The sequence below is a fragment of the Pseudomonas sp. RAC1 genome, assembly GCF_030658255.1.
Lineage (GTDB): Bacteria > Pseudomonadota > Gammaproteobacteria > Pseudomonadales > Pseudomonadaceae > Aquipseudomonas > Aquipseudomonas boreofloridensis.
The window spans coordinates 569,996-685,338 of the sequence record NZ_JAUTXS020000038.1; the positions used below are offsets into that span (position 1 = coordinate 569,996).

Below are 115,343 nucleotides of genomic sequence, written 5' to 3' on the forward strand. Positions count from 1 at the left end.
ACTTGATTTCGCGGTTGCACAGGATGTCTGGATTGGGTGTGCGACCGGCTTTGTATTCTTCCAGGAAGTGCTCGAACACGTTATCCCAGTACTCGGCGGCGAAATTGGCCGTGTGCAGCGTAATGCCGATGCGGTCACAGACCGCCTGGGCGTCTGCCAGGTCCTCGCGTGCAGTGCAATATTCGGTGCCGTCGTCCTCTTCCCAGTTCTTCATGAACAGACCTTCCACCTGATAGCCCTGCTCCATGAGCAGGAGGGCGGAGACGGATGAGTCGACGCCGCCGGACATGCCGACGATGACGCGGGTCCTGGAGGGGTCTTTGGGTGCTGGACTGGTCATGGCTACCGATGTGTATCAAGGGGAAAAACGCCGATTCTATCAGGCCAGGGCCTGCGCGTCAGTCGCGCAGCAGTGCGAGGCTGTGCAGCGGGCCTGCCAGGTAGTCGTCCAGGCAGCGCGGCACCAGCTCGCTGCGCCAGCGCTCGGAATCGGCTAGCAACTGGGCGCGGGTCAGCCACAGGGCGCGCGTGATATCGCTGTCCAATGCACGTTCGCGGTGATGATGCACGGGGCGGGCCGCGAAGCAGATGCGTTGATAGGTCACACCGTTGCTGGGGGCGGTATACAGATAGATGCCGACGACGCCAGTCAGCTCGACTTCCCAGGCCGTTTCTTCGAGGGTTTCGCGCAACGCGGCTTGGGCGAGCGTCTCATTGGCTTCGAGATGGCCAGCGGGTTGGTTGAGCACATGCTTGCCAGCCTTGAGCTCTTCGACGAAGAGGAATGTGCCTTCCTGCTCGACAATGGTGGCGACGGTGATATGAGGTTGCCAGGCCATGTTCCGGGCTCCTGTTGGGGGGGAATCGTTTGTCCAGAAAGCACAAACCCCGGTTCTGAGCCCGGGGTTTGTGGTGTTGCCTCAACCGTTTATTACAGCGCAGCGATGGCGTTGTTCAAGGTCTGGCTTGGGCGCATGACCTTGGCGGTCAGTTCGTCATCTGGCGCATAATAGCCGCCGATGTCGACCGGCTTGCCCTGGACGGCGTTGAGCTCAGCGACGATGGTCGCCTCGTTCTCTGCCAGTGTCTTGGCCAGCGGTGCGAAGCGCGCTTGCAGTGCGGCGTCGTCGGTTTGAGCTGCCAGCGCCTCGGCCCAGTAGAGGGTTAGGTAGAAGTGGCTGCCACGGTTATCGATACCGCCCACCTTGCGCGAAGGGGACTTGTTGGTGTCGAGGAACTTGCCGGTGGCCTGGTCAAGGGTTTTGGCCAGAACCTTGGCGCGCGGATTGTCGTAGGTGTTGCCCAGGTGCTCGAGCGAGGCTGCCAAGGCAAGGAATTCACCCAGCGAGTCCCAGCGCAGGAAGTTCTCTTCCACCAATTGCTGTACGTGCTTGGGTGCCGAGCCGCCGGCGCCGGTCTCGAACAGGCCGCCGCCGCTCATCAGCGGGACGATCGACAGCATCTTGGCGCTGGTGCCCAGTTCCATGATCGGGAACAGGTCGGTCAGGTAGTCGCGCAGCACGTTACCGGTGACCGAAATGGTGTCCTTGCCTTCGCGAATGCGTGCCAGGGAGAACTTGATGGCGTCGACCGGTGCCAGGATACGGATATCCAGGCCGCTGGTGTCGTGATCCTTCAGATACTTCTGCACCTTCTCGATCATCACGCCATCGTGAGCGCGTGCCGGGTCCAGCCAGAACACGGCCGGGGTATCGCTCAGGCGGGCGCGGTTGACGGCCAGCTTGACCCAGTCCTGGATCGGAGCGTCTTTGGTCTGGCACATGCGGAAGATGTCGCCGGCCTCGACGTTCTGCTCCAGCAGAACTTTGCCTTTTCCGTCAACCACACGCACGACGCCGTCGGCTTGGGCTTGGAAGGTCTTGTCGTGGGAGCCGTACTCTTCGGCCTTCTGCGCCATCAGGCCGACGTTTGGCACGCTGCCCATGGTGGTCGGATCGAAGGCGCCGTGCTGCTTGCAATCCTCGATGGTGGCCTGATAGATGCCAGCGTAGCAGCGGTCAGGAATGATAGCTTTGGCATCCTGCAACTCGCCGGCGGTATTCCACATCTTGCCCGAGTCACGAATCATCGCGGGCATCGAAGCGTCGACGATGACGTCGCTCGGTACGTGCAGGTTGGTGATGCCCTTGTCGGAGTTGACCATGGCCAGGGCCGGGCGAACGGCATACAGGGCCTGGATGTCGGCCTCGATCTCGGCTTGCTTCTCGGCAGGGAGGTCTTTGATACGGGCATACAGGTCGCCGATGCCGTTATTGGCGTTGAAGCCTACTTGGGCCAGGGCGTCGGCATGCTTGCTCAGCACATCGTTATAGAACTCTTCGACGATCACGCCGAACATGATCGGGTCGGAGACCTTCATCATGGTGGCCTTGAGGTGAACCGACAACAGCACGCCAGAGGCCTTGGCGTCGGCGATCTGCTCGGCGATGAAGGTCTTGAGCGCCTTGCGGCTCAGGGTAGCGCAGTCGATGACTTCGGCGGCTTTGACAGCGGTTTTTTCCTTGAGGACGGTGATCTTGCCGTCCTTGCCGACCAGTTCGATGCGCACGTTGTCATCGGCTTCGATCTGCGCCGCTTTCTCGCTGCCATAAAAGTCGCCCTGGCTCATGTGAGCGACGTGCGACTTGGAGTCGGCCGCCCAGGCGCCCATTTTGTGCGGATGCTTGCGCGCATAGTTCTTCACCGACAGCGGGGCGCGGCGGTCGGAGTTGCCTTCACGCAGCACCGGATTCACAGCGCTGCCCTTGATCCGGTCGTAACGCGCGCGCGACTGTTTCTCTTCGGCAGTGGTCGGCTCATCGGCGTAGTCAGGAATGTTGAAGCCTTTGGCCTGGAGCTCTTTGATCGCCGCCTTGAGCTGCGGAACCGATGCGGAGATGTTCGGCAGCTTGATGATGTTGGCTTCAGGGGTGGTGGCCAGCTGACCCAGTTCCGCCAGATGATCGCCTACCTGCTTCTCTGCGCCCAGTTGCTCGGGGAACGACGCGAGGATACGGCCAGCCAGGGAAATATCGCGGGTTTCGACGGCGATGTCGGCCGAAGCGGTGAAGGCTTCGATGATCGGCAGCAGCGAGTAGGTGGCGAGGGCGGGGGCTTCGTCGGTGAAGGTATAGATGATCTTGGAACGGGTGGGCATGCGGGTTAACTCTCTATGTGCTGAGCGTACTCGAGTCTCGAGGTGCGCAGGGTAGGCGCTTCGCCCTGGCGGTGCCTTGAGCGGATGGTCGAGAGGCTGCGAGCGGTGATGGTGGATGCATCAGTCGAGCGTCAAGTGCTGGGTGCGGTAACAGCCCAGGCTTACTGGCCTTACCTGGCCGAGGGCGAGCCGCCTATTCCAGGGGTTCGCCCCGATGACCCTGTGGTCAGGGACGGAGTATATCAAACCCTTCGGTCGATTCAGCAAGGCGAAGCGCTATCGACGCCTTTATAAGACCAAAGATGTACGGGCAATGTGACGAGATGCCGCAGGTGGCGATTCATCGTCGTGATACACAAGGTTATTTTGTGTAACAAAAAAAGCCGACCATGCCTCTTTTTTAGCGCAGGCAGCCGGCCTTCTTCGAGGTGCGGTGAACGCGGTCAGGCGCTGGCAGTCTCGCTCTGCCGGTTGGCATCGGTGACGGTGGTATCGGCTTTGGCGCCAGCGATGTTGACAGCATGGAGGCCTTTGGGGCCTTGCACGACGTCGAATGTCACTGCCTGGCCAGCCTTCAATGTCCGGTAGCCATCCATCTGAATCGCGGAGTAGTGGGCGAACAGGTCGTCCGTCTTGCCGTCTTCATTGATGAATCCATAGCCCTTGGCATTGTTGAACCACTTGACTTTACCGCTTGCCATCCCTATGTCCCTCTGCAAAGGACTCCATCACTGGAGTATCATCCACGTCATCCGCATACGAACCATGCGAAAAAATCTGGTTGACTGCGCGGATCTTTATACACCACGGTGGGCTCTTATTGGTTGTAACACCGTTTTGCCGATAGTCAAGGTCATGCGGCAGCCGCGCCGGCGGTGACTGTGCGGTCGACCCACAACCCTAACCTGTCGATATGATGAAATTCTTTCCATGCATGCACTCAGGCAGATTCGACTAACATTCAATCAGGAGCGCCCGAAGTCCGATGAGGACGATGGGGCAGGTCTGGCGGTCCAAGAAGCCAAGCCAATCCTTCAGGCTCCACCGATGTACAAGGTGGTTTTGTTCAACGATGACTACACACCGATGGATTTCGTCGTCGAAGTGCTCGAAACGTTCTTCAGTCTGAGCCGCGAGCTGGCGACCAAGATCATGCTGACTGTCCACACCGAAGGGCGGGCAGTGTGCGGATTGTTTACCCGCGACATTGCCGAAACCAAGGCCATGCAGGTCAATCAATACGCAAGAGAAAGCCAGCATCCGCTACTCTGTGAAATCGAGAAGGACGGTTAATCGCCGACCACTTGGGTATGAGGTGAAGCTATGTTAAACCGCGAGCTCGAAGTCACCCTCAATCTTGCCTTCAAGGAGGCACGTTCGAAGCGTCATGAATTCATGACCGTCGAACACCTGCTGTTGGCGCTCCTTGACAACGAGGCGGCTGCGACCGTTCTGCGCGCCTGTGGCGCCAATCTCGACAAGCTCAAGCATGATTTGCAGGAGTTCATCGATTCCACTACCCCTCTGATCCCGGTGCATGACGAAGACCGCGAGACACAGCCAACGCTGGGTTTCCAGCGAGTGCTGCAGCGCGCTGTTTTCCATGTGCAAAGCTCCGGCAAGCGTGAAGTGACTGGCGCCAACGTGTTGGTCGCGATCTTCAGTGAGCAGGAGAGCCAGGCGGTGTTCCTGCTCAAGCAGCAGAGCGTGGCCCGGATCGATGTGGTCAACTACATCGCGCACGGCATCTCCAAGGTGCCGGGCCATGGTCCGAATACTGAAGGCGATCAGGACATGCAGGACGAAGACGGCGCGGAAGCGTCCTCGTCGAGCAATCCGCTGGATGCCTATGCCAGCAATCTCAACGAACTGGCCCGTGCCGGTCGCATCGACCCCCTGGTCGGGCGCGAGCAGGAAGTCGAGCGGGTTGCGCAGATCCTCGCGCGTCGGCGCAAGAACAATCCACTGCTGGTGGGTGAAGCCGGTGTCGGCAAGACGGCCATCGCAGAAGGGTTGGCCAAGCGTATCGTCGATGGCCAGGTGCCTGACCTGCTGGCGCAAAGCGTAGTGTATTCGCTGGATCTCGGCGCGCTGTTGGCCGGCACCAAGTACCGGGGCGACTTCGAGAAGCGTTTCAAGGCATTGCTTGGTGAGCTGCGAAAGCGCCCTCAAGCCATCCTGTTCATTGACGAAATCCATACCATCATCGGTGCTGGTGCGGCATCCGGTGGGGTGATGGATGCCTCCAACCTGCTCAAGCCGCTGCTGTCTTCGGGTGATATCCGCTGCATTGGCTCCACGACTTTCCAAGAGTTCCGTGGCATTTTCGAGAAAGATCGAGCGCTGGCGCGGCGCTTCCAGAAGGTCGACGTCAGCGAGCCCTCCGTGGAGGACACCGTTGGCATTCTGCGTGGGTTGAAAGGGCGCTTCGAGAGTCATCATCACATCGAATACAGCGATGAAGCGCTTCGCGCGGCTGCCGAGTTGGCTGCGCGCTACATCAATGACCGGCACATGCCTGACAAGGCCATCGATGTGATCGACGAAGCCGGTGCCTACCAGCGCCTGCAGCCGGAGGCCAACCGGGTCAAGCGTATCGACGTGCCGCAGGTGGAGGACATCGTGGCCAAGATCGCGCGTATCCCGCCAAAGCATGTCACCAGTTCCGACAAGGAGCTGCTGCGCAACCTTGAGCGTGATCTGAAGCTCACCGTGTTCGGTCAGGATGCGGCAATCGATTCACTGTCGACTGCTATCAAGCTGTCGCGAGCAGGCCTGAAGGCACCCGACAAACCAGTCGGCTCCTTCCTGTTCGCAGGCCCTACGGGGGTCGGCAAGACCGAAGCTGCTCGGCAGTTGGCCAAGGCACTGGGTGTTGAGTTAGTGCGCTTCGACATGTCGGAGTACATGGAGCGGCACACCGTATCGCGCTTGATCGGCGCGCCTCCTGGTTACGTTGGATTCGACCAGGGTGGGCTGCTGACCGAAGCCATCACCAAACAACCGCACTGTGTGTTGCTGCTCGATGAAATCGAGAAAGCTCACCCGGAGGTCTTCAACCTGCTGCTGCAGGTCATGGACCATGGCACCCTGACCGACAACAATGGGCGCAAGGCGGACTTCCGTAACGTGATTCTGATCATGACGACAAACGCCGGGGCGGAAACTGCGTCGCGGGCCTCGATTGGCTTCACTCATCAAGACCACGCGTCGGACGCGATGGAGGTCATTCGCAAGAGCTTCACGCCGGAGTTCCGCAACCGTCTGGATACCATCATTCAGTTCGGTCGCTTGAGCCACGAAACGATCAAGAGCATCGTCGACAAGTTCCTTATCGAGCTTCAAGCTCAACTGGAAGACAAGCGCGTGCTGCTCGAGGTCAGTGACGAGGCGCGTGGTTGGCTGGCAAGCAAGGGGTATGACGTGCAGATGGGGGCTCGACCTATGGCGCGGCTCATTCAGGACAAGATCAAGCGGCCTCTGGCTGAAGAGATCCTGTTCGGCGAGTTGTCCGAGCATGGCGGCGTGGTGCATGTGGAACTGCGCGATGGCGAGCTGGTGTTCGACTTCGAGACCGCGGCCGAAGTGGCTTGAGCAAAGGGGCCGCTGTGCGGCCCTGGTGCTTTGGTGGGCTGCACAAAAAAAAGCCCGGCGCATTGGCCGGGCTTTTTTTGTGGCTGAAGCTTAGCGCGCGCGGTAGGTGATGCGGCCCTTGCTCAGGTCGTAAGGCGTCAGTTCGACGCGGACCTTGTCGCCAGTAAGGATGCGGATGTAGTTCTTGCGCATTTTTCCGGAAATGTGCGCGGTGACAACGTGGCCGTTTTCCAGCTCCACGCGAAACATAGTGTTTGGAAGGGTGTCGACGACACTGCCTTCCATCTCGAAGCTGTCTTCTTTCGACATGCAGTAAAACCCTCGGTGTCCAGAGATGGCCCGACGCGCAACTGCACCGGGCAAAAAAAGTGGCGTGGATTATGCCCGAAAAATGTATTTCAAGCCAATGCTTTCAGTTGAGGCTGACCCAGCGCTGGTTGATCAGCAGCTCAATGGGGCGGTATTGGGTCTTGTAGTTCATCTTCTGACAATTCTTGATCCAGTAGCCAAGATAGACCGCCTCCAGATCCTGGCGTAGCGTTTCAGCGATCTGCCAGAGGATGGCAAAGCGGCCCAAGCTACGGCGCTCTTCATCTGGATCGTAGAAGGTATACACCGCCGATAGGCCATTGGGCAGCAGGTCACATACCGCCACTGCAAGCAGGCGACCATGCAGGCGAAATTCGTAGAACCAACTGAAGGGCAGGTCGCGTACCAGAAACGTGGAGAACTGGTCGCGACTGGGCGGGTACATGTCGCCGTCAGCGTGGCGCGTTTCTATGTAGCGGCGATACAGATCGAAATATTCTTCTTTGAAAGCCGGTCGCGCGGGGCTGACCACAAGGTCCTCATTGCGCTTGAGAATGCGTCGCTGCTGGCGGTTGGGCACGAAGCGTGCTGCGGGGATGCGTGCCGGTACGCAGGCAGAGCAGCTCTGGCAGTGAGGTCGGTAGAGATGATCGCCGCTGCGGCGAAAACCCATTTCCGACAGGTCGGCATACACATGTACGTCCATCGGCTGGCTGGGGTCCAGGAACAGGGTCGTCGCCTGCTCATCGGGCAGGTAGCTGCAGGAGTGGGGTTGAGTGGCATAGAACTTCAATCGCGCCAGCTCTGTCATGATCGCCCCCTGGGCAAGACGTTGCTCTAAGTGTATGCCAGCTCTGGGCGGTCGCCTAGCGCGCCCAGGCTGCGTCGCAGGAGTGGTCGAGATGGCATGACAGATAGTCGGCGAACGCCCTCCGGCTGATAGCGCGCGCGCCGAGGCTATGCAGGTGATCGGTGGGCATCTGGCAGTCGATCAACACAAAGCCAGCTTCGCGCAGACGTTCAACCAGCGTCACGAAACCGACCTTGGAGGCATTGTCGGCGCGGCTGAACATGGATTCGCCGAAGAATAGACGGCCCATGGCCAGGCCGTATAGGCCACCAACCAGTTCGCCGGCCTGGCGTACCTCGACCGAATGAGCGATACCGCGGTGGTGCAACTCGCGGTATGCCGCCTGCATGCTGTCGGTGATCCAGGTGCCGTCGGCGTAATCGCGGGGTGCGGCGCACGCGGCGATTACACTGGCGAAATCGGTGTCGAAGCTGACGTGGTAGCGGCCCTGACGCATCAGCTTGGCCAGCGACCGGGATACGTGAAGTTCGTCCGGTAACAGCACGGTGCGAGGATCGGGCGACCACCATAGAATCGGCTGTCCGTCCTGATACCAAGGGAAGCAGCCGTGGCGGTAGGCTTGAATCAGGCGCTCGGGTGTGAGATCGCCTCCCGCGGCGAGTAGGCCGTTGGGCTCGTTGAGGGCTTTATTGAGGGGTGGGAAGTTCAGCGAGTCGCGGGTCAGCCAGGTGAGCATGGTGATTCGGCGGTAGGGGAGGGGAGTGGCGAGCATGGCGGCAGGCGTCGTCGAGGTCAATGTCTGGGCTGTTGCAGCATGCTGGGCTGCAGGAGTGGCGCGGCTCGTCGAGCTGTTTCACCGCTAGCCGATGGGCATCTGGCACCATCGCCGACATTTGCTGTCATACCTGTGCAAAAATACAGCATAAGCCTTTGTCACAGAACAAAATGCATGCTCAAATTGCACCCATGGAAATCGGCCCCCCGTCCATGCGCCACGCGGCGTGCCGCCATGGCGGCAGGCGGGCAGTAATGTTAAAAGTAGTGGTTCGTCGGCCATTCACCGGCCCGATCACTATTTAACGCGCATCAAGCGCAGGAATAGACGCGTTTTGAAGAAATCCACTGCATCCCCGACTCCGTTGCCAGTGCCGCTATGGCGCCAGCAGTTGCATTATCGCCTCAAGGAAGGCGCGCTGATTGCCGTCGGTGCGCTGTGCCTGTACCTGTGGATGGCACTGCTGACCTACGACACATCCGACCCAAGCTTTACCCACACCAGCAATGTCGATCAGGTTCAGAACGCTGCTGGCCGCGCCGGCGCGTTCTTCGCCGACATCCTGTTCATGGTGCTTGGCTACTTTGCCTATATCTTTCCTTTGCTGCTGGCGATCAAGACCTGGCAGATCTTCCGTGAACGTCACCAGCCCTGGCAATGGAGTGGGTGGCTGTTCTCCTGGCGCCTGATCGGCTTGGTATTTCTCGTGCTGTCGGGCGCAGCGCTGGCGCACATTCATTTCCATCCGCCCGCCAGTATTCCATTTTCGGCTGGCGGTGCGCTGGGCGAGAGCCTTGGGGAACTGGCGCGCAACCTGCTGAACGTGCAGGGCAGCACCTTGATGTTCATCGCGTTGTTCCTGTTCGGCCTGACGGTGTTCACCGACTTGTCCTGGTTCAAGGTCATGGACCTGACCGGCAAGATCACCCTTGATCTGTTCGAGCTGGTCCAAGGCGCCGCGTCACGCTGGTGGGCCGCGCGCAACGAACGCAAGCGGCTGGTGGCGCAGTTGCGCGAGGTCGATGAGCAGGTCGAGGACGTTGTCGCGCCCGTGGTTGTCGACAAGCGCGAGCAGATCAAGGCGCGCGAACGCATCATCGAACGTGACGAATCCTTGAGCAAGCATGTGGCACAGCGCGAGCAGCAGCCCGCACCGGTGATCAACCTGCCGGCACCGGTCAAGGCAGCCGAACCCAGCAAGCGGGTCATGAAAGAAAAGCAGGCGCCGCTGTTCGTCGATAGCGCCGTGGAAGGAACGCTCCCATCGATCTCGATTCTCGATCCTGCCGAACAGAAAAAGATCGAGTATTCGCCCGAGTCCCTGGCTGGAGTGGGGCATCTGCTGGAGATCAAGCTCAAGGAGTTCGGGGTCGACGTTTCCGTAGACTCGATCCACCCGGGGCCGGTGATCACCCGCTACGAAATCCAGCCAGCTGCCGGGGTCAAGGTCAGCCGCATCGCCAACCTTGCGAAGGACCTCGCGCGCTCGCTGGCAGTGACCAGCGTGCGGGTGGTGGAGGTCATTCCCGGAAAGACTACCGTCGGTATCGAAATTCCCAACGAAAATCGTCAGATGGTGCGTTTCTCCGAGGTGTTGTCCACGCCTCAGTATGACGAGCAGAAGTCGCCCGTCACGCTGGCGCTGGGCCATGATATCGGCGGCAAGCCGGTCATCACGGACTTGGCCAAGATGCCGCATTTGCTGGTGGCCGGTACCACCGGTTCGGGTAAGTCGGTGGGTGTCAACGCGATGATCCTGTCGATCCTGTTCAAGTCGAGCCCGGAAGATGCGCGGCTGATCATGATCGACCCGAAAATGCTCGAGCTGTCGATTTACGAAGGCATTCCGCACTTGTTGTGCCCGGTCGTCACCGACATGAAGGACGCCGCCAACGCTCTGCGCTGGAGCGTCGCCGAGATGGAGCGCCGCTACAAGCTGATGGCTGCGATGGGCGTACGTAACCTGGCCGGCTTCAACCGCAAGGTCAAAGACGCCCAGGACGCCGGTGAGGTCATCCACGATCCTCTGTACCGCCGTGAAAGCATGGAGGACGAACCTCCGGCGCTGAAAACCCTGCCGACTATCGTGGTGGTGGTCGACGAATTTGCCGACATGATGATGATCGTCGGCAAAAAGGTCGAAGAGCTGATTGCCCGTATCGCCCAGAAGGCGCGTGCAGCCGGCATTCATTTGATTCTCGCTACACAGCGTCCGTCGGTCGATGTGATCACTGGTCTGATCAAGGCCAACATTCCTACGCGTATGGCCTTCCAGGTGTCGAGCAAGATCGACTCGCGGACTATCATCGACCAGGGCGGCGCCGAACAACTGCTCGGCCATGGCGACATGCTCTACATGCCGCCGGGTACCAGTCTGCCCATCCGCGTTCACGGTGCATTCGTTTCCGACGACGAGGTTCACCGCGTTGTAGAGGCCTGGAAGTTGCGCGGTGCCCCTGATTACAACGACGATATCCTCAACGGCGTCGAGGAAGCCGGTAGCGGTTTCGAGGGCGGCGGTGGAGGTGGCGATGGCGACGACTCGGAAACCGACGCGCTCTATGACGAAGCTGTGCAGTTCGTGCTGGAAAGTCGCCGGGCGTCCATTTCGGCAGTACAGCGCAAGCTCAAGATCGGCTACAACCGTGCCGCGCGGATGATCGAGGCGATGGAGATGGCCGGCGTGGTCACTCCAATGAACAGCAACGGCTCGCGGGAAGTGATAGCTCCGGGCGGCCCGCGCGATTGATGATTGTCTTGCCGGGTGCGAAACATCGTGTCCGGCCTATTCACTGCTCAATGAGGACTCCCATGCGCGCAATTCGCATGTTGTTGGTTTCTGCCCTGACCCTGGGCCCGCTCACCGCGTACGCCGGTGAGCAAGACGTACAGCGCCTGACCCAGTTGCTGGAAAAATCCCAGACCATCGAGGCCAATTTTTCCCAACTGACCCTGGATGCCAGCGGCACGAGTCTGCAGGAGACTAAAGGGAAGATGACGGTCAAACGTCCTGGCCTGTTCTACTGGCATACGGATGCTCCACAAGAGCAAGTCGTGGTTTCCGATGGCCAGAAAGTTACCCTGTGGGACCCGGATCTGGAGCAGGCCACGGTGAAGAAGCTTGATGTGCGCCTGAGCCAGACGCCGGCGTTACTGTTGTCCGGTGATGTATCCAAGATCAGCCAGAGTTTCGATATCGTTTCCAAGGAACAGGGCGAGGTCATGGATTTCACCCTCAAGCCCAAGACCAAGGACACGCTGTTCGACTCCTTGCGTATCTCTTTCCGCAAGGGACTGATCAATGACATGCAACTGATCGACAGCGTCGGCCAGCGCACCAATATTCTGTTCAATGGGGTCAGGGCCAACCAGGCGATCCCGGCGAGCACGTTCCAGTTCAAGATTCCGGAAGGCGCTGACGTCATCCAGGAGTAACGCGAGGCACCATGGACCTGTTTCGAAGCGAGCCTGTCGCCCAGCCGCTGGCAGCCCGATTGCGTCCGTCCAACCTGGACGAGTACGTGGGCCAGGAGCACCTGCTGGCGCGCGGCAAGCCGCTGCGCGAGGCACTGGAGCAGGGTGCTCTGCACTCGATGATCTTCTGGGGGCCGCCCGGTGTCGGCAAGACCACCTTGGCGCGGCTGCTGGCGCAGTTTTGCGACGCGCATTTCGAAACCGTGTCGGCTGTGCTGGCCGGGGTCAAGGAGATTCGTCAGGCCGTGGAAGTGGCCAAGCAGCAAGCCGGTCAGTACGGTCGACGCACGATTCTATTCGTCGATGAAGTGCACCGCTTCAACAAGTCCCAGCAGGATGCTTTCTTGCCCTATGTGGAAGACGGCACCCTGCTGTTCATCGGCGCTACCACCGAGAACCCCTCCTTCGAGCTGAACAACGCCTTGCTGTCGCGGGCGCGTGTCTATGTACTCAAGAGTCTGGACGAAGCCGCTCTGCGCAAACTGGTTGATCGTGCCCTGAGTGAAGAGCGTGGATTGGGCAAGCGCAATCTACGAGTCGGAGATGAAGCCTTCGCCATGCTCATGGCCGCTGCCGACGGTGACGGTCGGCGCATGCTCAACTTCCTGGAAAATGCCTCGGACCTTGCCGAAGACGGCAGCGAGATCGATGTGCAGATGCTGCAGAGTCTGCTCGGTGATAGTCGACGGCGCTTCGACAAGGGTGGCGAGGCGTTCTATGACCAGATATCGGCTCTGCACAAGTCGGTTCGCGGTTCCAATCCTGACGGCGCGCTGTATTGGTTCGCGCGGATGCTCGATGGCGGTTGCGATCCGCTGTACATCGCCCGTCGTGTGGTGCGCATGGCCAGCGAGGACATCGGTAATGCCGATCCGCGTGCACTGAGCCTGTGTCTGGCGGCCTGGGACGTACAGGAGCGGCTAGGCAGCCCCGAGGGTGAGTTGGCGGTGGCCCAGGCCATTACCTACCTGGCGTGTGCGCCCAAGAGCAATGCCGTGTACATGGGTTTCAAGACGGCGCTGCGGGAGGCCTCCGAGCACGGTTCGCTGGAGGTTCCGTTACATTTACGTAACGCACCGACCAAGCTGATGAAGCAGTTGGGCTATGGCGATGAATACCGCTATGCCCACGATGAGCCGGATGCCTATGCGGCAGGTGAGGACTACTTCCCCGATGCCTTGGCGCCGCGGCCCTATTACCAACCGGTGCCGCGCGGCCTGGAACTGAAGATCGGCGAAAAGCTGCGCCACTTGGCCGAACTGGATCGCAACAGTCCACGGCAACGGAGAAAAACGTGATTGCACTCGTCGCATCGGTCAGCGCTGCGGGCATCGTCGGCACTTTGCTGCGCTTCGCTGCAGGTAACTGGGTCAATGCCCACTGGCCACGGCACTTCTATCTCGCTACGCTTGCGGTCAATCTGGTGGGCTGCCTGATCATCGGCGTGCTCTACGGCATGTTCCTCAACAAGCCGGGCGTGCCTATCGAGGTACGGGCCGGACTGATCGTCGGCTTCGTCGGTGGCCTGACCACCTTTTCGTCCTTTTCACTGGACACCGTGCGCCTGCTCGAAAGCGGACAGGCGCCGCTGGCATTCGGCTACGCCGCCGCCAGTGTACTGGGCGGCCTGCTCGCGACCTGGGCTGGCCTCGCTCTGACCCGAATCTGAACCAACACCTTCATATAACGAGAGAACGATATGCTCGATGCCAAACTGTTACGCGGCCAACTTCAGGAAGTGGCGGATCGCCTGGCCTCCCGTGGCTTCAGCCTGGATGTCGCGCGCATCGAATCACTGGAAGAGCGTCGCAAATCGGTGCAGACCCGCACCGAGCAGCTGCAGGCCGAGCGTAATGCCCGCTCCAAGTCCATCGGCCAGGCCAAGGCCAAGGGCGAAGACATTGCGCCGCTGATGGCGGATGTCGAGCGCATGGCCAACGAGCTGGCCGCCGGCAAGACCGAACTGGACGAGATCCAGGCCGAGCTGGACGGCATCGTGCTGACCATCCCCAACTTGCCTGATGCCAGCGTACCCGTCGGCCCGGACGAAGAGGCCAACGTCGAGGTGCGTCGCTGGGGTACAGCGCCTGAATTCGATTTCGATATCAAGGATCACGTCGCCCTTGGCGAGATCAGTGGCGGCCTGGACTTCGAAACCGCCGCCAAGCTGTCCGGCGCTCGTTTCGCCTTGCTGCGCGGTCCGATCGCTCGCCTGCATCGAGCCTTGGCGCAGTTCATGATCAATCTGCACACCAGCGAGCATGGCTACGAAGAGGCCTACACCCCGTACCTGGTTCAGGCTCCGGCATTGCAAGGTACCGGTCAGCTGCCGAAGTTCGAGGAAGACCTGTTCAAGATCAGCCGTGAAGGTGAAGCTGACTTCTACCTGATCCCTACCGCCGAAGTGTCGCTGACCAACATCGTTTCCGGCGAAATCCTCGACGCCAAGCAACTGCCGATCAAGTTCGTTGCGCACACTCCCTGTTTCCGCAGCGAGGCGGGTGCGTCGGGTCGTGATACGCGCGGCATGATTCGTCAGCATCAGTTCGACAAGGTCGAGATGGTACAGATCGTCGAACCGGGTAAGTCCATGGAGGCGCTGGAAGGCCTGACCGCCAACGCCGAACGCGTTTTGCAATTACTCGAACTGCCTTACCGAGTATTGGCGCTGTGCACCGGGGACATGGGCTTCAGTGCAGTGAAAACCTATGACCTCGAAGTCTGGGTGCCTAGTCAGGGCAAGTATCGCGAGATCAGTTCCTGCTCCAACTGCGGCGATTTCCAGGCTCGACGCATGCAAGCGCGCTGGCGCAACCCGGAGACTGGCAAGCCGGAGCTCGTGCACACCCTCAATGGCTCGGGCCTGGCCGTGGGCCGTACGCTGGTTGCGGTGCTGGAAAATTACCAGCAGGCTGACGGGTCGATTCGCGTGCCAGAGGTACTCAAGCCCTACATGGGCGGCGTCGAGGTCATTCGCTAAATGAAATACCTGCCACTGTTCCACCGGTTGCAGGGCGGGTGGGTGCTGGTTGTCGGCGGCGGCGAGATCGCCTTGCGCAAGGCGCGTCTGTTGGCAGAGGCCGGCGGCCTGCTACGCGTAGTGGCGCCTGAGGTCGATGGTCAGCTCGCTACGCTGGCCAGGGAAGGCGGCGGAGAGGTGCGGGTGCGCGGATACCAGGTTGGCGACCTGGAAGGTTGTCGGCTGGTGATCGCGGCCACCGACGATGCAGCTCTTAACGCTCAGGTGTCGGCCGATGCGCAGGCCATGAACCTGCCGGTCAATGTGGTGGATGCTCCGGCGCTGTGCACTGTGATCTTCCCGGCAATCGTCGATCGTTCGCCGCTGGTGATCGCGGTGTCCAGTGGCGGCGACGCACCCGTACTGGCACGTCTGATTCGCGCCAAGTTCGAGGCCTGGATTCCGTCGGCTTACGGTGAGCTGGCGGGTTTGGCCGCGCGTTTTCGTGACAAGGTCAAAGGTCTCTATCCGGACGTCAACCAGCGGCGGGGCTTCTGGGAAACCGTGTTCCAAGGTCCGATCGCCGAACGTCAATTGGCCGGGCAGGGGGCGGAGGCTGAGCGTCTGTTGCAGGCGATGGTCGACGGTGCGCCTGTTCAGCAAGGGGGTGAGGTGTACTTGGTCGGCGCCGGTCCTGGCGACCCCGATCTGTTGACCTTCCGTGCCTTGCGGCTGATGCAGCAGGCTGATGTCGTGCTGTATGACCGCCTGGTGGCTCCGGCCATCATCGACATGTGCAGGCGCGACGCAGAACGTATCTATGTCGGCAAGCGCCGGGCAGAACACGCGGTGCCCCAGGAGCAGATCAATCGCCTGCTAGTCGATCTGGCCCGTCAAGGCAAGCGTGTATTACGCCTGAAAGGCGGCGACCCATTCATTTTCGGGCGCGGTGGCGAGGAAATTGAAGAGCTCGCAGCAGAGGGTATTCCGTTTCAGGTTGTGCCTGGGATTACCGCAGCCAGCGGCTGTTCGGCGTATGCCGGCATTCCACTGACCCATCGCGATCACGCCCAATCGGTGCGTTTCGTCACTGGCCATCTCAAAGATGGCACCAGCAACCTGCCGTGGACTGACTTGGTCGCGCCTGCACAGACGGTAGTGTTCTATATGGGACTGGTCGGGTTACCGGCTATCTGCGCCGAACTGATCCGCCATGGGCGAGCCCCCAGCACACCAGCGGCGCTGGTACAGCAAGGCACGACGCGCAACCAGCGGGTGTTCACCGGTACCTTGGCCGACCTGCCTGAGTTGGTGGCCCGTCACGACGTTCACGCTCCAACGCTGGTGATTGTGGGCGAAGTGGTGCAACTGCGCGAAAAACTGGCATGGTTCGAAGGCGCGCAAAACAGCTGAATTCTAGCGGGGCCGCTGAGCGGCCCCGTTAGGTTCTACCCTTCAAAAATGCCGTTACCCGGCAGGCGCGTCCGGTCATGTGGCAAGCCGAAGTCTTGCTGCGGTCCCTTGGGTACGATGCCGTTCGGATTGATGGTCTTGTGGCTGAGGTAATAGTGATTCTGGATATGCTGCATATCCACGGTATCTGCGATTCCTGGCCACTGATACAGCTCCCGTAGCCAGTTCGAGAGGTTGTGGTAATCGGCCACGCGATGCAGGTTGCATTTGAAGTGGCCGTGGTAGACGGCGTCGAAACGCACCAGCGTAGTGAACAATCGTACATCGGCTTCGGTCAGGTACTCACCGGCCAGGTACCGGCGCGTGTCCAGCAATGTTTCCAGGCGATCCAGCTCGTCGAACACCTCGTCGAACGCTTCCTCGTAGGCGTGCTGGGTAGTGGCAAAGCCTGCCCGGTAAACGCCGTTGTTCACGGCCGGGTAAATGCGTTCGTTCAGCGCGTCGATGGTGCTGCGCAGCATCTCGGGATAGAGATCCAGTCGGTTGCCGGTCAGTGCGTCGAAGGCGGTGTTGAAGAGGCGGATGATTTCCGCCGACTCGTTGTTGACGATGCGCTGCTCTTGCTTGTCCCACAGTACCGGCACCGTAACGCGGCCGCTGTAGTGCGGATCGTCCGATGTGTAGCGCTGGTAGAGGTACTGCAATCCATCGAGCGCATCGCCGGTCGAGCCCTGCGCGGTGTCGAAGGTCCAGCCATGCTCGCCCATCAACCAACTGACCACCGAAACGTCGATCAAGGGTTGCAAGCCCTTGAGGGTGCGCATTATCAGGGTGCGATGGGCCCAGGGGCACGCCAGCGAAACGTACAGGTGATAGCGTCCCGCTTCGGCAACTGGCAACGCGCCGCGGCGTTGCGAGTCTTCGCGGCGAAAAGCGCCGTCCTTGCTGTTTTCGTACCACTGGTCATGCCAGCGGCCATCGATCAAAAGGCCCATGTGAGCGCTCCAATAGCCAGTCATTGGTGATTGGAGACCAGTCTATGGAATATCGTTCGAGCGATCAGTGCAAAGATCGCCTGCTTTTGATCGATTAATCAGATGTATTGCGCGCCTGCCAAGCCTCTCGGGCGTTACTGAAGGCCTGCTCACGGTCTTGTCCGAGCCCACGTAACGCGAGGGCGATGGTCGCTATGACTGCCAACTCGCCGTAGCTGTCATGCGCCTCTGCGCGCCAGACCGCCAGCAAGTGGTGTGGGTCCAGGCTTGCCGGTTTGACGTGACGCTGGGCGCTTAATGCTGGCCATTCCTCATCCCAGGCCAGGCTGTCATCGGTGCCATAAAGATGGCTGACAACGTCTGGATTGACCTCGATCTCACCGCCATCGCCCTTGATTACCAGCGCGGAGTCACCGAGCAGTCGACTGGCTTCGCGGTGAACGGCCTGGTAACCCGGATGGAAAATACTCTGTAGGCTGCGGCTAGCGCCGAGCGGATTGAGTACACGGGCCAGCGAGTGGATGGGTGAACGCAGGCCCAAGGTATTGCGCAGGTCGATCATGCGCTGCAGTTGCGGTGCCCAGTCTTGCAAGGGGGCGAATGCCAGGCCGCGCTGGTCAAGGCTGTTGGCTACCGCTTGCCAGTCGCGGCACAGAGGGATATCGAGCAGCCCGAGCAACTGCTCGGTATACAAGCGCCCGGCGGTATGAGCGCCGCCGCCGTGCATGAAGATGCGCACACCGGTGTTGGCCAGGCACTTGGCCGCGAGCAGATACCACGGCAGGTGACGCTTCTTGCCGGCGTAGCTTGGCCAGTCCAGGTCGACTGCCAGGGGTGGTGCTTGCACCTGGCTGCGCAGCGCTTGGGTGAAGCCTGCCAGCTCCTCCGGACTTTCTTCCTTATGTCGCAGCAGCATGAGGAACGCGCCGAGCTGGGTGTCCTCGACCTTGCCTTCGAGCAGCATCGTCATCGCCGCGCGGGCTTCTTCGCGGGTCAGGCCGCGCGCGCCGCGCTTGCCCTTGCCAAGAATGCGCACGAACTCGGCGAAGGGGTGTTCGGGCGGCGTGTGCACGTTAAGCGGGGTCGGGTTCATCGGCTCGCTCATATGCAGTTGGTCGGCTTGGGCAGGCCGGCTAGCTTGGCGGCCAATTTCGCAGGGGTGCCCTTGAACAGACGGTTCAGGTGGGGGCTATTGCCCTTGTCCGGGCCGAGTTTCAGCGCTGCGTACTTGATCAACGGACGGGTAGCGGGAGAGAGTTGGTACTCCTCATAGAACTGACGCAGCAGTTCGAGGACTTCCCAGTGTTCCGCACTGAGGACGATACCTTCTCGTGCGGCCAGCACTTCGGCGACGTCGGCGGACCACGCTTGCAGATCGAGCAGGAACCCATCCTTGTCCAACCCAATGGTGCGATCGCCAGCAGTCAGAATGCTCATAACCAGGTGTTGACCTTATCGTAGTGCAGCGAGAGTTCGACGAAGGCTGGGTAGTCCACAGCCTGTGCGGGCTCGCCACAAATGGCACGGGCTTGCAGGTCTTCATCGAGCGCGAACAGGCGGCCCTCCAGATCTGCGGACCGCAGCGCGCGGAAGGGTTCGCTATCGGCCTTGAGAGCGTAAGTTGCATCACCGCACAGCAGCAATGCGTCCTGGGTGCCCAGTAGTCGCAGGCAACTGGTCAGGCGGCTATCACCGAAGGGGGAATGGCTAATGACGTGTAATGTTTTCATCAGAGCGTTATCACTTGATCGAATCGGGCGATGAGGACTGACAGGGCTGCATCGTCGAGTGCCTGCACTGGCAATTCCAACGAGTGGGTATCCAATCCGCGCGCTTGCAGGCTACGCGCGCAGGCGAACAACTCGTCGACGCCAAACATCGGCAGCGCTTGCAGGTTGGCCGCGAGATTTTTCTGCTGCAGCGCTGCTGGTTGCTGGCCGCTGGCGAGCTGAAACACGCCATCATCGAGAAACAGCATGCCGATTGGCAAATCGAAGGCGCCCCCGGCTAGGGCGATGTCCAGTGCTTCGCGTGCGGACATACCTGCCCAAGGAGCCTGGCGGGTGATGATCAATAGGGACTTGGCCATTTCAATCGCCTCCGAAACAGACCAGGCGGTCCGCCACTTGCGCAGCTTCATGCAACTGCCCAAGACCGGACAGCTCCCAAGGCTCAGACAGGTTCACGGCAGGGCGTTGGTAGCGGTTGGCCTCTGCTTCGTCGAGCACACCCCGGCGCAGCGCAGCCGCGATGCAGACCACAGCGTCGAGCTGGTTATCACTGACGAACGTGCGCCACTGTGCGGCCACATCCCGCTCATCCTGAGGGAACACGATGGTATTCGAGGCGCTGTGGACGCCATCTTGATAGAAGAACAATCGGGTAATCTGGTGCCCGCCGTCCAGCACCGCTTCAGCGAAGCGTAGCGCACGGCGCGAGGAGGGCGCATGGGCTGGAGAAAACACCGCGATGGCGAAGTTCATGGAAAGCTCGGGCAAGGAAATGCGCTCATGATAAAGCAAAAAGCCCGCACCTGTGGGCGCGGGCCTTGTCTGGAGTACGCATAGATCAAGTGCGTGCGTGGGTGTCCGGCAGGAACCAGTTCAACACCAGGGCACAAATACCGCCGGTGGCCACGCCCGATTCCAGTACGTTACGCAGGGCCGCGGGCATATGGGCCAGGAATTCCGGCACTTGCGCAACGCCCAACCCGAGCGCCAGTGACACGGCGATGATCAACAGCGCCCGACGGTCCAGATGTGTACTGGCCAGGATATTGATACCGGAGGCTGCGACCGCACCGAACATTACCATTGCCGCCCCGCCCAGCACCGGTTCAGGCACCGCCTGGATGATTCCCGCCACGGCTGGGAACAGTCCCAGCAGCACCAGCATAAACGCGATCCAGACGCCAATGTGGCGGCTGGCAATGCCGGTGAGCTGAATCACCCCGTTGTTTTGCGCAAAGATCGAACTGGGGAAGGTGTTGAACAGCCCGGCCAGCAGAGAGTTAGCGCCGTTGACCAGTACCCCGCCCTTGATCCGCTGCATCCAGAGAGGTCCCTGGACCGGCTGGCGTGAAACCTTGCTGGTGGCCGTCACATCGCCGATAGCTTCAAGCGAGGTCACCAGGTAGATGACCAGCATCGGAATGAACAGCGCCCAGGAGAAACCCAGGCCGAAGTGCAGAGGTACTGGAACCTGGAACACCGCGGCCTGATGCATGCCGGTGAAGTCCAGGCGGCCCAGATAGCCCGCCAGGGCATAGCCAACCGCCAAGGCAATGACGATGGCGCAGCTGCGCATCCACACCATTGGCACACGGTTGAGCACCACGATGATTGCCAGCACTACGCCTGACAGCAGCAGGTTCTCGCCATTGGCGAAGGTGCCATTACCCATCGCTGCAAAGCCGCCACCCATGCTGATCAGACCGACCTTGATCAGCGTCAGGCCGATCATCAGCACCACGATACCCGTCACCAGCGGCGTGATAAGACGCTTGATGAACGGCAGGATGCGCGACACGCCCATCTCTACGAACGAGCCGGCGATCACTACGCCAAAGATCGATGCCATTACGCCCTCGACGGGGGTGCCCTGCTTGACCATCAGCGCGCCACCGGCGATCAGTGGTCCGACGAAGTTGAAGCTGGTGCCCTGCACGATCAGCAGTCCAGCACCGAAGGGGCCGAAGCGTTTGCACTGAACGAAGGTGGCGATGCCGGAGATGACCAGGGACATGGATACGATGAGGTTGGTCTCCCGCGCCGACACGCCCAGTGCTTGGCAGATCAGCAGACCCGGCGTCACGATCGGCACGATGATCGCCAGCAGATGCTGCAACGCAGCCAGCAGGCCTATCATCAGTTTCGGCTTGTCCTCGAGGCCGAGAACCAGTTCGTTGGCAGGCGCTGCTGCACCTGGCTCGTGTTCGTTTGAGCTCATGGGAAACGCCCGGAAGCAAAAAAGGAACGCATTCTACGGGGCAGGGGGGAGAAGGGATAGAGGAGAGTGGGCATGAAAAAGCCCGCCGAAGCGGGCTCTCCTAGCCATTAGCTAATGTCGATCAGTCGTCACGACCCATGATGCCAAACAGCTGCAGCAGGCTGATGAACAAATTATAGATCGAAACATACAGGCTAATGGTCGCCATGATGTAGTTACGCTCACCACCATGGATGATGGCGCTGGTCTGGAACAGAATGCAGACCGAGGAGAACAGCACGAAGCCCGCGCTGATCGCCAGTTGCAGACCGCTGATCTGGAAGAAGAAGCTCGCCACAACGGCGCCCAGCAGTACGAAGAAGCCCGCAGTGATGAAGCCACTGAGGAAGCTCATGTCACGACGCGTGATCAGTACGTAGGCGGAAAGACCACCGAACACCAGCGCGGTCATGGCAAACGCCGAGCTGACGACTTCGGCGCCGCCGGCCATGCCGAGATAGCGGTTGAGGATCGGCCCGAGAATGAAGCCCATGAAGCCGGTGAGGGCGAAGGTGGAGACCAGGCCCCAGACCGAATCGCGCAGCTTGGCGGTTAGGAAGAATAAACCGTAGAAGCCGATCAGCACCACGAACACGTTCGGGTAGCCGACGCGCATCTGCTGGGCGACGAAGGCCATGACACCGCTGAATGCAAGCGTGAGAGCCAGCAGACTGTACGTGTTGCGCAGGACCTTGCTGACCTCCTGCTGCTCGACCTGCTGGCCGTGATGTACGGCGTAATCCTGCTCGCGCATGGCGATACTCCTGTGGATCCTGTGGGTTTGAAACGTTCAGATGCAAAGATCATAACAGAGCCTTCGCAACCGGCGACATAGAGAGTTTGACAGCTTGTTTCATTACGGTATGATTGCCGCCGCTGAACGCGCTGGAAGCGTGGCCGAGTGGTTTAAGGCAACGGTCTTGAAAACCGTCGATGGGCAACTATCCTAGAGTTCGAATCTCTACGCTTCCGCCATATTCAAACCCCCGAGAAATCGGGGGTTTTTGCGTTTACGGACAGGAGTAATGCTTTGTTGCCATTCGATGGATTTATGTACTCAAGAGGCCAGCCCTAGCTCGGCCGTTGGGTTGAGTGTCCCTGTCAGGCAATCAATGGATCCGTAATGTCCGCAGGCTCAACCCTGATACGACGTTGACCAAGGCAAGCACGGATTGAATACTGGTTGCATGTACAGTTTTACTCTGAGACAATCCTGTCTCTTACCCATGTACACGAGCAGTGATTCTGGGCGAAGGCCTTGAGCCTCGAGTGATCGCCAGCGAGCGAATTGAATGCGGCATTGACCGTACAACAGCATCAATTCTCTTACCGACACCGAGGCAAATTTATGAAAATTGCAAAAAGTATCGTTCTTTCCGCTGTGCTGTTTTGCGGTGTTAACGCGCCCCCTCTATGGGCAGCAACTGCACAGTCCTGGAACTTGGCTCGCGACATGTACATTGCAACGGAGCGCGCGGCCCCCGGCTCGCCATGGTCGTTCATGCAGAATAAAACGGCACAGAGTCTGTCAGCCAACTACACGCCCCTCCCGACATTCGTCGCGGATACATGTAACGGTGCCAATGTAACGTGCTGGAGAGACGCAAGCACCGGTGCCTACATCAACATCATCAAAAAAAGCTTCACCTTTACGGGTAGTGGCGGAAGCTTCGTCTTCAAGCAGGGCGACGTGGTCACCCATCCAGGTTCCAACAGCGAGACCATTGTCCGCTGGACCAGTCCCATTCATGGCAGCATCAACGTGCTGGGTCGGATCAACGACCTCCATGATGCCTGCGGCGATGGAATCTCCTGGACCTTGAATTTGGGCGATGTACCGATTCAAAGCGGGAACCTTCCGAATGGCGGTAGTTCGGTGATTAAAGCCGCTAATGTCGGTGTGGATCAGGGCTCAGCCATCTATCTAGCAATCAACAAGAAAGCAGATCACTCCTGTGATGCCACCAGCTTGGATTTGATGATCACTAACTAATCAGCTCCCCCCAACTGATCCAAAAAACCACTCGGCTTCACGACCCGAGTGGTTTTTTAGACCATCTGTATTCCTTAAAATGGATGTCCGCGCTCTTTTCTACCCCTTTGCAGTAAGATGCTCAGGGTCACGATGTCCTACTCAGCCAAAACTTAGACGGCATGATTTTGCATTTTTCGTCCGACCTTCTAAAATGCAGCCCCCTTCAAAGGGGTCGTAGTCATCAAGCAAGGAAGTCGATATGCAATTTCTAAAAGCCCTGGGTCTGGCGATGGTCGTCACGCTGGGTGGATGTGCCAGTTTCACCAAGGATGAAGTACCCCACGTAGACCTGCCTTCGATGGCCAGCTACTCGAACAAGCCGAACGTCTATGTAGACTTCGACTTCTTCCAGGGAGACCCTGGTAGTGTCAAGGCAAACGAAGTGCCTCAAGCTCGAGATATGCTCAAGCCCGAGCTCAAACGTATCCTCACTGAATCTGGCCTGTTCGGTCGGGTGACACTCGATGAGTTCGAGCGTCAACCGGGTGATGACCGTTTACGGTTGAAGGTCTACAACCACACACCGAGTGGTGGGCAAGCGGTATTTGCGTTCATCAGCGGCTTGACCCTGACGATCATTCCCGCGCTGGCCACCGACCAGTACACCATGACGCTCGAAACGCTGGATGATCGCGGTCAGGCGCTGGCCAAGTCTTCCAACCACGATGCTATCAACACTTGGATGGGTATCTGGTTCCTGCCTTTGGCGGGAAATACACCAAAGGCGGCTGTGAGTGACACATTCGCCCGTCAGGTCAACGCACTGCTGAAAAGCTGGGTTGAAAAGAATCGGACCAAGTACTCGTCGATCGAAGGCCGCACACCGCGCGCCTGATACAAGAAGAGCCGCTTTTGCGGCTCTTTTTCTTGAGGACGTAGGCCTATTTCATCGCCCGGATGAATTGCGGGTCGCTGTACAAACTCTTGAGTAGTGCCTGCAACATTGGGTTGTAGTTGTTGGCAGCGGCCGGGATGGCAATTGGACCGAAGAAGCTGCTATCCCATTCGCGGGTCACGTCTTTGGTCGCCTCATAAACGACCTGTCCGCCTCGGCGAAGGGTAAATCGGGCAGCCAGTTCACCTTCGCCATTGGCAAGGCCGGCAGTCAGTTGGCTCTTGATCAACTGGACGTGCAACTCGCGGTCCGCCTTGGGATCGAGCAGGCCTGCGCGGCGCAACTCGTCGTTGATAGCCGTTTGAACATGCGCAGGGATACTGCCAATGGGTGACGAGATCGGATTCAGGCGAACCCTCAGCGAATCCTGTCCGGCATCGGCGTTGACTTGAGCGTCGCGCACAGGTTGCAAGGGGGCATGCTGCTTCAGTTGCTGAACGTTCTGGAAGTCAGGTTCGTAGCGGGCCATGGTGACACCGCAGCCTTGTAGCAGAAGGGCACAGAACGGCAGGGTCAGGTAGAGTTTTCTCACAGCGGATCCTTGCTAGCAGGTTAAGGCGCGAGATTATCGATACATAGCACTGAGCTATCAACTACTAATGGCGATGCGTGACGGCGCCGCTGCGGTTAGGATGTCGACCTCCGAAATTCGCACCAGGGAAAACGTCATGACCGCCATTCGTTTGCGTTGCGCCACGCCTGCCGACACGGATCGCTGCTACCAGATAGAAACCAGCGCATACGAAGGCGATGAAGCCGCCACCCGTGAAAAGATCGCCACCCGTATCGCCCAGTACCCTGAAGGGTTTTTGCTGTTGGAGTTGGACGGCCAGATCGCCGGCTTCATCAACAGTGGTTGCGCCCATGAAGTCGTGATGTCCGACGAGGCGTTCAAAGAGCTGATCGGGCATGATGCGCAGGCTACCAATGTGGTGATCATGTCGGTAGTGGTCGATCCGGCGTTCCAGGGGCGTGGACTGGCCGCGCAGTTGATGGCGCGCTTCGTCGAGCAGATGCGCGAGCGCGGCAAGTCGACCATTCATTTGATGTGTAAGGATCGACATGTTGGTCTTTACGAAAAGATGGGCTATCGCTATGTGCAGCCGTCCAGCTCCGAGCATGGCGGGATGGCCTGGCACGAAATGGTCATGGCACTGTAAACCGACGTTGGGCATCTTCTCATTCAGCCAAGGAGTGGCGTGTGAACTACGTGGTCATCGAAAGGCATCGCAGCGAGTATCCGAAACCCATCAGCTTCGCACAGGGCGTGCGCTTGCAGATCGGTCAGCGCTATGAGGGAGACAGAGGCTGGGAGGATTGGTACCTGTGCCACTGTGCAGGTCAGGAGGCGGGATGGGTACCGGCGCAGGTGATAGAGCGCCTGGGAGTCGGCGAGGGCAGGGCGTTGGAGCCGTATTCGGCGCATGAGTTGGACGTCGATCCCGGTCAGGTCATGGTCGGGTTGCGGCCGCTCAATGGCTGGTTGTGGTGCCGCAGGCAGCGCAATGGCGAGCTGGGCTGGCTGCCGATGCACAAGTTGCGTCGACTGGACTGAAAGGCGTGTGCCGCACTGCATCTGATATGCTTTTTTTCCGCAAAGCTGAATCTGTAACCGTATCAGTGCAGGCCTGACAATAGCCTCCAAGCCCTGCAGTGCCAAGCATCATGCGCAGGGCAAGCGGGGCTGCACCGCAACCGTAGTGGGCAGCTCCGCCAATCAGTCCCTACTGTCTCGAGGTTCCAATGGGCAAGCTTGCGTTTTTCCTGGGTGGTTTCCTGCTGCTGACAATTGCGATTGGCCTGCTGGGCACCATTCCTCCGAGTTGAAAGTCTCTTTACTACAGCCTTTCGAGCCTGTCTCTGGTTGAGACGGGCTCGCGGCGTTTGTGCGTGAAGCCGTCTCACTGAAAAAGCATCAGCGACGGACGCTGTGCGATAAGTCGTTCTCCTGCCTGGGAATTCTGTCCACAGAAAACGTGGGCAGGTCTGTGGATAAAGCGCTGGAGACCAGAGGGGGAGCGGGCTTCGTTAGATTGAGCAGAATTTGTACAGCGTGTGAGGGCTAGCTCAGCGGCGTGACGGCTCCTGATACGGCTCAGGCGGCCGGCGATTCAAATCACCTGGCGCTGGGCCTGCTCCACCCGATTGCGACCTTGCGCCTTGGCCCGATACAGCGCCTGATCGGCGTCGGCCAGCAGGTTGTCCAGGCTGGAGGCCGGGCGCTGATCGCTGCAACCGCTGATGCCGATGCTCACGGTGACGCGCAGTTGCTCTTCGCCCTCACGCACCTGCAACTCCTGAACGGCGCGGCGCAAGCGTTCGGCGGTGAAGCTGGCCTGTTCCGGGAGCAGCCCCGGCACGACGATTGCGAACTCCTCGCCGCCCAGGCGGGCAAGCAGTTCGCCGTCATGCAGCTGCCCCTGCAGTACCTGGGCGCATTCACGCAGAACCTGATCTCCAACCGCATGGCCATGCCGGTCGTTGATCGCCTTGAAATGGTCGATGTCGAGCATCATCAGGGTCAAAGGCAGCCTCTGACTGTGCTGTCGACGGCCTTCCAGCAAGGCGTTCGCTTGTCGGGTGAAAGCACTGCGGGTGAGGGCACCGGTGAGGTGATCGACGTTCGCCTGGTGAGCCAGGCGCGCCAGCAGCGCGCGGTTGGCGTGGCTGATACACGCCACGATCAACGGGCCGAGCACCAGCATGGCGATGCCCAACCGTGCGGACATCAAGGCGGTCACTCCGGCCTGGCTCTGCGGCATGCTGAAGTGCATGAGGTTCTGCGCAACCGCCACGATCAACGTGCTTCCTGCGGTCAGGGTCAACAGCGAAAGCAGGAACGGTGAATAGCTCAGGGCGCACCACAGCAAGGCCGAGATCGGGAAGGCGATCGCACCCGGACCGCCGAAACCGATGCTCAGGGCCAACGAGGCCAGCAGCATGAGCAGGGGAGACAGGCTGATCCGCTGGCCACTGCTGCGCAGCAGGGCAGGCAGGGAAGGCGCGGTGAGCATGATCGGCAAGACCAGCACGCTGGTGGAGAACTGCTCGCTAAACCAGGCCATCCAGGTCGAGCGCAGCGATTGGTCGAACCAGGGTGTTGCCATAAGGCAGGCGAGCGTGGCGGCGACCATCGCGCCGGCCGCACAGGCGGCGAACGTGCGCAGTACGCCATGAGGGGTGCGTAGACGCCGATGCTGGCGCGGCAAGTTGACCAACAGACGCCAGAAGGTGATGACTGCGCCAACATTGCACAGATTGAACCACAGTGCCGGATACCATTGACTGCCGCACAACAGATCGGCACCCACCATCGCCAGGTACATCAGCGCAATGCCGACGAAACTGCCGTGGCGAGGATGGCGGAGCAGTACTCCGGCCAGCACCGCGTTCACAGGCCAGAACAGCGACAGCGATTCGATCGGCCGGGCCAGGATACCCCCGAGGGTCAAGGCGAAGGTCAGACCGAACAGCAGCAACGCAGGCAACAGGCGCGAATGGGCTGGAAAAACCATGAGCTCGACCACAAGCGAAAAGGTAGACCAGGACGACTGCGGCAACACCTGGGGCACGGCGTGAAGTGTGGTTCAAGCGATGAATTGATGTCAATTGGATATTATTTGGCACCTATCCTCGGTGATATCCGTTCATCGCAGCTCGAGTTTGAGCGTTGTGCGCTACAGACCATAAAACCAGGGCACCATGACCACGCTGACGACCATGACCAGCAGTGTGAACGGCACGCCCACTTTGACGAAATCGGCGAAGCGATATTGCCCGGGGCCCAGCACCAAGGTGTTGACCGGTGAGGAGACGGGCGTCATGAAGGCTGCCGAGGCAGCCAACGCCACGATCATGGCGAAGGGATAGGGCGACAGGCCCAGTTGTTGTGCCGTGCTGACTGCCACCGGCGCCATCAACACTGCGGTGGCGGTATTGGAGATGAACAAGCCGATCAGCGCCGTAAGGGCGAACAGGCAGGCAAGTATGGCCTGCGGCCCGGCGCCACCGAGCAGACTCACCAGCGCCGTTACCGCCAGGTCTATACCGCCGGTCTTCTGCAGGGCCAGGGCGAACGGCAGCATGCCGACGATCAGCACCAGGCTCTGCCAGTGGATGGCACGATAGGCGCTGTTCATGTCGATACAGCGCCCGGCGCCCATTAGCAGACAGCCGATCAGTGCCGCGATGACATTGGGCACCAGGCCACTCACCATCAAGGCGATCATCACCGCCAGGCTGGCCAGCGCCTGCGGCGCCCTGGCGCGAGCTGGCGCCACCTGGTCGATTTCCGCGGGCAGGCTCAGGACGATGAAGTCCCGAGGCTCGGCTTGCAACTGGCGTACTGATTTCCACGGGCCGATGACCAGCAGGGTATCGCCCAGGCGCAGCTTCTCTTCTACCAGGGGCGTCTGCACTGCGTTCTGCTCGCGGCGCAGGCCGACCACATTGAGGCCGTAACGGCTACGGAAGCTCAGTTCGAGGAGGTTTTTGCCGATCAGTTGCGAACCCGGCGGCAGCGATACCTCAGCCATGCCCACTTCCTGCGATTGATCGATGAAGTAGGCGGCCTTGAAATGCAGGGGTTCGAGCTGCATGGCCTGGCACAGGCTGCGCAGGTTGTCGTGATTGGCGAACAGATCGAGCAGCAGCACATCGCCTTGGTGCAGCACAGTGCCGGAATCAGCAGCGATCACCCGGGTGGTGAACTTGTGCTGGCGTTCTATACCGACCACATTGGCGCCGTGTCGAGTGCGCAGTTCGAGTTCGCCGAGGGTATGCCCGACCAGGGGCGAGTCCGGGCGAATGCGCAGGCGGCGTTCGCGACCACTGAGTTTGTAGTCCAGCACCAGGTCGAGCAGGGTCCGGCGAGTCTCGCTGCGTCCGTCCTTGCGTACCTCACCGTTGAGCCAATGGCGAGTCAGCAGCATGTAGCCAATGCCGAGCACCAGCACCACCAGCCCGAACGGGGTGAAACTGAAGAAGCTGAAACCGGCCAGGCCATGGCGCACCAGTTCGCTGTGCACCACCACGTTGGGCGGCGTCGCCACCAGGCTGAGCATGCCGCTGATCAGACCGGCGAAGCTCAACGGCATCATCAGCCGGCTGGGCGACAGCTTCAGGCGCGCGGCAATGCTCAGCACCACCGGGATGAAGATCGCCACCACGCCGGTGGAACTCATCACTGCACCAAGCCCGGCCACCGCCACCATCAGCAGCACCAGCAGGCGCGCCTCGCTGCGGCCGGCGCGCTCACTCATCCACTCGCCGATACGGTAGGCGATGCCGGTACGCACCAGACCTTCGCCGATCACGAACAAGGCCGCGATCAGCACCACGTTCGGATCGCTGAAGCCTGCCAGGGCCTGTTCGACCGTGAGAATGCCGGAGAGTGGCAGGAACAGAATCACCAGCAGCGCCACCACGTCCATGCGCGGACGGTTGACGATGAACAGGGTGACGACGACAGCGAGCAGGCCGAGGACCAGTAGCAGGTCAGAGGACATGGGGCAGGGTGATCCTTCACAGTTGAAGAGGGAATGAAGCGCCACAGTGTGCCATGTGCACCGACAGGCGTCGTTGACGTGCTGCAGGATTTGTCTGGCTGGGCAGCCCGCGCCTCGACCGATGGCGCAAAGCGGCCGTTGCCGTGGTCACACGCAGAACGAACCGAAGCGCTTTCCCAAGGAGTCCCAATGCCCGCGCACATCGAAGACTATGCTTTGCTCGGCAATTGCCGCAGCGCCGCTCTGGTCAGCCGCGATGGCTCGATCGACTGGTTGTGCCTGCCGCGTTTCGACGCACCTGCGGTATTTGCTGCCCTGTTGGGTAATCAGGAGAACGGACGCTGGCGCCTGGCGCCCAGCGATCCTGTGCAGCAGTGCACGCGGCGCTACCTGGATGACACGCTGGTGCTGGAAACCGTATGGACCACCGCCGCAGGTCAGGCGCGTGTGCTGGATTGCATGCCCATGGGCGAACAGAACGCCGTAGTGCGTATCGTCGAGGGCATTTCCGGGCAGACCCACTTCGAACTCGATCTGGTGATGCGCTTCGATTATGGCCGCAGCGTGCCGTGGGTGGAGCGGCTCGATCCGCTGAGTCTCAGCGCGGTCGCCGGGCCCGACCGGCTGATCCTGCGCAGCACGGTGGGTTTGCATGCCATGGACCACCACAGCGTCTGCCGATTCCGTGTCGGCGCGGGCGAACGCCAGGTGTTCGCCTTGCGTCATCAGCCTTCGCACCTGCCGGACGAGGCGGACTTCGACGCCGACGAGGCGCTGGCCCACACCATCAGCCATTGGCGGTCATTCGCTGCTCGCTGCCCCGACATCGGCCCGAACAGCGCGCTGGTGCGTCGTTCGCTGTTGACCCTCAAGGCGCTGACCTACGCCCCGACCGGTGGCATCGTCGCTGCGGCCACCACCTCGTTACCCGAGCGTATCGGCGGCGAACGTAATTGGGACTACCGGTTCTGCTGGCTGCGCGATGCGACCATGACCCTGCTGGCGTTCATGAACCTCGGTTACTTCGACGAAGCCCAGGCGTGGCGCGAATGGCTGCTGCGCTCGGTGGCCGGCAATCCGGAACAGATGCAGATCATGTATGGCCTGGCGGGCGAGCGCGACCTGGCCGAGTTCACCTTGCCCTGGCTGGCCGGGTATGAGCATTCCAGTCCCGTGCGGGTCGGCAATGCCGCCTCCGGGCAGCGGCAACTGGACATTTATGGCGAAGTGGCCGATGCCATGAGTCAGGCGCTCAAAGGGGGGCTACCACGACACCCGCGCAGCGCCGCCATCGCGCGGTTGATCATGCCCTACCTCGAGAGCATCTGGCGTGAACCGGACGAGGGCATCTGGGAGGTGCGCGGCGGGCGCCAGCACTTTGTGCATTCGAAGGTCATGGCCTGGGTCGCCTTCGACCGCGCGGCGAGTCTGGCTGAAACCACCGAAGAGGGCCGCGAGCAGGGACAGCATTACCGGCGGGTGGCCGAGCAGATTCATCGCGAGGTCTGTGAACAGGGACTCGATGCCAGTGGTCAGCATTTCGTCCAGGCCTACGGCTCCAAGGATCTGGATGCCAGCCTGTTGCAGATTGCGCTCACCGGTTTTTTGCCTGCCGAGGATCCGCGCTTTTTGCGCACGCTCGAGCAGATCGAGCAGCGGCTGATGAACAAAGGTCTGTTGCTGCGCTACGACACCGACAGTGGCGGCGATGGCCTGACGCCTGGGGAAGGTACGTTCCTGGTCTGTTCGTTCTGGCTGGCGGACGTTTATGTGTTACTGGGGCGCCAGGAGCAGGCCCAGACGTTGTATGACCATTTGACCGGACTGTGCAACGACGTCGGTCTGTTGGCCGAGCAGTACGATCCGATCGGGCAGCGCATGCTGGGTAACTTCCCCCAGGCCTTCAGTCACATCGGTATCATCAACACCGCGCTCAATCTGCACAGGGCGCAGTGTCCGGCAAGGGATCGCGCGAGCAGCGGTTGACCTCAGCTGATCGATGCCTGGCGCAGCGCCTGCTCCTGAAACAAGACACCCCGCCGAAGCGGGGTGTCTTGTCTTGCGGTCAGTGTATCAACCGACCAGGTGCAGTCCAGCCTGCTGGACCAGGTCCAGCAGCGGTTGCGGGTATACGCCCAGCACGAAGGCGAGGATCGCCACGGCCAGCAGCATCACGCCACCGGCACGTTGTTCCCAACGCAGCGGCGCATCGTGGCTGCGCAGGTTCGGCTCGGCCAGGTACAGGGTGACCATGACCCGCAGGTAGTAGTAGACGCCGATGGCGCTGCCGATCACCAAAGCCCCGACCAGCCACCACAGTTGCGATTGCACACCGGTGGCGATGATGTAGAACTTGCCGATGAAGCCTGCCGTGAGCGGAATACCCGCCAGCGACAGCATCATCACGGTCAACACCGCCGTCAGGTACGGACGACGCCAGAACAGGCCGCGGTACTCGTACAGCGCGTCGGCGTCACGGCCGGCGTAGGGCGAGGACATCAGGGTGATCACGCCGAAGGCGCCGAGGCTGGTGATCACGTAGGTGACCAGATACACGCCCATGGCTTCCATGGCCAGGCCTTTGCTCGCCACCAGGGCGATGAGCAGATAGCCGAAGTGGGCGATGGATGAGTAACCAAGCAGCCGCTTGAGGTTGCTCTGGGTCAGTGCCAGCAAGTTGCCGACCAAAATCGAGGCTACTGCGATCACCGCCAGTACGGTGCTCAGCACGCCGCTGCTGGCAGCAGGGGAGAGCATGAACAGACGTACCACCACGGCAAATACCGCAACCTTGCTGGCGGTGGCCAGGAACGCGGCCACTGGCGCCGGAGCGCCTTCGTAGACGTCCGGGGTCCACAGGTGGAAGGGCACCAGGGACAGCTTGAAGGCCAAGCCAACCAGCATCATGCCCAGGCCCAGCTGGGCCAGCAGGCTCGGCATGCTGGTCGCGGCCAACGCCTTGCCCAATTGGTCGAAGGTCAGGCTGCCGGCATCGGCGTACAGCAGCGCCATGCCGAACAGCAGGAAGGCCGAGCCCGCAGCCGACAGCACCATGTACTTGATGCCGGCTTCCAGCGAGCGCTTGTTGAAGAAGGCATACGCCACCAGGCCATAGACCGGAACCGACAGCAGTTCCAGACCGATGAACAAGCCGGCGAGGTGGTTGGCGCTGACCAGCACCAGACCGCCCAGGGCCGACATCAGCAGCAGCAGGTACAGCTCTTCACGGTTGCCTGGGAAACCTTTGGCGCCTTCGCCCAGGTAGGCGTGGGCCAGCGTCACGCAGGCCAGGGTAGCCACCAGGACGATCGCCATGTACAGGCAGGCGAACTTGTCGATGGTCACCAGGGAGGTGACCGCCAGTGGTGCCACTTTCAAGGCGGGCAGGATCGACAGCAGGGCCAGGTTCAGGCCCACCGTCGACAGCAGGAAGGTCTGCGAGTGATTGCGCTTGAAGGCGATCGCCAGCATCACCACCACCGTGGTGAGGGTGGTGATCAGCATCGGCGCCAATGCGATGAAGTGTTGAGTGGTGAATTCCATAGCGCTCTTACCGGGCCGAAGCGAGTTGAGTGAAAGCGGAACCGAGCCACTGCTGCACACCGCTCATGGTGGCGGCAGAGGTGTCGAGGAACGGCTGCGGATACACGCCCAGCAGGACCAGCAGTGCCGCCAGACCCAGCACCATGATCAGCTCGCGAGTGTCCATGCCGGCCAAGACGGTGTCAGCCTTGCTCGGACCGAAATAGGCGCGGTGGATCATGATCAGCGAGTAGACCGAACCAAACACCAGGCCAGTGGTGGCGATCACGGTGATCCATGGCACGTGGGCGAAGCTGCCGATCAGGATCAGGAACTCGCCGACGAAGTTACCGGTGCCCGGCAAGCCCAGCGACGCGGCGGCGAAGAACAGGCTGATGGCCGGCAGGTAGGCGATGCGGTGCCACAGGCCACCCATCTGGCGCATGTCACGGGTATGCAGGCGCTCGTACAGCTGGCCGGACAGGATGAACAGCGCGGCGGCCGACAAACCGTGGGCGAGCATCTGGATCACCGCGCCTTGCAGGGCCTGCTGGCTGCCGGAGTAGATGCCGATCAGCACGAAGCCCATGTGCGAGACGCTGGAGAAGGCGATCAGGCGCTTGATGTCGGTCTGCGCGAAGGCCAGGAAGGCGCCGTAGAAGATGCCGATCAGACCCAGGGTCATGGCGATGGGGGCGAACTCGGCCGAGGCATTGGGGAACAACGGCAGGGCGAAACGCAGCAGGCCGTAGGCGGCGGTCTTCAACAGGATACCGGCCAGGTCCACGGAGCCGGCGGTCGGCGCCTGGGCGTGGGCGTCAGGCAGCCAGGAGTGGAACGGCACCACCGGCAGCTTGACCGCGAAGGCGATGAAGAAGCCGAGCATCAGCAGGTACTCGACACCCGGCGGCAACTGCGCCTTGAGCAGGTCGCTGTAGTTGAAGGTGATCACGCCCGTGGCGTTGTAGTTGACCAGCACCAGGCCAAGAATCGCCACCAGCATGATCAGGCCACTGGCCTGAGTGAAGATGAAGAACTTGGTAGCGGCGTAGATCCGGGTCTTCTTGCCATCGGCCGAGCTGTGACCCCAGAGCGCGATGAGGAAGTACATCGGCACCAGCATCATTTCCCAGAAGAAGAAGAACAGGAACAGGTCCAGGGCCAGGAATACACCGACCACGCCACCGAGGATCCACATCAGGTTGAGGTGGAAGAAGCCGACGTGGCGCTGGATCTCTTTCCAGGAACACAGCACCGACAGCACGCCGAGCAGGCCGGTGAGCAGGATCATCAGCAGCGACAGGCCATCCAGGGCCAGGTGGATGCTGATGCCGAAGCGCTGGATCCACTGGACCTTGTATTCCAGCGCCCAGGCGGGCTCGGCGCCCGGAGCGGGGGCCAGGGTGTAGTTGCCGGTGCCCCACAGCCATAGGCCGATGCCGAGCAGCAGGGACATGGTCAGCAGCGCGATCCAGCGCGGCAGGGTGGCGCCGAAGCGCTCACCCAGCCAGCACAGGAAGCCGCCGATGAAGGGGATCAGGATCAGCCAAGGCAGAATCATGACGGGTTCGTTTCCTTTCGCAGAGTCGCAAGGTTCGCGAGGTTCGCAATATTCACGGTCATACCGCAGCCACAATCACGGCGCCGAGTACCAAGACGGCACCTACGGCGATGGAGGCGGTATACCAGCGCAGCTGACCGGTCTCGGTCTTGCTCATGGCGACGTGGCCACCGCGAGCCATGCGAGGAATCAGGCCAATACCACGGTCAACCGGATCCTTGCGCAGAAGGTGGCTGATCAGCAGATAAGGTTTGACGAACAGCTTGTCGTAGATCCAGTCGAAGCCCCAGGCCGCGAACCACCAGGCCGACAGTACGCGACCGATGCTGCTGTGGGCGATGGCGGTGACCAGACGACGCTTGCCCAGGAACAGCACGGCGGCCAGCAGGATGCCCGCCAAGGCGATGGCGCCCGAGGCGATTTCCAACGAGTGCTTGGCTGCGCCACCGGCGTGACCGGCGCTTTCCGGCAGCACGCCGGCCAGCGGCGGATGGATCCAGGCACCGACGAAGGTCGACAGCACGATCAGCACGCCCAGTGGCAGCCAGTGGCTGATGCCGTGGCCGGCGTGGGCTTCGGTCTTGGCCTCGCCGTGGAAGGCGATGAAGATCAGGCGGAAGGTGTACAGCGAGGTCATGAAGGCGCCCACCAGGCCTGCGTAGAGCAGGTTGGTGTTGCCACTGGCGAAGGCTTCCCAGAGGATCTCGTCCTTGGAGTAGAAGCCCACGGTCAGTATCGGCAGGGCCGACAGTGCCGCGCCCCCGACCACGAAGCTGGCGTAGGCCAGCGGCAGTTTCTTCCACAGCCCACCCATCTTGAAGATGTTCTGCTCATGGTGGCAGGCCACGATCACCGCGCCGGAAGCGAGGAACAGCAGGGCCTTGAAGAAGGCGTGGGTCATCAGGTGGAAGATGGCCGCATCCCAGGCTCCTACGCCCAGGGCGAGGAACATGTAGCCAATCTGGCTCATGGTGGAGTAGGCGAGGATACGCTTGATGTCGGTCTGCACCAGTGCCGCGAAGCCGGCCAGCACCAAGGTGACACCACCCACCACGCCGACCAGGTGCAGCACGTCCGGGGCCAGGGTGAACAGACCGTGGGTACGGGCGATCAGGTAGACGCCTGCGGTGACCATGGTCGCCGCGTGGATCAGTGCCGATACAGGGGTGGGACCGGCCATGGCGTCGGCCAGCCAGGTCTGCAGCGGCAACTGCGCCGACTTACCGACCGCACCCCCGAGCAGCATCAGGGTGGCCAGGACCATCCAGGTGTCGCCAGCCTGGAATTTCTGGGGCGCCAGTACCAGCAGTTCCTGAACGTTCAGCGTGCCCAGTTGGGCGAACAGGATGAACAGGCCGATGGCCATGAACACGTCGCCGATACGGGTGACGATGAAGGCCTTGAGAGCAGCATTGCCGTTGTTGCGGTTGCTGTAGTAGAAGCCGATCAACAGGTACGAGCACAGGCCCACGCCTTCCCAGCCGAAGTAGATGAACAGCAGGTTATCGCCCAGGATCAGGAACAGCATGCTGGCGATGAACAGGTTGGTATACGAGAAGAAGCGCGAGTAACCGGCTTCGCCGCGCATGTACCAGGAGGCGAACAGGTGGATCAGAAAGCCGACGCCGGTGACCACGCCCAGCATGGTGACCGACAGGCCGTCCAGGTACAGGGTGAAGTTCGGCGCGAAGCCGTCCACCGACATCCACTGCCAGAGCAACTGGCTGTACGCGCCACCGGCGGGCGGGGCGACGTTGAACTGCCAGATCACGTAGGCGGCGGTGGCGGCCGAGAGGCCAACCGAGCCGACACCGATCAGGGCGGACAGGTTCTCCGAGAACCGCCCGCGCGAGAACGACAGCAGCAGGAAGCCGATCAAGGGGAAGACGAAAGTCAGGAAGAGAAGATTCATCCGCGCATCTCACTGGCAGCATCGATGTCGAGAGTGTGGAAGCGGCGATACAGTTGCAGCAGGATCGCCAGGCCAATGCTGGCCTCGGCGGCTGCCAGGCTGATCACCAGAATGAACATCACCTGACCGTCGGGTTGGACCCAGCGGGCACCGGCGACGATGAACGCCAGGGCAGAGGCGTTCATCATGACTTCCAGACTCATGAGCACGAAGAGGATGTTGCGCCGGACCATCAGCCCGACCAGACCTAAGCAGAACAGGATGCCGGCAACCGCCAGACCGTGTTCGAGAGGGATAGCACCCATGATTTACTCCTTCGCCTCGTTGCGGCCCAGGTGGAAGGCGGTGACGGCCGCAGCCAGCAGCAGCATCGAGGCCAGTTCGACCACCAGCAGGTAGGGGCCGAACAGGCTGATGCCGACCTCTTTCGGGGTGATGGTGGTGCCGCTGATGGCGGCGCCGCTAGGTGCCACGAACAGCACGTAGAGCAGTTCCAGCAACAGCAGTGCGGCGAGAATCACCGGCCCCGCCCAGATGCCGGGCTTGAGCCAGCCGCGTTCCTGGGCGACCGAGGCCGGCCCCAGGTTGAGCATCATCACCACGAAGACGAACAGCACCATGATGGCGCCGGCGTAGGCGATCACTTCCAGGGCGCCGGCGAAGGGCGCGCCGAGGGCGAAGAAGATCATGGCTACAGAGATCAGCGAAATGATCAGGTACAGCAAGGCGTGCACGGGGTTGGTCCCAGTCACCACCCGAAGGGTGGAAACCACGGCGATCCCGGATGCGAAGTAGAAAGCGAATTCCATCTTTCTGTCCTTATGGGAGCAAGCTCTTCACGTTGATCGGCTCGGCTTCGTTCTGCGCGGCGCCTTTCGGCTTGCCGGCGATCGCCATGCCCGCAACACGGTAGAAGTTGTAGTCAGGGTTCTTGCCGGGGCCGGAGATCAGCAGATCTTCTTTCTCGTACACCAGGTCCTGACGCTTGAACTCGGCCATTTCGAAATCCGGAGTGAGCTGGATCGCGGTGGTCGGGCACGCTTCTTCACACAAGCCGCAGAAGATACAGCGCGAGAAGTTGATGCGGAAGAATTCCGGGTACCAGCGTCCGTCCTCGGTTTCGGCCTTCTGCAGCGAAATGCAACCGACCGGGCAAGCCACGGCGCACAGGTTGCACGCCACGCAGCGCTCCTCGCCATCCGGGTCGCGGGTCAGGACGATGCGGCCGCGGTAACGCGGCGGCAGGTACACGGGTTCTTCGGGGTACTGCAGGGTGTCGCGCTTGCGGAACCCGTGGGAGAACACCATGGCCAGGCTGCGCAGCTGAGTGCCGGTGCCCTTAACGATGTCGCCGATATACTTGAACATGGGTCAAATCCTCACTGGGCCGCGACGGCTGGCGTGTTGTAGAGCACGATCGCAGCGGTCACCAGCAAATTGATCAGGGTCAGCGGCAGGCAGAACTTCCAGCTGAAGTCCATCACCTGGTCATAGCGGGGGCGCGGGATCGAGGCGCGCAGCAGGATGAACAGCATGATGAAGAAGCCGGTCTTCAGGGCGAACCACAGGAACGACAGTTGCGGCAGGATGCCGAACGGACCGTGCCAGCCACCGAAGAACAAGGTCACCAGCAGCGCCGAGATGAGGATGATGCCGATGTACTCACCGACGAAGAACATGCCCCACTTCATGCCGGCATACTCGATGTGGTAGCCGTCGGCCAGTTCCTGTTCCGCTTCGGGCTGGTCGAATGGGTGACGGTGAGTCACGGCGACGCCAGCGATGAAGAAGGTGCAGAAGCCGAAGAACTGCGGAATGATGAACCACAGGTTCTGCGCCTGGTACTCGACGATATCGCGCATGTTGAACGAGCCCACCTGCACCACCACGCCCATCAGCGCCAGGCCCAGGAACACCTCGTACGACACGGTCTGTGCCGAGGCGCGCAAGCTACCCAGCAGGGCATACTTGTTGTTCGACGACCAGCCGGCGAACAGCACGGCATACACCGACAGACCGGCCATGGCGAAGAAGAACAGCAGGCCGATGTTCAGGTCCGCCACGCCCCAGGTCGGGGTGATCGGGATGACCACGAAGGCGATCAGCAGGGCGCTCATCGCCACCACCGGGGCCAGGGTGAAGATCACGCGGTCGACGAAGGGTGGGTTCCAGTCTTCCTTGAAGAACATCTTCAGCATGTCGGCGGCGATCTGGAACATGCCGAACGGGCCGACACGGTTCGGACCATAGCGGTCCTGCCACCAGCCCAGCAGGCGACGCTCGACGAAGCTGAGCAGTGCACCGCAGACCACCACCGCCAGCAGCACCACGATGGCGCGCAGGACGGCGAGGATCGCATCGATCACTTCGGGGGTGAACCAGCTCATTGTGCTGCCTCCTGCAGACCTTCGACGGGTGCACCGAAGATGGCCGGGGGAATGCCGGCCAGGCCTTTCGGCAGCGCCACCAGGCCTGCGCCCAGTGCTTCATTGATGCGCAGTGGCAGGCGCAGCGAGACGCCGGCCACGTCCAGGCTCAGCAGTGCGCCTTCATTGACGCCCAGGCGGTCGGCTTCGGACTTGGCCAGCGCGACGTAGGCCGCAGGAATGCGCTCCTGTACCGGTGTGGCGCGCGAAGAGTTCTCCTCGCTGCCGAACAGGTGGAAGAACGGTACCGCCGTCCAAGTGCCGCGAGCGGGATTGAACGCGCCTGGGATGGCCTCGAACCAGCTCAGACGATCGCCTTGCGACTCGATCAGGCGCACGCCCGGATCACCGGCACGCAGGTGACCGCCGACTTCGTCCTGGAACTTGTTCCACGCCTGTGGCGAGTTCCAGCCTGGCGACCAGGCGAACGGCACTTGCTGACGCGGTTCGGCCGAGCCCGAGTAGCCTTCCATGGAGAAGGCGAAGGCGGTGTCCTTGTCTTGCGGAGTACGCGGCTCGTGCACGCTGATGTTGGCGCGCATGGCCGTGCGGCCGGAGTAGCGCAGCGGTTCGCGGGCCAGCTTCATGCCCTTGATGCGGAAAGCAGCGCTCGGTGCGGCATCGACGATGCCAGCCAACTGCGGCGCGGCGGCGGCGCAAGCGCTGGTGACATGGTCCAGTTGAGTCCAGTCCACCGGCTTGTCGAGCAGGGTGGCGCGCAGGGCGTGCATCCAGCGCCAGCCTTCATGCACCAGGATGCTGCTGTCCAGGTATTGCGGATCGAACACCTGGAAGAAGCGCTGTGCACGGCCTTCCTGACTCACCAGGGTGCCGTCGCCTTCGGCGAAGGACGCGGCGGGCAGTACCAGGTGGGCACGGTCGGTGGTGGGCGTCTTGGAGTGATCGGCGACGATCACCACTTTGGCGGCAGCCAGGGCTGCGTCGACCTTGGCGGCCGGAACCCGGGCGTACAGGTCGTTTTCCAGGACCACGATGGCGTCGGCCTTGCCGCTGATCACAGCGTCCAGCGCGGCGTCGACGGCGTCGCCACCCATCATCGCCATGCCGAGGCTGTTGGCCTCAGGCACTACCAGGCTCAGCGAACCGTTCTTCTCGCGCAGCTTCAGGGCCTTGGCGATGTTGGCGGCCGCTTCGACCAGCGCAGGGTCGGCCAGTGAAGTACCGGCTATGACCAGCGGGCGCTGGGCGGCGATCAGGGCGTCGGCGATGCGTTGAGCGAGGGCTTGCGCGTCGGCGTCCAGACCCGCGACGGCCGGGGCGCTCGGGTCTATGGCGTGGGCCACGGCAAAGCCCAGGCGGGCGAGGTCGGCGGGCGCAGCGTGAACGCATTCCTCGGCGACGTCATCGAGCTTGGTCTCGGCCAGCGAGGCGATGAACAGCGGGTACAGCGCGTGCTGACCGATGTTCTTCACGGCGGCGTCGAGCCAGGGTTGCACTTTCATGCCCTCGGCCATGGCCTCGGCCTTGCCCTTGGTGGCCTGGCGCACGGCCAGGGCGACGCGGGCGGCGGTCTGGGTCAGGTCTTCACCGAGCACGAACACGGCGTCGTGGTCTTCGATCTCGCGCAGGGTCGGCACCGGCAGCGGGCTGTTGTTCAGCACGTCGAGCACCAGGCGCACGCGGGCCAACTCGCCGGCTTCCATACCCGAATAGAAGTACTCGGCACCGACCAGTTCACGCAGGCCGTAGTTGCTCTCCAGGCTGGCGCGAGGCGAGCCGATGCCGACGATGGTACGACCGCGCAGCAGGTCGGCGGCCTTGTCCAAGGCAGCGTCCAGCGAAAGCTTGGTGCCATCGGCCAGCAGCGGCTGGCGCGGGCGGTCGCTGCGGTTCACGTAGCCGTACCCGAAGCGGCCGCGGTCGCACAGGAAGTACTGGTTGACCGAGCCGTTGAAGCGGTTCTCGATCCGACGCAGTTCGCCGTAGCGCTCGCCGGGGCTGATGTTGCAGCCGCTGGAGCAGCCGTGGCAGATGCTCGGGGCGAACTGCATGTCCCACTTGCGGTTGTAGCGCTCGGAGTGGGTCTTGTCAGTGAATACGCCAGTCGGGCAGACCTCGGTCAGGTTGCCGGAGAACTCGCTTTCCAGCACGCCGTCTTCGACGCGGCCGAAGTAGACGTTGTCGTGAGCGCCGTACACGCCCAGGTCGGTACCACCGGCATAGTCCTTGTAGTAGCGCACGCAGCGATAACAGGCGATGCAGCGGTTCATCTCATGGGCAATGAACGGGCCGAGGTCCTGGTTCTGGTGAGTGCGCTTGGTGAAACGGTAGCGGCGCTCGTTGTGGCCGGTCATGACCGTCATGTCCTGCAGGTGGCAGTGACCGCCTTCCTCGCACACCGGGCAGTCGTGCGGGTGGTTGGTCATCAGCCATTCGACGACGCTGGCGCGAAACGCCTTGGATTCTTCATCCTCGATGGAGATCCAGGTGCCGTCGGAGGCGGGGGTCATGCAGGACATGACGATACGACCACGGGTGTCGTTCTCGTCGGTGTACTGCTTGACCGCGCATTGCCGGCAAGCACCAACGCTACCGAGTGCTGGGTGCCAGCAGAAATAAGGGATGTCGAGGCCGAGCGACAGACAGGCCTGTAACAGGTTGTCTGCACCGTTGACTTCGAGCGTTTTGCCGTCTACGTGGATAGTGGCCATTGTTCAAAGTTCTTCGTTGGCCCGCGTGAGCGAGCGTGGCTAATGGAAATCTGTGCGCCTGCGGCTCGCGTCATACCTGCGCGCGCCTGCAAGGCCGGCGGGTGGCACGGACCACCCGCGTTTCATCTTGTTATGCGCCAACCGTAATCGGCTGGGCCAGGTTCGGGCGCAGGGTGTCGGCAGCGCTTGCTGGCGCGACACCGGCCTCGAACTCGGACCGGAAGTATTTGATGGCACTGCCCAAGGGCTCGACGGCACCCGGTGCGTGAGCACAGAAGGTGCGGCCTGGGCCGAGGAAGTTGACCAGACCCAGCAGGGTCTCGATGTCTTCGGCGCGGCCCTGGCCTTTTTCCAGGGCGCGCAGCATCTTCACGCTCCATGGCAGGCCATCACGGCATGGCGTGCACCAGCCGCACGACTCGCGGGCGAAGAACTCTTCCATGTTGCGCAGCAGCGAGACCATGTTGACGCTGTCGTCCACGGCCATGGCCAGGCCCGTACCCATGCGGGTGCCGACCTTGGCGATGCCGCCTGCGTACATCTGCGCATCGAGGTGCTCGGGGAGCAGGAAGCCAGTACCGGCGCCGCCAGGCTGCCAGCACTTGAGCGTGAAGCCGTCGCGCATGCCGCCGGCGTAGTCCTCGAACAGCTCGCGAGCGGTGACGCCGAACGGCAGTTCCCACAGGCCCGGGTTCTTTACCTTGCCCGAGAAACCCATCAGCTTGGTGCCGTGATCCTCGCTGCCTTCGCGGGCCAGCGACTTGTACCAGTCGTTGCCGTTGGCAACGATGGCGGGCACGTTGCACAGGGTCTCGACGTTGTTCACGCAGGTCGGCTTGCCCCACACGCCGACGGCGGCGGGGAAGGGCGGCTTGGAGCGCGGGTTGGCGCGGCGGCCTTCGAGCGAGTTGATCAGCGCGGTTTCTTCACCGCAGATGTAGCGACCGGCACCGGTGTGCACGAACAACTCGAAGTCAAAGCCGCTGCCCAGAATGTTCTTGCCCAGCAGGCCGGCGGCCTTGGCTTCGGCAATGGCGCGGTTGAGGTTGTTGGCGGCGGTGGTGTATTCGCCACGCAGGAAGATGTAGCCGCGATAAGCCTTCAGGGCGCGGGCGCTGATCAGCATGCCCTCGACCAGCAGATGGGGCTGTTGCTCCATCAGCATGCGGTCCTTCCAAGTGTTGGGCTCCATTTCGTCCGCGTTGCACAGCAGGTAGCGGATGTTCATGGATTCGTCTTTGGGCATCAGGCCCCACTTCACCCCGGTAGGGAAGCCGGCGCCGCCGCGGCCCTTGAGGCCGGAGTCCTTGACGCTCTGCACGATGTCGTCGGCGGACATCTCGGCCAGTGCCTTGCGGGCGGCGGCATAGCCGTTCTTGGCCTGGTACTCGTCGAGCCAGATCGGCTCACCGTCTTCACGCAAGCGCCAGGTCAGCGGATGGGTTTCGGCCGCACGCGCGATGCGGTTGGCCGGGCCGAAGGAAGTGATGGTCATGCGTAGCCCTCCAGCAGTTTGGAAACGCCAGCCGGCTGCACATCGCCGAAGGTGTCGTCGTCGATCATCAGCGCCGGGGCTTTGTCGCAGTTGCCCAGGCAGCACACCGGCAGCAGGGTGAAGCGTCCGTCGGCAGTGGTTTGGCCGAGGCCGATGCCCAGCTCGCTCTGGATCTGGCTGACAACCGATTCATGGCCGCCGATGTAGCAGACCATGCTGTCGCAGACGCGGATGATGTGGCGACCGACCGGTTGACGGAAGATCTGGCTATAGAAGGTGGCGACGCCTTCGACATCGCTGGCCGGGATGCCCAGCACCTCGCCGATGGCGTAGATGGCGCCGTCCGGCACCCAGCCGCGTGCCTTCTGCACGATCTTCAGGGCTTCGATGGACGCCGCGCGCGGGTCTTCGTAGTGGTGCATCTCGTGCTCGATGGCCGAGCGCTCGGTTTCGCTCAGGGCGAAACGGTCGGTTTGGATCAGCGTGCTGTTCATGCTTAGCGGTCCACGTCAGCCATAACGAAGTCGATACTGCCCAGGTACGCAATGAGGTCGGCGACCATGCTGCCCTTGATCACCGAAGGGATCTGCTGCAGGTGCGGGTAGCTCGGCGTACGGATGCGGGTGCGGTAGCTCATGGTGCCGCCATCGCTCGTCAGGTAGTAACTGTTGATGCCCTTGGTCGCCTCGATCATCTGGAACGACTCGTTGGCCGGCATCACCGGGCCCCACGAGACTTGCAGGAAGTGGGTGATCAGGGTTTCGATGTGCTGCAGGGTGCGCTCTTTGGGCGGCGGCGTGGTCAGCGGGTGGTCCGCCTTGTACGGGCCTTCCGGCATGTTGCGCAGGCACTGGTCGATGATGCGGATACTCTGGCGCATTTCCTCGACACGGACCATGCAGCGATCGTAGGCATCGCCATTGTGGGCCAGCGGCACTTCGAACTCGAAGTTCTCGTAGCCGGAGTAGGGGCGGGCTTTGCGCAGGTCGAAGTCGCAACCGGTGGCACGCAGGCCGGCACCGGTGGTGCCCCATTCCAGGGCCTCTTTGGTGTTGTAGGCGGCGACGCCGATGGTACGGCCCTTGAGGATGCTGTTCTGCAGGGCGGCCTTGGTGTATTCGTCCAGGCGCTTGGGCAGCCATTCGACGAAGTCCTTGACCAGCTTGTCCCAGCCGCGCGGCAGGTCGTGGGCGACGCCACCGATGCGGTACCAGGCCGGGTGCAGGCGGAAACCGGTGATCGCCTCGATCACGGTGTAGGCGCGCTGACGGTCGGTGAAGGTGAAGAACACCGGGGTCATGGCGCCGACGTCCTGGATGTAGGTACCCAGGAACAGCAAGTGGCTGGTGATGCGGAAGAACTCGGCCAGCATGATGCGGATGGTGTCGACCTTCTGTGGCACCTGGATGCCGGCCAGCTTCTCGACCGCCAGTACGTAGGGCAGGTTGTTCATCACCCCGCCCAGGTAGTCGATGCGGTCGGTATAGGGGATGAAGCTGTGCCAGGACTGGCGCTCGGCCATTTTCTCGGCACCACGGTGGTGGTAACCGATGTCCGGCACACAGTCGACGATCTCTTCGCCGTCCAATTGAAGGACGATACGGAAGGCACCGTGGGCCGAAGGGTGGTTGGGGCCGAGGTTGAGGAACATGTAGTCCTCGTTGGCGCCCTGGCGTTTCATGCCCCAGGCCTCTGGATTGAAGCGTGCCGACTCTTCTTCGAGCTGCTGCTTGGCCAGGGTCAGGCTGTAGGGGTCGAACTCGGTGGCGCGGGCAGGGTAGTCCTTGCGCAGCGGGTGGCCTTCCCAGGTCGGCGGCATCATGATGCGGCTCAGGTGCGGGTGGCCGGCGAAGTCGATGCCGAACATGTCCCACACTTCGCGCTCGTACCAGTTGGCGTTGGGCCAGATGCCGGTGACCGAAGGCAGGTTCAGGTCACCTTCGCTCAGCGACACCTTGATCATCACGTCGCTGTTACGCTCGACCGACAACAGGTGGTAGAACACGCTGAAATCGGCCGCCGGCAAGCCGCGGCGCTGGGTACGCAGGCGTTCGTCGACACCGTGCAGGTCGTAGAGCATGCTGTACGGTTTGGCGACACCGCGCAGGAAGCTGAGCACCTCTTTGAGCTGGGCGCGCTTGACCCACAGCACGGGCATGCCGGTGCGGGTCTCCTGGGCGACGAATGCTTCGGCGCCAAAACGGTTGTGCAATTCGACGACCACATCCTGGTCGTCTGCCTTGTAGGGCGGAATGAAAAGAGCGTTGTCCGCTGTCATGGTCTCGGTCGCTTTGGGTCAGCGTTAAGAATGAAGCCAGGCCGCCGGCTCCTTGAGGAGCGGGCGGCAGGTCGCTGGATCAGACTTCGTCGGGGCTGCGCAGGTTGGTGACGGCAATGCGCTGCTCACGACGCAGGTCTTTCTGGGCGGGCATCTCGGCACGGTAGATGCCTTGATCACCCACTACCCAGGAAAGCGGGCGTCGTTCCTGGCCGATCGACTCCTGCAGCAGCATCAAGCCCTGCAGGAACGCCTCAGGGCGTGGCGGGCAGCCAGGCACGTAGACGTCCACGGGGAGGAACTTGTCGACCCCCTGAACGACCGAGTAGATGTCATACATGCCGCCGGAGTTGGCGCACGAGCCCATGGAAATGACCCACTTGGGTTCGAGCATCTGCTCGTACAGGCGCTGGATGATCGGCGCCATCTTCACGAAGCAGGTACCGGCGATGACCATGAAGTCGGCCTGACGCGGCGAGGCCCGGATGACTTCGGCGCCGAAGCGGGCGATGTCGTGGGGCGCCGTGAAGGCCGTGGTCATTTCCACGTAGCAGCAGGACAGGCCGAAGTTGTACGGCCACAGGGAATTCTTGCGACCCCAGTTGACCGCGCCACGCAGCACATCTTCGAGTTTCCCCATGTAGATGTTCTTGTGGACCTGGTCTTCGAGCAGTTGGTCGGTGACGGTTTCCCGATCGCCTACCGGGTATTGCTCGTTGGGGGCATCCGGATCGATTCTGGTGAGATTGTATTGCATTGCCAAAGCCTCATTGTTTCAGCTTCGCTTGCCGCTTGCGGCGACTTTCGGGTGCCCAGTCAAGAGCTCCGACGCGCCATAGGTAGACAAGACCTGCCAACAGAATTGCTATGAAAACGAGTGCTTCGACGAATCCGGTCCAGCCGCTTTCGCGGACGGACACAGACCATGCAAAGAGAAAGAGGGCTTCGATATCGAAGATCACGAACAGCATCGCGACCAGATAGAATTTGGCGGAAAGGCGCAGACGGGCGCTGCCGACGGGCAGCATGCCGGATTCGAAGGGTTCGTTCTTGGCGCGACCCCAAGCCTTGCTTCCGAGCAGGCTGGACAGGCCGAGCATGAAGGCGCACAGGCCGACGACACCCAAAAGGAAGATGGCAAAGCCCCAGTTGTGGGCGATGAGTCCTGCCGAATCGGACATGCTTGAAATCCTTATACAGAGACCCAGCTCTGCAGTCTGAAATAAGTAGAGCGGCGACGCGGTGTCGCGGACGCAGTGACCAAATGTCGCAGCTGAATCAATCGCGCTGATTTTATGGGTAAACCCACAGCAAGTAAAATTTCCAGCGCAAAATTATTCGTAGGATTAAGAACAAAAATCTTTCGTAAATCGCTGAAGGCCTTGATTTTAGGGGATTCTGACCCGTTTCGTTAATTATGTTTCCCTTACGCTGTAATGAATCGCGATATCAGTAATGATAATTAATAGCATTTAGCTGAGATGCTGTTTATTCGAAGTTCTGTTGTGCAGCTGACCCCCTTCGCAAATATGTCACTTGCAAATGAGAAAAACTCTCGTTCTAGCAGTTTCCGGCCGCGCGCGTACCGCCCTGGATCAATGTTTCGGCAAAGGAGAGTGGTGCGTGGGAGCGATGAGCTCGGAGAGCCTCGTTGAAGAGGCGGTAGCAGGCGGTCGCGCGGGCATCAACGCGTTGGCTTGGACGAGGCATAAGACGGTCCTTGCTGGCTGTGCTGCCCCAAGCATAGACCTGATTCTGAGTTCTGCCTCGGCATCCGGCTAGAGGCGCGGGCTCGCCTGGTAAAGTTGGTGCCAGGAGAAAAGTTGTCAGTGTTGCCGATGACTGCTGTAGAGGACACGGGTAGAAAAAACGACGAAGCCCGGCGCTTTTGCGAGCGCCGGGCTTCCATCGAGCCATTGACAGTCAGTGGAACTGTTCTTCCTCGGTAGAGCCGGTCAGTGCGGTCACCGACGACGCCCCACCCTGAATCACAGTAGTCATGTCATCGAAGTAACCGGTGCCCACTTCCTGCTGGTGCGCCACGAAGGTGTAGCCCTTGCTGGCGTCGGCGAATTCCTGCTCCTGCAGCTTCACATAGGCGGTCATGTCGTTGCGGGCGTAGTCGTGCGCCAGATTGAACATGCCGTGCCACATGTTGTGGATACCCGCCAGGGTGATGAACTGGTGCTTGTAGCCCATGGCCGACAGCTCGCGCTGGAATTTGGCGATGGTGGCGTCGTCCAGATTCTTCTTCCAGTTGAAGGATGGCGAGCAGTTGTAAGACAGGATCTGGTCCGGGTATTCCTTCTTGATGGCTTCGGCAAAGCGGCGGGCTTCGTCCAGGTCTGGCTTGGCGGTTTCGCACCAGATCAGGTCGGCATACGGCGCGTAGGCCAGGCCGCGGGCGATGGCCTGGTCGAGGCCGGCGCGCACCTTGTAGAAGCCTTCGCGGGTGCGTTCGCCAATGACGAAAGGCTGGTCGTACGGGTCGCAGTCGCTGGTCAGCAGGTCGGCAGCGTTGGCGTCGGTGCGGGCCAGGATGATTGTCGGTACGCCCGATACGTCAGCAGCCAGGCGCGCAGCCACCAGCTTTTGAACAGCTTCCTGGGTAGGCACCAATACTTTGCCGCCCATGTGGCCGCATTTTTTCACCGAGGCCAGCTGGTCTTCGAAGTGAACGCCAGCGGCGCCTGCCTCGATCATGTTCTTCATCAGCTCGTAGGCATTCAACACGCCGCCGAAACCAGCTTCGGCGTCAGCCACGATCGGTGCGAAGTAATCGATGTAGCCTTCGTCGCCTGGATTCTTGCCGGCTTTCCACTGGATCTGGTCGGCACGGCGGAACGAGTTGTTGATGCGCTTGACCACGGTCGGTACCGAGTCGACCGGGTACAGGGATTGGTCAGGGTACATGGACTCAGCGGAGTTGTTGTCGGCAGCCACCTGCCAGCCCGACAGGTAGATGGCCTGGATGCCGGCTTTTACCTGCTGCACGGCCTGGCCGCCGGTGAGGGCGCCCATGCAGTTGACGAAGTCTTTTTCCGGGCGGAAGGACGGGTGGGCCCCTTGGGTGACCAGCTTCCACAGTTTTTCGGCGCCCAGGCGTGCCAGGGTGTGCTCCGGCTGCAGGGAGCCGCGCAGGCGAACGACATCGGCGGCGGTATAGGTACGGGTCACGCCTTTCCAGCGCGGGTTCTCGGCCCAGTCTTTCTCGAGGGCTGCAATTTGCTGTTCGCGTGTCAGTGCCATGGAAATAAACCTCGTCGCATCGATCTTGAAGGTAAGTGTGCTGATGCTCCGGGCGCGCAGTCAGGGGGCGGATGTCCTTTCGATGAAAGCAGCGAAAGCGCGCGGCAAGGCCCTTCTCAGGGCCCCTGATCAGCGGGAGCGGGGCCATCATGCCCCTGGCGAAATTACCCTGTCAAACGTTTTGTAGTGGTTTTCTTATGGCACTACATCTTTGGTCTAATACGACTCCATAGTCACTTTTCAGGCCTTTGGTCGAGGCCTCGAACGGCGTGGGATCAGTCCACAAGATCGACTTTTACCCGAAGGGTCATGTTTTCGCCGCGTTGGGTGCTGTAGGTGAGGGTGGAAGGCGCGGTGTTGGCGTCACTCTGCTGGTTGTACCCCGCCAGATCGATCCATTGGCCCAGCTTGCCGGTGACCGTCGTGTCGGTGCTCTGCACATTCACTACATCCGGACGTTCGTGGCTCATTCGGTCGTTATTGGTGGTGATTTGCAGACGAACCGTTTCACCCGTCACGCTCGGCGTGACATAGAAGCCCTGGGTCACATTGCGGTAGCGGGTATCGCTCTGCACCCGTCCATAGCCGTCGCTGGAGGTGCTGGTGACGGGGATGCTCTTGCCCGTCTGGATCAAGGCAGGCTGGCCTTCGCTGGCCTGGATCTGCTGCAGTCCGCCTTCGCGGTTGCGGGTGCCGTACTGGATGATCTGCGCGTTGCCGCGGGCGTCCTGGTAGTTGCTGTCGTCATTGTCGACGCTGATCAGCAGGCGCCTGGGGGCGGTGTCGAGTTGTTGCAGCAGGCTGCGCAGATCATCGATGCGCTCGGGGCTGGCGTTGACGATCAGCTTGTCTTCGAAGGCGCTCACCGTGCCGTCCTTGCCCAAAAACGACTGGGCGGTGGGCAGCAGTTCGGCGCTGCTGCGGTGCTGCAGGGGCAGCACTTCGGTGGCGGCGCTGGCGCTGAGGCTGGCCGCCAGCAGCAGGGCGGCGACGAGGGGGCGTAGCGGCATGGGGGTGATCTCCACAGATGGAACACACATGATGGCAAATTTGCCTGGATCGTGCCGGGTCTGGATCACAGCGATATGAAAGCAAGGTCACCTGAACGGGAACCACGGTGGCCGTTGCCTGACAAATTCCGTAACATCGCGCCCCTTCCTTTTGTCCCTCCTCCAGCGAGGCCTTGTGGCTTGGCTCTGAGCAGACCTCTCACAGGATTTTCATGAAACCTGCTCGACTTCGCGCCGACGTGCTCGCCGGCCTGACCACCTCATTCGCCCTGGTGCCGGAGTGCATTGCTTTCGCCCTTGTGGCACACCTGAACCCGCTCATGGGCCTGTATGGCGCGTTCATCATCTGTACGCTGACCGCGTTGTTCGGCGGGCGTCCAGGCATGATCTCAGGCGCTGCCGGGTCGATGGCGGTGGTGATCGTCGCCCTGGTGGTGCAGCACGGTGCCCAATACCTGTTGGCGACCGTACTGCTGGGCGGGGTGGTGATGATCCTGTTTGGCATGTTGCGCCTAGGCAAGCTGGTGCGCTTGGTGCCGTATCCGGTCATGCTCGGTTTCGTCAACGGTCTGGCGATCGTCATCGCCATGGCCCAGCTCGAGCACTTCAAGGACGGCGAGCAGTGGCTCAACGGCCTGTCGCTGTACCTGATGGTCGGACTGGTGGCCTTGACCATGCTGGTGGTCTACCTGCTGCCGAAACTCACCCGCGCGGTGCCGCCAGCACTGGTGGCGATCCTGGGCGTGGGCCTGCTGGTCTACCTGTTCGAACTGCCGACCCGCACCCTCGGCGACATGGCGCACATCGCCGGTGGTCTGCCGCAACTGGCCTGGCCGGATGTGCCCTGGAGCCTGGAGACGCTGAAGATCATCGCGCCCTATGCCGTGCTGATGGCCATGGTGGGCCTGCTGGAAACCCTGCTGACCCTCAACCTTACCGACGAAATCACCGAGAGTCGTGGCTTTCCCGACCGCGAATGCGTGGCGTTGGGCGCAGCCAACATGGTCTCGGGGCTGTGCGGCGGCATGGGCGGCTGCGCGATGATCGGTCAGACGGTGATCAACCTCAGCTCCAACGGGCGCGGGCGGCTCTCTGGCGTGGTGGCGGGGGTGATGATCCTGTTGTTCGTGCTGTTCCTGTCGCCGCTGATCGAGCGCATTCCGCTGGCCGCGCTGGTGGGCGTGATGTTCGTGGTCGCCCAGCAGACCTTCGCCTGGGCCTCCCTGCGGGTGTTGCACAAGGTGCCGCTGAGCGACGTGCTGGCGATCGTCGCGGTGACGGTGGTGACGGTGCTTACCGACCTGGCCATGGCCGTGATGTTCGGTATCGTCATCGCTGCGATCAACTTCGCCTGGCAGCATGCCCGCGAGCTGTATGCCGACAGCCATGAGGATGGGGAAGGGGGCAAGCGCTACCAGGTGCACGGCACGCTGTTCTTCGCCTCGACCACGCCGTTTCTCAATCAGTTCGACCCCGCCCAGGATCCGGTCAACGTCACGCTGGACTGCAAGCACCTGAGCTTCGTCGACTATTCGGCGATCGCCGCCTTGCAGACCCTGCGCGAGCGTTACGCCAAGGCGGGCAAGCACCTGCGGGTGGTGCACTTGTCCGATCGCTGCAAGAAGCTGCTCAGGCGGGCGGGCGAGCAGCACTGAACGGGATAGGCTGCAGGCACTTCAGTCGACCTGGGCCTGCAGCATCCAGGCACCTTCGACCTCGCGGGCCAGACCGCTGGCCGGCAGCAGGGCCAGCAGACGCGCATGCAGGGCGGCGTCGGTGAAGGTGCGTACGGTGTCCAGGTCGAGCTGACCGGCCAGTGGCAGCTCATTCTTGGTGTACGACAGCCAAGCCTTCTTCAGCATCTGCAGTACGTCGCTGCCCGCGCTGTTGGCGAAGCGGCGGTGCACCGTGCGATCGTCGAAGGTGAAGGTGTGGCGGTGGCTGAAGCCGCTTTCGTGGCCGTTCAGTTCCAGGCAGCGATGACAGCGGCAAGGGCCGTCAGCGAAGACGTTGCGCAGGTAGGCGTTGAAGTCCACGACAGGTTTGAGGGTCAAGCGTTTGTCGACCTCGAACAGGTCGGCGATCAGGGGTTGTTCGGCGCTCACGGAGTGTCCTCGTCTGGTGGGGCGTGCATCGCCGGGCACCCTAACAGATCAGGCCCTGCAGATCATCTCCCGCTTGGCCCGTCGGTTGGCTAGAGACAAGGGCGAGCGCCTGCCGTACTCTACGCGCCCCTTCACTCGCACCCCGAGGACTCGCGCTTGAGCACCCAGTATCCGTACATCGCCACCGTGACCATCAGCGCTGAAGATCGAGGTGGAGACGCTGAGGCTTCGGAGCATCCCGGCATGCGTGTCGGCCTGGAAGCGGTAACCGAAACCCTCAAGAAAGTGCATTTCGTCGGCACCCTGGCCGCACCCGAGAAGTCCGCCACGCACATCTGCGTCACGCTGGAGAACGGCCTGGTGTACTACGGCCCCATCGTCAACGGCCATGCCGAACTCGAAGGCGGCTGGATCGCGTTCGAATCGGACATGCTCACGCCGCAGGAACTGGGTCTTTAAGCCTCAGTCCAGTTCCGCCAGGCACTGTTCGAGAATCGTCAGGCCCTGTTCGAGCACGTGTGGCTCGATGGTCAGCGGGGCCAGCAGGCGAATGATGTGGCGAGCCTTGCCGCTGGGCATCAATAGCAAGCCGCGCGCCCTTGCGCGTTCCAGCACTTGGGCCAATTGCGCGGGCGCCGGACTGCCGTCCTGATTGACCAGTTCGACGCCGCGCATGGCACCGACGCCAGTCAGTCGTCCCAGATACCGACACAGCCCGACCTGCTGCCAGCGTTGGTAGCGCTGCGCGATGGCCTGGGCCTGTCGTTCACCCCACGTGGCCAGGTTCGTGTCGCTCATCTGCTCCAAGCTGGCCAGTGCCGCCGCGCAGGCGATTGGATTGCCTGAGTAGGTGCCGCCCAGCCCGCCCTTGGGCAAGGCGCCGAGCAGTTCGCGGCGACCCACCACGGCGCCCAGCGGCATGCCGCCGGCGATGCTCTTGGCCAGCAACAGCAGATCCGGCTCGATGCCCAGGCGAGGGAAGTCGAAGCGCTGCCCGGTACGGCCGAATCCCGACTGGATTTCGTCGGCGATCAGCAGGATGCCAAGGCTGTCGCACAGCCGGCGCAGGGCCTGGGCGAACGCTGGGTCGAGGGCGAGAAAGCCGCCTTCGCCCTGAACGGGTTCGAAGATGAATGCCGCCACGTCTTCGACGGCAATTTCCACGCTGAACAGGCGCTCCAGCGCAGCGAGCGCCTGGTCACAGGTGACGCCGGTATCGGCGCTGGGATAAGGCAGGTGGTAGACGGGGCCGGGCAGCTCGCCGACTCGCTGCTTGTAGGGCGCCACTTTGCCGTTCAGGTTCAGGGTGGCCAGGGTGCGACCATGGAAGCCGCCGTCGAAGGCAATCACCGCGCGTTTGCCGGTCGCGCCGCGGGCTACCTTCAAGGCGTTCTCGGCCGCCTCGGCACCGCTGTTGGTGAGCATGCCGGCCAGCGGATAGCTGAGTGGAACGAACGCACTCAAGCGTTCCATCAACGCCAGGTACGGGGCATGGGGCGCGGCGTTGAACGCGTAATGGGTCAGGCGGGCAGCCTGGGCCTGGATCGCTTCGACCACCGCCGGATTGCAGTGGCCCAGGTTGAGCACGCCGATTCCGCCGACGAAATCGATGTAGCGCTTGCCGTCGGTATCCCACACTTCGGCGTTGCAGCCGTGAGAGAGGGTGATGGGATGAACGATGGCGATGGACTGGCTGATACTGTCCTGATTCATGGGCATGCGTAACCTTGTTCGAATGTCGCGTTATCCAAGCGTGACGGGCCACGCCGGGCAAACGAATTATTCGATTGGGGTCATTCCCTCAATTCCTGACCCCGATGTTGTGTGGTTCGCGGCGGTCAAGCCTCTGCTGCCACGCGCTCCTGAATCCACGCCACGAAGGCCCTGACCTTGGGCACTTCGGCAGCGTGTTCGGCATGGGCCATGAAGTGTCGGCCGTTGCTGGGCAGCGGATGATCCCAAGGCACCACCAGCTTGCCTTCTTGCAGTTCTTCGGCCACCAGGTAGCGCGGAATCAGCGCGATGCCGCAGCCGGCGATGGCGGCGCGGATGCACAGGTAGAAGGTGTCGAAGCGCGGGCCGTGATAGCTGTTCTGACTCTCCAGGCCCAGACCCAGGAACCATTCGTGCCAGGCCTCCGGGCGTGAGGCGCATTGCAGTAGGCGGTGCTCGGTCAGTGACTGGGCGCTGTCGAAGCGGTGACTGTGCAGCAGCGTTGGGGCGCATACCGGCACCACTTCCTCGCTGAACAGCTCCAGACAGGTCGCGCCCGGCCAGGTGCCCTGGCCGAAGAAAAACGCGATGTCGGCCTTGGCCTGCACCAGATCGAACGGCTCCAGCTCGTTGCGCACGTCCAGGTGAATGCGCGGGTAGCGTTCGCCGAAGCCTTTGAGGTGCGGTACCAGCCAGCGCGCGCCAAAGGTGGGTTGGGTGGCGATGCGCAGCACCTCGGTCTCGTCGCCGTAGCTGAGGATGTAGCGGCTGGACATGTCGATCTGGGTGAGGATCTTGTTCACTTCGGTGAGGTACAGCGCCCCGGCGGGCGTCAGGTGCAGGCGCCGCCGGATACGCTGGAACAGCGGGTGACAGAGCATGTCCTCGAGCTGCGCCACCTGCTTGCTCACCGCGCTCTGGGTGAGGTGAAGCTCCTGTGCCGCACGGGTGAAACTCAGGTGGCGGGCTGCCGCTTCGAAGCACTGCAGGGCGGTGGTGGAGGGCATCAGGCGTTTGGACATGACGGGCATTTCCAGTGAGGTGAGGTGAAGTTCATTCCGAGGTGGAATCAAGTGCGTCGAAAACCGCGTTTGTCGGCGGGCGTCACTGAAGTAATACTGACCTCCATCAAGGATTACAACTCATTGTCGTGAAAGGGAAAACTCGGACTCGCTGGACCGGATCGATTCAGGCCTTGCTCGGCGATAGGGCGCTCCGAGCGTTCACAGATCAAAAAAACTGCGGCCCAGGCTCACGTTTTTGCGGTAGTCGTGCTGCATGCCAAGCGGCAGAATGGTCCACCTTTGAATCTGCGGCCGGCCTATGCCCGTTGGCTGGGCGCGCTCCCTTGCTTAACCCTCAGGAATCTGTTCGCGCCCATGTCTGTCCCGCCTGCTGAACGTCGTCTGCGTCACCTGTTGCCAGCGCCCTTGAACATTCCGCCCGCTCAGTGGCTGCGCGCTGGCGTCGGCGCACTGGTGGCGCTGTTCCTGGCCGGCTGGCTGTGCAGCCTGGCATACGGCCCCTCTATCGCCCTGCATCTGCTGGGGCCACTGGCGGCTTCGGCAGTACTAGTGTTCGCTGTGCACTCCGGCCCCTTGGCCCAGCCATGGCCAGTGTTGGGCAGTTATGCCGTGGCTGCGCTGCTTGGGCTGCTGCTGCGCGAGGCCCTGGGCGGGCAATTGTGGGTTGCCGCACTGGCGCTGGGCGTGTCGCTGCTATTGATGTGCCCGCTGCGCTGTCTGCATCCGCCGGGCGGCGGGGTGGCCGTCAGTGCGGTGCTGGCCGATCCGGGGTTGGTGTCACTGGGCGATCATCTGCTCGAGCCGGTGATGCTCAACGCCGTGATCCTGGTGATCGTGGCCGTGCTTTACAACCGTCTGACCGGCGTGCGCTATCCCAAAGCTGCGGCGCCGCTCAAAGACCTGCATCACACCCATGATCCGGCGCCTGCCGAGCGCGTCGGTATCAGCCGGGCCGATCTTGATCAGGCCCTGGAAGACCTCGGCGAGTTCGTCGACGTCACCCCTGATGAGCTCGAACGCATCATTCGGGCCACCGAACAGCGCGCGTTGCGGCGTACGGTCGGCGGCCTCACTGCGGCCTCGGTCATGTCGCGGGACGTGCAGGTCGCAGCGCCCGAGACCACGCTGGAGCAGGCATGCGCATTGATGGCTCAGCATCATTTGAAGACGCTGCCTGTGCGCGAAGGCGATCAGGTGGTAGGCGTGGTCGAGCTGGGCGATCTGCTGTCAGCGGTTATGGCGCGTGGACGCTTGGGTTGGCGCGGGATGTTCGGTCGCCGGCCGCTACGCGTGGCTCAAGTGATGAGCCAGCGGCTTGTCAGCGTCGGCAGCGACCATCCGTTGGAAGGCTTGCTGCCCCTGCTCAGCGAGCACGGCGTTCACTGTCTGCTGGTGCTCGATGAGCACAGGCTAGCCGGGGTCATCACCCAGACCGACTTGATCGCCGGGCTCAGGCGTCATCTGCTCAGCCATTGCACGAGCTGAGCAAAGCCTGGCCGAGCGCTGACATCGGGCTGTTGGCAGCGCTGCGCCAGGCTGCGCAGCGATGTGTCGTCCTGGTCGCAGCCGTCGAGCAATTCTTCGATCAGAATACCGAAGGCCCGTACTTCGAGCCGCTCGACGGCTGCCGTCTCGGTGTCCGTGCTAGGCGGATGGAACGAGGCGGCGCCGAAGTCGCCGAGCAGGCAATCACCTTCGGTGTCGCAGAGGATGTTGTGGGCGTACAGGTCGCCGTGGTTGATCCCGCGGGCATGCAGGTGCGCCGATACCGAGGCGATGCCGGCAAGCAGACGGCGCGCGGCGGGTAGCGCCAGTCGCCGCGCGTCGGGATAGCTGTCGCGGGTGCAACTGCCCAGGCTTGGAGGGCCTGCGAGATTGAACCAGTTGGGGTCGATCAACTGCATCACCAGCGCTGGGCGTTGCAGTGGATGATCGTCGATGCGCCCGATCACTCGCACCAACTGACGATGATCGCCTGCGGCCAGGCAGGCGATCATTTCGGCCAGTGGCGAGCCGTCGCTGGTGATTTCGCCTTTGTAGAGCTTCACTGCGACCGGGTCTGGATGCGCATGCCAATGGGCCAGATGGATCAGGCCTGAGGCGCCGCGCCCGAGCTCCTTGCCCAATGCGATGTGTGCCCAGTGGATGCGCGGGCAGCTCGCCTGCACCGCCGGTGCGCGCAGTGCTTGAGGCAGCGGGTTGTCGGCGTAGGCCAGCCAAGCCAGACGAGGCATACGCAGCAGCCAGTCGGGCAGGGCGGTGAGGCGGTTGCTGGCGATGCGCAGCAGCTCCAGTCGTTCGCAGCGCGCCAGGCTATCGGGCAGGGCGGTCAGGCGGTTGCCGGCCAGCATGAGTTTCTGTAGTTGCGAGCAGTCGCCCAATGCCTCGGGAAGGCGCTCCAGCCGGTTATCAGTCAGCACCAGCGCGCGCAGGCTGGCGGGCAAGGCGTGTGCGTCGAGCTGGTGGATACGGTTGCTCTTGAAGCCCACCGTCTCCAGGCGCTCGCAGCGACCGACAGCGCGGGGCACGTGCTCGAAACGGTTTTCCGAGCAGAACAGTACCTTCAGCCGAGTCAGCCGGTGCAAGTCCTCGGGCAGGTCGTGCAGGGCGTTGCCGGTGAGGTTGAGGACTTCGAGGGTGTCGGCCAGTGCGAAGATTTCCCGGGGGAATTCGCTCAGGCCCTGGCACAGGTCCAGGCGGGTAAGGCCGTGAAGGCGGCCGGCTTTGAGGTCTTCGAGGCTGTGCATGCGGGGCGTCTATGAGGCGTTGGACGGCCATTCTAGTGCCCGACCGGGGCATTGCAAATCTGCACAAGGGTTGCGAGCCAAGTCCGATTGCGCCTCGGCCGCGGCGGGCCATACTCAAGGCTGGCCCTTCGATAACAACAAGTAACGGGTTGCGAACCAATGACCTATCAGCACAGCTATGCCCAGTCCATTGCCGACCCCGCCCGCTTCTGGCAGGCCCAGGCCGATTCGCTCGCCTGGTACCGCACGCCCAGCGTCACCTTGCAAACCCATGCCGACGGCACTCAGCGCTGGTTCGCCGACGGCCGCTTGAACAGCAGCTACCTGGCGCTGGATCGACAGATCGAGCTGGGGCGCGGCGAGCAGGTGGCGTTGATCTACGACTCGCCTGTGACGGGTGTCGCCCAGCGCTTCACTTACTCCCAGTTGCGCGATGAGGTGGCGCGTCTGGCGGGGCTGCTGTGTGAGCTGGGGGTGGGCAAGGGCGATGGCGTGATCATCTACATGCCCATGGTGCCGCAGGCGGCCATGGCCATGCTGGCCTGCGCGCGGATCGGTGCGGTGCATTCAGTGGTGTTCGGCGGATTCGCCGCCAATGAACTGGCCCTGCGCATCGATGATGCACGTCCAACGCTGGTGCTCACCGCCTCCTGCGGCCTGGAGTTCGATCGGGTGATCGAATACAAGCCGCTGGTCGATCGGGCCTTGATGCTGGCCCGGCATCAGCCTCGGCACGTGGTGGTGTTGCAGCGAGCTCAGGCCACGGCCGCGCTTGAGCCTGTTCGCGACCTTGACTGGGAGGCAGCCGTCGCTGGCGCGCAATCGGTGGCGCCGGCGGTGCTGGACGCGGGCGATCCGCTGTACATCATGTACACCTCCGGCACCACCGGGAAACCCAAAGGCATCGTGCGCGAGAATGGCGGCAACGCGGTTGCGCTGTGCTACGCCATGCGCCATGTCTACGGCATGCAGGCGGGCGATGTGTGGTGGGGCATTTCCGATGTCGGCTGGGTGGTCGGGCATTCACTGATCGTCTATGGCCCGCTGATGTGCGGGTGCACCACGGTGCTGTACGAAGGAAAGCCGATCCGCACGCCGGACGCGGCGGCCTATTGGCGGATTGTCGAACAGTACCGGGTCAATGGGCTGTTCTGCGCGCCCACGGCCATGCGCGCGATCCGCAAGGAAGACCCGCACGGCGAGGGGGTCCGCAGTCACGACCTGAGTTCGCTGCGCCAGCTGTTCCTGGCTGGGGAGAAACTCGACTCGGCTACGCATGAGTGGCTCGAGCGGGTCACGGGCAAGCCGGTGCACGACCACTGGTGGCAGACCGAGACGGGCTGGCCGGTGACCGCGCCCTGCGTAGGCCTGGAAGGCAGTGCAGCGCGCCCGGGGTCGAGCAATCGTGCGGTGCCGGGCTACCACGTGCAGGTGCTGGACGACGAAGGACGCCCCGTGGCGGCGAACCAGCAAGGCGCCATCGTCATCGCCCTGCCGTTGCCGCCAGGCTGCAGTCAGACGTTATGGGGCGACCATTCGCGCTACGTGCAGGCGTACCTGCAGCGCTACCCCGGCTATTACCACACCGGTGATGGCGGTTATCTGGACGACGAGGGTTTCGTCTACATCATGGGTCGCACCGATGACGTGATCAACGTCTCCGGCCATCGCCTGTCCACCGGTGAGATGGAGGATCTGGTGGCGCAGCATCCAGCCGTCGCCGAGTGTGCCGTGATTGGCGTGCACGACGAGATCAAAGGGCAGGTGCCGCTGGCACTGGTGGTGCTCAAGGACGGGCAGGGCATCGGTGAGCAGCAGGTCCAGGCCGAACTGGTGGCCAGCGTACGCGAGCAGATCGGAGCGTTGGCGTGCTTCCAGCGCGTGCGTGTGGTCAAGCGCCTGCCCAAGACCCGCTCGGGCAAGATCCTGCGGGCTGTGTTGCGCAAGATCGCCGATGGCCAGGACTACGTACCACCGTCGACGCTGGACGATGTGGCGGTGCTGGGTGAAATCGAACAGGTGCTGGCGGGGTTGCCTCGGGCGGGATGAGCCTAGGTGAGTGGGCCGGTCTGCTGCAATTGACCCAGGCGGCTGCGGGTGCGCATCAGGTCGGCGATCGCGCCGCCCAGGCTTTGGTCGAGGCTGTGCTTGGCCAGCACCTGCAGGCGCTTGTCCTGGTCGTACAAGACATCGATCAGGTTGATGAAACGCTGCTGTGCGGCGAGCGAACAGTTCGACAGATCGTCCAGTCCGTCGATGATCCAGTCATCGAAACGCTCAGCCAGGGCCAGGTAGTCGATCACCGCCGTGGGCTGCTCGCACAAGTCGTCGAAGGCGAACATCACCTGTCGGTCTTGGCTATACAGGGCGCGCAGCGGACGCCGGTTGACCTCCAGGAGCTGCGGCTGCACCTCGGGCAGTGCCAGGGCCTGGCGCTGCGCAGCGTCAGCAGGCCAGACGAATCGCCCCTGGGTGAAGCGCTGCTGCTGGCGGTTGGCCGGCAATGTGCGAAAGTCGGTATCGCCGCCCACTTCCAGCACCTGCATGCGCGCGTTGATCAAGCGAATCACCGGCTCGAAACGCTGATGGTACAGCGGATTTGGCAGCAAGCCTTCAGGCGCGTAGTTGGAGGTGAGCAGCAGGAACACGCCGCGCTCGAACAGAGCGCCGAATAGTCGGGTAAGCAGCATTGCGTCGCCGATATCGTGGACGTGGAACTCATCGAAGCACAGCACCTGGCACTCGCCCAGCAGCGCGTCGAGTGTGGCCGCGAGGGCATCGGGCTGGCTGCGGTGCTCATGCATGCCTTGGTGCAGCCGAGCGAAGAAGTCGTGGAAATGCAGGCGCTTCTTGGCCGCGACAGGCGCCGCCTGATAGAACCCATCGAGCAGCCAGCTCTTACCGCGGCCTACCGAACCATGCAGGTAGAGGCTGCGAGCCTTGCCGTGGGCCAGTGCGGCAAGCTCAGTGGCCATGCAGTCGATGACCTGGCGTTGGCTATCGCTTAGACGATAACCGCGAGCCTGGGCCAAAGACGTGAAGTGCGAGATCAGGGTCCGATCGGTATCGGATGTTTGCGGGCGCTGAGCCAGTTGACGCAGCGCAGTGGGCATCCAGGCAGGCAATGTGACGGCTCCAAGAGGCGGGTGCAGACGCAGCTTGCGCGAGCCTGCGTCGTTTGACCAGTCGCAAATGGGCGGGGGACCTATCGCATGACGGGATGACACGCTTCGTTCAGGCTTTACGTTCCAACTGACGCTCGATCATGAACTTGATGCTCAGGCGGCGCTCCTTGAGACGGCGCAGATCGTCGTCCTCGAAGTTGCCGGCCGAAATGGCTTCGGCGGCCAGCACCTGGTTGTCGATGTCCGTGTAGTCGTCAAGCAGACGGTCGAGGTCTTTATCATGCTGGCGGCGTTGCTGAACGATTTCGCGTGGGTAGTGCAGGTCCTGATACAGATCGTGTGAGACTGGCATGGCGCTGTCCTTGTGATGCGCAAGTGGGGTAATTGCTTGGAATCAGCGGCGACCATTGTATTGAAGCGAAGCGGTAAAAAAGCGACGGATGGTTGGGTAAACGATTGGCTGAGTCAGGCGCAGGCGACGGGAGGGTCGACAAAATGCAAGTCGTGCGCTTGTCTGACCAGTAACTTGCTGTTTTCCGACAATTTTTTTTACGCTGGGGCTTCCCAGAGACAAATTTTGTTGGTAAAGTTCGGCCCATTCCAGCACAGCAGCACTCGCAGCTGTCAGTGAATTCTCTACAGGGGCGTCGCCAAGCGGTAAGGCAGCAGGTTTTGATCCTGCCATGCGTTGGTTCGAATCCAGCCGCCCCTGCCATTTCCTTCCAGATTTAAAGTTCTCCAGCCGAAGCTTCGGTCTGGGGATTTTTCGTTTCCCCTCGAAAAGCCTGACGCGCCGAAGCGCGCCGTTTCATGCTTCAGCCGCTTGCCAGCAATTCGTTCAAGGCGCGTGTCAGTTCCTCGGCTTGCACAGGCTTTTGCATCACCAGGCTGCCGGGCAGTTCGAGACCTTCCAGTTCAGCGTAGCCGGTGAGAAAAACCACGGGTAACTGTGGGTAGCGCTCACGCGCGGCCGCGGCCAACTGCGCGCCATTGAATTCGGGCATGGCAAAGTCGGTCAGCAGCAGGTCGATCTGTTCATCGAGCAGCGCCAGGGCCTGCTCGCCACTGTGCGCCTGACGCACTTGGTAGCCGTACAGGCGCAGCACATCGCCGAGCATGTCGCGCACCAGATGATCGTCGTCCACCAGCAGGACCACGCGGTCATGACCGTTGAACGAGCTGGTCTGGGGTGTACCAGTGGTTTGCGGCTCGCTCGTCTCGATCTGCTTGACCGCTGGCAGATACACACTGACCCGTGTGCCGACCTCGGGCGTGGTCTCGATGCGCACGCCACCCCCGGACTGCTTGGCGAAGCCGAACACCTGGGCCAGGCCCAGTCCGGAGCCCTTGCCGATGTCCTTGGTGGTGAAGAAGGGTTCGAATACCCGTGCCACCACGTCCTCGCTCATGCCGCAACCCGTGTCGCGGATCGACAGCATGACGTAATCGCCCGGCTCGGGATCTTCGGGACGCTGCGCGCGGCTTTCGATCCGGGTGTTGCGCGTCGTCAGGGTGAGCTGACCACCGGCCGGCATGGCATCGCGGGCGTTGATTGCCAGGTTCAGGATGATCATCTCGGTCTGGGTCGGGTCGGTCATCGCCTGCCACAGGCTGTCGTCCAGGTCCAGCCGCACCGAGATGTTGCCGCCCAAGGTACGGCGCAGCAATTCCTCGAGGCCGCCCAGCGTGCGGTTCATATTCAGGGGCACGGGCTCGAGACGTTGGCGGCGGGAGAAGGACAGCAACTGCGAGGTGAGCTTGGCACCCCGCTCACCGGCTTCGCGCACGTGTTTCAGGCGGCTGCGCGCCTTCTCCAGATCGCCTTTGTTCAGGTCGCGCTCGACGAAGCTGGCGCCGGTGAGTATTACCGTCAGCAGGTTGTTGAAGTCGTGCGCCACGCCAGCGGTCAGTTGGCCGACGGCCTCCAGGCGTTGCATCTGCTGCAGCGCCGCCTCGATACGCTCGCGTTCGAGAATCTGGTCGCGCAGGCGACTGTTGGCTTCGGCCAGGCCGAGGGCAGACTCGCGCTCGCTGGTGATATCGCGGGCCACCACATAGAGCAGGGTGTCTTCGGGTACCACGACCCAGGACAGCCAGCGTTGCTGGCCGCCCGCGTGCTGGATCCGGCCGACGAAACGGGCGCTGGTGCGGCCGTGGGCGAGGGCGGCGAGCTCTTCCAGGAAAGCCTCGTGTTCGTGCTCGGGCAGCAGGTGCAGCAGCGAGGTCTGACTCAGGCGTTCGCGGCTGATGCCCAGCACGGCCTCCCAGGCCGGGTTAAGCGCCACCGGTGTGAGGTCTTTATTGAGTACCGCGAGCAAGTCCTGCGACAGTTCCCAGGCGCGGTCGCGTTCGCGGGTGCGTCGCTCCACGCGCTCGCCGAGCATCTCGTTGAGTTGCTTGAGCGCTTGGGTGGCCTGGCGCTGTGTGTGAATGTCCTGTAGCACGCCGGAGAAGCGCACGCAGCGACCGTCGACGAATTGCGTCTGCCCGGTGGACAGCAGCCAATGAGGCTCGGGCCTGCCGGGAGCAATGCTGCGAAACTCGGCGCGGTAGTGACCATCGCTGTCAGGCTGCATCGATTGCATGACGGCCTGCTTTACGAAGGCCGCGTCCTCGGGATGGATGCCGGCGTAGAAGGTCTCCAGGCTCATCTCGGTGTCGATGGGCAAGCCGAACAAAGCCTTGCAGCGGTCGTCCCACAGCAGCAGGTCGTCAGCGGGGCGGTAGTCCCAGGTGCCCATGCCGGCAGCGTCGATGGCGATGCGCGCGCGGGCCTCGACATCGGCCAGCGCTTCCTCGGCACGGCGTCTGCGCTGACGCTCCTGGACCTCGGCCAGCGCCCGTCGCACCGCTTTGGGCAGCAACGGCAGGTTCTTCTTGAGCACGTAGTCGGTGGCGCCCAGGCGGATCATCTCCACCGCGTGTTCTTCGCCATAGATGCCGGACAGGAAGATGAAAGGCACGTCCGGCGCCAGGTGCTGGGCGATGGCCAGTACGTCGGTGCCGGAAGAGCCGGGCAACACGCAATCGCAGAGGATCAGGTCAAAGTTGCCCTCGCGCAGGGCTTTTTCGACCCCAGCGTGATCGAAGACCACCTGCGCCTTGACATGAAAACCGCTGCGCTCCAAGCGCATCAAGCTCAGCTCGGCATCCATGGAGCTGTCTTCGACCATCAGCAGGTTCAATGCGGTGGGCTGCATCAAGGACGCCTTCAGTTGCTGCTGCGACGATTCAGACGCAGCGAGCCGGGTGGAGGTTCGTTGAGTACGGCCCAGAAAATCCCCAGGTCGGAGATGGCGGCGACGAACTCCTTGAATTCCACCGGCTTGACCACATAGGCGTTGACGCCGAGTTCATAAGCACGCAGCAGATCGGGCTCCTCGCGCGAAGAGGTCAGCATCACCGTGGGGATGCTGCGCAGTTCTGGCGTATCGCGCACTTCCTTGAGCACTTCAAGTCCGTCGACCTTCGGCAATTTCAGGTCCAAGAGCATGACGGCAGGGTTGCCGTCGTCGCGGTCGGCATAGGCGTTGCGGCGTAGCAGATAATCGAGGGCGTCTGCGCCATCGCGCAGCACGATGACTTCGTTGGCCAACTGGCTGCGTTCCAGGGCCAGGAGGGTCAGCTCCAGGTCACGGGGGTTGTCTTCGACCAGCAAGATCGGTTTGAGCATGATGTGTCAGGTTACCTCAGGTGTTAACGGATGACGGGCAGGGCGAAATGGAAGGTGGCGCCCTTGTCGACTTCCCCCTCGGCCCAGACTCGACCGTCGTGCCGCTCGATGATGCGGCGCACGCTGGCCAGCCCGATGCCGGTCCCTTCGAAGTCCTCCATGCGGTGCAGGCGCTGGAACACTCCGAACAGTTTGCTGGCGTAGGTCATGTCGAAACCCACGCCGTTGTCGCGTACGAACACCTCGACCGTTTCGGGGTGCTGGAGCGCGCCGATCTCGATCCGCGCCGGCTGCCGTCCGCGTGTGTATTTGATTGCGTTACCGATCAGATTCTGCAGGACCAGATTGATGAACGCCGGGTCGGCGATCACTTTGGGCAAGCGCTCGACGTGCCATTCGATCTCGCGGTCGGCGTAGTCCGGGGCCGACTCCTGGAGAATGTTCTCCACCAGGGCATTGAGATCGACATCCGACAAGCGCAATGCCGAGCGCCCCATTTGCGAGAAATTGAGCAGGTTGTCCACCAGCGAGCCGGCGAAGTGCGCGGCCTCGCCAATGTGCTTGAGGAAGCGCTGGCCGCGTTCGGACAGGCCTTGGCCCTCGACTTCGCCGAGCAGCTCGGAGTAGCCGGCGATGTGCCGCAGCGGTGCACGCAGGTCATGCGAGACACTGTAGGAGAAGGCTTCGAGCTCCTTGTTCGAGCGCTGCAGCTCACCGCTCAGTTGCGCCATTTCCTCGGCCTTGCGCAGCACGATGCCCAGCACTGCGGTGCGCAGCTCGCCCGCGCCGTCGATCACCAAAGGATCCCATGGGGCGCTGAAGCCGCGTACCACTTCATGCCAGGCGTCGAAGCTGTGGCGCGGGCTGAGACTACCTTGAACGCTGATTTCCTTGAGCGGTCGGCCGGCCCAATCGACGGTGCGCACCTGCTCTGGACGGAACCACAGCAGGTAATGCGAGTGAATCTGCGAAATCGCGACGGCGAGCAGGCCGCCGGCGTACTTCGTCAGTTCTGGCACCTCGGCGATATCGCGACCCAGATTGTCGCTACTGAAAACGGCATCGTCGCCACGGCGCGACAACCATTGCACCAGCTCGTTGATCACCGCCTCGGTGGGCGTGCTGCCGATCAGCTCGCACCGTTCGGCACTGATGATGGCCGCGCCCGTGGCGTCGGCGAAGTCCAGGAATACCTCGGGCAGGCTCAGCAGGCCGTCGCTGACGCTGTCATAGTCGGCCATGGCCGAGAGCATGTGGACGATACGCTGGCGCAGGTTGAGCAGGGTGCGCGTGGCGCTGTGCGCCTCGTGGGCTTCGAGTTGCAGCGAGAGCACGCTGCTCAGCAACTCGCAGGCCGCGCGGGTGCGGAAGTCCACCGCGCGCGGCTGCTCATGATGGCAGGAGATCAGGCCCCAGAGCTGACCTTCGACCACGATCGACAGCGACATCGAGGCCAGCGTCCCCATGTTTCGCATGTATTGAAGATGAACGGGGGAGACGCTGCGCAGCGCGGCGAAACTCATGTCCAGGGGTTTACCTGTGCGCGGGTTGAGCGTCGGCAGCAAGGGCGAGGGCGTGTAGTTGGCATCTTCGATCAGGCGAATGCGGTTGATGCGGTACAGCTCGCGAGCCTGGCGTGGAATGTCCGAGGCTGGGAAACACAGGCCTTGATAGCGCGGGTAGCCAGCGTCTGCCACTTCGGCGAGCACCTGGCCATTGCCCTCGGCATCGAATCGGTAGGCTTTGACCCGTCCGAAGCCGGTGATGCGCTTGACCTGCTGCACCGACTGCTGCAGCAGGTCCTCGATACTGCTGGCCTGCTGAAGACTGCTGACGAACGCGCGCACCAAGGGGTAGTAGTCGTCTTGATCGCCTTGACCGGCGGACGGCATGCAGGGCTCGAATTCAGCGATCAGCACCTGATCATGGCGATGCACCAACAGGCGCAGACAATCGGTCCAGGGGGCGCCATCATGCAGTTTCACGTCGCCGATGTGGAAGGGAAAGATCTCGTCGACGGGCAGGCGTTCGAGTTGGCGACGGGCATCGAAACCGGCCTCCATCAGCGTAGGCAGGGTCTTGCCAATCAGGTCGGTGGCGGTACTGCCGAGCCACTGGCTGGCATTTTCGCTGATCTGGAGAATGCGCAGATCCTGCTCGTCGAGCACCAGCATGAAGCCGTGGGAGCGGATGCTGCCAGGGATCTGGATGGGTTCCTGGGCGCAACGTTCAACGGCTTGATCGAAGGCATTTTCAGCGGTGGTCAAGGAAACTCTCCCGTCATGGCCACACAGGGCGGCCATAGGCGTCTGCGCAACAAGGTGTGTGCTATGCAAGGTATCAGAAAGTGACGGTTTTCGCCGGGAACATGGCCATTTGAGAGTAAGAATTAAGGTAGGTTCTGCTTCACGGCGAAATTTATATAGCTTTCCCGTGACGCTGTTTCGAGATCGCGTTGCGTCTATAGCGGTGTGCGTTCGCGAAGAGGCTGGCTCAACGCAGAACCGCGATCATCTGCTCCAGCGTCTGCAACACGGCACCGGCCAGGGCCGCCGAGCGGGCGCCCGACCAGCCGGTGCGTGGGTCAGGGTTGTCATCGTGATCCTTGAACGGCATTTCCAGGGTCAGCGCCAGGCAATCGTGGGCCTGGCCCACCGCATTGCAGGCCAGGGTCATGTTGGCCTGGCCAGGTTGGTCGCGGGTGTAGCCGTGAGTGGTCTGGAAGTCGGGCGTCAGGCGACACAGCGTGGTGCGGAACTGATCCTCGAGTGCGGCGATGCGCGGCGTATAACCGGGGTTGCCTTCGCAAGCGGCGGTGAACACGTGAGGGATCTCCTCGTCGCCGTGCACGTCGATGAAGGCGTCGACGCCGTGCAGCTTCATCTGGCTCTGGGCGAAGAACACTTCCGGGCTGAGTTCGACGCTGGCGTCCTGCCACGCACGGTTGAGGTCCTTGCCTTTGAAGTTGGTGCGCAGATGGCCGTGGAACGCGCCATCCGGGTTCATGTTGGGGATCAGGTACAGGTCGGCGGCAGCGAGCAGGCGCTGAAGGCTGGGATCCTTGGATTCCAGGCGTTCGATCACGCCTTCCATGAACCATTCGGCCATATGCTCGCCCGGATGCTGCTGGGCGATCAGCCACAGCTTGCGCCGGGTACCCGTCCCCGAGCTGGCGCGCAGCAAGGGAATATCGCGACCTTGCACGCTGCGCCCGCTGGCCAGCAACTCGACGCCGTCGATCTTGAGGGCGCGTTCGATCAACTGGTTGTGGCGAGCGCGAGGGTAGGGCTCGAAGTAGGCGAACCAGGCGATGGGCTGTTCGGCGTCCAAGCTGAAGGTCAGGGCTGTGCCGTCGAAGGTGCTGGGGATGCGAAACCAGTGCTGTTGGTCGTAGGAGCCCACCGCGTGATAGCCCTCCCAGGCATTGGGATAGGACGAGCCATGGGCATTGTCGAGGCTGAAACTGTGGCGCTGCCCTGGCGTCAGGCCGCTAGCCCTGAAGTGGAACCATTGATAATGGCCGCTGTGGGTGTCGGGGCGAATAGCCAGGTGTACCTGATGCGGGTCGTTGGCATCCAGGACATGGATGTTGCCGGAATCGAAGTCGCAGTCGATCTGCAGGGGGGACAGCGTCACGGTCATTGCCAGGCTCCTATGGCGTTGTTGTGACGCTACTGTACACCCACGAGCGGTTCGGGGCAGGCGCGGGGCAGGTTCGATCTCAGGCCAGGAGTCCGAGCGCCAGTGCGGCAGCAACGCCCAGTACCAGCGCAACAGAGCAGCCGCCCAGGGAGAACGCGGCACGTCCGTGACGGTACCAGCCGTCTGCGCCTAGGTGTCTGGCCGGGGCCAACAGTGCGCGCCAGCGCAGTTCGGTCTGACGGAACGCGTGCAGGTGCTGTGGCGAGGCGTCCAGCCAGCGGCGGAAGTCGATGCGCTCGCACGTCGTGGCCTGTGGACTCTGCAAGCGCACATACCAGCGTCCGGCGACACCCGCCAGTTGATCGCCTCGCGGGCGAGCACTGTCCAGGGCCTGGAGCAGGTGACGTTCGACCGCCGCCAGGGGTAGGTCCAGGCGCTGGGCGATGTCGGCGATACCGAGCTGATCGAGTCGGCTGAGCAGGAAAATCTGCTGCACTCGGCGTGGCAAGCGTGCGAGGTGCTGTAGCAGCGCATTTTCGGTCGCGCACTGGGGGACATGCGGATCGTGCTCGAAGGGCAGCAATAGGCGGCTCATGGACGGCTCCTTGCGCGGGGAGGGAACGAAGGGGGCATCTTCCCTGATGCGCGGCTCAGCTTAATCTTAACGAGATTGATTCTCAAGTGCTGTTTGCGCAAATTGCTGCGCCACGCATTCACCGATTGCTATGCCTTTGATATCATCGCGGCCATTCAAAGCGGTAACCCTTCTTCATTAGCCTGAAGAGCCAAAAAAAAGACCCGGCAAAAAGCCGGGTCAAAAACCGTGATTAGCCTGATGAGGAGATAATCTGAGCGTCCGACCTGAGGACTCCAGGTTATCCAGCCAGTCTCTCGACCGGCTGAGTGCAATAATAATGGTTATCATTTGCAGGTCAAGTGATATTTCGGCTCATCAGAAAATAATTCTGTTTCAGCGCTGCCTTTGGTGCATGCCCGGTGCACTGCAGCGCGTCATGCACGACCAATCCCCTTCAAACACGGTTATCAAGCCGCCTATTGCAGCGGTGCGCTTGGCGCGCCCATGAGAACTAATTAGAATCACTCGCATTCGTACCCCGTTCTCTTCAGTGTGTCTTCGAATGTCCGAGCCTGCCGCGGCGCCCGATTCCAGCTTCGACACCCTTTACCGTGACCATCGCAGTTGGCTGCAAGGCTGGCTGCAACGGCGGCTGGGCGATACCTGGGCCGCAGCGGATCTGACCCACGACACCTTTCTGCGCGTGCTGGCGGCGCAGCAGACCAGCGCCTTGTCGGGCTTGAGGGAGCCGCGCGCCTATCTACTGACGGTGGGGCGTCGCCTGCTGGTCAATCATTACAAGCGGCGCAGCCTGGAGCAGGCGTACCTGCAGGCCTTGGCCAACCTCCCGCAGGCCCTGGCGCCATCGCCTGAGCAGCGCTGGCTGCTGCTCGAAACCCTGCAGGCGCTGGATGAGTTGCTCGACGGCCTACCCAGTGCCGTACGCCGCGCTTTTCTCTGGTCGCAATTGGAAGGGCTGGATTACGCTGGCATCGCTCAGCGCCTCGCGGTGTCCGAGCGCACGGTCAAGCGCTACATGGTCAAGGCTTACGAACACTGCCTGCTGGCGGACCTGTGACCAGCCCTGGCCGCGGCGATGCCCGCCAGTTGGCCCGCGAGGCGGCGCGATGGTTGGCCTTGCAGGACGCTGGCCCGCTGGATGGCGATCAAGCGCGTGCGCTCCAACAGTGGCGCGCGCGCAGTGACGCCCATGAGGCCTTGTGGCAGAAGGCGCAAACCCTCAGGCAACGCTTCGCTCAGGTACCGGCGCCTCTGGCGGTAGCCTGTCTGGACCGACCCGATCCTGAGCGTCGGCGGGTGATGCGGCAGATGCTGGGCGTCGCCGTCCTGGCGCCGATCGCCTGGGCCGGCTACCGCCAGTTGCCGCTGTCGAGCTGGCGTGCCGACCTGCGCACGGCCACCGGCGAGCGGCGGGCAGTGGCGTTGGCCGGTGGCACCCGCCTGCAGTTGAACACCGCCAGTGCGGTGAACCTGGACTTCGCCGAGGGGCACCATCGACTTCAACTGGTGCAGGGTGAAATCAGCCTGGACTCGCCTGGGCAGCTCTGGGTGCAGACGCGCGACGGTGTATTGCAGGCCGAGGCCGCCAGCCTCTGCGTGCGCGAGCAGCATCAAGGCTGCCTGGTGTCGGTCAGTCGGGGGCGGGTGAGCCTGCAACCGCTGGCCGGACCGAGGCTGCAGCTGCAGGCCGGGCAACGGGCGACCCTTGCGCCTGCCGCGGTGACCGGCCTGCAAGCATTCGATGCGCAACTGCCCGGCTGGCAACAGGGCCTGCTGATCGTCGACGACCGGCCGCTGGGGGAACTGCTGCGTGAACTGGACCGCTATCGCCCAGGGGTGTTGCGTTGGGACCCGGCCGTGGAACGCCTGCCTGTGACCGGCACCTTCCAGCTCGACGACACCGACCGCATCCTCGCACTGTTGGCCGCGAGCCTGCCTGTTCAGGTGCATTACCGTACCCGCTACTGGGTCTCGCTGACGCCAGGCAAGAAAATCGCCTGAGCGCTGTCCCCTTTTACTCACTCGCTTGTCATCACGGGTATCCACCCCTGAGCAGAGAACCTTGCGGATGTCCCGTTCCCCCTCGTTACGCCCTTTGTCCACGCAGTTGCTGCGTGCCGGTCTGCTCCTTGCGCTGGGGCTGCCTGCCAGTGCCTGGGCGGAGGAATCGCCACGGCGCAGCTTCCAGGTCGGCGGCGGCAGTCTCGGCGCAGTGCTGACCCGGTTTGCCGGTCAAGCCGGCGTCAGCCTGTCGGTCGATCCTGCACTGGTAGCCGGACGCAGCAGCCTGGGCCTTGAGGGCGAGTACGCTGTGGAAGAGGGCTTTGCCGCCTTGTTGCGCGGCTCCGGGCTGACGCTGGTGCCGGCCGGTCCAGGCAGCTATACCTTGGTGCATCAGGTCGAGCCGGTCGAGGGTGTGCAGGTACTGCCCGAGACCACCGTGCACGGTCAGGGACTGGGCATGGCCGACGACAGCTACGCCGGCGGCCAGGTGTCGCGGCGCAGCACCCTGGGCATGCTGGGCGAGCGCGACTACATGGAGACGCCGCTGAGCGTCACCTCCTACACCAGCGAACTGCTGCAGAACCAACAGGCCCGCACCCTGGCCGACGCCGTGGCCAACGACCCTTCGGTGCGCAGCACCAACCCGGCCGGCGGGCGTTTCGAGCAATTCTCCGTGCGCGGCTTCAGCCTCTACAACAGCGATGTCGCTTACGGCGGTTTGTATGGCGTGCTGCCGACCTATTCGATCGACATGGAAATGATCGAGCGGGTCGATATCCTCAAAGGCCCTGGCGCGCTGCTCGGCGGTCTGGCGCCCAACGGCAGCATCGGCGGCGGGGTCAACATCGAGCCCAAGCGCGCGGGCGACACCCCGCTGACCGAGTTCACCGCGTTGTACGCAAGCCCAGGGCAGGGCGGCGGGCACCTGGACATCGGGCGTCGTTTCGGCGAAGGACAGCGCTTCGGCGTGCGCCTGAACGCGCTGCGCCAGGCCGGCGACACCGAATGGGACCACCAGCGCATCGAGCGTGAGGCCACGGTGCTGGGCCTGGACATGCAGGGCGATCGCACGCGGCTGTCCCTGGACCTCGGCCATCAGCAGCGCGATGTAGATGCACCGATGGAGCGCGTAGGCTTGGCCGCCGGGCTCAAGGTGCCGGATGCCAAGGACGTGCACCACAACTTCGCCCAGCCATGGAGCTATTCGCGGGCCAAGGACACCTTCGGCGCGGTGCGCGGCGAATATGACCTGAGCGACAACTGGATGCTGCATGGCGCCCTCGGCGCCCGCAAAGGCGACTACGATTTCATGCGCCACGCCGTGCAGGTGGTCAATTCGGCCGGGCGTTTCACCGTCAGTCCGCGCGCCTTCCAACGCGATGAGGACGTGGTCACCGGCACTGTCGGCGTGCGCGGCTGGTTCGACACCGGGCCGGTCGGCCACACGCTGAATGTCAGCCTCAACCGTTTCGACCTGACCTTCGACAACAACGGCGCGCGCTATGCCAGCGGCATCAGCAACCTGTACCAGCCGGTCGCCTTGCCCAAGCCTGGCGCGCCGCTGGCGCTGGACAGTCCGGTGCACACCCACACCGTGCTGTCGAGCCTGGCCCTGGCCGACACCCTCAGTTTTGTCGACGACACCGTATTGCTGACCTTGGGCGCACGCTTGCAGCGTGTGGAGGTGGACAGTTCCGAACCCGGCGAGCCCGACCAGCGCTACGACGAGCACGCGACTTCGCCGGCGGTAGGCCTGGTATGGCGCAGCACGGATCAGCTATCGCTGTACTTCAACTACATGGAAGGCTTGACCCAGGGGCAGACGGCCCCGGAGACGGCGAACAACGCGGGCAAAGTGTTCGCACCCTATCGCAGCAAGCAATGGGAGGTGGGTGCCAAGTACGACATGGGGCGTTTCAGTACCACCGTCAGCGTGTTCCGAATCGACAAGCCGTCGTACTACACCGATGCGCAGAACAACCTCAGCGCCGACGGCGAGCAGCGCAACCAGGGCCTGGAGATCAGCCTGTTCGGCGAGCCGTTGGAGCGTGTGCGTGTGCTGGGGGGCGCGATGTTCCTCGACGCCGAGCAGACCCGCACCGCCAACGGCCGCAACGATGGCAACCGGGCCATCGGCGCGCCAGTGGTCAACGCTAACCTGGGTGTGGAATGGGACCTGCCCGCTGTCGATGGTCTGACCCTCAGTGCCCGGGTGATCCATACCGGAAATCAGTACCTGGATGCCGCCAACCGGCAGAAGATCGATGCCTGGCAGCGCTACGACCTGGGCGCGCGCTATGCCCTCAAGCTGGGCGACAAGGACCTGACCTTGCGCGCCAGCGTCGAGAACGTGCTGGACAAGACCTACTGGGCCTCGGCCAACGTGCCCGAGGGCACCGCCACCGGCCTGACCCTGTCGGCACCGCGCACCTGGCTGCTGTCGGCGACGATGGGCTTCTGACCCGGGTAGGGCTTCTCGCCGAAGTCGGTCAGACCTGTCTCTGTGGCGCCGAGTACCGCACCGCGCGGCCCTCGGCGCCTATGCTTGGGCCTTCATGCGCACTGAGAGGAGACTTGCGATGGACGCACGCCACATGCTGATGGGGGTTGCCTTGGGCCTGAGCGCGCTGGTGCAGGCCGAGGATGGCCCCGCCTCGCACATCAGCGTCAAGGTCGGCAAACCGACTTTCGTTCACCAGCTCAGGTACGAGGTGATGTACAGCGAGAAGCCCTTCGAGCTGGCGACCATCTATTACTACGACAATGGCGTCTACAAGATCGTCTCGCCCGGCGAGGATCATTACGGCGTGTACCTGGTCATGGGCTCGATGACCGAACCTTCCTATGCCATCAGCTACCTGTCCCTGCCCTCGGACGACTGGGGTGGCAACGTGGCGCGGCATGACCTGCGGTTCGATGCGCGGCGCCAGGTGTTCGAGCAGCAGGCGCTGAGCTTCCAGGACCAGAACATCCCTGCGCAATCCGGCACATTCGTCCAATCCACCCATGATCAGGCTGATCCGACGCGCATCGTCTGGCAACAGCCATCCGCCCAGCCCGGGACGAACAGTGCCAAGCCGTAGACAGAAGATTGGAAGTCGCCACGGTGACGCGAACTGCCTGTCGAGCGTGATCGCAGTATCTGTCGCGGTCATGCACGGGCAGGCAGCGCGCGGTGGTCGGGCAGGTCCATAGTGCTCAACACAAGCCTTCAGGGTGCTGAAGGGGTTACTTGAGTTTGACGTTGGTGGCGTGATGCTTATCGCCTTTTTTGATCACCTCGAACGATACTTCGTCGCCATTCTTCAAATCCAGCGAACCCACGGCCTCGGATGGGAGGACGACATCGTCCTCATCGATCTCGTAGTCGAGGAAGCCTGCTTTCAGCTTGGTGTTGAACATCTTCACCTTTGCAACTTTTGCCTCGCTCATTATTCAGCTCCTTGTCGAGAAATGCCGGAGTGGCACTAGAACCCTAGCGACCCCGCTTATGTTCGACTACTGGCATTTCTGTCAGGTGCCGGCTGCGCGGACAGCGCAACAGCCGGCGATTTCACGCCTTGTCAGGTCAGCAAGTGCCCACCGCCGCCATGCTCCCAGAGGTTCTGCTCGCTCAACGGAATGGAGAAGCGTCCCCAGGGCGTGATCGGAGTGCTGGCGTCGTTGGCGGCCATGGCAATGAAGGCTTCGATCGATCCGCGTGTGATGTACAGGTCGATCGCGTTGCCGGTGACCCACGCCCCCGTGTTCGCCAGCCGTGAGCGGGTCGCGAAGTTGTTGAGCCTGTGAGCCTGTCGCAGCCCTTTGCCATACAGGCCCATGCGAGCGTAGCGAGGGTTGGCGAGGTCCATCGACGGCACCGCTCCCAGGTAATCGATCAGCCTCAGACCGGCGGACTTGATCGTCGCTCTTGCACCCAGATGGCCGGATTCGGCAACCGGAAGGCTGCCGAGTTCCTGGGTGGCGTACGCCATGCGCGACAGTGCGGGGCGGGGCACTCGAGCACCGGGCCTGATCCGCGAGAGCGTCTGGCCCAATCGACGCGTGGAGCGCATGACGTGCTTGATAAGACTCGGCACCTTCTTGATCAGACCCAGCGCACTTTCGTAAAGCGACAGCACGCCAAAGGCCAGCGACGCATAGCCCAATTTCCTCGACAGCTCGGGATTGACGTCTTCGGTCAGGACGGACGCCACCTCGAAGCCGAACGACAGCACCGCGCAGGTCGTCATCGCGACGAAGAACACTGAGGCAGCGCCGCCCGTCATCACCGAAGCGGCGATACCGACAACGGTCAACACGGCGGAGAGTGCCAGACCGCGCCAGCGTCCACCGACGGGCATGGGCTTGGTTTCGCGCAGTACCTGCGCATAGTTGCTCAGTTCCTTGTCCTGACCCCAACGGCTGAGCATGATCGCGCCACTGGGGTCGTGCAGGTTGACTGGGTCGGGGCAGTGGGCGTAGTCGTTGACGCCGCCTTCTCCGAACGGGCTCAGCCAATCGGGCTGGACATGTCGACGCAACGCGGGGTCATAGCAGCGATAGCCATTGCCGACAGGGTACTGCCCCGTCACAGGGTCGCGGCGCATGCCGTTGTAGCCGCTGACCAGGTCCGGCAGGGCCGCGCCTTCGCCAAAAGGCAACAGGGGCGCGAGTTGCAGGTCGGCGTCGCTCACCTGGCCGACGATCCCCGCTTGTGGGTCGTCGATCAGCCAGCGCACCTGGTCGTCATCGTATTGCGCCAGCCCTGGGGAAAGATGGGTGGCGCGGGTGGGTTGGCCTGTCTTGTCGTAGCGGACCAGGCCGATCAGTTCGTCGTCGTCGTAGCGCAGCTCCTGAGTGCTCTGGTCCTGCTCGTCGTATTGCGCCGCCAGCCGTTGGAGCCCGTCGTACTCGTAGCGGGCGAGCAGAGCGCCTTGATCGTCCTTGACGCTGCTGAGCTGACCGGCGGCGGTGTAGGCCAATGCCCGTTGCTGACCGTCCTTTTGCAATTGACCATTGCTGTTCCACGTCAGGGCCGTCGCCTGTTCGCCCGTCTTCACAGCCGTCAGGCGGGTGGGGTCGGACGCGGAGGCATAGGCGAAGGTTTCGGTGATGGAATCGCCCTCGAAAGGCGTGCTGACGCAGCGGGTCAGATTGTCCAGGCTGTCCCACGTGAACGCCTGGGCCTTGATCGGTACGCCATGGCGGTCCTGCGGACAGAGCTCCGCTCGGGTGGCGTCGCAGGCGTAGGTTTCCAGGCGGTCGAGCACGTCGTAGGTGAAGCGCTCGGTGCGCAGCAGTTCACCGTCCTGGTAGCTGGCCTTGCTTTCTAGCCGACCGTCGCCGCGCCAGGTCATCTGCTGGCTGAAGCAGGGCGCGCCGTTGCGCAGGAAAGTGCGCTCGGTTTCCCGGTCGAAGCTGTCGTGCTCACTGTCAACCTGCCACTGCCCGGCGCCGCTCAAGGCATGCACCTGGCGAGATTGCAGATGACCGAGTTCGTCGTAGCGGTAAAGCACGTCCTCATGCGCCTGGCAGGTGCGCAACAGGCGGCCTTCGCTGTCCGGGAACACGCGGCGCAGGCAGCCGTCGGCACGCAGGGCGGCGATTTGCTGTCCACGCAGGCTCTGCCATACAGCGCCTCTGACCGTGCCTCGGGGTGTCTTCTCGGTGGTGTTACGGCGGCCCGGAACTCGCGCATCTGCAACTACCTGCTGCCAAAGCGCAGTGCTGTCCGAATCCGCAGCGGCGCTCAGCACGGTCGAACCTTCAGCGCTGGCCTGGCTGTACAGCAGTTTGCCGTCAGCCTCGAAGCGCGAGCCCTTGGCGTCTTCTATCCGTTGGAGGCGGGTTTTGTCGGGGAGGGTCACCGAGCTCTCGTCGAACGCATACTCCCGGCTGCCGATCTTGCGTGTACTCAGCTTGCCCAGGTCGCTGAGGGATTGCGTTGCAACCAGCTTGCCATCGACGGTCAGCGTGTGGACCCGGTTGCTGAAGCCTTGGTAGGCGCGCTCGAGGGTCGTGGCGTCGGGGCGAATGACCTTGGTGACGCGGCCGAGGATGTCGCGCTCCAGCGTGTAGGTCTGTGTTTGGCCGCCAAGGGTACGGGTGTGGCTGATCACGCGGCCGTCGGTGTCGTAGTGTTCATCCACCTGCAAGTGCTGCTGGCCGGTTTCGTTGGTCCAATGCACCGCCTGCTGGAAAGACCCATCGGTTTCAGCGGTGCTGGTGGTGGTGCGTTCAGAGAGGCGGTGAGTGCCCAATAATTGTTGTTCGGTAAGTCGTACGGTAGAAGACGATTGCGTCGGCCGATGAAGTGACTTCATGCGTTCGAGTGCTCCAACTTGCGATACTTCAGTGTTGCCCAAGAGCATAAAGAGCTCGAGGATGTCCTGAATCACGGGCGTCAAGTCTATCGAGTATGCACCCGATGCCGAACGCGTACTGTCAAATCGTACGCTAAACCACCCAACTATTTGCATATCCGTGAGTAAAGGTATGGCTGGAAATATACGGTGGAGGAGCTCACCTGCTTTGGCTCGATTGAATTCGTGGAATTCTTTGAGTAAGTTTTTTGACAGTATGTTGAGCATTGAACGGGTTCTCGATTCGAGAGTCCCGTGTGAGGCGCGAAGTTTAAGTTGATCAAAGAACGTCGCAGTTCCACCGTATATAAAAATTCTTTTAACGGCTGCGAGCGGTAGAGTAGTTTCACTATCCACCTCATCACTCTCGGCGTTTTCTCCGATGTTAGCGCCCGACAGCTTCAACCATCGTTGCGAATCTGCGTTGCCCAGACTCCTTGCATCCATGCGTATGGCTTGTCCTCCTGGCAGATAATCCCACGACCAGTTGACTGACGCCGAAGACAGATTCAATGCTGCATAAGAATACGCCTCCAAGGGGACGTATGCCCCTTCAGGCGCTCGGCGCCAATGCATGCACTCTGTCCGCTGCAAGCCGTCAAGATGACAAAGGCTCTGACTGCCGTCCTTATGGCTGTGCTCCACGTGTCTCCCATCGACGCTGAACACCGATGTGATGTGCTCGTCGGCCTTCTGCTTCGCAGTCCTTCCAGTGCTTCCGGCTGCCAGCCTGTAGCGAATTTCTTGAATGACACGCCCCGACGCATCGCGCGTCCAATGCGTTTCGACGCCATTCTCGACCTTTTCCAGCGTGCGCCTGCTGTACCGGGAGCGAACTTCCTTGCTCACTTGGGCCGTGCCCTCGGCCGTGGTCGCGCTGACGATCACTTGAATGCCCGGCTGGGTGGGATTATCGATGAAGGTTTGAACGTTGCTCAGCGTGATGTGCTGGCCGTCAGCGTGCGAGGTTTGTGTATTGGTGATCGACCACTCGAGCACCTTGCTCTGCTCACTGGGGGTTTTCTTGCTGGTGGGTGCCGAGGTGGACGTGCTGATCTGGTGCCACAGCACCTGCTCTCCCGTCAGTGACCACGTGGCAGTGCCATCGAGCGTATCGTCCGTCAGGGTGCCCGTCAGCCCTTCCACCAACACCACCTCGTCCAGCTCCAGATAATCGCGGCCTGCACGGGTGACTTTCCGATATCCGAACAATTTCAGCCCCTGTGGATTGCCAAAATCGTCACATTGATACTCCGCCATCAACGGCGCATTGGCGTAAGCCGGCATGAACGGACACTTCAGGGTCGGCACCGTGCTCAGGCCTTGCAGATCACTCAGCGCGATCTGGTTTTCTCCCTGGTCTGCGTAGTAGCAGTAGTGGATGGAATGCGAGCCCTTGACACGCAGACGCAGTGGATTGCCTTGAGCATTCGTCACGACAGTGGTGGCATCCACGGTCTTGCCCAGACGCGCGCGCTGAGTTTTCGGCGACAGACTCAACAGTTGCTTGATGTCGCTCGTCAGTTGTTTCCGGTACTTCGTCGAATATGCCCACAGCAGTTGAAGTACCGCCGTCTTGCGTTCCAGCGGCGCGGACGTTGCCACGGCTTCGATCTGTTCACCCCGGATTCTGACGCGTATGCCTTCGATCACGTCGACCAACTCGTCTCCCCAGCCTGAGTAACGGAAGGTGGTCCGGGTGTGCTCATCACCCAGTGAAAACTCCAGCCAATGATCCTGCGCAGAGCCCGAGCCGTGGAGCAGTTGTATACGGTTGCCATACTCATCCAATCCGAATGCGTACAGGCTGTGCTGCACCGTGGCGTGGGTACCGCTGCGCACGGCGGCGATGAACAACTGATCGCTGGGGTGCTGGAAGCTGCCGGTGTAGGTATAGCGGTCGATATGGTTCTGCTGGCCACCACTGGGCAGCAGCGCATGCAAGGCCACGCGAGGCAGGGCAGGTGAGCTTTTCAGTTGGGCGTCCTGCTTGACGTACTGGACGCATTCGACGGAGCCGTCCTGTTCCTGCAGGCGGCACAGCACCCTGTCCAAGGTCGGATCGTCGTCATAGCCACAGTCCACCTGCTGCAAAACGGCGCCTTTTTGTTCACGCTTGAGCGTGCGTAATAGATAGTGTTCGAGCTCCAGTACGACCTGGAACGCCTCGGCGCTGCCAGGCCACAGTTGCATCTTCACCTGACTGCCCACCTTGGCCTGCGGATCCAGATACTGCGCGCTGAACAACAGCGTTTCCCCGCTCTTGATGCTCATCAGCAGAAACTGACCGTCCTGGCGCTTCCATTGCAGGTCCAGCGCTTCGCCATATGGCGAGACGATACGCGAGGGCAACAGTTGCACGAACGGTCGCTCGTACAGTGCGATACGCCTGTCCAGTTCTCGGGTATTGCCATGGTTGGCCCAGGCCTTCTCCGCCTCGCTGTAATCAATGGCCGCCGCGCTACCATAGCCCGGCGGGCTGAGTACCAACAATATCCACTGTGTCCAGTGATCAGGTACGTGTGGAAATTCGGACTTGCTCTTTTTCTTGATCGCCTTGAGCGCCTTGAGCACCTTCTGGCGGAAGGCGTCATTGGGTTCGATCTCGTCACTGCCGGGCGCGGAAGGCTTGCTCAGGATCTCCTGGGCACCGGTCGGGTACTCGACGGTGAAGGTGCTGTAGTCCTGGTTGCAGCTTACCCGGCAGGACGGTGTCTTGATGGCTTGACCTTTGCCCAACAGGGCCCATTGGTCGTCGCTGAGCATCACCGGCGTGCCATTGGCGAGCGTGAGCAGGCGGTGGTCGTTCTCCTGCAGAGAACTGGTGACGATGCGGGAGAAGCGCCAGGCCCAGCCATCGCCCAGGCCCGCCTCGTTGCCGCGCAGCGCCGAGTAATGCAGCGTCAGGTCGCACACCGGCCCCAGCCCATGCGCGCCTTGCAGCGTGGCGATCGGGTAGTGGGCATGGAACAGGCCGCTGCGCTCATCCACGCCCGTGCGGTCGTGATGGCTGGTGTCGAAGACTTCGGAGTGGTTGGTGTTGCCATAGTCTTCGCAGAGGAAGCTGATTTCCTCATACGCCCGCATGGCCGCCGGTGGTGTGAACTCCACGGCCTGTACGGCGTGCCAGAAGTGCCTGGGGTGCAGTGCGCCGATATGGCCCACGGTGAGTGCCTTGGCATCGCGAGCGCTTTCCGGATAGGTCAGGTGCAGGTCGTAGACGCCATCATCGATCGGCCCTGCCCAGATGACCCTGGTATCGGTCACTTCCACCGGCCACTGCGGGTGCTCACAGGGACGGGGCACGCAGGCCGCCACTCGATACCCCTTGTCATGGGCCGCCTGGTTCAGGCGAAATTCCAACTCTCCATTCAACGACTGCACCTCGATCTGCACGGTGCCTTCGCCTGCCTGGACCTTGAACTCGGCCTTTTCGGTCGGCAGGCGCCCAGGCCAGTCGTCGGTCTCGAGCAGGTACTTGACGTAGTCGCCGTCGCTCCAGGTTTCGCCGTCACCGACGTTCTCCACGAGCACCTGCAGTTCGCTGAAGCGGGGCACGCTCAGCGCTTCGGCGCTGGTCCCCACCTGCAATTCCGGCCAGGCCTGCGCCTTGAGAAAATCGGCCAAGGCCTGGAGCCAGCCCGCACGGTCATCGAGCTTGACGCCGTCCTGAGGCTTGAACAGCGCCCGGTGCAGCAATTTGCGGCTGAACGGATGGCGGACGGTGACCAGCACGGCATGTTGGGGGTCGTTCTTCCAGGCCGAGTCCAGGGTAGGGCCCGCCTGGCGCCCGGCCGCGTCGGGCAGGGTGGTGAAGATGCGCAGCGCATCGCCGCGTTGCCACAGGTACAGTTTGTCGGTCTCATCGACCCGGCCCGCGTCGGGGTCGTGCGTCGCTACCCGCAGATAGGGCGACACAGGCGAGGCGTTCAGGTCGGTGAGCCAATCGCCGAGCCACTTGCCCGAGGCGCACTGATCGCTGCGGGGTGTCCATTGGTGGTGAGCGAGCAGGCGATGGGAAAACTCATCGTAGACCCAAGCCTGCACGGGCTGACCCTGCTCGAGCGTCAGCCCGTCATCGATCGCCTGGCTCTGCCACCAGCGGGCCTGGGTGAGGGTGACGCACAGCTCGGCGCATTGAGGGACCCAGAACGCGTTGCCAGCCTCGGCAGGCGTCACGCGGCAGTCTTTGAGCACACCCCCCCGCAGCAGACGGCTGTCATGGTTGATCTGTTCGCACAAGGCCTTGGCCCAATGACTGCCGGCCTGGGTAGTCGTAGGCGTGAAGAAATGCTGCTCGTACAGGGCTTGGCAGGTGAGGTCGCGCACTTGCAGGCACAGCGTTTCGCCTGCTTCCGGCTTGAAGGTGCCGTCGCAGGCCAGTGCCTGCACCAGGTTGGCGGCGAAGGGGGCATTGCTGAAGGCACGGTAGCGGGCCGGACTCCAGAGCCGCAGGGGCTCGACATTGGTGGAGAAACCGTTGTCGGCGTTCCAGGCGCCCACGGTCATGGGTTCGCCGGCGGCTACCACGTGGTCGGCAAACGCCTTGGGCCAGTGCTTGGCCGAGCAGGCGTCCTTAGGTACCGGGTAATCGATTCGGCGGATATCGCCATCGAGCCTGTCGATGAGAAAGGCCGTCAGCACCTCGCCTTCGGCCAGTGCGCGCCCGGCTTTGAGGGTGCTGCTGGAGGTCCAGCCACCCTCGATGCTGCCCACCCGTTCGAGCGAGAAATCAGTCATGTCGGGGAGCGCGCCATCAGCTTCGGTCGAGATCAGATAGGGTTCGGTCACTGCTCGACGCACCCTTGAACGCGTCTTCGTCGACTTCGCGTGCGCGGCCTTGTGTTCGATCGCGAAGCGCCCGTTTTCAGTGGCGGTGATCGCCCATTCGCTTTCGACATGAAACTCACCCAGCACTCTTTTCAAAAACGCCTGGTGTGCCGCCAGGTCGGCGTGGTAGTCCGGTACGGGCTGGGAGGGCGGTACGAAGCAAAAGATATGGTCGACATAGCCCCATGGCAACGACACGTCGTTGCGTTGTTGCACGATGGCCTTGCGAATCAGGCGTGATTGCGCATGGGGGGCAAGCGTGTCGAGATTTCCATCTGCCAACCAGGTGAACTCGCCCAGGGAAGAATTGCGTGCGAACGTCCCATAGTTGAGATCGATACCGAAGTTCGATTGCGAGGGGCGTTGCATCATCAGGACTGGGCCAGGCAGTTCGTACAGGGTTTCTCCACTGTTGCGATCGACCAATATCCAACCTTCTTTCAGCAGCGAAGCGAATGCCAGAACACGTTGTATGCGTCGCTCCTTGAGTTGCACGATGTCCTTGACGTCTGTCCACTTCATATGGTGCTGCTTGCCGGTGCTTTGGTCGAGCAGCGTGATGCCATTATCGTCCGCCTTTACCCAAAGGTACTGTTGGCCATTGACCGTCACCTCGTCGTCCTTCGCGAAATAAGGCGCGACGGTGCTGCGGATGTACATTCCCTGGGTTACCGTTGATTTAGTCATGCGCGTAGCCTCAATGGACGGGCCAATGCCCTTGGATCATCTTGGCTATTGGAGAGCCCGCTCCGACCACTGACAACTGACAGATTTATCAGGCGCTCTCAGCGCCTGGCCCTCAGCCTCACGAAGGACCAAGACCAGGGCTGCGGGCAGAGGCGCGGCCCAAAGCAGTGCGGCTGCGCTCGCCCGATCATCGCGCGCGCGGGTTCACTGCATGGCCAGGCGCTGCTTGCCTCTGGGCGGGGCGAAGGCCTGGTCGATCTCGCGCAGGTCGGCATCGCTCAGCCGCAACTGCCCGGCCTCGGCATTGAGCCGCACATGCTCGGGGCTCACCGCCTTGGGAATGGCGATCACACCATCCTGACGGATCACCCAAGCCAGGCTGACCTGGGCCGGGGTGGCGCCGTGGCGCTCGGCGATCGTCTGCAGCAGCGGATGACGCAGCAAGCGCCCGCCCTGGGCCAGCGGGCAGTAGGCCATGGTCGGCAGATGCCGCGCTTGGCTCCAGGGCAACAGGTCGAACTCGATGCCGCGCTCGGCCGGGTTGTACAGCACCTGGTTCACCGCGCAGCGCTCGTCGTCCAGTGCCTGAAGGTCGTCGACATCGAAGTTGGAGACGCCCCAGCGGCGGATCTTGCCTTCGTCGATCAGGCGCTCGAAGGCTTCGACGGTTTCCGCAAGCGGATACTGGCCGCGCCAGTGCAGCAGGTACAGGTCGATGCAGTCGGTGCCCAGTCGGCGCAGGCTGCGTTCGCAGGCCTGCGGAATACCACGACGGCTGGCATTGTGCGGATACACCTTGCTGACCAGGAACACCTGGTCGCGGCGCCCGGCGATGGCGGCGCCGACCACCTGTTCGGCACCGCCATCGGCGTACATTTCGGCGGTGTCGATCAGTGTCATGCCCAGGTCGATGCCCTGTTGCAGGGCCGCCACTTCGGCGGCCCGCGACGCGGCGGACTCGCCCATGTACCAGGTGCCTTGGCCAATGGCCGGCACGTCGTGTCCTGCCAGTTTCACGTTACGCATGTCACCTCCGGGGGATGGGTATGGCTGAGCAGCACATCGAGCAGCGCCTGCGCTGCGGTCGACAGCTTGTGGTCGCTCAAGGCGATGACGCCGATGCGCCGCTCCACGGTCGGTTCCACCAGGGCCACGCAGCGTGCACCCAGCTCCTGCATCTGGGTGATGCACAGCGCCGGGACCGCGCTCACGCCCAGGCCCGCGGCAACCATGCGCCCGACCGTCGACAGTTGATGACTCTCGAAGGCCACGGTCAGTCGTCCATGCTCGGCCGCCAGATGCTGTTCGAGCAGCAGACGCACCGCCGAGGGGCGCTGCAGGGCGATGAAGTCCTCGGCCAACAGCGCCTCCCAGCTCACTTCGCTCTGCTCGGCCAGCGCTGAGTCGGCGGGCACCACCGCGACGAAACGGTCCAGGTACAGGGCATGGAACTGCAACGCCTCGCTGCGCTCCGGCTCGAAGCCAATGCCCAGTTCGACGCGGCGGTGGCGCACCAGTTCAAGTACCTGTTCGTTGATCACGTCATGCACCGTGACATTCACCTTCGGGTAGCGCTGGCGAAACACCTTCAGCGACTGCGGCAGCAGGTTGCCGGCAAAGGCCGGCATCGCCGCCACCGACACCCGCCCCAGTTGCAAGGTGAAGCGCTGGCGCAGCAACTCTTCGGTGTCGTCCCAGTCGCCGAGCAGGCGCCGCGCCAGCGGCAGCAGCACCTCGCCCTCGGCGGTCAGGCTGACGCTGCGCGTGGTGCGGGTGAGCAGGGCGCCGCCGAGGTTGTCCTCCAGCGCCTTGATGGTCAGGCTCAGGGCCGGCTGGGAGATGTGCAGGTGCTCGCCGGCCTGGGCGAAGCTCTGGTACTTGGCCACGGTGACGAAAGCGCGCAGTTGTTTGACATTCATGGCAATCGCCTGTTGTTTTGCAAAATTTATCAATCGATGACGAAAACAAAATTAACAAATCAGTCGCCAGCGGTGAAGATGGCTGCACTCGCTCCAATAACGATAAAGGCGGATCAGCATGGCCGGACTGGACAAGCGCGTAGCAACCTATGAACAAGCCCTCGAGGGCCTCACCGACGACATGACGGTGCTGGCCGGGGGCTTCGGCCTGTGCGGCATTCCCGAGAACCTGATCGCCGAGATCAAGCGGCGTGGGGTCAAGGGCCTTACCGTGGTCTCCAATAACTGCGGCGTCGATGGCTTCGGTCTGGGCGTGCTGCTCGAGGATCGACAGATCCGCAAGATGATCGCCTCCTACGTGGGCGAAAACGCCGAGTTCGAGCGTCAGTTGCTCAGCGGCGAACTGGAGGTGGAACTGACGCCCCAGGGCACCCTGGCCGAGAAGATGCGCGCCGGCGGCGCAGGCATTCCGGCGTTCTTCACCGCCACGGGCTACGGCACGCCGGTGGCCGAAGGCAAGGAGGTGCGCGAGTTCGAGGGCCGCCACTACATCCTGGAGCGCGCCATCACCGGCGACTTCGCCATCGTCAAGGGCTGGAAGGCCGACCACTACGGCAACGTGGTGTACCGCCACACCGCGCAGAACTTCAACCCGCTGGCCGCCACGGCCGGGCGCATCACCGTGGTCGAGGTCGAGGAAATCGTCGAGCCCGGCGTGCTGCTGCCCAGCGAAATCCACACCCCGGGCATCTTCGTCGACCGGGTCATCGTCGGCACCTTCGAAAAACGCATCGAAAAGCGCACTGTCAAGGCCTGAGGGCCGCCCACAGAACAACAAAGAGATCCAGACCATGGCATTGACCCGCGAACAGATGGCTCAACGTGTCGCCCGTGAACTGAAGGATGGCTACTACGTCAACCTGGGCATCGGCATTCCGACTTTGGTGGCCAACTACGTACCGGCCGACATGGACGTGATGCTGCAATCGGAGAATGGCCTGCTGGGCATGGGCGAGTTTCCCAGCGAGAGCACGGTCGACGCCGACATGATCAACGCCGGCAAGCAGACCGTCACCGCCCGCGTCGGCGCCTCGATCTTCGATTCGGCGCAGTCCTTCGCCATGATCCGGGGCGGCCATGTCGACCTCACGGTGCTGGGTGCCTTCGAGGTGGACGTGGAGGGCAACATCGCCTCCTGGATGATTCCCGGCAAGTTGGTCAAGGGCATGGGCGGTGCCATGGACCTGGTGGCCGGGGCCGAGAACATCATCGTCACCATGACCCACGCGTCCAAGGACGGCGAATCCAAGTTGCTGCCACGCTGCAGCCTGCCGCTGACCGGCGCCGGCTGTATCCGCAAGGTACTCACCGACCTGGCTTATCTGGAGATCGACAACGGCGCCTTCATCCTGCGCGAAACCGCGCCGGGGGTGAGTGTCCAGGAGATCGTCGACAAGACCGCTGGAAAACTGATCGTGCCGGACGATGTGAAAGAAATGACCTTCTAAAACTGTGCTTCGCCCCCTGCGGCCGCAGCGTGATTCGTGGCCGCAGGGGGCTGTGTCGTTTTCAGAACGACCTCCACCAATAAAACCAAAAAAGGAAAACACCCCGTGGCCGCTGAAATTCAAGACAGCCGCTCTGCTCGATTCGCCCTGCGTTGCTCCAACTGGGCCGAACGCTGGTTCCCCGACTCCTGGGTGTTCGCTGCCCTGGCGGTGATGCTCGTCTGCCTGGGCGCACTGGCCATGGGGGCCAAACCCACGGCCACCGCCAAGGCCTTCGGCGACGGCTTCTGGAGCCTGATCCCCTTCACCATGCAGATGGCCTTCGTGGTGATCGGCGGCTACGTGGTCGCCAGTTCTCCACCGGCCGCTCGGCTCATCGACCGCTTGGCCCGGCTGCCGAAGAACGGCCGGTCGGCGGTGTGCTGGGTGGCGTTGATTTCGATGCTCGCTTCCTTGCTCAACTGGGGCCTGTCGCTGGTGTTCGGCGGTCTGCTGGTGCGCGCCTTGGCACGTCGCCAGGACTTGAAGATGGATTATCGCGCTGCAGGCGCTGCCGCGTACCTGGGCTTGGGCGCGGTGTGGGCGCTGGGGCTGTCGTCGTCGGCGGCGCAGTTGCAGGCCAACCCGGCCAGCCTGCCACCGTCGATCCTGTCCATCACCGGGGTGATTCCGTTCACCGAGACCATCTTCCTCTGGCAGTCCGGCGTCATGCTGGCGGCGCTGGTGATCGTCTCACTGGTGATCGCCTACGCGACCGCACCGGGCCCCAGCAGCGCCCGCAGCGCCCAGGACTGTGGCGTCGACCCCAGCTTCACCGCGCCGCCGCCGGCCCAGCGCACGCGTCCGGGTGAGTGGCTGGAGCACAGCCCGATCCTGATCCTGCTGCTGGTGGCCCTGGCGGCCGGCTGGCTGTACCAGGAGTTCGCCACCAAGCCTGCGATCACCGCCATTTCCGGGCTCAACACCTACAACCTGCTGTTCATCATGCTCGGGGCCTTGCTGCACTGGCGTCCGCGCAGTTTCCTCGATGCCGTGGCCCGCGCCGTGCCGACCACCACCGGGGTGCTGATCCAGTTCCCGCTCTACGGTTCGATCGCCGCCATCCTCACCCAGGTCCAGGGCGCCGACGCCCAGACCCTGGCGCATCACATCTCGGTGTTCTTCACCCAGATCGCCACCCACGACACCTATGCCTTGCTGATGGGTGTGTACTCGGCGGTGCTGGGCTTCTTCATCCCCTCCGGGGGCGGCAAGTGGATCATCGAAGCACCCTACGTGATGCTGGTCGCCAACGACCTGCAGTACCACCTGGGTTGGGCGGTGCAGATCTACAACGCCGCCGAGGCGCTGCCGAACCTGATCAACCCGTTCTACATGCTGCCGCTGTTGGGCGTGCTGGGGCTCAAGGCGCGTGACCTGATCGGCTTTTCCTTCGTGCAACTGCTGGTGCACGTGCCGCTGGTGCTGTTCCTGCTCTGGGCGCTGGGTACGACCCTGGCCTATACGCCACCGGTCATGCCCTGACGCACCGGCGGGTATTCGAGCACAAGCCGCCAGCGACCTGACAATTCTGTCAGTAGGCGTTAACGGACGATCCGATTAGTGTCGAGCACCAAGGCCTGGCCTTCACGCCAGGCCGGTGCCTTTCAACGACTCGGACGTCCTGAACATGAAGGTAGGCTCAGCGCTGCTGTTCACTGGGCTGCTGTGGACCGCATCCATCCCCGTATTGGCGGCAGAGACACTGCGTATCACCAGCCTGATGCCCTGCACGGGCTGGCACACCGAGCCGGTGCAGCGCTGGTGCATGGGCGTGCAGGGCTTGTCCAGCGCCAAGCCCGCGGTAGTGCTCGACGGTGCGCCACTGGCCGACACAGCCGTGGTCATGCAGCCTACGCTGCTGCATGTGAGCCTGCCGCAGCAGGTGCAGGCCGGCGTCCCGGTCTGGTTGAGCGATGGCGATCGAGTGAGCAACATGGTGCGCTGGAACCCTAAGGGCGCACGCGTACTGCCGTTGAATCAGGACAGGTTGGAAGACGTTGCCCCTGGGGTGGTGACCGCTGTCGATCTGCTGAGTCTGGTTCTGAAAGATGAAGCCAGTACGCCTGAAGCGGCTTTACGGATCGCCAGCCGTCACGGTCTGCAGATCGTCGGGGCCATCACCGCGCTTGGCGTGTACCAAGTGCGCCTGCCCGCTGACGGTATAGTCACGCGTCAGGCTTGGATCGAGCAGCTACAGGCCGATCCACAGGTCGCCGCCATCGTGATCGAGGATGACAACCGGGCGCTGCCCGAAGACCCCGACGATGGGGTCGAGCCTGCGGACCAGGCCGGTTGGGAAGCCAACCATTTCAGCGCCGCCGTCGACCTGTACCAACGCACGCTGGCCACGCGTGCCGCTGCCGACCGGGAGCGTGTACGTGTGGGCATCGTCGAGCGCGGCGTGGACTTCGACTCGCTCGACTTCAGGCCCTATGCCAAGCCCTGTGCTGGTGCCAACCTGTGTGTCTATGCCTACCAGAGTCCTGCGTCGAGTCGGCATGGCTCCGTGGTCACCGGCATCCTGGCCTCAAGCCTCTATCCGGGCGGCAACCGCGCCTTTCTCAGCCGCCTGAGCCGGGCCGGCGGCCGCTTCGATCTGATCATCGACAGGGGCTCTCCCTCAGGCGTGATCGCGCGCATAGCGGCCTCGGTGAACATGGTGCAGGACGGCGCGCAGGTGCTGAACTGGAGCTGGGGTATCCATCGCCTGGGGACGCTGGACCGCGAGGGCGAGCCGGTGGCGGTGAACGTTCGGTCCGAGCAGGCATTCGCAGGCTATCGTCGGGTCCTGGAGCGCTTTTTCGTTTGGCTGGAGCGCGAGCATCCTGGTGTCGTCGTCGTCAACTCGGCTGGCAACAGTGCCGGGGATATTGCCGACCACCTGCCGGCGGCCCTGCGCTCACCGCAGTTGCTGGTGGTCGGCGCGCACCAACGCAGTGCCTGGTCAGGTTCGCTGACGGACGTTCGCGCGGTGCAGTGGCGTGAAAGCTCCAACCGGGGGCCTCGCGTGGACATCGCCGCCGCGGCCTGTCCTGGGGCTTCGCTGGCCACTGCAGCGCGCTCTGGACGTGGCGGTGGCTGTGGCACCTCTTATGCGGCGGCCTTGGTCACTGGGACCGTCGCCGCACTGCTGTCGATCGACCCTGGTTTGACCCCGCTGCACATCAAGGCGCTGCTGCGCGAGGGCGCGCTACCCCTCGCGCACGCGGCGGATGCCAGCGCTGGGCAGGCACCCCGCACGCGGCTGCGGCTGGACATGCAGCGAACGCTGGCGCTGGCCATCGAGCGCGCCACCGCTCGATCTTGCATGCCTGCGCAGCAGTCGGCGCCGGTGACTTCCCCGGATCAGTGACCTTGTGAGTCTCGCCCCCTGACCGCCGTCAGCTGGTTGGACGCCTCCGGCAATCCGGTGACCTTGATCGAGCGCGCCCCTACGGCGAACTTGGCGCCCACCTTGGAGAAGCGCTCGAGCAACTGGAAGTTGATCGCCTGCTGGATGTCCATGTACAGGTTGTAGCCAGGGTCCAGCACGATGTAGACCGCTTCGAACTCCAGCGCTTCCTTGCCGAAGCCGCGCAGGTGGGCGCGGTCGAAGCGCACCTGGCTCTGCGCCTTGATCGACTCCTCGACGATGGCCGGGGCCTTCTTCACCGCTTCGGTGGGCGTGTCGTAGGACAGCCCGAACTCGAAGACGATGCGCCGCTCCTGCAAGCGCTTGTAGTTCTGAATGGTGCTGCTGATCATGCCGGCGTTGGCCATGACGATCTGCTCGCCGCCCAGGCTGCGAATGCGCGTGGTCTTCAGGCCGATGTTCTCCACCGTGCCGGCCAGCGAGCCGATGACGATGAAGTCGCCGACTTCGAAGGGTTTGTCCACGGCGATCGACAGCGAGGCGAACAGATCGCCCAGCACGTTCTGCACCGCCAAGGCCACGGCGATACCGCCCACGCCGAGGCTGGCGACGAAGGCGGTGATGTTCACGCCCAGGTTCGACAGCATCGCCAACAGCACCACCGACCACAACAACACCCGCGCGCCCCAGCCCGACAGAGTGGCCAGGGCGCTGCCACGGTAGGCGCCAGTGGTGTCGTGGCGGGCGAAATAGCGGCCCAGGCCGATGGCGATGGCGCGGTTGGCCCACAGGCCGATCTGCAGCGCCGCGACCACGAACCACAGGCTGCCGACCCGGTCCAGCCAACGTTCGGGCAAGTCCAGTACGCCCAGGCCGACCAGCAGCGAAGCGAGCATCAGCAGTGCGTTGCTGGTGCCTTCGAGCACTTCGGTGACCAGCCGCGCGAACTGGCTTTCGTGGCTGGACCATTGATGGGCGCGGCGCTTGAGGAAACTCAGCGCCCAGCGGGTGAACAGGAAGGTGGCCACCGTGACGGCCAGCGCCAGCAGCAGGTTGAGGATGGAGATGCCGAATACCGTGGTGGTGGTCAGCAACTGCAGCAATCGTTCGTCCATCGGGTCTCCCTCCGAGGTAAAGAAAAAACAGACCATGCCGTGAAGGCACAGTCTGTTTAGAAGGGTGCTTGCCTCGAGGGTTTAACTGGATTTGCCATCGATTGCCCTGGCGGCTTCACACGCTGCGGGTCAGCCCGCCATCGACGCGCAGGTTCTGCCCGGTGATGTAGGCGGCGCCGTCGCTGGCCAGGAAGGCGATGGTGGCGGCGATTTCCTCGGCTGTGCCATAGCGCTTGAGCGGCACGCTGTCGCGCCGCTGGTCGGTGCCGGGCAGGCTGTCGATCCAGCCTGGCAGCACGTTGTTCATGCGCAGGTTGTGCGCAGCGTAGGTGTCGGCGAAGACCTTGGTGAAGGCTGCCAGCCCTGCGCGGAACACCGCCGAGGTGGGAAACAGGTCGCTGGGCTCGAAGGCCCAGGCGCTGGAGATGTTGATGATCACGCCGCCGCCTTGCGCCTGCAGGGTCGGCGTCACCAGGCGGGTAGGGCGGATGACGTTGAGCAGGTAGGTGTCCAGCCCCTGGTGCCAGTCGTCGTCACTGATCGCCAGGATCGGCGCGCGCGGGCCGTGGCCGGCGCTGTTGACCAGCACATCGATGCGCCCCCAGCGCTGCAATACGGCATCGACCAGGCGCTGCAGGTCGTCGTTGCTCTGGTTGCTGCCGGTGATTCCGATACCGCCGAGCGCGTGGGCCAGGGCCTCGCCTTTGCCCGAGGACGACAGGATCGCCACCTTGAAGCCGTCGCTGGCTAGACGGCGTGCCGCTGCGGCGCCCATGCCACTGCCGCCTGCGGTGATGATCGCTACTTTTTCTACTGACATGCAGCCTCCGTGGGTGCGTTGATCGAATCGACGAACGCCAGGTTAGCAAGGCCTGTAAGTCGCCAGACAGGCAGCGCTCAGCGGCTGACCCAGTAGAAAAACTATTCTCTCAGGTGTCCCCGATCTGATGCTGCAACCAGTGGCGCACGGCGCCCAGCGCTGTCGGCGCGCCGTCCTTGCGCGGCCAGACCAGATACAAATGCTTGTCCATGGGTAGCGCCTGCTCGAATACCTGCACCAGCCGCCCGGCGTGCAGGTCGTCTTTGACGAACAGTTCGCTGGACAGTGCCAGGCCTTGTCCGGCCAGGGCGGCTTCGATGGCCAAAGCGGTCTGGTTGAAGCGCAGGTTGCGCGGCATGGGCTGCGTCGGCTGGCCGAACAACTGCGCGATGTAGGTCGGCCACAGGTTATGCGCATCGTGCAGCAGCACAAACGGCTGCAACTGTTCGGCACTGCGCGGCGTACCCTGCTGGGCGAGCAGGGCGGGGCTGGCCACGGCCACCATCCGCTGCTCGGTCAGCAGCTCGGCGTTCAGCCCGGGGCCGAAGGGCGGTCGACCGTAGCGCACCGCCAGGTCCACGCCATCGGCCTGGAAACGTGACAGACGTTCGCTGGCCAATACGCGCAGGTCGATGTCGAGGTGGGCCTGGGTGAACGAACCCAGGCGCGGGATGAGCCAGCGCGAGGCGAAGGTGGGCGTGACGCTGACGGTCAGGTGACGGTCGTCCGGGCGCAGCGCGGCGGTCGCTTCGCCGATCAACGCCAGGGCGCTGCGGATGCTGTGGCTGTAGGCCAGCCCGCCCTCGGTGAGGCGCAGCCCGCGTGGCAGGCGCTCGAACAGACGCGCTCCGAGATGGGCTTCCAGCCCACGGATCTGCTGGGCGACGGCCGCTTGGGTGACCTCCAGCTCGTCGGCCGCCAGGCGGAAGTTGAGGTGGCGGGCGACCACTTCGAAGACGCGCAGGGCGTTGAGCGGCGGCAGCGGGCTGCTCATCGCCGCGCCTCCCCATCGACCAGTACTCGCGCCAGGAAGGGCGCGGTGCGGCTGTCGGCGCAGGACGCCACCTCGCGAGGGGTGCCGCAGGCCACGATCTGCCCGCCTGCCGTGCCGGCGCCCGGGCCGATGTCGATCACCCAGTCGCTTTGCGCCACCACGCGCATGTCATGCTCCACCACCACGACGGTATGGCCCTGATCGACCAGGCGGTTCAACTGCACCAGCAGACGGTCGACATCCTGCGGGTGCAGGCCGTTGGTGGGCTCGTCCAGCACGTACAGCGTCGCCCCACGGGCACTGCGCTGCAGTTCGGTGGCCAGCTTGATGCGCTGCGCCTCGCCGCCGGAGAGCTCGGTGGCCGGCTGGCCCAGACGCAGGTAGCCCAGGCCGATGTCGGCCAGCACTTGAAGGCTGCGGCGTGGCGCGGGGTGTTCGGCGAACACGTCCAGCGCCTGATCGACGGTGAGCTGCAGCACCTGGGCGATGTTCAGGCCTTGCCAGGTTACGGCCAGGGTGGGCGGGTTGTAGCGCGCGCCATGGCACGTGGGGCAGGGCGCGTAGACGCTGGGCATGAACAGCAGCTCGACGCTGACGAAGCCTTCGCCCTCGCAGGTCTCGCAGCGGCCCTTGGCGACGTTGAAGGAGAAACGTCCGGCATCGAACCCGGCGGCCCGAGCCTGCTCGGTGGCGGCGAACAGCTTGCGCACGTGATCGAACAGGCCGGTGTAGGTGGCCAGGTTCGAGCGCGGGGTGCGGCCGATAGGTTTCTGGTCCACCCGCACCAGGCGCTTGAGCTGCTCGAGACCGGCGCTGATGTGCCCGCTGCTGGGCTGTTCGGGTTCGTCTTCCAGGCTCTGCTCCTGGGGTTCATCGGCCCCCGCCTGCTGACCCAGATGGGCGCCTACCAGCTCCAGCAGGGCTTGGCTGACCAGGCTCGACTTGCCGGAACCGGAGATGCCGGTGACGGCGCTGAAACAGCCGAGCGGGAAGCGCGCGTCGAGCTGGTGGAGGTTGTTGCGGCTGATGCCTTCCAGGCACAGCCATTGCCGTGCAGGCCGAGGCGCGCGCTGGCTGGGCGCCGGGTCGGCGAACAGGTAGGCGCCGGTGCGCGAGTCGGCCACCTCGGCCAACCCTGCCGGCGGGCCGCTGTAGAGGATGCGTCCACCGTGCTCGCCCGCGGCCGGGCCGACATCCACCAGCCAGTCGGCGCGGCGCAGGGTGTCCAGGTCGTGTTCGACCACGAACACCGAGTTGCCCTCCTGTTTCAAGCGTTGCAGCGCATCGAACAGCGCCTCGCTGTCGGCGGGATGCAGGCCGGCGGAGGGTTCGTCGAGCACGTAGATCACGCCGAACAGCTGCGAGTTGAGCTGGGTGGCCAGGCGCAGGCGCTGCAGCTCGCCCGAGGACAGCGTCGGGGTGCTGCGCTCCAGCGCCAGGTAGCCCAGGCCGAGGTCGAGCAGGGTGTCGATGCGCGCCAGCAGTTCACTGGCGATGCGTTGCGCGGCCAAGCGTTTTTCCAGAGAGAGATTGGGCGTGTGGCGCACGTCCTGGCCGCCGGCATGCGGGGGCTCGCCGCGTGCGGCACGCTGCTCGCGGGCACTGCGGGTCTGCGCGTGACTGAGCGTCTCGCCTCCCTCGTCGCGGCATTGCAGGTAGCTGGGCGCGGCGACGTCGCGCAACACCTGGGCCAAGTCCTGCAGGGGCAGGCGCGACAGCTCGGCGATGTCCAGCCCGGCGAAGGTCACGCTCAAGGCTTCGTGCTTGAGGCGCCTGCCGGCGCACGCTGGGCACGGGCTGGGGCGCATGTACTGGGCCACGCGCTTGCGCATCTGTGCGCTCTGCGAGTGCATGAAGGTGTGCAGTACGTAGCGGCGGGCACCGCTGAAGGTGCCTTGGTAGCTCGGCTCGAGCTGCTTCTTTAGCGCTGCGCGGGTCTGTGCCGGGGTGAGGCCCGCGTAGACCGGCACGGTGGGCGTTTCATCGGTGAACAGGATCCAGTCGCGCTGTTCCTGGGGCAGGTCGCGCCAGGGCACATCGACGTCATAGCCCAGGGTGACGAGAATGTCGCGCAGGTTCTGGCCCTGCCAAGCCATGGGCCAGGCGGCCACGGCGCGTTCGCGGATGGTCAGCGACGGATCGGGCACCAAGGTGGCCTCGGTCACTTCGAACACTCGGCCGATGCCATGGCATTGCGGGCAGGCGCCTTGCGGCGTGTTGGGCGAAAAATCCTCGGCGTACAGCATCGGCTGCCCTGGTGGGTAACTGCCGGCGCGCGAGTAGAGCATGCGGATCGAACTCGACAGGGTGGTGACACTGCCCACCGACGACCGTGCGCTCGGCGTGCCGCGCTGCTGCTGCAAGGCGACCGCCGGGGGCAGGCCTTCGATCGAATCGACGTCGGGCACGCCGACCTGGTCGATCAGGCGCCTCGCGTAGGGCGCCACCGACTCGAAATAGCGGCGCTGCGCCTCGGCATACAGGGTAGAGAACGCCAGCGACGACTTGCCCGAGCCGGACACGCCGCTGAACACCACCAGGGCGTCACGGGGTACATCGACGTCGATGTTCTTGAGGTTGTGTTCGCGCGCGCCACGGACGCGGACGAAGCCCTGTGCGACGGGCGGTGAAGTCTTGGGCATGGGCGTTCCTTGTCGACGTGCGGAGGCTATTTCAGCTCATTATCTGGGTCCAGACAAAGCCTAGGACAAGCGCGAGCCGTGGCAGGTCCATGCAGTTGCCCTGTATCAAGCGCGGCGCGCTCGCGGCAGCTACAGTACGGGATGTCGATACCACCCTGAGCAGGTGCCCATGTCCGATTGGTCCATTCAGAGCGTCACTGCCGATACCGTCGACGAAGTGGTCGCCTTCGTCGACCGGGCACGCCGCGAGCTGTTTCCCATGCTCGCCCAGGCGCCGTTGCCGGACGATTTGGCGCGCTTCACCGAGACGTACCTGAACGGTGCCGGTCGCTTCCTGGTCGCGCGTGACCAGGGCCGGCTGATCGGCGCGATCGGTTATTTGCCCTACGACCACCGCTTTGCGCAGCTCGACTACCGGCACCTGCGCACCGTGGAAGTGGTGCGCTTGTTCGTGCTCCCCGACTATCGCCAGCAGGGCATGGCCCGAGCGCTGTACCAGGCATTGCGCGACCAGGCCAGGCAGGCACACGTGCAGTGCCTCTATCTGCATACCCATCCATTCCTGCCCGGCGCCATCGAGTTCTGGCAGCGCCAGGGTTTCGTGATCGTCGATGTCGAGCACGATCCGCTATGGCGCACCACGCACATGCACGCGCTGCCCGAGCACGGCTGAAACGCAGACGGTATACTGCGCGCCCTTTGTCTACTCGCGCAGACCCCTGTATGCGGCAGGCCTTGCTGATCGTCGATGTGCAGTCCACCTTCAGTCCACCGGAGTGGCTGGTCGACGGCATCCGTGCACTGGCTGCACGGTTGCCGGCCATCGCTTCGGTCGAGCTGCACGACGAGCAGGTCACCCCGTTCGACCGCCAGCTCGGTTGGCACCCGGCGGCCGAGGACGAAAGTCTGGTCGAGGCCGACGAGGTGTTCATCAAGCATGGCTACGGGCAGAGTGCAGAGGCCATCGACTACCTCAAGCGTCTGCAGGTCGAGCGGGTACTGGTGTGCGGGCTGCACACCGAGACCTGCGTGCTCGCCGCCGGTTTCGCGCTGTTCGATGCCGGGCTCGCGCCGACCTTGCTCACCGACCTGACGATAGGGTCCTCGCTGGATCGCTCCGGCAAATTGGGCATTGCGCTGTGGACCCACCATTTCCGTCAGGTGACCACCGCGGCGCAGGTGATTGCGACACTCGCGTAATCGATCGCGGTCGCCACCGCCTCAACGCGCCTGGCCGTGACCACGATCACACTTTCTCCACGCCGCGCCTGGCATCATCGCCCGCGCGCCACAGGGCGGAATTCGCCGTCCTGGCGCGGGTGTCGCGTCCTCGTTGGAATTTGCTGAACCAACTGCCTTCTGGCAGCACCTACACCCTAACGATCACTGTTGCGTCGCTGTTCAGCCCAGAAGAGGGACTTCCCATGGTCGAGTGCCATTTACGCAGGGCGTTGCTGCTGTTTTTCACGTTCGCGCTGCCGGGTCTGTCGTGCGCTGCCGACGACTGCTCACGCTTGACCGCCACCGGCAACCCGGAATATCCGCCGTATCTGTGGCGCGACCCGCAAGACCCTCAGCGGCTGATCGGCGCCAATGCCGACCTGCTCCAGCATCTGGCCAGCGAGCTGGGCCTTGAGGTGCAGATCACCTACGCCGGGCCTTGGGGCCGCGCCCAGGAGGAAGTGCGCCTGGGGCGGGTCGATCTGCTGGCCGGCTATTTTCTCACCCGGGCGCGGGAGAACGAGGTGGACTTCATCCAGCCGCCGTTCCTGCACACCCCGAGCGTGGTCTGGGTGCGCAGCGAGCAGGCGATGACCTACCAAGGCTGGGACGACTTGCGCGGGCTCAAGGGTGGCGTGCTGGTCAACAACAGCCATGGCGAGCGTTTCGACGAGTACGCGCGCACCAACCTCAACCTCGAAGCCGTGCCGGGCGCCCGCCAGGCGTTCGACAAGTTGCTGCACAAACGCAGCGACTACGTGATCTTCGAGCGCTTTCCTGGCATGGCCCTGACCCGTGTGATGGACATCGAGGCCAAGGTGCAGGGTCTGGAACCGCCGATCTCCAGCGAAGGGCTGTACCTGGCGATGTCCCGCGACTCGCCCTGCAACCTGCCGGCACTGCGCGCAAAGCTGGAGGCGAAGATGAAGGACATCGTCGCCAGCGACCTGCCCGAGCGCCTGGTCACGGAGAACCTGGCGCGTCGGAAGGCCCAGCAAGACGCCGCGAAGTCGCCCTGAGGCAGCGGCTGCGCGGCTCGGTCCCATCGGCAAGACTTCACCCCGGAAAACCCGGATAATGGCGCCCATTTCGTTTTACGCGCTGGTGCCCCCGTATGGAAATCAAGGTCAATTTTCTCGACAACCTCCGACTCGAAGCCAAGTTCGACGACTTCACGGTGATCGCCGATCAGCCGATCCGCTACAAAGGCGACGGCTCGGCGCCTGGGCCGTTCGACTATTTCCTGGCCTCCTCGGCGCTGTGCGCGGCGTACTTCGTCAAGCTGTACTGCCAGACCCGCGACATCCCCACGGAAAACATTCGCCTGTCGCAGAACAACATCGTCGACCCGGAGAATCGCTACAACCAGATCTTCAAGATCCAGGTCGAGCTGCCCGAAGACATTTCCGAGAAGGACCGCCTGGGCATCCTGCGCTCGATCGACCGCTGCACGGTGAAGAAGGTGGTGCAGACCGGTCCCGAGTTCATCATCGAGCAGGTCGACAACCTCGATGCCGACGCCCAGGCCCTGCTGATGCCGGTGGCCGATTCCAGCACCACCATCGCGGGCAAGGATTTGCCGCTGGAGCGCACCATCGAGAACTTGTCCGGGTTGCTGGCCGACCTGGGCATGAAGATCGAAATCGCTTCGTGGCGCAACATCGTGCCCAACGTCTGGTCGCTGCACCTGCGCGACGCCCAGTCGCCGATGTGCTTCACCAACGGCAAGGGCGCCACCAAGGAAGCCGCGCTGGCCTCGGCCTTGGGTGAGTTCATCGAGCGGCTGAACTGCAACTTCTTCTACAACGATCAGTTCTGGGGCGAGGAGATCGCCAACGCAGCGTTCGTGCATTACCCCAACGAGCAGTGGTTCAAGCCTGGGCCGAAGGATGCGCTGCCGGCGGAAATTCTCGACGCGTACTGCCTGGCGATCTACAACCCGGACGGCGAACTGCGCGGCTCACATCTGTACGACACCAACTCGGGCAACAAGGCGCGTGGTATCTGCTCGTTGCCGTTCGTGCGCCAGTCCGATGGGCAGACGGTGTACTTCCCCTCCAACCTCATCGAGAACCTGTACCTGAGCAACGGCATGAGCGCGGGTAACACCCTGGCCGAAGCGCAGGTGCAGTGCTTGTCGGAGATCTTCGAGCGGGCGGTCAAGCGCGAGATCCTCGAAGGCGAGTTGTGCCTGCCGGACGTGCCGGCGCAGGTGCTGGCCAAGTACCCGAGTATCCTGGCCGGTATCCAGGCCCTGGAGGACCAGGGCTTCCCGGTGCTGGTCAAGGACGCGTCGCTGGGCGGCGAATTCCCGGTCATGTGCGTGACCTTGATGAACCCGCGTACCGGTGGGGTGTTCGCGTCCTTCGGTGCCCATCCGAGCTTCGAAGTGGCGCTGGAGCGCAGCCTCACCGAGTTGCTCCAGGGGCGCAGCTTCGAGGGCTTGAACGACCTGCCGCAGCCCACCTTCGAGAGCCACGCGCTGATGGAGCCGAACAACTTCGTCGAACACTTCATCGACTCCAGCGGTGTGGTGTCCTGGCGCTTCTTCAGCGCCAAGGCCGACTTCGAGTTCGTCGAGTGGGAGTGGGCCGGCGACGACAGCACCGAGGTGCAGGCGCGCACCCTGTTCTCGTTGCTCCAAGGCATGGGCAAAGAGGTCTACATGGCGGTGTACGACGACCTCGGTGCCACCGCCTGCCGCATCCTGGTGCCGGGTTACTCGGAAATCTATCCGGTGGAAGACCTCATCTGGGACAACACCAACCGTGCCCTGGGCGTGCGTGCCGACATCCTCAACCTGCACAGCCTCGACAACCGCGCCTTGAAACTGCTGTTCAAGCGTCTGGACCAGTTGGAGGTGGATGAGTACACCACCATCACCACGCTGATCGGCGTCGAGTTCGACGACAACACGGTGTGGGGCCAATTGACCCTCCTCGAACTCAAGCTGCTGATCCAACTGGCCTTGGAGCGCTTCGAGGAGGCCAAGGAACTGGTGGAGATGTTCCTGCAGTTCAACGACAACACTGTCGAACGCGGGCTGTTCTACCAGGCGCTGAACGTGGTGCTGGAAGTGGCGCTGGACGAGGACTTGGAGATGGCCGACTACGAGGCCAATTTCCGCCGCATGTTCGGCGACGCGCGCATGGATGCCGCGCTCGGCTCGGTGGACGGCAGCGTGCGCTTTTACGGCCTGACCCCGACCAGCCTCAAACTCGAGGGCCTGGAGCGTCACCAGCGCCTGATCGACAGCTATCGCAAATTGCACGCGGCGCGGGCGCGGGCGACGAACTGAGGCGGATACGGGGAGGGCGGCACAGCGTTCTCCCCGGTGCTGGCGCGCCGATCATCGGCGCTGTGTGTCTTCAGGGGTGAACTTGGCGTCAGACTTGCCGGTCAAACTATGTAACAAAACTGTCACACAGTGATTTCCGGTCATGAGCAGGTCCGATGCCCCACGCCAATCTTCCTGAAAAATACAGAGCTACCGTCATTTGTTTCCACGAGGGGCAGGTGCTGCTCGTGCGCAAGAAAGGCGGACGCTGGAATTTTCCCGGGGGTACCGTCGAGCGCGGCGAGTCGCCGCGCGTGGCGGCAGCTCGGGAGCTTTACGAGGAAACCGGCTTGAGCGGCAAGGAACTGCTGCAGCTGTGCAGTCTGGAAATCGCCGGGGTGTGCCATTACCTGTTCACCACCCACCTGTATCCCGGCGACAAGCCCACCGCGCGCAGCGAGATCGCGGCCTGCACCTGGGTGGCGCGCAAAGCCTTGCAACGGGCATCGCTCAACCCCACCGCCCAGGCGCTGCTGGCCAGCGGCATTCCGGCGCTGTCGCCCTGGACGGCCTGAATGGTCGCGTGGGTTAGTTTGCCAAGCAGCCCTACTTGGCCAGTCGCGCCCGCGCCACCCGTGAGCCGTTGTCACGGCCCAGCACCTGACTGATCCGCTGACCGGCCATGATCAGCGCGTCCAGATCGACGCCGGTCTCGATACCCAGCCCTTGCAGCAGATACAGCACGTCTTCGGTGGCGATATTGCCGGTCGCGCCCTTGGCGTATGGACAGCCTCCCAGCCCCGCTACCGAACTGTCGAACACGCTGATGCCTTCGAGCAGGCTGGCATAGACATTGGCCAGTGCCTGTCCGTAGGTGTCGTGGAAGTGACCGGCCAACTGCTCGCGCGGCACCTGCGCCGACACCACCTCGAACAGGCGCCGAGTGTCGCCCGCAGTGCCGGTGCCGAGGGTGTCGCCCAGCGACACTTCGTAGCAGCCCATGTCGTGCAGCGCTCGCGCCACTGCTGCCACCTGCGCAGGGTCCACCCGGCCCTCATACGGGCAGCCCAGCACGCAGGAGACATAGCCGCGTACCCGCACATGCTGCTGGCGCGCGGCGTCCATGATCGGCTCGAAGCGCTGCAGGCTCTCGCTGATCGAGCAATTGATGTTGCGTTGGGAAAAGGCTTCGGAGGCCGCGGCGAACACGGCCACCTCGCGCACACCCGCCGCCACGGCGTCCTCGAAGCCGCGCAGGTTCGGCGCCAGGGCCGCGTAGGTGACGCCAGGCTGCTGGCGGATGCCGGCGAACACCTCGGCCGAGCCGGCCATCTGCGGCACCCACTTGGGCGAGACGAAACTGCCCACTTCGATGTAGCGCAGCCCGGCATCGCTGAGATCGTCCACCAGGCGCACCTTGTCGGCGACGCTGATCGGGCGGGATTCGTTCTGCAGGCCGTCGCGCGGGCCGACTTCGACCAGGCGGACCTGTGCGGGTAATGACATGGTGATGCTCCTATGGCGGTGCAGCGGTGGCGACTCCGGGCGTGCACGGTGCGGCTAAACTACTGGCAGCTTGACGTTTACGTCAAGGCGCATCCTCGCTGGCGGTCCGTCGATAGGCATTGGGTGTCTGCCCGCTCAGGCGCTTGAAGAAGCGCGCGAAGTAGGTGGGATCGCTGAAGCCCAGGCGGTCGGACAACTGGCCAATGCTCATGCGCGTGTACACCAGGCTGCGCCGGGCTTCGAGCAACAGCCGCTGATGGATCACCTGCAACGCGCTCTGGGCGCTGAGGGCGCGGCACAGTTGGTTCAGTTGCAGGCTGGTAATGCCCAGGCGGGCGGCGTAGGTCTCGATCGGCAGGTGCTCGCGATAGTGCGCCTCGACCAAACGCAGGTACTGCCCGAGCAGATGGCGGTCGCGTTCATCGCGATTGCGCGGGGCCAGGCCCAGTTGCTGGCGTCGGCTGATCCACACCATCAAGGCGCTCACCAGTGCGTCGAGCATGGCCGCACGCCCTGGGGCGCTGCCGTCGTATTCCTGTTGCAGCGTTTCGATCAGGCCACGCAGACGCGCCCGGTCGCGGCCCAAGGCGTAGCATCCGGGCGAGGTCAGCACTGCCAGCGGCGCGCCCAGGCGCTGCTCGAGTTCGGCCACCAGCGCGGGGCCGAAGGTCAGTACATGCCCCTGGATATCGGCGCTGAAGTGAAAGCCATGCACGGTCAGTGGCGGTACCACCTGAATCGCCGCCTCTTCGATTTCGCGGCGGCCTCCCTCGATTTCCACCACCGCCCGGCCACGTTGTACGTAGAGCAACTGGAACAGCTCGGCATGTCGGTGCGGCTTGATTTCCCAGTGGTGCAGGCGGCTACGGGCCGGAATCGATTCGCAGTGCAGCAGGTCGGTGCCAGGCCAGGTGTGGTTTTCGCCGTAGAGCTGGAACAGCGGCACGCCGGGAAGTGAGGATTTCATCGTGGGAGCCTGTTCGCTGATCGCACAAGATTTTCGAAAGTGCAGTTTTTATATTGGATAACACAGCTTTTCAGCAGATTTCGCCAGTAAAAATACAGGGGCATACCCTAATCATCCGTGCCGGCTATTGCCAGTCCGGCACCGACAAGGCGAGACAACAACAATGAAAACCCAGGTTGCAATCATTGGTGCCGGTCCTTCTGGCCTGCTGCTCGGCCAACTGCTGCACCAGGCCGGTATCGACACGCTGATCCTCGAACGGCAGACGCCGGACTACGTGCTCGGGCGCATCCGTGCCGGCGTGCTCGAACAAGGCACGGTCGATCTGCTGCGCGAGGCGGGCGTCTCGGCGCGCATGGACCGCGAAGGACTGGTGCACGAAGGCGTTGAACTGCTGTTCGGTGGTCGTCGCCAGCGACTGGACCTCAAGGCCCTGACCGGCGGCAAGACCGTGATGGTCTACGGCCAGACCGAAGTGACCCGCGACCTCATGCAGGCGCGCGAGCAGAGCGGGGCGCCGATCTTCTACGGCGTCAGTAACGTCCAGCCCCATGGCCTGAAGGATGAGCAGCCCTACGTCACGTTCGAGCACGAAGGCCAGGTGCAACGTGTGGACTGCGACTATATCGCCGGCTGCGACGGCTTCCATGGCGTCTCGCGCCAGAGCATTCCCGAGGGCGTGCTCAAGCAGTACGAGCGGGTCTATCCATTCGGCTGGCTGGGGCTGCTGTCCGATACTCCGCCGGTCAACCATGAGCTGATCTACGCCCACCACGACCGTGGCTTCGTGCTGTGCAGTCAACGTTCTGCCACCCGCAGCCGCTACTACTTGCAGGTACCGTTGCAGGAGCGGGTCGAGGACTGGTCGGACGATCGCTTCTGGGACGAGCTCAAGGCGCGACTGCCCGAAGAGGTCGCCGAGCGCCTGGTCACCGGACCTGCGCTGGAGAAGAGCATCGCCCCGCTGCGCAGCCTGGTGGTGGAGCCGATGCAGTACGGCCACCTGTTCCTGGTCGGCGATGCGGCGCACATCGTACCGCCGACCGGGGCCAAGGGGCTCAACCTGGCCGCCTCCGACGTCAATTACCTGTACCGCATCCTGCTCAAGGTCTACCGCGAAGGCCGCACCGATCTGTTGCAGCGCTACTCCGAGCTGGCGTTGCGGCGAGTGTGGAAAGGCGAGCGCTTCAGCTGGTTCATGACGCAGTTGCTGCACGATTTCGGCGAGCACAAAGATGCCTGGGACCAAAAGATGCAGGAGGCCGACCGCGAGTACTTCCTGAACTCGCCAGCCGGCCTGGTGAACATCGCCGAGAACTACGTGGGCCTGCCGTACGAGGCCGTGTAGGGGGCGGCGTCAGGGTCCGAGCAGCGCCACCATCTGCGCATAGCCGCGCGCCTTGGCATGGGCCAGCGCGGTCACGCCGTCCTTGTCGGCGATCGTCGGGTCGGCGCCGGCGGCCAGCAGCCGTTTCACGATCTCGACGTGCCGAGGGCCGCCATCCCCGAGAATCACCGCCTCCAGCAGGGCGGTCCAATGCAGGCGGTTGAGGTGGTTCACCTCGACCCCGGCGTCGATCAGCATCTGCACCGTGTCCACATGGCCGCGCTCGGCAGCCGGGATCAGCGCCGTGCCGCCATAGCGGTTGGTGCTGGCCAGGTCGGCGCCGTGGTCCAGGGTCAGGCGCAGGATCTGATTCAGGCCCCGCGCGCCGGCATACAGGTAGGGGCTGTCGTGGATGGCGTCCTTGGCGTTGACGTCCGCCCCGGCCTCGATCAATACCCGGGCCGCCTCGACATGGTTGCCATGGGTTGCCAGCATCAACGGTGTGCGACCTTGCGCATCGCGACGCTCAAGATCCACCGACTCTTTGAGCAGGCGGCCGATGGCGGGGGCATCGCCGCGCTGGGCGGCGTACAGCAGGCGGGTGTCCATGGGCGAGGTCTCGGCGTGGGCCATAGGGCAGGTGAGCGCAGCCAGCAGGCAGGCGATGAGGGGCATACGCATGAGGCGGTCTCCTGGGTACGAAGGTTCATCCTAGGAGATCAGACGCAGCGGACTGAAACGAATTATCTGGATGACGCGCAGTGGCTTTGCGAATACCTGCGCGATTGCCGGGGCGGCGGGGCTGTGTTAGAACGCCGTTCTTCCATTCGCGAATCGAATACTGCGATGCACACCAGCGTCAAACCGAATAGAGCGCTGTTCGACCTCGACTTGCTCCGCGCCATCGTCGTGGTGGCCGATTGCGGCAGTTTCACCACCGCCGCTGCTCGCCTGCACTCGACCCAGTCGACCATCAGCCAGAAGGTCCGCCGCCTGGAAGAGATGGTCGGCCATCGCCTGCTGGTGCGCGGTCACCGCGACGTGCTGCCCACCGACGCCGGCCAGACCCTGCTCGGCTACGCCCGGCACATGCTTGCGCTCAATGACCAGATGCTCGAGGCCCTGGCCGGGGCCTCGGTCGGCGTGACCGTGCGCCTGGGTGTACCCGAAGACTTCGTCGGCGGCCGTACCACCCATGCACTGTCAGCCTTCAGCCGCCAGTATCCGCAGGTCAAGCTGGAGGTCACCAGTGGTCTGTGCCGCGACTTGAGCCAGGCCTACGACAACGGCGAACTGGACCTGGTGCTGCTCAAACAAAGGCGCAACAGCCGCGAGGGCTTGGCTTGCTGGCCGGAGCCGCTGCAATGGATCGACAGCCTGCAGCTGCCCACCTTCGAGCTGGACCCGGTGCCACTGGTGACGTTCCCGCCGCGCGGCCTGTACCGCGAAGACATGATCCAGGCCATCGAGGGCATGGGCCGCCGCTGGCGCATCAGCTTCACCAGCTCCAGCCTGTCCGGCATCCAGGCGGCGGTCGCCAACGGCATGGGTGTGAGCCTCCTGCCCCCGCGCGCAGTCACCGCCGAACACCGCGTACTGGGGACAGCGCAGGGGCTGCCGGAGGTGGACAGCTACGAGATCGTCATCGTCCATCGGCCCAGCGCCGACGGTATGGTCAAGGCCCTGGCCGATGCGCTCAAGCAGCTTCTGGCCGGGGAAGGGTGGTAGTGGCCGCCTGTCGGCGCGAGACGGTTGACCACCTGCGCCCCACTGCGTAGCCTTGCCGGTTCGAGGTTCTCCGGCCCGACCGGAGCTAAGACGGGAACGCGGTCCAAGCCGCGGCTGCCCCCGCAACTGTAAGCACTGAACAGGTTCGACACAGCCACTGCACGTGCGGGAAGGCGTCGAACTAACGGCCCGCGGCCGTGCAGTGCAAGCCAGGAGACCTGCCTCGTGACGTTTTCGACCTTCAACCGGGCGGGGTGATCCGGTGGCGAACGTGCCCGGCCGCTCGGCCGAGGCGCTCGTCCCGCATGCCCGCACCATTGCTGCCAAGGGCATTGCCACATGAAAACACTGGCCAAACTTCCGGTCACCATCGTCACCGGCTTCCTCGGCTCGGGCAAGACGACCTTGCTCCGGCACATGCTCGACAACGCCCAAGGCCGGCGCATCGCGGTCATCGTCAACGAATTCGGCGAGCTGGGCATCGACGGCGAGATCCTCAAGCAGTGCAGCATCGGCTGTAGCGAGGAAGAAGCCAACGGCCGCGTCTACGAGCTGGCCAACGGCTGCCTGTGCTGCACGGTGCAGGAAGAGTTCTTCCCGGTGATGCGCGAGTTGGTGGCGCGCCGTGGCGACCTGGATCACATCCTCATCGAGACCAGCGGCCTGGCGCTGCCCAAACCCTTGGTGCAAGCCTTCCAGTGGCCGGAAATCCGCAACGCCTGCACCGTCGATGCAGTGATTACCGTGGTCGACAGCCCGGCCGTGGCTGCCGGCACCTTCGCCGCCTACCCCGAGCAAGTCGATGCCCAGCGCAAACTCGACCCTAACCTGGATCACGAGTCGCCCTTGCACGAACTGTTCGCCGACCAGTTGGCCAGCGCCGACCTGGTGGTGCTGAACAAAGCCGACCTGATCGACGCCGAGGGCCTGGCCAAGGTCCGCGCCGAGGTGGCCGAAGAACTGCCACCGGCGGTCAAGGTGATCGAGGCCAGCAGCGGTCGTCTGCCGCTGGACGTGCTGCTGGGCCTGGACGCGCAGGCCGAAGCGCACATCGATGCGCGCCGCACCCATCACGATTCGCACCATGACGGTGAAGAGGACGACCACGATCACGACGCCTTCGACTCCATCTCCATCGACCTGCCCGAAGCCGACGAGCGCCTCCTGCTCGACGCGCTGGCGCAGTTGGTGGGCGAGTTCGGCATCTTGCGTGCCAAGGGCTTCGCCGCGATTCCCGGCAAACCGATGCGCCTGCTGATCCAGGGCGTCGGCACGCGCTTCGACAAGCACTTCGACCGTGCCTGGCGCGCCGACGAGCCGCGCATCACCCGGCTGGTGCTGATCGGTCAGGACCTCGATGCCGCCCAGCTCGAAGCGCGCCTGCGCCAGGCCCTGGGCGCCTGATCGATGCACCTGCTGCGGACCCAGCCCGGCGGCTTCGTGCCGGACGACAGCATTGCCGACCTCGGCCAGACCCCCGCCGACCTGGTGATTCTCTGCAGCGGTGATTCGCACCTGGCGCTGCTTGCCGACACCGCCGAGCAGTTGCCGGACGACTTTCCCAGCCTGCGCCTGGCCAATCCCATGCAGGTGCAGAACCATGCCTCGGTGGACCTCTACTTCGATCAGGTGCTGCGCCACGCCAAGGTGATCCTGCTGTCGCTGCACGGCGGCGTCGGCTACTGGCGCTATGGCGTGGAGCAACTGGTCGAACTGGCCGCCAGCGGTAAGCAACTGATTCTCGTGCCAGGCGACGACCGACCCGACCCCGAGCTGACCCGCCTGGGCACGGTGCCCGACGCTCAGGCCGAGCGGCTCTGGCACTTTCTGCGCCAGGGCGGTCGGGCCAATGCCCTGAACCTGTTCAAGTGCCTGGCCAACCAATGGTTGGGCCGCGACTATAGCTGGGACGCGCCGCAGCCGCTGCCGCGGACCAGCGTCTACCACCCCGACAAACCCGCCGCGCAGTTGCAGGACTGGTATGGCCACTGGCAGCCCGAGCAGCCGGTCGCCCCGATCCTGTTCTACCGCTCGCACCTGCAGGCGGCCAATACCGGTTTCATCGACGTGTTCTGCCAGCGCTTGCAAGCCGCCGGGTTGAATCCGTTGCCGATCGCGGTTGCCAGCCTCAAGGAAATGGCGTGCCTGGAGCAGGTCCAAGCCTGGCTCGATGAGGTCGGCGCCGAGGTGGTGATCAACACCACCGGTTTTGCCCTGTCCAGTCCCGAGCGCCCCAATCTGCGGCCGCTGCGCCGCGACGTGCCGGTGTTGCAGGCTATCTGCGCCCAGGACAATCAGCCCGGCTGGGAAGCCAGCGAGCAGGGCTTGGGGGCACGCGACCTGGCGATGCATATCGTGCTGCCGGAGCTCGATGGGCGCATCATCACGCGTCCCGTGAGCTTCAAGGACCTGGCCTGGCGCAGCGAACGCAGCCAGTCCGATGTGGTGTGCTACAAGGCCCACCCCGAGCGCATGGATTTCGTCGCCGAACTGGCGCGGCGCTGGGTCGAGCTGGCGCGCCTGCCCAATGCGCAAAAGCGCGTGGCGCTGGTGCTGGCCAATTACCCCACCCGTGACGGCCGGATCGGCAACGGCGTCGGCCTGGACACGCCGGGCGCGGCCCTGAACATCCTCAAGGCCCTGCAAGCCCAGGGCTACCCGGTGGCCGACCTGCCGTCGAGCGGCACCGCACTGATTCACCGCTTGCTCGGCGGCGTGACCAACGACCTGGACCACCTCGACCAGCGCCCGTGTGCCCAAAGCCTGGCCCTGGACGACTATCTGGCGGCCTTTGCCGACCTGCCCGAAGCCAACCAGCGAGCAGTGCGCGAGCGCTGGGGGGCACCCGAGCAGGACCCCATGTTCCGCAGCGGGCGGATGATGGTGGCAGGACTGCGCCTGGGCCTGACCTTCGTTGGAATCCAGCCGGCGCGCGGCTACCAGGTGGACCCCAGCGCGGTCTACCACGATCCGGACCTGGTGCCCCCGCATGGCTACCTGGCGTTCTATTTCTGGTTGCGCACGGTCTACGCTGCCGATGCGCTGATCCATGTCGGCAAGCATGGCAACCTGGAATGGCTGCCCGGCAAGGGCGTCGGCCTATCCGCCGAGTGCTGGCCGGATGCACTGCTCGGCCCGTTGCCCAACATCTATCCATTCATCGTCAACGACCCAGGCGAGGGCGCCCAGGCCAAGCGCCGGACCCAGGCGGTGATCATCGATCACTTGATGCCACCGTTGACCCGCGCCGAAACCTACGGGCCTTTGCGCCATTTGGAGCAACTGGCCGACGAATACTATGAAGCGCAATTGCTCGACCCACGGCGAGCCCGCGAGCTTCAGCGCGACATCGTCGAGTTGGTGAAGGCCAACCACATTGACCGTGACCTGCAGCTCGAAGGTCAACTGGACGATGCTGCGGTGTGGCTGCCGCGCCTGGACACCTACCTGTGCGACCTCAAGGAATCGCAGATTCGCGACGGCCTGCACGTGTTCGGCCAGTCGCCCCAGGGTCGCCTGCGCAGCGACACGCTGCTGGCGTTGCTGCGGGTCGACCGTGGCGACGGTCGCGACGGCAATGCCAGCCTGTTGCGGGCGTTGGCGCGGGCGCTGCAACTGGACTTCGATCCGTTGGATTGCGACCTGGGTCAGGCCTGGGACGGACCACGTCCGGCGCTGTTGCAGGACGTGGTGACGAGTGCCTGGCGCACCCAGGGCGACACCCGCGAGCGTCTGGAGCTGCTTGCCTTGGCGTTGATCGAAGCGCGCCAGCGCGCGCCCGATACCCCGAGCTGGCAGGGTGTGCAGGCGGTGCTGCATGCGCTGCACGAGCAGGTCGCACCGAGCCTGGATGCCTGTGGCGATGCCGAAATCGACGGCCTGCTGGCGGCCTTGGCCGGGCGCTTCGTGCCTGCCGGGCCGAGTGGTGCGCCAAGTCGCGGGCGTCTGGACGTGCTGCCCACCGGGCGCAACTTCTATACCGTGGATGTGCGTAACCTGCCCACCACCACGGCCTGGAGGCTGGGCTTCGCCTCGGCCAACCTGATTCTGGAGCGTCACCTGCAAGAGCATGGCGATCACCTGCGCCAGTTGGGCTTGTCGGTGTGGGGGACGGCGACCATGCGTACCGGCGGCGACGATATCGCCCAGGCCATGGCCCTGATGGGCGTGCGACCGGTGTGGGCCACGGGCAGCCAGCGGGTCGATGACTTCGAGATCCTGCCGCTGAGTGTGCTCGACCGGCCACGGGTGGATGTGACCTTGCGCGTCTCCGGCTTTTTCCGCGATGCCTTCGGCAATCTCATCCGCCTCTTCGACGCAGCGGTGCAAGCGGTGGCGGCACTGGACGAGCCGGACGACCTCAACCCGCTGGCTGCCCGGGTCCGTGCCGAGCGTGAAACCCTGCTGGCGCAGGGTATGGCCGCCGAACAGGCGCAGCGCCAGGCCGGCTGGCGGGTGTTCGGTGCCAAACCGGGCGCCTATGGTGCTGGGGTACAGAACGCCATAGACGGGCGCTTGTGGCAGGCCCGCGCGGACCTCGCCGAGGTCTACCTCAACCATGGCAGCTATGCCTATGGCGGCGCCGACGAGGGTACTCCGGCACGCGCCCAGTTCGCCCGGCGCCTGGGTCAGGTCCAGGCGGTGTTGCAGAACCAGGACAACCATGAGCATGACCTGCTCGACTCCAACGACTACTACCAGTTCCAGGGCGGCATGCTGGCGGCAGCCGAAACCCTGGCGGGGGAGACCGTGGCCAGTTACCACGGCGATCACAGCCAGGTCGATCGACCGCGCATCCGCACCCTGAAAGAAGAGTTGAACCGGGTGATCCGCGCCCGAGCGCTGAACCCCAAGTGGATCGACGGGGTCAAGCGTCATGGCTACAAGGGCGCCTTCGAGTTGGCCGCGACCGTGGACAACCTGTTCGCCTTCGACGCCACCACGCATCTGATCGACGATCACCATTACCAGGCGCTGGCCGATGCCTATGTGCTCGATCCTGGTACCCGCGATTTCATGCGCCAACACAACCCGCATGCCCTGCATGACCTGACCGAACGCCTGCTCGAAGCCCAGCAGCGCGGTTTGTGGCAGGCGCCGGGCGACTACCGCGAAGCCCTCGAGCAGCACTTGCTCGACGGTGAGGAACACGCCTGAGATGAGCGAACCTATGCAGTTTCCGCTGGCCGCCGTGGTCGGCGCCGACGACCTCAAGTTGGCCCTGTGCCTGACGGCCATCGATCCGAAGATCGGCGGTGTGCTGATCGAAGGCCCCCGTGGCATGGCCAAGAGCACCCTGGCCCGAGGGCTGGCCGACCTGCTGGGTGACGGCCCTTTCGTGACCCTGCCGCTGGGCGCTACCGAGGAGCGCCTGGTCGGCACCCTTGATCTGGACGCCGCGCTGGGCCAGGGCCAGGCGCGCTTCTCGCCGGGGGTGCTGGCCCACGCCGACGGCGGCGTGCTCTATGTGGACGAGGTCAACCTGTTGCCTGACCCGCTGGTGGACCTGTTGCTCGATGTGGCCGCCAGCGGCACCAACCGCATCGAACGCGACGGCATTTCCCACCGCCATGCGGCGCGCTTCGTGTTGATCGGCACCATGAATCCCGAAGAAGGCGAGCTGCGTCCGCAGTTGCTCGACCGTTTCGGCCTGAACATTGCCCTGGAAGGGGTGCCGGCGCCGGCTGAGCGGCAGCAGATCATCCGCCGCCGCCTGGCCTTCGACAGCGACCCGCAGGCGTTCTGTGCGCAGTGGGCCCAGGCTCAGGCGCAGTTGCGCGATCGCTGCCGCGCGGCGCGCGAGCGCCTGTCCGACATTGCCCTGGACGACCAGACGCTGGCCTGGATCACCGAGCGCTGCTTTGCGGCGGGCGTCGATGGACTGCGTGCCGACCTGGTCTGGCTGCGTGCCGCGCGTGCCCATGCCGTCTGGCGCGGCGCCGAGGCCATCGCCGAGGAGGACGTGGAGGCGATGGCCGAATTTGCCCTGCGCCATCGCCGTCGTCAGACCCAGTCGCCAGAGACCGAAACACCGCCTTCGACAGGCAGTTCGGCAGCGCCGGGGCAGGGCGGTCAGGGCGATTGGGGAGCGTTGGCGGCGCAACCGGTGGCGGCCGAGGCGCGGCGTGAGGTGCCGAACTGGGCAAAAAAGCCCTGAGCATCCGCGCCCGCGCCGCTGCGGTCGCGGATGCCAGCCCGCGCAGCGACAAGCGCGTCGGTGCCCACCGTGGGCGCGCCCAGGCGGCTTCGCGCGGCCGTGTGGCGTGGGTGCCGACCTTGCTCAAAGGCAAGCCGCGGCGGCTCGACCAACTGTGTTGGCAGCAGCGCCTTGGGCAGGCGCCGCAGTTGTGGCTGGTGATCGTCGACGCCTCGGCCTCGACGCGCCGTCATCGCGCGTTGGCCCAGGCTAAAGGTTTGCTGGAGAGTTTCTTCGACCAGGCCTACCGCCAGCGTGCGCGTCTGACGCTGCTGACCGCCAGTGGCAACGCGCCGCGCTGGCAACGCCATGGCCTGAAAGCGTCCGCCGCGTTGCAGCCGTGGCTGCGTGAGCTGGGCGCCGGTGGCGGCACGCCGCTGCTGGCGGCGCTGGAGCAGGCACGACAATGGTTGCAGCGCCGCGCCAAAGCCTATCCGCACGAGGTGCAGCGTTGCCTGGTGCTCACCGATGGCCGTCTGCAGCGCTGGCAAGCCCTCGCGCCCTGGCCATGCCCGTGCGAGTTGGTGGATATCGAAATGACGCCGGTGCGTCTGGGTCGCGCACGGCAACTCGCCGCGCAACTAAAAGCGAACTATCAGCATATCGAGCAGTTCAAGCTGTGTTGAACAATTGACCGGCGCGACAATAAACCGCACCGTTTGAAAGTTGCCAGCCAGGCCATTGAAAGTTGCCCGCCTGACACAGGTCGATGTCAGGCGGGCGGGTAACACGGGTTACTTGGGCACCGACCAGGGTTGCAGGTCATAGCCTTTGTGGAACAATTCGGCACGCACTTCCTCGATCAGGTTCACCCATTGCCGGCGGTCGGAATAGATGCGCGAGGACACTTGTTTGCTGCCGATGCGGGTGCTGGTCCGGTCGATCACTGCCAGGCTCAACTCACCAGTACCGTTGGGTGCATCCCAGGCAACGCACTGGAAAGGTTCGAAGGCGTGGTCGGCGATCAGCAGTGCTTCGTTGACACGGAGCGGGGCATTCATGGTTCGGTCTCTCTTTGGTCCCAAACAGCGAAGTGTAAGTCCGCGGTGCGTGAATGTATGAGTGCGTGCAGCGCGGGGTTATGGGTACTGATGCTCCAGGTTGCAGGTGAAGTCACATGACAATGGAAAAATTTTAAACAGCGCCATGTCTGCATCCATGCCGTACGCCGCGTGTGACGACAGTTGTTCAAATAAATTCCCCAGCGCTCTTTTTTGGCGGCCATTGGCAGACCAACGGTAGTGGGCAGCGTCAAGTTCATTGCTACTGTTAATCCGGGCGCCGCAAGTCACTGTTTCTAGTCGGAAAACGGATAATTGGCGCCAAGGATAGGTCATGCCCGAACCCGCCACGCAACGCCGTTTGCTGATCGTCGATCCGTGTGATGAGTGTCATCGCCTGCTTCCTGGCCTCAAGAGCGCCGGTTGGGCGGTGCGCAGTTCTACCCTGGGCGCTGCGCTGGAGCATCCCTGCGACATCGGCCTGTTGCGTCTGCAGGCCTCTCACCTGCGTCACCCCGATGCCGTCAAAGACTTGATCAAGCGCAGCAATACCGAATGGATCGCGGTGCTCAGCGCCGAAGAATTGCGTCTGCAGAATGTCGGCGATTTCGTCTGTGAGTGGTTTTTCGACTTCCACACCTTGCCCTTCGACGTGTCGCGCGTGCAGGTGACCTTGGGGCGCGCGTTCGGGATGGCGCGCCTGCGCGGCAAACAGACACTGCCGCTGGAGCAGCCCGAGCATGAACTGCTGGGCGAGAGCCGTCCGGTGCGCGAACTGCGCAAGCTGCTCGGCAAGCTGGCGCCGACCGAATCACCGGTGCTGATCCGTGGCGAAAGTGGCACCGGCAAGGAACTGGTGGCGCGCACGCTGCACCGTCAGTCGCAGCGACACAACAAACCGTTCATTGCCATCAACTGCGGCGCGATCCCTGAACACCTGATCCAGTCCGAGCTGTTCGGACACGAAAAGGGTGCCTTTACCGGTGCCCATCAGCGCAAGGTCGGGCGGATCGAAGCGGCCAACGGCGGCACCCTGTTTCTCGACGAAATTGGCGACCTGCCTCTGGAGCTGCAAGCCAATCTGCTGCGCTTTCTGCAGGAAAAGCACATCGAACGGGTCGGCGGCAGCCAGCCCATTGCGGTGGATGCGCGGGTGCTGGCAGCCACCCACGTGGACCTGGAGCAGGCGATCGAGCGCGGGCGCTTTCGTGAAGACCTGTACTACCGACTCAACGTCCTCCAAGTGGTGACCGCCCCGCTGCGCGAGCGGCATGGTGACCTGTCGATGCTGGCTCATCATTTCTCGCATTTCTACAGCCTGGAAACCGGACGACGGCCGCGTTCGTTCAGCGACAACGCGCTGGCGGCCATGGGCCGGCATGAGTGGCCGGGTAATGTGCGTGAGCTGGCCAACCGAGTCAGGCGCGGGTTGGTGCTGGCCGAGGGCCGGCAGATCGAAGCCCACGACCTGGGCCTGCAAGACCTCGACGATGCGCAGGCGCCGCTGGGCACGTTGGAGGACTACAAGCACCGGGCCGAGCGCCAGGCGCTGTGCGATGTGCTCAACCGGCACAGCGACAACATGAGCATCGCCGCGAAGGTGTTAGGGGTTTCGCGGCCCACGTTCTATCGGTTGTTGCACAAGCACCAGATCCGTTAGCCGTCAATCGCGCGCCGCTCGGTCGATCAGCTCGACTGGGCGATGTGCCCATCGTCCTGCAGCTCTTCGATCACTTCATCTTCGCCGGGCACGGCGGTGATCACGCTGAAATCGCTGACCTCGACTTCGCCGCCACCATAGCCCAGCAGATGGAAGGAAAACGCCTTGCGCTCGATCGGATTGTCGAAACCGAACTCCAGCTCCATGGGCTGATCGGCAGTCACCAGGATTTCCTCGGGCAGGCCCAGCGGTACGTCCTGTTCCTGCTGTTTGGCCTTGAGCTGGATGTGCGCGCGGTGGGCGGGGTCGAGCGAGCGCACCTTGACCCGCACCCGCGTGTGGGTGCCTTCGGGCATCTCCAGGTATTGCGCGCCGATCAGGTTGTCGGCCCAGTCGTCACGAATGTCCTGATTCAGTGCGATCGCTGCCGGCCCGCCGAACTGATAACGCAGTTTCAGTGGCGTGTGCAGCAGCGATTGATCGAGCACCCCGGCCAGCGCGCCGATCTGTCGGCCCAGCGCGCTTTCGCCACGCCCGAGCGGGCGCGCCTGGTCGGCGATGAAACCGTCGCTGGCGTAGCGTCGGCAGCGTTGCTGGAAATCGCACTCGCTGAAGGTGCCCTGGCCATCGTGGTAGCGCAACAGGCCATTGGTGAAGGAGATCATTTCCCGGCCGCTGTCGTAGTCACGCAGCAGCGAGCGCCCGGCCAGCGCGGCGGGGATGGGCAGGGCGAAGTAATCGAGCAGCGAAGTGGCCAGGTCGACATGACCGTAGGTGCCTTGCTTGAGGCGAGGCAGGGCTTTGTGCTCGGGCGCCAGGGTCAGGTTGAAGCCCCAGGCCGAGGCCAGGCGCACGCCATCGATGCCGTGCGATTCGTCTGAAGTGACGACCACCAGGGTATCTTCGAGCACGCCTTGGCGTTCGAGGTTGTCGAGGAACTGCCCGAGCGCATCGTCCAGATAGGCCACAGCCGCCTGTTTCGGTGTGTCGTAGCGCTCCAGGTAGTCCTGCGGTGCGGAATAGGGCTGATGAGTACCGACCGTCAACAAGGTGAGCATCCAGGGCTGGCGCTGTTTGCGCAGTTCACCGACGTAGCTCAGCGCACCGTCGAAGAAGGCGCGGTCATCCTTGCCCCAAGGGAACTCCAGGTAGTTGGCATTGGTGAACCACTCGACACCGTGCACCGCCTCGAAGCCCACGTGCGGCATGATCCGGTCCTTGGCCATGAAGCGCAGTCCGGCGCCTTGCAGGTAATGAGTGGTGAAGCCGGCCTGGCGCAATTGCGCCGGCAGGCAGGCCTGATTGCGCACGTCTTGAGTAAGCAGTTCGACGCCCTTGGGCGTGCCATTGGCGAGCTTGTCGTAGTCGCCGCAGAGCATGGCGTACAGGCCGCGAATGGTTTGATGGGTGTGCAGGACATAGTCAGGCGTGTTCATCCCGCGTTCGGCCCAGCGGCTGAGATTGGGCATCAGCTCGTCGTCGAAACCGCTGTGCAGGGCCTGCCGATTGGCACGCAGGTAGGCGCCGGGGATACCTTCG

The 115,343-nt window shown here is 63.1% G+C and carries 94 protein-coding genes, 2 tRNA genes and 1 riboswitch (2 of these 97 running past the window's edge); of the genes, 39 read left to right on the top strand and 57 right to left on the bottom strand.

The features are described 5' to 3' along the window. The 4 genes from mnmA to cspD all read right to left on the bottom strand — a co-directional run. Nucleotides 1-340, bottom strand: partial view of a tRNA 2-thiouridine(34) synthase MnmA gene (gene mnmA / locus Q7C30_RS19920; RefSeq protein ID WP_317872493.1) — the 5' end (the start) only. 785 nt of this gene lie to the left of the window's left edge; the window shows 340 of its 1,125 coding nt (coding positions 1-340); the start codon lies at nt 338-340; its stop codon lies beyond the left edge, outside the window. A 58-nt stretch (nt 341-398) separates the two neighbouring features. Beyond that, entirely contained in the window at nt 399-839 is a 441-nt protein-coding gene (locus Q7C30_RS19925; protein WP_029614437.1) for an NUDIX hydrolase, read from the bottom strand. Between the two features lie 92 nt (nt 840-931). Then, the gene (locus Q7C30_RS19930) at nt 932-3,157 is read right to left on the bottom strand and encodes an NADP-dependent isocitrate dehydrogenase (protein WP_317872494.1); all 2,226 of its coding nucleotides are present in this window, start codon (nt 3,155-3,157) and stop codon (nt 932-934) included. Between the two features lie 443 nt (nt 3,158-3,600). Next, the gene (gene cspD / locus Q7C30_RS19935) at nt 3,601-3,858 is read right to left on the bottom strand and encodes a cold shock domain-containing protein CspD (protein WP_317872495.1); all 258 of its coding nucleotides are present in this window, start codon (nt 3,856-3,858) and stop codon (nt 3,601-3,603) included. A gap of 229 nt (nt 3,859-4,087) precedes the next feature. Here cspD and clpS point away from each other — a divergent pair, with 229 nt between their 5' ends. Next, nucleotides 4,088-4,450: an ATP-dependent Clp protease adapter ClpS gene (clpS, locus tag Q7C30_RS19940; RefSeq protein ID WP_317872496.1), complete on the top strand. Its 363-nt coding sequence runs from the start codon at nt 4,088-4,090 to the stop codon at nt 4,448-4,450. A gap of 30 nt (nt 4,451-4,480) precedes the next feature. After that, on the top strand, nt 4,481-6,751 hold the full coding sequence (clpA, locus tag Q7C30_RS19945) for an ATP-dependent Clp protease ATP-binding subunit ClpA (RefSeq protein ID WP_039578436.1): 2,271 nt from the start codon (nt 4,481-4,483) through the stop codon (nt 6,749-6,751). A 90-nt stretch (nt 6,752-6,841) separates the two neighbouring features. On the opposite strand, the gene infA is transcribed toward clpA, so the two are convergent. The 3 genes from infA to aat all read right to left on the bottom strand — a co-directional run bounded on the left by infA (nt 6,842) and on the right by aat (nt 8,607). After that, entirely contained in the window at nt 6,842-7,060 is a 219-nt protein-coding gene (infA, locus tag Q7C30_RS19950) for a translation initiation factor IF-1 (protein WP_029614443.1), read from the bottom strand. A 103-nt stretch (nt 7,061-7,163) separates the two neighbouring features. Continuing rightward, complete coding sequence (locus Q7C30_RS19955) at nt 7,164-7,871, bottom strand: arginyltransferase (RefSeq protein WP_317872497.1); 708 nt, start codon at nt 7,869-7,871, stop codon at nt 7,164-7,166. 55 nt (nt 7,872-7,926) lie between these two features. After that, the gene (aat, locus tag Q7C30_RS19960) at nt 7,927-8,607 is read right to left on the bottom strand and encodes a leucyl/phenylalanyl-tRNA--protein transferase (protein WP_317872498.1); all 681 of its coding nucleotides are present in this window, start codon (nt 8,605-8,607) and stop codon (nt 7,927-7,929) included. 373 nt (nt 8,608-8,980) lie between these two features. On the opposite strand from aat, the gene ftsK reads away from it, so the two are divergent. The 6 genes from ftsK (at nt 8,981) to cysG (ending at nt 16,492) form a co-directional block, all read left to right on the top strand. Beyond that, nucleotides 8,981-11,395, top strand: a complete 2,415-nt coding sequence (ftsK, locus tag Q7C30_RS19965) for a DNA translocase FtsK (protein WP_317872499.1) — start codon at nt 8,981-8,983, stop codon at nt 11,393-11,395. 62 nt (nt 11,396-11,457) lie between these two features. Next, entirely contained in the window at nt 11,458-12,081 is a 624-nt protein-coding gene (gene lolA, locus Q7C30_RS19970) for an outer membrane lipoprotein chaperone LolA (RefSeq protein ID WP_317872500.1), read from the top strand. A gap of 11 nt (nt 12,082-12,092) precedes the next feature. Continuing rightward, nucleotides 12,093-13,418, top strand: a complete 1,326-nt coding sequence (locus Q7C30_RS19975; protein ID WP_029614446.1) for a replication-associated recombination protein A — start codon at nt 12,093-12,095, stop codon at nt 13,416-13,418. Next, nucleotides 13,415-13,789, top strand: a complete 375-nt coding sequence (crcB, locus tag Q7C30_RS19980; protein ID WP_317872501.1) for a fluoride efflux transporter CrcB — start codon at nt 13,415-13,417, stop codon at nt 13,787-13,789. The genes Q7C30_RS19975 and crcB overlap by 4 nt, the downstream gene beginning before the upstream one ends. Nucleotides 13,790-13,819: 30 nt before the next feature. Continuing rightward, a complete protein-coding gene (gene serS, locus Q7C30_RS19985) occupies nt 13,820-15,100 on the top strand; it encodes a serine--tRNA ligase (RefSeq protein WP_029614448.1) in 1,281 nt (426 codons plus the stop codon). Further along, nucleotides 15,101-16,492 carry a siroheme synthase CysG gene (cysG, locus tag Q7C30_RS19990; protein ID WP_317872502.1) on the top strand — a complete coding sequence of 464 codons (1,392 nt, stop codon included), beginning with the start codon at nt 15,101-15,103 and terminating at the stop codon, nt 16,490-16,492. Between the two features lie 35 nt (nt 16,493-16,527). On the opposite strand, the gene Q7C30_RS19995 is transcribed toward cysG, so the two are convergent. From Q7C30_RS19995 to Q7C30_RS20030, 8 genes are all read right to left on the bottom strand, one after another. Continuing rightward, nucleotides 16,528-17,487, bottom strand: coding sequence for a glutathione S-transferase family protein (locus Q7C30_RS19995; RefSeq protein ID WP_317872503.1), 960 nt, complete (start codon nt 17,485-17,487; stop codon nt 16,528-16,530). A 94-nt stretch (nt 17,488-17,581) separates the two neighbouring features. After that, on the bottom strand, nt 17,582-18,592 hold the full coding sequence (locus Q7C30_RS20000; protein WP_317872504.1) for a glycosyl transferase family protein: 1,011 nt from the start codon (nt 18,590-18,592) through the stop codon (nt 17,582-17,584). Continuing rightward, nucleotides 18,589-18,924, bottom strand: a complete 336-nt coding sequence (locus Q7C30_RS20005) for a TusE/DsrC/DsvC family sulfur relay protein (protein ID WP_317872505.1) — start codon at nt 18,922-18,924, stop codon at nt 18,589-18,591. Before Q7C30_RS20005 ends, Q7C30_RS20000 begins: the two co-directional genes overlap by 4 nt. Continuing rightward, the gene (gene tusB / locus Q7C30_RS20010) at nt 18,921-19,217 is read right to left on the bottom strand and encodes a sulfurtransferase complex subunit TusB (RefSeq protein ID WP_317872506.1); all 297 of its coding nucleotides are present in this window, start codon (nt 19,215-19,217) and stop codon (nt 18,921-18,923) included. The genes Q7C30_RS20005 and tusB overlap by 4 nt, the downstream gene beginning before the upstream one ends. Further along, nucleotides 19,217-19,576 (bottom strand): sulfurtransferase complex subunit TusC, encoded by a 360-nt coding sequence (gene tusC / locus Q7C30_RS20015; protein WP_317872571.1) that lies wholly within the window; start codon nt 19,574-19,576, stop codon nt 19,217-19,219. Before tusC ends, tusB begins: the two co-directional genes overlap by 1 nt. 1 nt (nt 19,577) lies before the next feature. Then, nucleotides 19,578-19,970, bottom strand: coding sequence for a sulfurtransferase complex subunit TusD (gene tusD / locus Q7C30_RS20020; RefSeq protein ID WP_317872507.1), 393 nt, complete (start codon nt 19,968-19,970; stop codon nt 19,578-19,580). An 85-nt stretch (nt 19,971-20,055) separates the two neighbouring features. Continuing rightward, on the bottom strand, nt 20,056-21,435 hold the full coding sequence (locus Q7C30_RS20025; protein ID WP_317872508.1) for a nucleobase:cation symporter-2 family protein: 1,380 nt from the start codon (nt 21,433-21,435) through the stop codon (nt 20,056-20,058). A gap of 121 nt (nt 21,436-21,556) precedes the next feature. Then, nucleotides 21,557-22,228 carry a Bax inhibitor-1/YccA family protein gene (locus Q7C30_RS20030; protein WP_029614455.1) on the bottom strand — a complete coding sequence of 224 codons (672 nt, stop codon included), beginning with the start codon at nt 22,226-22,228 and terminating at the stop codon, nt 21,557-21,559. 133 nt (nt 22,229-22,361) lie between these two features. Between Q7C30_RS20030 and Q7C30_RS20035 the strand changes: the two genes are divergently transcribed. The 3 genes from Q7C30_RS20035 (at nt 22,362) to Q7C30_RS20045 (ending at nt 24,344) form a co-directional block, all read left to right on the top strand. Further along, nucleotides 22,362-22,449, top strand: a tRNA-Ser gene (locus Q7C30_RS20035). 373 nt (nt 22,450-22,822) lie between these two features. Next, on the top strand, nt 22,823-23,467 hold the full coding sequence (locus tag Q7C30_RS20040; RefSeq protein WP_317872509.1) for a hypothetical protein: 645 nt from the start codon (nt 22,823-22,825) through the stop codon (nt 23,465-23,467). A 241-nt stretch (nt 23,468-23,708) separates the two neighbouring features. Further along, nucleotides 23,709-24,344, top strand: a complete 636-nt coding sequence (locus tag Q7C30_RS20045; RefSeq protein ID WP_317872510.1) for a hypothetical protein — start codon at nt 23,709-23,711, stop codon at nt 24,342-24,344. A gap of 46 nt (nt 24,345-24,390) precedes the next feature. Here the strand turns inward: Q7C30_RS20045 and Q7C30_RS20050 are convergent, their stop codons facing one another. Continuing rightward, nucleotides 24,391-24,936, bottom strand: coding sequence for a hypothetical protein (locus Q7C30_RS20050; protein WP_317872511.1), 546 nt, complete (start codon nt 24,934-24,936; stop codon nt 24,391-24,393). 136 nt (nt 24,937-25,072) lie between these two features. On the opposite strand from Q7C30_RS20050, the gene Q7C30_RS20055 reads away from it, so the two are divergent. Then, nucleotides 25,073-25,564, top strand: a complete 492-nt coding sequence (locus tag Q7C30_RS20055; RefSeq protein WP_317872572.1) for a GNAT family N-acetyltransferase — start codon at nt 25,073-25,075, stop codon at nt 25,562-25,564. A gap of 41 nt (nt 25,565-25,605) precedes the next feature. After that, nucleotides 25,606-25,959, top strand: a complete 354-nt coding sequence (locus Q7C30_RS20060; protein WP_317872512.1) for an SH3 domain-containing protein — start codon at nt 25,606-25,608, stop codon at nt 25,957-25,959. A 556-nt stretch (nt 25,960-26,515) separates the two neighbouring features. Here the strand turns inward: Q7C30_RS20060 and Q7C30_RS20065 are convergent. Together Q7C30_RS20065 and Q7C30_RS20070 are read right to left on the bottom strand one after the other, a co-directional pair. Continuing rightward, nucleotides 26,516-27,919 carry a diguanylate cyclase gene (locus Q7C30_RS20065; RefSeq protein WP_317872513.1) on the bottom strand — a complete coding sequence of 468 codons (1,404 nt, stop codon included), beginning with the start codon at nt 27,917-27,919 and terminating at the stop codon, nt 26,516-26,518. 162 nt (nt 27,920-28,081) lie between these two features. Then, nucleotides 28,082-29,911, bottom strand: coding sequence for an SLC13 family permease (locus Q7C30_RS20070; protein WP_317872514.1), 1,830 nt, complete (start codon nt 29,909-29,911; stop codon nt 28,082-28,084). A gap of 189 nt (nt 29,912-30,100) precedes the next feature. Between Q7C30_RS20070 and Q7C30_RS20075 the strand changes: the two genes are divergently transcribed. Continuing rightward, the gene (locus Q7C30_RS20075; protein ID WP_317872515.1) at nt 30,101-31,897 is read left to right on the top strand and encodes a glycoside hydrolase family 15 protein; all 1,797 of its coding nucleotides are present in this window, start codon (nt 30,101-30,103) and stop codon (nt 31,895-31,897) included. 87 nt (nt 31,898-31,984) lie between these two features. Here the strand turns inward: Q7C30_RS20075 and nuoN are convergent, their stop codons facing one another. The 15 genes from nuoN to Q7C30_RS20150 form a co-directional block, all read right to left on the bottom strand. Continuing rightward, the gene (gene nuoN, locus Q7C30_RS20080) at nt 31,985-33,454 is read right to left on the bottom strand and encodes an NADH-quinone oxidoreductase subunit NuoN (RefSeq protein WP_029614119.1); all 1,470 of its coding nucleotides are present in this window, start codon (nt 33,452-33,454) and stop codon (nt 31,985-31,987) included. A gap of 7 nt (nt 33,455-33,461) precedes the next feature. Further along, nucleotides 33,462-34,994 carry an NADH-quinone oxidoreductase subunit M gene (gene nuoM / locus Q7C30_RS20085; protein ID WP_317872516.1) on the bottom strand — a complete coding sequence of 511 codons (1,533 nt, stop codon included), beginning with the start codon at nt 34,992-34,994 and terminating at the stop codon, nt 33,462-33,464. A gap of 58 nt (nt 34,995-35,052) precedes the next feature. Continuing rightward, on the bottom strand, nt 35,053-36,906 hold the full coding sequence (gene nuoL / locus Q7C30_RS20090; RefSeq protein WP_039578386.1) for an NADH-quinone oxidoreductase subunit L: 1,854 nt from the start codon (nt 36,904-36,906) through the stop codon (nt 35,053-35,055). Then, nucleotides 36,903-37,211, bottom strand: coding sequence for an NADH-quinone oxidoreductase subunit NuoK (gene nuoK, locus Q7C30_RS20095; RefSeq protein ID WP_008096201.1), 309 nt, complete (start codon nt 37,209-37,211; stop codon nt 36,903-36,905). The genes nuoL and nuoK overlap by 4 nt, the downstream gene beginning before the upstream one ends. A gap of 3 nt (nt 37,212-37,214) precedes the next feature. Further along, complete coding sequence (gene nuoJ, locus Q7C30_RS20100; RefSeq protein WP_039578378.1) at nt 37,215-37,715, bottom strand: NADH-quinone oxidoreductase subunit J; 501 nt, start codon at nt 37,713-37,715, stop codon at nt 37,215-37,217. A 10-nt stretch (nt 37,716-37,725) separates the two neighbouring features. Next, complete coding sequence (gene nuoI / locus Q7C30_RS20105; protein ID WP_016488223.1) at nt 37,726-38,274, bottom strand: NADH-quinone oxidoreductase subunit NuoI; 549 nt, start codon at nt 38,272-38,274, stop codon at nt 37,726-37,728. A gap of 11 nt (nt 38,275-38,285) precedes the next feature. Further along, entirely contained in the window at nt 38,286-39,293 is a 1,008-nt protein-coding gene (nuoH, locus tag Q7C30_RS20110; protein ID WP_029614116.1) for an NADH-quinone oxidoreductase subunit NuoH, read from the bottom strand. After that, complete coding sequence (gene nuoG / locus Q7C30_RS20115) at nt 39,290-42,004, bottom strand: NADH-quinone oxidoreductase subunit NuoG (protein ID WP_317872517.1); 2,715 nt, start codon at nt 42,002-42,004, stop codon at nt 39,290-39,292. Before nuoG ends, nuoH begins: the two co-directional genes overlap by 4 nt. A 130-nt stretch (nt 42,005-42,134) precedes the next feature. Next, nucleotides 42,135-43,499 carry an NADH-quinone oxidoreductase subunit NuoF gene (gene nuoF, locus Q7C30_RS20120; RefSeq protein WP_317872518.1) on the bottom strand — a complete coding sequence of 455 codons (1,365 nt, stop codon included), beginning with the start codon at nt 43,497-43,499 and terminating at the stop codon, nt 42,135-42,137. Next, nucleotides 43,496-43,993: an NADH-quinone oxidoreductase subunit NuoE gene (nuoE, locus tag Q7C30_RS20125; protein WP_029614115.1), complete on the bottom strand. Its 498-nt coding sequence runs from the start codon at nt 43,991-43,993 to the stop codon at nt 43,496-43,498. The genes nuoF and nuoE overlap by 4 nt, the downstream gene beginning before the upstream one ends. A 2-nt stretch (nt 43,994-43,995) precedes the next feature. Then, on the bottom strand, nt 43,996-45,777 hold the full coding sequence (nuoC, locus tag Q7C30_RS20130; protein WP_317872519.1) for an NADH-quinone oxidoreductase subunit C/D: 1,782 nt from the start codon (nt 45,775-45,777) through the stop codon (nt 43,996-43,998). Between the two features lie 79 nt (nt 45,778-45,856). After that, on the bottom strand, nt 45,857-46,534 hold the full coding sequence (locus tag Q7C30_RS20135; RefSeq protein ID WP_029614113.1) for an NADH-quinone oxidoreductase subunit B: 678 nt from the start codon (nt 46,532-46,534) through the stop codon (nt 45,857-45,859). Between the two features lie 10 nt (nt 46,535-46,544). Beyond that, nucleotides 46,545-46,958, bottom strand: a complete 414-nt coding sequence (locus Q7C30_RS20140) for an NADH-quinone oxidoreductase subunit A (RefSeq protein WP_029614112.1) — start codon at nt 46,956-46,958, stop codon at nt 46,545-46,547. Nucleotides 46,959-47,700: 742 nt separating this feature from the next. Continuing rightward, nucleotides 47,701-49,026: an isocitrate lyase gene (gene aceA, locus Q7C30_RS20145; protein WP_023534769.1), complete on the bottom strand. Its 1,326-nt coding sequence runs from the start codon at nt 49,024-49,026 to the stop codon at nt 47,701-47,703. A 275-nt stretch (nt 49,027-49,301) separates the two neighbouring features. Further along, nucleotides 49,302-50,036 (bottom strand): secretin N-terminal domain-containing protein, encoded by a 735-nt coding sequence (locus Q7C30_RS20150; protein WP_317872520.1) that lies wholly within the window; start codon nt 50,034-50,036, stop codon nt 49,302-49,304. 212 nt (nt 50,037-50,248) lie between these two features. On the opposite strand from Q7C30_RS20150, the gene Q7C30_RS20155 reads away from it, so the two are divergent. After that, nucleotides 50,249-51,691, top strand: a complete 1,443-nt coding sequence (locus Q7C30_RS20155; RefSeq protein ID WP_317872521.1) for a SulP family inorganic anion transporter — start codon at nt 50,249-50,251, stop codon at nt 51,689-51,691. Nucleotides 51,692-51,712: 21 nt separating this feature from the next. Here the strand turns inward: Q7C30_RS20155 and Q7C30_RS20160 are convergent, their stop codons facing one another. After that, a complete protein-coding gene (locus Q7C30_RS20160) occupies nt 51,713-52,141 on the bottom strand; it encodes a hypothetical protein (RefSeq protein WP_317872522.1) in 429 nt (142 codons plus the stop codon). 156 nt (nt 52,142-52,297) lie between these two features. On the opposite strand from Q7C30_RS20160, the gene Q7C30_RS20165 reads away from it, so the two are divergent. Continuing rightward, nucleotides 52,298-52,600, top strand: a complete 303-nt coding sequence (locus tag Q7C30_RS20165) for a hypothetical protein (protein ID WP_039578349.1) — start codon at nt 52,298-52,300, stop codon at nt 52,598-52,600. Between the two features lie 3 nt (nt 52,601-52,603). Here Q7C30_RS20165 and Q7C30_RS20170 read toward each other — a convergent pair whose 3' ends face one another. Both Q7C30_RS20170 and gcvA read right to left on the bottom strand, forming a co-directional pair. Then, entirely contained in the window at nt 52,604-53,854 is a 1,251-nt protein-coding gene (locus Q7C30_RS20170) for an aspartate aminotransferase family protein (protein WP_317872523.1), read from the bottom strand. Between the two features lie 125 nt (nt 53,855-53,979). Next, nucleotides 53,980-54,876, bottom strand: a complete 897-nt coding sequence (gcvA, locus tag Q7C30_RS20175; RefSeq protein ID WP_116888478.1) for a transcriptional regulator GcvA — start codon at nt 54,874-54,876, stop codon at nt 53,980-53,982. A 357-nt stretch (nt 54,877-55,233) separates the two neighbouring features. Here gcvA and Q7C30_RS20180 point away from each other — a divergent pair, with 357 nt between their 5' ends. Continuing rightward, nucleotides 55,234-56,364 (top strand): HPP family protein, encoded by a 1,131-nt coding sequence (locus Q7C30_RS20180; RefSeq protein WP_317872524.1) that lies wholly within the window; start codon nt 55,234-55,236, stop codon nt 56,362-56,364. Here the strand turns inward: Q7C30_RS20180 and Q7C30_RS20185 are convergent. Beyond that, nucleotides 56,337-57,626 carry a leucine-rich repeat-containing protein kinase family protein gene (locus tag Q7C30_RS20185; RefSeq protein ID WP_317872525.1) on the bottom strand — a complete coding sequence of 430 codons (1,290 nt, stop codon included), beginning with the start codon at nt 57,624-57,626 and terminating at the stop codon, nt 56,337-56,339. The genes Q7C30_RS20180 and Q7C30_RS20185 overlap by 28 nt on opposite strands. Nucleotides 57,627-57,785: 159 nt before the next feature. Between Q7C30_RS20185 and Q7C30_RS20190 the strand changes: the two genes are divergently transcribed. After that, nucleotides 57,786-59,675 carry a propionyl-CoA synthetase gene (locus Q7C30_RS20190; RefSeq protein WP_317872526.1) on the top strand — a complete coding sequence of 630 codons (1,890 nt, stop codon included), beginning with the start codon at nt 57,786-57,788 and terminating at the stop codon, nt 59,673-59,675. 2 nt (nt 59,676-59,677) lie between these two features. Here Q7C30_RS20190 and zapE read toward each other — a convergent pair whose 3' ends face one another. Both zapE and Q7C30_RS20200 read right to left on the bottom strand, forming a co-directional pair. Continuing rightward, nucleotides 59,678-60,751, bottom strand: coding sequence for a cell division protein ZapE (gene zapE / locus Q7C30_RS20195; protein ID WP_317872527.1), 1,074 nt, complete (start codon nt 60,749-60,751; stop codon nt 59,678-59,680). 109 nt (nt 60,752-60,860) lie between these two features. Beyond that, entirely contained in the window at nt 60,861-61,103 is a 243-nt protein-coding gene (locus Q7C30_RS20200) for a hypothetical protein (protein WP_039578330.1), read from the bottom strand. Nucleotides 61,104-61,391: 288 nt separating this feature from the next. Between Q7C30_RS20200 and Q7C30_RS20205 the strand changes: the two genes are divergently transcribed. After that, nucleotides 61,392-61,466 (top strand) — tRNA-Gln (locus Q7C30_RS20205). Between the two features lie 100 nt (nt 61,467-61,566). On the opposite strand, the gene Q7C30_RS20210 is transcribed toward Q7C30_RS20205, so the two are convergent. The 5 genes from Q7C30_RS20210 to Q7C30_RS20230 all read right to left on the bottom strand — a co-directional run bounded on the left by Q7C30_RS20210 (nt 61,567) and on the right by Q7C30_RS20230 (nt 68,661). Beyond that, nucleotides 61,567-63,951, bottom strand: a complete 2,385-nt coding sequence (locus Q7C30_RS20210; protein ID WP_317872528.1) for a response regulator — start codon at nt 63,949-63,951, stop codon at nt 61,567-61,569. An 11-nt stretch (nt 63,952-63,962) separates the two neighbouring features. Beyond that, complete coding sequence (locus Q7C30_RS20215) at nt 63,963-64,424, bottom strand: response regulator (RefSeq protein ID WP_029613330.1); 462 nt, start codon at nt 64,422-64,424, stop codon at nt 63,963-63,965. A gap of 23 nt (nt 64,425-64,447) precedes the next feature. Further along, nucleotides 64,448-66,727 (bottom strand): ATP-binding protein, encoded by a 2,280-nt coding sequence (locus Q7C30_RS20220; RefSeq protein WP_317872529.1) that lies wholly within the window; start codon nt 66,725-66,727, stop codon nt 64,448-64,450. A gap of 190 nt (nt 66,728-66,917) precedes the next feature. Next, on the bottom strand, nt 66,918-68,066 hold the full coding sequence (locus Q7C30_RS20225) for a M14-type cytosolic carboxypeptidase (protein WP_317872530.1): 1,149 nt from the start codon (nt 68,064-68,066) through the stop codon (nt 66,918-66,920). Nucleotides 68,067-68,145: 79 nt separating this feature from the next. Continuing rightward, on the bottom strand, nt 68,146-68,661 hold the full coding sequence (locus tag Q7C30_RS20230; protein ID WP_317872531.1) for a DUF4880 domain-containing protein: 516 nt from the start codon (nt 68,659-68,661) through the stop codon (nt 68,146-68,148). 544 nt (nt 68,662-69,205) lie between these two features. Between Q7C30_RS20230 and Q7C30_RS20235 the strand changes: the two genes are divergently transcribed. The 4 genes from Q7C30_RS20235 (at nt 69,206) to Q7C30_RS20250 (ending at nt 73,751) form a co-directional block, all read left to right on the top strand. After that, nucleotides 69,206-69,721 carry a sigma-70 family RNA polymerase sigma factor gene (locus Q7C30_RS20235; RefSeq protein ID WP_317872532.1) on the top strand — a complete coding sequence of 172 codons (516 nt, stop codon included), beginning with the start codon at nt 69,206-69,208 and terminating at the stop codon, nt 69,719-69,721. Next, nucleotides 69,718-70,665 carry a FecR domain-containing protein gene (locus tag Q7C30_RS20240; RefSeq protein WP_317872533.1) on the top strand — a complete coding sequence of 316 codons (948 nt, stop codon included), beginning with the start codon at nt 69,718-69,720 and terminating at the stop codon, nt 70,663-70,665. Before Q7C30_RS20235 ends, Q7C30_RS20240 begins: the two co-directional genes overlap by 4 nt. Before the next feature lie 67 nt (nt 70,666-70,732). Continuing rightward, complete coding sequence (locus Q7C30_RS20245; protein WP_317872534.1) at nt 70,733-73,129, top strand: TonB-dependent receptor; 2,397 nt, start codon at nt 70,733-70,735, stop codon at nt 73,127-73,129. A 118-nt stretch (nt 73,130-73,247) separates the two neighbouring features. Then, nucleotides 73,248-73,751 carry a hypothetical protein gene (locus Q7C30_RS20250; protein ID WP_029613324.1) on the top strand — a complete coding sequence of 168 codons (504 nt, stop codon included), beginning with the start codon at nt 73,248-73,250 and terminating at the stop codon, nt 73,749-73,751. A 145-nt stretch (nt 73,752-73,896) separates the two neighbouring features. Here the strand turns inward: Q7C30_RS20250 and Q7C30_RS20255 are convergent, their stop codons facing one another. The 4 genes from Q7C30_RS20255 to Q7C30_RS20270 all read right to left on the bottom strand — a co-directional run bounded on the left by Q7C30_RS20255 (nt 73,897) and on the right by Q7C30_RS20270 (nt 84,448). After that, nucleotides 73,897-74,100: a cold shock domain-containing protein gene (locus tag Q7C30_RS20255; RefSeq protein WP_029613323.1), complete on the bottom strand. Its 204-nt coding sequence runs from the start codon at nt 74,098-74,100 to the stop codon at nt 73,897-73,899. 131 nt (nt 74,101-74,231) lie between these two features. Then, on the bottom strand, nt 74,232-82,529 hold the full coding sequence (locus Q7C30_RS20260) for an RHS repeat-associated core domain-containing protein (RefSeq protein WP_317872535.1): 8,298 nt from the start codon (nt 82,527-82,529) through the stop codon (nt 74,232-74,234). 204 nt (nt 82,530-82,733) lie between these two features. Beyond that, nucleotides 82,734-83,555, bottom strand: a complete 822-nt coding sequence (locus Q7C30_RS20265; protein ID WP_317872536.1) for an aldo/keto reductase — start codon at nt 83,553-83,555, stop codon at nt 82,734-82,736. After that, nucleotides 83,543-84,448, bottom strand: a complete 906-nt coding sequence (locus tag Q7C30_RS20270; RefSeq protein ID WP_116888469.1) for a LysR family transcriptional regulator — start codon at nt 84,446-84,448, stop codon at nt 83,543-83,545. The genes Q7C30_RS20265 and Q7C30_RS20270 overlap by 13 nt, the downstream gene beginning before the upstream one ends. 118 nt (nt 84,449-84,566) lie before the next feature. Between Q7C30_RS20270 and Q7C30_RS20275 the strand changes: the two genes are divergently transcribed. From Q7C30_RS20275 to Q7C30_RS20290, 4 genes are all read left to right on the top strand, one after another. Beyond that, on the top strand, nt 84,567-85,265 hold the full coding sequence (locus Q7C30_RS20275) for a CoA transferase subunit A (protein WP_029613319.1): 699 nt from the start codon (nt 84,567-84,569) through the stop codon (nt 85,263-85,265). Between the two features lie 34 nt (nt 85,266-85,299). Beyond that, nucleotides 85,300-85,956, top strand: a complete 657-nt coding sequence (locus Q7C30_RS20280) for a CoA transferase subunit B (protein WP_295481738.1) — start codon at nt 85,300-85,302, stop codon at nt 85,954-85,956. A 105-nt stretch (nt 85,957-86,061) separates the two neighbouring features. After that, complete coding sequence (locus Q7C30_RS20285) at nt 86,062-87,480, top strand: TIGR00366 family protein (protein WP_029613317.1); 1,419 nt, start codon at nt 86,062-86,064, stop codon at nt 87,478-87,480. 145 nt (nt 87,481-87,625) lie between these two features. Further along, a complete protein-coding gene (locus Q7C30_RS20290; protein ID WP_317872537.1) occupies nt 87,626-89,350 on the top strand; it encodes a S8/S53 family peptidase in 1,725 nt (574 codons plus the stop codon). Here the strand turns inward: Q7C30_RS20290 and Q7C30_RS20295 are convergent. From Q7C30_RS20295 to Q7C30_RS20310, 4 genes are all read right to left on the bottom strand, one after another. After that, nucleotides 89,344-90,465 carry a mechanosensitive ion channel family protein gene (locus Q7C30_RS20295; protein WP_317872538.1) on the bottom strand — a complete coding sequence of 374 codons (1,122 nt, stop codon included), beginning with the start codon at nt 90,463-90,465 and terminating at the stop codon, nt 89,344-89,346. The genes Q7C30_RS20290 and Q7C30_RS20295 overlap by 7 nt on opposite strands. Before the next feature lie 115 nt (nt 90,466-90,580). Then, a complete protein-coding gene (locus tag Q7C30_RS20300; protein WP_295481733.1) occupies nt 90,581-91,285 on the bottom strand; it encodes an SDR family oxidoreductase in 705 nt (234 codons plus the stop codon). A 109-nt stretch (nt 91,286-91,394) separates the two neighbouring features. After that, entirely contained in the window at nt 91,395-92,279 is an 885-nt protein-coding gene (locus tag Q7C30_RS20305; RefSeq protein WP_317872539.1) for a LysR substrate-binding domain-containing protein, read from the bottom strand. Then, a complete protein-coding gene (locus Q7C30_RS20310) occupies nt 92,276-94,921 on the bottom strand; it encodes an excinuclease ABC subunit UvrA (protein WP_317872540.1) in 2,646 nt (881 codons plus the stop codon). The genes Q7C30_RS20305 and Q7C30_RS20310 overlap by 4 nt, the downstream gene beginning before the upstream one ends. Nucleotides 94,922-95,090: 169 nt before the next feature. Here Q7C30_RS20310 and Q7C30_RS20315 point away from each other — a divergent pair, with 169 nt between their 5' ends. From Q7C30_RS20315 to Q7C30_RS20335, 5 genes are all read left to right on the top strand, one after another. Next, complete coding sequence (locus tag Q7C30_RS20315) at nt 95,091-95,594, top strand: GNAT family N-acetyltransferase (protein WP_295481727.1); 504 nt, start codon at nt 95,091-95,093, stop codon at nt 95,592-95,594. A gap of 50 nt (nt 95,595-95,644) precedes the next feature. After that, nucleotides 95,645-96,121 carry an isochorismatase family protein gene (locus Q7C30_RS20320; RefSeq protein WP_317872541.1) on the top strand — a complete coding sequence of 159 codons (477 nt, stop codon included), beginning with the start codon at nt 95,645-95,647 and terminating at the stop codon, nt 96,119-96,121. A gap of 224 nt (nt 96,122-96,345) precedes the next feature. Continuing rightward, entirely contained in the window at nt 96,346-97,161 is an 816-nt protein-coding gene (locus Q7C30_RS20325; protein WP_317872542.1) for a transporter substrate-binding domain-containing protein, read from the top strand. 95 nt (nt 97,162-97,256) lie between these two features. Continuing rightward, nucleotides 97,257-99,440 (top strand): OsmC domain/YcaO domain-containing protein, encoded by a 2,184-nt coding sequence (locus tag Q7C30_RS20330; RefSeq protein ID WP_317872543.1) that lies wholly within the window; start codon nt 97,257-97,259, stop codon nt 99,438-99,440. A 155-nt stretch (nt 99,441-99,595) separates the two neighbouring features. Next, nucleotides 99,596-99,994, top strand: coding sequence for an NUDIX domain-containing protein (locus Q7C30_RS20335; RefSeq protein WP_317872544.1), 399 nt, complete (start codon nt 99,596-99,598; stop codon nt 99,992-99,994). Between the two features lie 31 nt (nt 99,995-100,025). Here the strand turns inward: Q7C30_RS20335 and Q7C30_RS20340 are convergent, their stop codons facing one another. Beyond that, nucleotides 100,026-100,925: a hydroxymethylglutaryl-CoA lyase gene (locus Q7C30_RS20340; RefSeq protein WP_317872545.1), complete on the bottom strand. Its 900-nt coding sequence runs from the start codon at nt 100,923-100,925 to the stop codon at nt 100,026-100,028. Nucleotides 100,926-101,007: 82 nt separating this feature from the next. Beyond that, nucleotides 101,008-101,892 carry a helix-turn-helix domain-containing protein gene (locus tag Q7C30_RS20345; RefSeq protein WP_317872546.1) on the bottom strand — a complete coding sequence of 295 codons (885 nt, stop codon included), beginning with the start codon at nt 101,890-101,892 and terminating at the stop codon, nt 101,008-101,010. Nucleotides 101,893-102,055: 163 nt separating this feature from the next. On the opposite strand from Q7C30_RS20345, the gene pobA reads away from it, so the two are divergent. Then, complete coding sequence (pobA, locus tag Q7C30_RS20350) at nt 102,056-103,240, top strand: 4-hydroxybenzoate 3-monooxygenase (protein ID WP_295481714.1); 1,185 nt, start codon at nt 102,056-102,058, stop codon at nt 103,238-103,240. 9 nt (nt 103,241-103,249) lie between these two features. On the opposite strand, the gene Q7C30_RS20355 is transcribed toward pobA, so the two are convergent. After that, nucleotides 103,250-103,852, bottom strand: a complete 603-nt coding sequence (locus Q7C30_RS20355) for an ankyrin repeat domain-containing protein (protein WP_317872573.1) — start codon at nt 103,850-103,852, stop codon at nt 103,250-103,252. A 213-nt stretch (nt 103,853-104,065) separates the two neighbouring features. Here Q7C30_RS20355 and Q7C30_RS20360 point away from each other — a divergent pair, with 213 nt between their 5' ends. From Q7C30_RS20360 to Q7C30_RS20380, 5 genes are all read left to right on the top strand, one after another. Next, on the top strand, nt 104,066-104,947 hold the full coding sequence (locus Q7C30_RS20360; protein ID WP_317872547.1) for a LysR substrate-binding domain-containing protein: 882 nt from the start codon (nt 104,066-104,068) through the stop codon (nt 104,945-104,947). A 46-nt stretch (nt 104,948-104,993) separates the two neighbouring features. Continuing rightward, a riboswitch (cobalamin riboswitch) is annotated at nt 104,994-105,188 on the top strand. Nucleotides 105,189-105,286: 98 nt separating this feature from the next. Then, on the top strand, nt 105,287-106,351 hold the full coding sequence (gene cobW, locus Q7C30_RS20365; RefSeq protein WP_116888457.1) for a cobalamin biosynthesis protein CobW: 1,065 nt from the start codon (nt 105,287-105,289) through the stop codon (nt 106,349-106,351). 3 nt (nt 106,352-106,354) lie between these two features. Next, nucleotides 106,355-110,104, top strand: a complete 3,750-nt coding sequence (cobN, locus tag Q7C30_RS20370) for a cobaltochelatase subunit CobN (protein ID WP_317872548.1) — start codon at nt 106,355-106,357, stop codon at nt 110,102-110,104. A 1-nt stretch (nt 110,105) separates the two neighbouring features. Next, a complete protein-coding gene (locus Q7C30_RS20375) occupies nt 110,106-111,104 on the top strand; it encodes an AAA family ATPase (protein WP_317872549.1) in 999 nt (332 codons plus the stop codon). A 101-nt stretch (nt 111,105-111,205) separates the two neighbouring features. Continuing rightward, on the top strand, nt 111,206-111,769 hold the full coding sequence (locus Q7C30_RS20380) for a VWA domain-containing protein (protein WP_317872550.1): 564 nt from the start codon (nt 111,206-111,208) through the stop codon (nt 111,767-111,769). A 108-nt stretch (nt 111,770-111,877) separates the two neighbouring features. Here Q7C30_RS20380 and Q7C30_RS20385 read toward each other — a convergent pair whose 3' ends face one another. Further along, on the bottom strand, nt 111,878-112,144 hold the full coding sequence (locus tag Q7C30_RS20385) for a hypothetical protein (protein WP_317872551.1): 267 nt from the start codon (nt 112,142-112,144) through the stop codon (nt 111,878-111,880). 334 nt (nt 112,145-112,478) lie between these two features. Between Q7C30_RS20385 and Q7C30_RS20390 the strand changes: the two genes are divergently transcribed. Continuing rightward, nucleotides 112,479-113,804: a sigma 54-interacting transcriptional regulator gene (locus tag Q7C30_RS20390; protein WP_029613300.1), complete on the top strand. Its 1,326-nt coding sequence runs from the start codon at nt 112,479-112,481 to the stop codon at nt 113,802-113,804. 26 nt (nt 113,805-113,830) lie between these two features. Here the strand turns inward: Q7C30_RS20390 and Q7C30_RS20395 are convergent, their stop codons facing one another. Further along, nucleotides 113,831-115,343, bottom strand: partial view of an LTA synthase family protein gene (locus Q7C30_RS20395; RefSeq protein ID WP_317872552.1) — the 3' portion only. It continues 692 nt past the right edge of the window; 1,513 of the gene's 2,205 nt are visible here — the last part of the coding sequence; the start codon falls outside the window, past its right edge; it ends in the stop codon at nt 113,831-113,833.

Excerpts from the sequence above, each read along its gene's own strand:
- Q7C30_RS20355 (WP_317872573.1), bottom strand. The coding sequence starts at position 103,852 with ATGGCCCACGCCGAGACCTCGCCCATGGACACCCGCCTGCTGTACGCC.
- Q7C30_RS20190 (WP_317872526.1), top strand. The coding sequence starts at position 57,786 with ATGACCTATCAGCACAGCTATGCCCAGTCCATTGCCGACCCCGCCCGC.
- Q7C30_RS20045 (WP_317872510.1), top strand. The coding sequence starts at position 23,709 with ATGCAATTTCTAAAAGCCCTGGGTCTGGCGATGGTCGTCACGCTGGGT.
- Q7C30_RS20325 (WP_317872542.1), top strand. The coding sequence starts at position 96,346 with ATGGTCGAGTGCCATTTACGCAGGGCGTTGCTGCTGTTTTTCACGTTC.
- Q7C30_RS20260 (WP_317872535.1), bottom strand. The coding sequence starts at position 82,529 with ATGACTAAATCAACGGTAACCCAGGGAATGTACATCCGCAGCACCGTC.
- Q7C30_RS20280 (WP_295481738.1), top strand. The coding sequence starts at position 85,300 with ATGGCATTGACCCGCGAACAGATGGCTCAACGTGTCGCCCGTGAACTG.
- Q7C30_RS20200 (WP_039578330.1), bottom strand. The coding sequence starts at position 61,103 with ATGCCAGTCTCACACGATCTGTATCAGGACCTGCACTACCCACGCGAA.
- cobN (WP_317872548.1), top strand. The coding sequence starts at position 106,355 with ATGCACCTGCTGCGGACCCAGCCCGGCGGCTTCGTGCCGGACGACAGC.
- cobW (WP_116888457.1), top strand. The coding sequence starts at position 105,287 with ATGAAAACACTGGCCAAACTTCCGGTCACCATCGTCACCGGCTTCCTC.
- nuoK (WP_008096201.1), bottom strand. The coding sequence starts at position 37,211 with ATGGGTGCTATCCCTCTCGAACACGGTCTGGCGGTTGCCGGCATCCTG.
- Q7C30_RS20185 (WP_317872525.1), bottom strand. The coding sequence starts at position 57,626 with ATGCACAGCCTCGAAGACCTCAAAGCCGGCCGCCTTCACGGCCTTACC.
- Q7C30_RS20245 (WP_317872534.1), top strand. The coding sequence starts at position 70,733 with ATGTCCCGTTCCCCCTCGTTACGCCCTTTGTCCACGCAGTTGCTGCGT.
- Q7C30_RS20040 (WP_317872509.1), top strand. The coding sequence starts at position 22,823 with ATGAAAATTGCAAAAAGTATCGTTCTTTCCGCTGTGCTGTTTTGCGGT.
- nuoL (WP_039578386.1), bottom strand. The coding sequence starts at position 36,906 with ATGAATCTTCTCTTCCTGACTTTCGTCTTCCCCTTGATCGGCTTCCTG.
- Q7C30_RS20330 (WP_317872543.1), top strand. The coding sequence starts at position 97,257 with ATGGAAATCAAGGTCAATTTTCTCGACAACCTCCGACTCGAAGCCAAG.
- Q7C30_RS19955 (WP_317872497.1), bottom strand. The coding sequence starts at position 7,871 with ATGACAGAGCTGGCGCGATTGAAGTTCTATGCCACTCAACCCCACTCC.
- Q7C30_RS20025 (WP_317872508.1), bottom strand. The coding sequence starts at position 21,435 with ATGAGCTCAAACGAACACGAGCCAGGTGCAGCAGCGCCTGCCAACGAA.
- Q7C30_RS20305 (WP_317872539.1), bottom strand. The coding sequence starts at position 92,279 with ATGAGCAGCCCGCTGCCGCCGCTCAACGCCCTGCGCGTCTTCGAAGTG.
- Q7C30_RS20135 (WP_029614113.1), bottom strand. The coding sequence starts at position 46,534 with ATGCAATACAATCTCACCAGAATCGATCCGGATGCCCCCAACGAGCAA.
- Q7C30_RS20070 (WP_317872514.1), bottom strand. The coding sequence starts at position 29,911 with ATGTCCTCTGACCTGCTACTGGTCCTCGGCCTGCTCGCTGTCGTCGTC.
- Q7C30_RS20075 (WP_317872515.1), top strand. The coding sequence starts at position 30,101 with ATGCCCGCGCACATCGAAGACTATGCTTTGCTCGGCAATTGCCGCAGC.
- Q7C30_RS20000 (WP_317872504.1), bottom strand. The coding sequence starts at position 18,592 with ATGAGCGAGCCGATGAACCCGACCCCGCTTAACGTGCACACGCCGCCC.
- Q7C30_RS20155 (WP_317872521.1), top strand. The coding sequence starts at position 50,249 with ATGAAACCTGCTCGACTTCGCGCCGACGTGCTCGCCGGCCTGACCACC.
- Q7C30_RS20180 (WP_317872524.1), top strand. The coding sequence starts at position 55,234 with ATGTCTGTCCCGCCTGCTGAACGTCGTCTGCGTCACCTGTTGCCAGCG.
- Q7C30_RS20220 (WP_317872529.1), bottom strand. The coding sequence starts at position 66,727 with ATGGCCGCCCTGTGTGGCCATGACGGGAGAGTTTCCTTGACCACCGCT.
- Q7C30_RS20310 (WP_317872540.1), bottom strand. The coding sequence starts at position 94,921 with ATGCCCAAGACTTCACCGCCCGTCGCACAGGGCTTCGTCCGCGTCCGT.
- Q7C30_RS19995 (WP_317872503.1), bottom strand. The coding sequence starts at position 17,487 with ATGGGCCTTTTGATCGATGGCCGCTGGCATGACCAGTGGTACGAAAAC.
- Q7C30_RS20140 (WP_029614112.1), bottom strand. The coding sequence starts at position 46,958 with ATGTCCGATTCGGCAGGACTCATCGCCCACAACTGGGGCTTTGCCATC.
- Q7C30_RS20250 (WP_029613324.1), top strand. The coding sequence starts at position 73,248 with ATGGACGCACGCCACATGCTGATGGGGGTTGCCTTGGGCCTGAGCGCG.
- Q7C30_RS20065 (WP_317872513.1), bottom strand. The coding sequence starts at position 27,919 with ATGGTTTTTCCAGCCCATTCGCGCCTGTTGCCTGCGTTGCTGCTGTTC.
- Q7C30_RS20335 (WP_317872544.1), top strand. The coding sequence starts at position 99,596 with ATGCCCCACGCCAATCTTCCTGAAAAATACAGAGCTACCGTCATTTGT.
- nuoF (WP_317872518.1), bottom strand. The coding sequence starts at position 43,499 with ATGACCATCACTTCCTTCGGCCCGGCCAACCGCATCGCGCGTGCGGCC.
- nuoN (WP_029614119.1), bottom strand. The coding sequence starts at position 33,454 with ATGGAATTCACCACTCAACACTTCATCGCATTGGCGCCGATGCTGATC.
- Q7C30_RS20225 (WP_317872530.1), bottom strand. The coding sequence starts at position 68,066 with ATGACCGTGACGCTGTCCCCCCTGCAGATCGACTGCGACTTCGATTCC.
- Q7C30_RS20345 (WP_317872546.1), bottom strand. The coding sequence starts at position 101,892 with ATGAAATCCTCACTTCCCGGCGTGCCGCTGTTCCAGCTCTACGGCGAA.
- nuoG (WP_317872517.1), bottom strand. The coding sequence starts at position 42,004 with ATGGCCACTATCCACGTAGACGGCAAAACGCTCGAAGTCAACGGTGCA.
- Q7C30_RS20275 (WP_029613319.1), top strand. The coding sequence starts at position 84,567 with ATGGCCGGACTGGACAAGCGCGTAGCAACCTATGAACAAGCCCTCGAG.
- nuoJ (WP_039578378.1), bottom strand. The coding sequence starts at position 37,715 with ATGGAATTCGCTTTCTACTTCGCATCCGGGATCGCCGTGGTTTCCACC.
- tusB (WP_317872506.1), bottom strand. The coding sequence starts at position 19,217 with ATGAAAACATTACACGTCATTAGCCATTCCCCCTTCGGTGATAGCCGC.
- Q7C30_RS20360 (WP_317872547.1), top strand. The coding sequence starts at position 104,066 with ATGCACACCAGCGTCAAACCGAATAGAGCGCTGTTCGACCTCGACTTG.
- aat (WP_317872498.1), bottom strand. The coding sequence starts at position 8,607 with ATGCTCACCTGGCTGACCCGCGACTCGCTGAACTTCCCACCCCTCAAT.
- Q7C30_RS20385 (WP_317872551.1), bottom strand. The coding sequence starts at position 112,144 with ATGAATGCCCCGCTCCGTGTCAACGAAGCACTGCTGATCGCCGACCAC.
- Q7C30_RS20210 (WP_317872528.1), bottom strand. The coding sequence starts at position 63,951 with ATGCAGCCCACCGCATTGAACCTGCTGATGGTCGAAGACAGCTCCATG.
- nuoE (WP_029614115.1), bottom strand. The coding sequence starts at position 43,993 with ATGAACAGCACGCTGATCCAAACCGACCGTTTCGCCCTGAGCGAAACC.
- Q7C30_RS20300 (WP_295481733.1), bottom strand. The coding sequence starts at position 91,285 with ATGTCAGTAGAAAAAGTAGCGATCATCACCGCAGGCGGCAGTGGCATG.
- nuoM (WP_317872516.1), bottom strand. The coding sequence starts at position 34,994 with ATGATTCTGCCTTGGCTGATCCTGATCCCCTTCATCGGCGGCTTCCTG.
- clpA (WP_039578436.1), top strand. The coding sequence starts at position 4,481 with ATGTTAAACCGCGAGCTCGAAGTCACCCTCAATCTTGCCTTCAAGGAG.
- aceA (WP_023534769.1), bottom strand. The coding sequence starts at position 49,026 with ATGGCACTGACACGCGAACAGCAAATTGCAGCCCTCGAGAAAGACTGG.
- Q7C30_RS20030 (WP_029614455.1), bottom strand. The coding sequence starts at position 22,228 with ATGCGCGAGCAGGATTACGCCGTACATCACGGCCAGCAGGTCGAGCAG.
- Q7C30_RS20290 (WP_317872537.1), top strand. The coding sequence starts at position 87,626 with ATGAAGGTAGGCTCAGCGCTGCTGTTCACTGGGCTGCTGTGGACCGCA.
- lolA (WP_317872500.1), top strand. The coding sequence starts at position 11,458 with ATGCGCGCAATTCGCATGTTGTTGGTTTCTGCCCTGACCCTGGGCCCG.
- tusD (WP_317872507.1), bottom strand. The coding sequence starts at position 19,970 with ATGAACTTCGCCATCGCGGTGTTTTCTCCAGCCCATGCGCCCTCCTCG.
- cysG (WP_317872502.1), top strand. The coding sequence starts at position 15,101 with ATGAAATACCTGCCACTGTTCCACCGGTTGCAGGGCGGGTGGGTGCTG.
- Q7C30_RS20150 (WP_317872520.1), bottom strand. The coding sequence starts at position 50,036 with ATGCCGCTACGCCCCCTCGTCGCCGCCCTGCTGCTGGCGGCCAGCCTC.
- serS (WP_029614448.1), top strand. The coding sequence starts at position 13,820 with ATGCTCGATGCCAAACTGTTACGCGGCCAACTTCAGGAAGTGGCGGAT.
- Q7C30_RS20265 (WP_317872536.1), bottom strand. The coding sequence starts at position 83,555 with ATGCGTAACGTGAAACTGGCAGGACACGACGTGCCGGCCATTGGCCAA.
- Q7C30_RS20215 (WP_029613330.1), bottom strand. The coding sequence starts at position 64,424 with ATGCTCAAACCGATCTTGCTGGTCGAAGACAACCCCCGTGACCTGGAG.
- nuoI (WP_016488223.1), bottom strand. The coding sequence starts at position 38,274 with ATGTTCAAGTATATCGGCGACATCGTTAAGGGCACCGGCACTCAGCTG.
- Q7C30_RS20230 (WP_317872531.1), bottom strand. The coding sequence starts at position 68,661 with ATGAGCCGCCTATTGCTGCCCTTCGAGCACGATCCGCATGTCCCCCAG.
- tusC (WP_317872571.1), bottom strand. The coding sequence starts at position 19,576 with ATGGCCAAGTCCCTATTGATCATCACCCGCCAGGCTCCTTGGGCAGGT.
- Q7C30_RS20235 (WP_317872532.1), top strand. The coding sequence starts at position 69,206 with ATGTCCGAGCCTGCCGCGGCGCCCGATTCCAGCTTCGACACCCTTTAC.
- Q7C30_RS20255 (WP_029613323.1), bottom strand. The coding sequence starts at position 74,100 with ATGAGCGAGGCAAAAGTTGCAAAGGTGAAGATGTTCAACACCAAGCTG.
- Q7C30_RS20055 (WP_317872572.1), top strand. The coding sequence starts at position 25,073 with ATGACCGCCATTCGTTTGCGTTGCGCCACGCCTGCCGACACGGATCGC.
- Q7C30_RS19930 (WP_317872494.1), bottom strand. The coding sequence starts at position 3,157 with ATGCCCACCCGTTCCAAGATCATCTATACCTTCACCGACGAAGCCCCC.
- pobA (WP_295481714.1), top strand. The coding sequence starts at position 102,056 with ATGAAAACCCAGGTTGCAATCATTGGTGCCGGTCCTTCTGGCCTGCTG.
- Q7C30_RS20315 (WP_295481727.1), top strand. The coding sequence starts at position 95,091 with ATGTCCGATTGGTCCATTCAGAGCGTCACTGCCGATACCGTCGACGAA.
- clpS (WP_317872496.1), top strand. The coding sequence starts at position 4,088 with ATGCATGCACTCAGGCAGATTCGACTAACATTCAATCAGGAGCGCCCG.
- Q7C30_RS20170 (WP_317872523.1), bottom strand. The coding sequence starts at position 53,854 with ATGAATCAGGACAGTATCAGCCAGTCCATCGCCATCGTTCATCCCATC.
- gcvA (WP_116888478.1), bottom strand. The coding sequence starts at position 54,876 with ATGTCCAAACGCCTGATGCCCTCCACCACCGCCCTGCAGTGCTTCGAA.
- Q7C30_RS20375 (WP_317872549.1), top strand. The coding sequence starts at position 110,106 with ATGAGCGAACCTATGCAGTTTCCGCTGGCCGCCGTGGTCGGCGCCGAC.
- infA (WP_029614443.1), bottom strand. The coding sequence starts at position 7,060 with ATGTCGAAAGAAGACAGCTTCGAGATGGAAGGCAGTGTCGTCGACACC.
- Q7C30_RS20390 (WP_029613300.1), top strand. The coding sequence starts at position 112,479 with ATGCCCGAACCCGCCACGCAACGCCGTTTGCTGATCGTCGATCCGTGT.
- Q7C30_RS20320 (WP_317872541.1), top strand. The coding sequence starts at position 95,645 with ATGCGGCAGGCCTTGCTGATCGTCGATGTGCAGTCCACCTTCAGTCCA.
- Q7C30_RS19925 (WP_029614437.1), bottom strand. The coding sequence starts at position 839 with ATGGCCTGGCAACCTCATATCACCGTCGCCACCATTGTCGAGCAGGAA.
- Q7C30_RS20295 (WP_317872538.1), bottom strand. The coding sequence starts at position 90,465 with ATGGACGAACGATTGCTGCAGTTGCTGACCACCACCACGGTATTCGGC.
- Q7C30_RS20270 (WP_116888469.1), bottom strand. The coding sequence starts at position 84,448 with ATGAATGTCAAACAACTGCGCGCTTTCGTCACCGTGGCCAAGTACCAG.
- nuoC (WP_317872519.1), bottom strand. The coding sequence starts at position 45,777 with ATGACAGCGGACAACGCTCTTTTCATTCCGCCCTACAAGGCAGACGAC.
- nuoH (WP_029614116.1), bottom strand. The coding sequence starts at position 39,293 with ATGAGCTGGTTCACCCCCGAAGTGATCGATGCGATCCTCGCCGTCCTG.
- Q7C30_RS20005 (WP_317872505.1), bottom strand. The coding sequence starts at position 18,924 with ATGAGCATTCTGACTGCTGGCGATCGCACCATTGGGTTGGACAAGGAT.
- Q7C30_RS19975 (WP_029614446.1), top strand. The coding sequence starts at position 12,093 with ATGGACCTGTTTCGAAGCGAGCCTGTCGCCCAGCCGCTGGCAGCCCGA.
- Q7C30_RS20340 (WP_317872545.1), bottom strand. The coding sequence starts at position 100,925 with ATGTCATTACCCGCACAGGTCCGCCTGGTCGAAGTCGGCCCGCGCGAC.
- cspD (WP_317872495.1), bottom strand. The coding sequence starts at position 3,858 with ATGGCAAGCGGTAAAGTCAAGTGGTTCAACAATGCCAAGGGCTATGGA.